This window comes from Oscillatoria sp. FACHB-1406, assembly GCF_014698145.1.
Lineage (GTDB): Bacteria > Cyanobacteriota > Cyanobacteriia > Cyanobacteriales > Spirulinaceae > FACHB-1406.
In genome coordinates, this window is record NZ_JACJSM010000013.1 from 57,672 (window position 1) to 140,204 (window position 82,533).

Consider the following 82,533-nt stretch of genomic DNA (forward strand, 5'->3'; position numbering starts at 1 on the left):
GAAGTTGTAGAACGCGGAATCGGTAAACAAAATGCTTGCATTTCGTTTTTGTGTGGTGGTGAGTGCTGGGGCGATCGCGATTTTGGGCTACAGGGCAGACGCTTCAGCCCGGGAAATGCCTTTGGCGATAAAAACGGAGTTCGCGCGCGCCGGAACTTCGGCGGCAGCACCGGAAGTTGCCTTAAAACCCGCAACCTCACTGGAATCCGAGCCATTCTCACGGGAAGCTGGAGAAGCGCCTCAGCCCGCCCTGTCAGTTTCCCCGCAAATCTCGCAGGGGAGCGCAGCAGAAGCAGAAGCGCCCGTTCTCGCTCAGCGTCCGGTGGATGCGATCGATACGGCTGCCCCTTCACCCGTTATCGAGCCAGCAGCCCGCCCGAACCCGACTGCGCCGGTCAATAGCGAAGTAATTCTCGATGCGTTTAAAAGTGCCTTGAACGAAGCGGGAACGGCTGCCATTGCCGAAGCGAAACCCGCGCCCTCAACGGCGACCCCAGAAGCGGTTTTAATGGTCGAAACGACTCCCGATCGCGCGCCGAAGGTACTAGAAGTCTTTAAGAACACGATCGCGCGCTTTGAGGGCGTAGAACACGCGATCGTGACCGAAAACCCGACTGAACCCGATCGCCCCGTTTCCACAGCCGTTTCGCCCGCCTTCGCCAGCACCCAAGGCGTTCCCTTCGATCGCATCCTCGAACGCTTCCGCAACGCCACAAACGACAGGGCGAGCAACTCCGTTCTGCCCTCAGAGCAAGCAATTCCCGTCTCCGAACATCTCCTCAACCCAGAACGACGCGCGATCGAAGCCCCCGCCCCCGTTCCAGTCGCCGATGACAATCTCGCCGCTCAAACCGTTCTCGAAGCCTTCGCAGCGATCGCGCGCGATGCCGCTTCACAGCCAGTTCGGGAGCCAGCAACCGAACGTCCCGTTCTCGCCCAAACCCAGCCTTTTAACCCGTTTAATCGCATCCTCAATCGCGTCCGCCAAGTGACCTTGAGTCCGCCGGAAACCCAACCGAGCGCGGAGTTCTCCACGCCAGTTCCCGCACCGAGTCCATCCGCCGTTACGGTGGCAAGCTCGGAACCCCTACCCGCTGCCGCTTCGATTTTAGATGCCTTTACGCGCGCGGTGGAGCAGGAAACGCGATCGCCAGCCCCCCAAAATCCTCAAACCGTTACGCCGGTCGATCGAGCGCCAGAGACGACTTCCTTGGGAGCAACCCTCGATCGCATTGAAGCAGGGTTTGCGCAACTTTCACCCTCGAGTTTGGCAACCCCTGGAGCGGATTCAATCTCGGTTCCTGCCGCTGAAGCTCCCGCTCCGTCTCGGGAAAACGAGATCGCGCCCTCACCGCCCGCACTCCCTCAACAGCCTTTCGCTCCCTTCTCGCGCATTCTCGATCGCTTTAAAACCTATCAGCCCTCAGAACTCTCAGAAACAACCATTACAGCGCGATCGACCGCGATCGCTCACAGCGAGGCAGACTTCAACGCCCCCAGCCCCCGTTCCGTTCTCAATGCCTTTCAACAGGTCATTGTCAATCCGCCTGCACCCAACTCCACCCCCACACCAGAATTAGTCTTCCAGTCTCCCAGTCCCCCAGTCTCCCAGTCTCCCAGTCCCCCAGTCTCCCAGTCCCCCAGTCTCCCAGTCTCCCAGTCCCCCAGTCCCCCAGTCTCCCAGTCCCCCAGTCCCCCCCTCTCCCCCTCTCCCCCTCTCCCCCTCTCCCAGTCCAGCCCGCCCGCCGCCTCCCTGAGTGGCTTAGATTCCCCCGCCTACCTGGATGGAAGTCCCAATCCTCTCCTGTTTCCCGCCCGCCCGGAAGACGTACAGATTGACATTAATAAACCCATTAGCTTGCAAGAAGCGATCGAACTGGCGCGACGCAATAATCCCACGCTGCAAGGGGCGCGGATCGAACTCGATGTCGCCCGCGAACAGTTGCGCGAAGCCCTCGCTGCCGAATATCCCACCCTGAGTACGCAATTTAATCTGACTCGTACCGACTCCGCCCAACAAGACCTAAGCAATCAAAATCAAAATCCGCTGTTAAATCAAAACTCCGGTACGATTAATACCACCGCTGACGCGCGCTTGGAACTGAGCTACGACCTGTTGACGGGCGGGCGCAGAACGGCTCAGATTAAGGCTGCTGAAGAGCAAATTCGCCTGCGGCAACTCAATGCAGAAACGCTCGCCGAACAGACGCGCTTTGATGTCACCAGTAATTACTACGACCTTCAGGAAGCCGATGCGCGAGTGGATATCGAACGAGCGGCAGTAGCGGATGCAACGCGCACCCTCCGTGACGCACAGTTACTCGAACAAGCGGGACTGGGGACGCGATTTGACGTGCTGCGCGCTCAAGTTGATTTAGCCAACAGCCAGCAAAACTTAGCAACCGCTCAATCGCAACAGGTGATTTCCCGCCGCACTTTGGCCAGTATATTGGGGATTAACCAACAAGCGAATATCTCGGCCGCCGATCCGATCGAACGGTCGGGACAGTGGGAACTGCCGCTGGAAGATACCATCGTTCTAGCCTTCAGAAATCGCGCCGAACTCCAGCAACAAATCGTACAGCGCAATATCAGCGATCAACAGCGCGAAGTCGCTCTATCCGCTCTTCGGCCTCAAGTGAGTTTATTCGCCAACTACAATATGTTGGGGCTGCTGAACGACAATCGGGGCTTAGCAGACGGTTATACGGTTGGGGCAAGATTGCAGTGGACGCTGTTTGAAGGCGGGGCTGCGGGCGCGAGAGCCGCCCAACAAGAAAAGAATATGGAATTAGCGGCATCTCGCTTCGATGACCAGCGTAATAAAGTTCGTTTGGAAGTCGAACAAGCCTACAATAATATTCAGGCCAGCGAGACGAATATTCAAACTGCTAATGTTGCACTGCAACTCGCTCAAGAAAGTTTGCGTTTGGCTCGGTTGCGCTTTAGTGCGGGAGTAGGGACGCAAACTGAAGTGATTAACGCTCAAACTGAATTAACGAAAGCGCGGGGGAATTTACTGACGGCTATTATCAATTACAATCGCAGTTTAGCGGCTTTACAACGAGCAGTGAGCAATTACCCGGACGATCGTTTATTCGACATCGAAAATAATTGGTAGCAATAGTATTACGAATCACTTCCTTGCGGTTGAAACTTTACTGGACTACGGGCATTATGGGTTGCGTTGCCGCGATCGCAACCGGGTGCAGTCGCGGCCCTGCACAAGGGGGTGGCGAGCCGCCCAATCCCACCGTTCCCGTTAAAGTCCAAGTCGTGAAAACGACCGATATTCAAGAGAGTTCTGAGTTTGTCGGGACGCTGGAAGCGCGGCAAAAGGTGGAGCTTCGCCCTCGTATCGAAGGGCGGATCGAACGGATTTTTGCGCGTAGCGGCGATCGCGTCGCGGCAGAGACTGCTATTATCAGCTTGCAGCCCAATAAAGACCAAGCCCAATTGCGCGCTGCGACTGAAAATATTAACGTGCAGCGTGCCAATCTCAACAGCGTGCGCGCCGAACTCAGCGCCGCCGAAGCCCAACAATCCCAAGCTGAAGCTCGCGCCCAGAGCGCCCAAGCCCTCCTGCAAAGCCAAGAAGCAGAAATCAAACGCCAGCAAGCCGAGGTTCAAAGTCAGGAAGCGGAAGTTAAATTGCGCGAAGATGAATATCAACGCACGCTATTTCTCGTTTCCCAAGGCGTTCAGTCTCAGCAAACTTTAGATGAGAAAACCCGCAACCTCGCTACGGCTCGCGCTTCTCTGGCTTCAGCGAGAGCTTCTCTCGAATCAAACTTTGCCCTTCGCAGTTCGCAAGCCGAAGCCCTCAATGCCGCCCGAAGTGCGGAGCAAGAATCAAAAGAGCGAGTTAAAGGAGCTTTAGCAGCATTAGACCGAGAAAAAGCCAGCATTAAACAAGCTGAAGCCCAGCAAGATTCGGCAACGCAGGACTTTCAGTTCACCCGCGTTACGGCTCCAATTGCGGGGACGGTGGGCGATATTCCGGTGAAAGTGGGCGATGTGGTAGACAGCAAGACCGTTCTCACCTCGATTACTCAGAACGATAACTTGGAGTTGCGTCTATCGGTTCCGATTGAATCGGCGACACGACTGCGGATCGGTTTGCCCGTTCAACTTGTTTTCGCGCCGCTTCGCGGATCCCTGCGGGATCGCCCCATTCAGATCGAAGGGAATATTAGTTTTATCTCACCGCAAGTCGATCGCACTGCACAGTCAGTTCTGGCTAAAGCGACTTTTCCCAATGAGGCGGGTAACTTGCGCGACGGGCAAACGGTGAAGGCAAAGGTGTTATGGTCGCAGAAAAAAGGCATCGCCATTCCGACAACCGCAGTTTCGCGAATTGCCGGTCAATCTTTCGTTTTTGTTGCCGTACCCGCCCAGGATGGAAAAGGCGGGACAATCGCCCAACAAAAGCCCGTCACGCTCGGTGCATTGCAAGGACAAACTTACCCCGTTCTGAAGGGGATTAAACCGGGCGATCGCATCGCCGTTGAAGGCGTTCTCAAACTTCGGAACGGCTCGCCTATCGAACCGAGTTTGTAATTTGTAATTCGTAATTCGTAATTCGTAATTCGCGGTCATTGAGACTTCGGCAAGCTCAGTCGAACGCTTGTCGAAATGTCGAAATGTAATTCATACTTCATCACTCATAATTCATCACTCATAATTCATAATTCATAATTATTATGAGCTTTTTGCAAGCAAGACCGTTCAAAATCGGTGCAATAGGGCTGGGAGTATCGCTGGGAATGCTTTTGATTGGGCTGGCAGCGACAATTTTAATCGGTAACGCGATCGCGCGGCAGCAAGCCCCCACTCCCCAAGCCATTCTCATGTTAGGGGGAAACCTCGATCGCGAAGCTTTCACCGCTACTTTTGCCCGCCAGCACCCCCAGCTAAAGATTTGGGTTTCTTCGGGCTTGCCGCGTTCCCAAGCCAGCCAAATCTTTAGCACTGCGGGAATTGCTAGCGATCGCGTCTACCTCGATTACCAAGCTGTCGATACCGTCACGAACTTTTCTACCCTCGTCGGCGAACTGAAAAAGCACTCGATTCGTCACGTTTACCTCGTTACTTCCACGTACCATATGCGTCGGGCAAAAGCGATCGCAACGCTCATTCTCGGCAGTCAAGGCATAGCCTTCACCCCCCTTGCCGTTCCCTCCCGCGATCCGGCAGAATCTTGGTTGCAAGTGGCGCGCGATACCGGACGAGCCGCCCTCTGGGTTTTCACGGGAAGAACCGCCGCTACGCTCAACCCTAAGTATTATCACTTACGGGATGTTGCGGAGCGTGATTCTGAGGTTCGGTATCAGTAAGCCGTTATGGATTATTAGTTATTGGTTATTTCCAATAATTAATAACCCTTCATTATTCATTATTCATTATTCACTATTCATTATTCATTATTCACTCTCTCCGGGCTGCTGTTTCTGCATGAAGCGTTCTTCCGCTTCCGCCATTACCTCGTCCATCTTTTCTAACAGTTCGCCGGGATAGCGCTCGAAGCCTTTTGTCGAAAGGGAAATACGGTTTTTGTATTCATCGATTTCGGCGATCGCCACCTTAATATTTTGTCCGATGCGGAACACCTGCTCGAGCGCCCCTACCCGCGAACCACTCACCTCTCGGATATGCAACAATCCCGAAACGCTGCCCAAATCGACAAAAACGCCGTAAGGCTTAATGCTGCTGACTCTTCCTTCGACTACCGTTCCCGGTGCGAGGCGTTCCATCGCACTCGCTCGAATCGCATCGCGTTGGGAGAGTACCAGTTTATTGGTTTCCGGGTTGACTTCTAGGAACGATGCGGTTAAAGATTGACCGATGAGAGCGTCCATATCGTCTTTTTGGAGAAGATGCGATCGCGGAATAAATGCGCGCAACTCCTTGACTTCTCCCGTCACGCCACCCTTATTAACGCCCGTCACGCGCACTCGCACCGATTTTCCTTCTGCGTGCAGCGCCTTAACTTCCTCCCACGCTTGCTTGATACGAACTTGACGGTAAGACAGCAAAACCTGCCCGTTTTCGTCTTGTTCTCGCAGCACCACAAACTCTTGTTCCACGCCCAAGGGCAAAATTTCTGCTAACTTCGCATCACTCAAGCGTTCCCAGCTAATTTCCTTCTGGGGGATAAACCCTGGGGACTTACCGCCCATATCGACATATACCCCGTCAGAACTATATTCAAAAACTTTTCCCCGCACGACTTTTCCCTTACTGAATTCATAGCTGTAGTCTTCGAGAGCTTTCTCGAAATCTTCCATCGAAAAGGGAGCGGTTGAGGATTGGGAGCGGGTAGAATCGGATGTCATAGCGGCTTGATGTACAAAAGATGAGGTTCTAGCAAAGCAGGATGCTCGCCGGAAGCTTTCTTATTGTAGCCTTCCGGAGTCTCCTCGTCTCTTCGAGTCGTAACCGACCAAGTTTTAGAGCGAATGCGATCGGCAAAAGTTTAGATGAATAACCGAGATCCCGTTACATTAAGCTTAGCGATTCTTGTTTCTGTCGCTGCTACCGCGATCGGAATTCACAATTTAGTGAGGGTGGTGAATGCGATTAACCCACCCGCGATCGAGCGCGACTCCTCTCAGTAGGAGTAATTTTAAATCGATCGAGATTGCTATATATTTGGGTTTGAAGTGAGCTAAAGTCACATTGATTTAAATCTCCAAAAATCTTAAAGAAAATTAAAAACAATGGAATCTCCAAACCCAACAGGCTCTAAAGCCAGTCAAGAAGCAATCAATCAAACTTTCCCGCGATCGGTTTTGTCAGTCAGTCGCGATGAATTTGGTAAAAAAGAAGACAATCCAGATGCCAAAGATTTGCCGCTGAAGATGAACGTTAAAGATGGAAAGCTGCCGTTAGATTTGCAAGGTCACGTCTTCATTGTTGCTCCAGTTGGCTCAATCGATTCGCCCGACGCTGAAGGTCATCCAAATAACTCAACAGTGTACCCATCGTCGGACGGTACAACCCCGCTTTATAACGGCGATGGCATGATTTACCGCCTCGATTTTGACAACTTGGAAGCGGGCGTATTTCTGGCGGCAAGAATAGCGAAACCCCCCTGCTACTATGCTGATGTTGCGACCTACTGGTGTCAACAATATCAAGGTTCTCAAACGCCGAATAAATCATCAGATTTGAGATTTAACAACTACGGCATTACCCGCATAGCTGGGTCGCTGGGTACTCGGAACCAGCTAAATACAGCTTTTTTACCGCTAAAATTTTCCCAAGAAGAGAGCGAACGGTTACTCGCGACTTGGGATGTGGGTCGTCCTTATGAAATCGACCCAAAAACCCTGGAAACTGTTACTCCAGTTGGCAGCAATGACGAGTGGGAAGAAGTCACGAAAATTGGCTTACCTGGAAAACCACCGACTCCTTTTAAAGTTATACAAACTTCAGCCCATCCCTGCTTTGACCCTAATACACGAGAAATGTTTACGGTCAATATTGGGCGATCGCTCTCAAATGTTTTCTCGCAATTGATTCCTATTGCTTATATTTTCAAAGAAATCTTTGACTGTTTCCTGTATGGTCTAAAACAAATTTCTAAGGGAAGAGAGTCAATTACCTTGCCAGAATTAGAGGAAAAGCCCCTCTCATTCGGTCAGAGGCTTTCGATAATTGTAGAGAGTTTATGGAGATTCCTGAAAGGCTTAACATTTTCACAGGTGATTTTGTGGATATCCTCCAGTGGGATGGAGCGGGAAATCTAAAAAGATGGGAAGTTAAGTACAACGGCCGTTCGATTAAAATAAAGCAAAGTATCCATCAAATGGCAGTGACAGAAGATTATATCGTGCTTTTGGATACAGCATTTAAAGTTTCTGTTGAAGAACTGCTGCCAACCCTCACCAACAAAAAGTATCAGCAATTTGAAAAATTCTTGAGAAACTTTTTCGATCGCCCACAATTAAGCGACAATTCTTTTTATATAATACGTCGTAGCGATCTTAACGCCTCAAAAAGTCATGTTAATGCCAAGAAGATTATCATTCCTCGCGAAGCAGCCCACTTTCTTGCAGATTATAAAAACCCTAACAATTTAATCACCTTGCACTTATCTCATGTTTGTGCGTGGGATGCAGCCGAATGGATTTCCAAGTTCGATTTTTCCGACCCTCGAAACCGTAATTTAGAAATCCAAGAATTACGGCATCTTTACGGAGCGATCGCCGGTCCGATGGATATCAGCAAATTTGGCTGTTACGTCATCAACGGCGAAACCGGAGATTTAGTCAGAAAAGATGTCTTAATGGATGAAAATTCTACTTGGGGGCCTGCCATCTACGCCTACCAAAATTCACCACTGCCAGAGCGTTTAGAAGATATTTACTGGATTTGTTTGGGATGCTGGGAAGATCTCAAAACAAAACATATGATTCACTTGTACAAAGACTACAAGTACCGACAATTAAATTTAGAATCAATAAACCAGATTACCGAACAAGGGAGACCCTCTAATTTATTGCGGCTGCACATCGACCCCCAAGAAAGTGTTAAGAAAACCGAAAATCGTTTGAGTATTCCAGACGTTTATTCTTTTCCCGACGGTTATTGGGTAATGTCCCCGCAATTTATACCGCGCGGTAACAGCGGACATTCAACAGATGGTTACATTGTTTGCCTCGTTCATTACGGCGATGGCAGCAGCGAAACTAACGGCAATGAAGTCTGGATTTTTGATGCAGCTAATTTAAATAGCGGGCCAACGTGCAAGCTCTGGCATCCTCAATTTAACGTAGCTTTTACTATCCATGCAACTTGGTTACAAAAAGTAGAGAAACGTACAGGGAGCTACTACATCGATCCTCAAAAAGATTATAATGATATCGTGAAGCAGCAATCTTTAGAAGTTCAGGACTTATTCAACAATTGGGTGTATCCGAAAAAGGAACCCAAGACGGAAGCTGACTGTGAATTATGTTAGACCTCATCAGAAACACCACAACTTTGTAAACAGCCCAGTCTTTGATGAAGTGGAAGGGGAGCGATTACTCTACTTCTACTTCATTTATACCTTGACAATAATGGGACGCTATGGTTACAACTGTGAAACGCAAAACGCTGTTTGATAATGTAGAGCGGATGGATTCCAATAAAAACATGACGCTTTCTTTGCTGGAATATCAAAACCCAAACTTGCGTTTGAGCGGACAGCATGAAGAAGTAATTCTCGTGCGAAGCGACGGCGAAGTCGAGCGCATCGATACTATCGATCTCGGCTTTCCCATCGGTTTAGAAGCCGACATTGCTGACTTCATCGCTTCGACGGAAATCGCCCTCAATTCTGGGGATATTGTCGTTCTCTACACTGATGGAATTACCGAAGCATTCGATATCAATAACGTCGAATACGGGATCGATCGCTTAATTGAAGTGGTTGTCCAAAATCGCTCGAACTCGTCTGCCGAAATTAAGCAAGCGGTCATTGACGACGTGCAATGCTATATCGGAGAGCAAAAAGTATTTGATGACATTACTTTGGTCGTTATCAAACAGATCGTATGAACCCAGTGTTTTTTAGAGAAAATGTTGCTAATGCTCGACTAAATCTCGGTCAACAAACAATTCGCGTCGTAAAAGTTGAACCGAATGCGGTTTGCTGTTGGGCTTCAGTTCACTTTTCGATCGTTGAAAATGAAGAACTTATTAGCCGTGCAGAAGTTAAGCAGGTGTGCAAAATTAATTACGCATATCACTAATATGATAACATGAGGTAGATAATGCTGTAAATCACAGACTGTGTATGAGATTTTTTAGGGAACTCGAAGTCGAAACCTTAAAACTCCTAAAAAGAATCGATCGGGACAGTAAATCTTCTCAGGTTAGGCAGAGGGCGAAATGTATAATCCTTAGTTACCAAGGCTACTCAATTCGCGAGTTGATGGCGATTTTTAAAGTCAGTCGAAAAACTTTATATAACTGGTTAACTCGATGGGAAGACCAAAGAATATTGGGACTTTATAATCAAAAAGGAAGAGGTCGAAAATCTAAGTTAAGCCTCGAACAAAAAGAACAGGTTAAAGAGTGGGTTAAACAGGATCCTAAAAATTTAAAAGGAACAATCTTAAAAATCGAAAATGAATGGGAAATCAAAGTCAGTAAAGATACGGTAAAAAGAACGATAAAAAAGTGGAAAATGAAATGGAAAAGAATGAAAAGAGGAATGAGCAAAAGTCCTGCTGAATGGGAGTTAGAGGTTAAACTGCCACTTTTAAAAGAACTTAAAGATAAAAATGAGAAAGGAGAGATTGACCTGAGATATTTTGATGAAAGTGGGTTTTCTCTGAAGCCGTTGGTTCCCTATGGATGGCAAGAAAGTGGTGAGAGAATATCTCTGAGAAGCTGTTCGAGTAAGCGCCTAAATGTGCTGGGCTTAATGAATCGGGAGAATGAACTATTTTATGAAATCTGTCCAGACAAAGTGGAGACGGATACCTTGATTAAGTTTTTTGATAGATTCAGTCAAAAGTTACTGAAGCCGACGACGATTGCCCTCGATCAAGCCTCGATTCACACAAGCGATAAATTTCTCAGAAAGTTGCCAGAATGGAAAGCTAAAAACTTAAGTTTTTTCTGGCTGCCCACCTACTCACCCAAGCAAAACTTAATTGAGATTCTTTGGAAATTTATCAAGTATGAGTGGATAGAAGTTTCTGCGTATGAAAGCTGGAATAGCCTTCTCAATTACTTAGAAAAAGTGCTAAGCAATTTAGGAAGGGAATATGTAATTAATTTTGCATAGGTGCTTAACACCATCGCCACAGTCGAGAACAATCCCTGTAGTACGACCACTGGCATAGAGTGATAATACAGGGGCGATCGCAACATACAGAGCCGGGACATTAAATGTCTCGAACATAATCTGAGTCATCTTTTCCCGATTGGCTTTCGGGGTTAAAGGGGATTCAGTTAACAGAATAGGATGTTCTTCTGGAGCAACTCTGAGTTCGTTGTAGAAGGTATGATGCCATATCTTCTCCATATCATCCCAGTTGGTCACGATGCCATGTTCAATAGGATATTTGAGGGTTAAAATACCTCGCTTACTTTGAGCTTCATCCCCAACATAAGAATCTTTTTGCCCCATACCGACCATTATGCCTTGATGCCGGGGTCTACCAACTACAGCGGGAAAAACAGCCCGGGGTGCATCATCCCCAGCAAAACCAGCTTTTATTGTTCCCGATCCATTATCAATGACCAGTGGTAGTGTATCTTCGTCAAAATATGACATGATTAGATCTGCAAAAACGAGGTTAAATGTAATTAACTATAACCAGCTTTTTTCTTTTAAATCAACTTTTTTTAACAAAAATACCTAACGAGGTGATAACCCCTTCAAGAATCGATACCATCCATCAATCTCGGCTTTTCTTATCGGTTTAAAATCCGATATGGCTGACTTCATTGCTTCGACGTAAATCGCTTGGAATTCTGCGGATATTGTCTCTCTACATTAATGAAATTACCGAAGCAGAATTACGTCTGATGTGAATTATCCAAAAGCATTAACTGCCCTCACCCCCGGCCCCTCTCCTCAATTTTGGGAGAGGGGAGAAAGAACAGTAAAATGGGATTTTCGGCTTCTAATCCACATTAGGCGTGAATTAGGGCAGAGCATTGCTCATGGGTGTCAACTTAAGTACAAGTGGTTGTTATAGCGTCATCCTGGCCCTCACCCCCCCAACCCCCCTCTCCCAATTTTGGGCGAGGGGGGAGAAGAATTCTCTCTTGCTCCCCTCTCCGGGGGTTGGGCTACGGTGCATTGGTGTCAATTTAAGCTTAAACCTGCTCGCCCAGCCCGCCTTGGGTTTAAACCCAAGGCTAATAACTCAAGTCCTCATTTATAGGACTGGGAAATTCAAATGTATCCAACCCGTTTCAACGGGTTTCAGCTATCAGCCAGGAACTTGAGTTCCTGGCGGGCGAAGTGTTTCACGTTAAGTTGACACTAATGAGCATTGCTCTGCCCCTACAAATAAAATGAGTAAACAGGAAAGGTTTAGTTAGGAGTTGGGTAGAAAAGTGGATTTTGGGAATTTTCAATTTGCCCTTGTCCTCGCATTGAGCAAAGAACAAAGGCAGATCGCGCTAACAAGCAGCTAAGGCGCTTTGTTGAAGTTGCGCGAGGATTTCCGTCCAGCGCGCGCCTTCTAAGTTGGGTAAGACGACGTGGGCGGCTCCCACGCGATCGCGCGGCCCCAAACCCACTGCATACATTCCCGCCGCTAACGCCGCTTCTACGCCCGAACCGGCATCTTCAAATACGACGCAGCGAGCGGGTTCTACCCCCAATTCTCCGGCGGCGTGGAGGAATAGATCCGGGGCGGGTTTGGAGCGGGCGACGCTATAGCCGTCGGAAATGCTATCGATGCGATCGCCAACTCCCAAGCTTTCAATGACCTCCTGTGCATTTTTACTGGCCGAACCGATCGCAACTTTCAATCCCGCTGCTTTCAGTTCGTCGAGCAAGGATAGCGCTCCGGGAAGCAAGTCTGCCGGACCGATCGCGCGAATCGACTCGCGGTAGTAGTCGTTTTTGCGATCCATCATTTCCTGCAATTGCTTCTCGCCGTACATCGCCGCGCGATCGCCTAACAGCACCATCAGCGAGTCCCGTCGCGAAAGTCCTCGCATCGCTTCATTGGCTTCGCGATCGAAGGCGATTCCTTCTTCGTCGGCGAGTTGCTGCCAGCCGCGATAGTGATACTCTGCGGTGTCGGTAATCACGCCATCAAGGTCGAAGATAACGGCGGCAATATCGAGGGGGGAAGCGGGTTTTTGGGCTGACATCAGGTTATTTGTAGAGTAAGTTACGGGTTCGAGCGTTTCTTTGGTGGCGGTGGGAAAATCGTAGCGATAGGTTTTTCCGCGCCATTGCAGTTGAAAGGCAAGGCGCGTCCAACCGGGCGGCAGTTGGGGATTTGCGGTCGGCCCATCGGGCGAAATCCGAACGCCGCCGAAGCCGAAGATAATCGCCTGCCAGATACCGCCGGTCGAAGCGGCGTGAATGCCTTCGGCGGCATTACCGCGCACGTCTTCGAGATCCACCATTGCCGCGCGCAAGAAGTGTTCGTAGGCTTCTTCGGGACTTTCTAAGTCGCAGGCGAGAATGGCATGAATGGCAGGGCCGAGGGAAGAGCCGTAGGTGTGGTCGGTGCGGGGCATATAATAGTCCCAGTTGCGCTGGAGCGTGTCGCGATCGTAGTACAGCCCGGTTTCGTTGAGGCTGGAACGATTGACGAGATTTCGCATTAAGTACAGCAGCATCAATACGTCGGGCTGCTTGAGGACTTGGCGATCGTTTGCGCCTTCAATGCCGAGAATGGCTTGCATCGATCGCGTCCTCGGTTCGTAGTCGGCGAGGTTAATATCTTCAATTTTGAAAAATCCCTGGCACTGTTCGATCAAATCGCGTTCTTTATCGTAAGGAATCCAAATGCGACGAATAATTTCCGACCAGAGGCGCAAGCGGTTGGGGTTGAGGTCGAGTTGGGTTTCTAGGGTTTTGGCGCGATCGCCATCGTGCTGCCGCAACCAATCGAGAATGTTTAAAGCCGTCTCCAAATGCCACTGCACCATGCGATTGGTGAAAGCGTTGTTATCGACTCGTTCGTGGTATTCGTCCGGCCCGATGACATCGCGCAGTTCGTAGCGCTCTAAACGACCATTCCATTCAACTCGCGTTCCCCAAAATACCGCAGTATCGAGCAGAATTTCTGCGCCGTAGTCGCGCATCCATTCGTCATCGCCGGTAGCTTGCCAATACTGCCAGAGCGCGTAAGCAACATCGGTGGTAATGTGAACTTCGCGATCGCCGCACCAAATCCGAATCGGTTCGGCTTGCTTGGAGGTGGGCAACACCCAACGAGGAGTCACTTCATCGCCCGTATCGGCGCTTTCCCAGGCGTAGACCGCGCCGGGATAGCCGTAGCCCTTGGCCTTGCGCCGCGCGCCTGCTAGGGTGTGATAGCGATAAGTGAGGAGATTGCGCGTCAGTTCCGGGTACGTCAAGGTGAGAACGGGGAGGATAAAGATTTCTGTATCCCAGAAGACGTGACCGCGATAGCCAAAGCCCGAGAGGGTTTTCGCTCCAATGCTGACGCGATCGTCGTGGCGAGGGGCGCTAATGAGGAGTTGGAAGAGGTTGTAGCGCGCTGCAATTTGGGCGATGAGGTCGCCTTCGATGATAATGTCGCACGCTTGCCAGGTTTTAGCCCAGGCTTCGACCTGTTGCGATCGCACCGTTTCGTAATCGGGTTGAGCTTGCAAGTGTTCTTGCACCTGCTGGGCGGGATTATCGGCTTCGCGCGAAGTCAACACGCTCGAAACTTTATCCAGCGTCACCGTTTGTCCGGCGCGGGCGTTAAACGTTGTCGAGAGCGTTGGATAGCCCTCGCAGCCTTTGATTTGCATTTTTGCAGTATCCGTTCCCGCGATCGCCACGCGAGAAGCGATTCCGAGATCGATTCCCGAACTGCGAGTGCGGACGTGCAGCCAAATATAGGGTGCGGGCGTTGCCGAATGCGCTTCCCCCGTTCCTTGTTTGACCCACTGCCAGTGCAATACGCCTTGATTGTCCGGATAGCCGTTAATACTGACCTGCACTTCAATCTCGCCGTCAAAATCCACCGGCGTGACTTGGCAGCGCAAGCCTAATAGGTGTTGGTCTGCTAGCGAAGCAAAACGCTCGAACTTCAAATCGAGGGTTTTGCCCGAAGGAGATTTCCAGCGAACCTCGCGCGTTAAAATGCCGCGTTGGAGGTCGAGTTGGCGTTGGTAGCTCAGAATTTCGCCTTGGTTGAGACGAAATAACTCGCCTTCAGTCTGTACCGTTAAAGCCAACCAATCGGGACAGTTCGCAAGTTCGGTATAAACCACGGGAACGTCGTCATAAACCCCATGAATCAACGTTGCGGGGCAGGAATCGGGATAGCCCTCTTCAAAGCTGCCCCGGGTTCCGAGGTAGCCATTACCCAGCGTAAAAACGGTTTCGCTGTGGTGTAAGTGTGTGGGGTCGAATTGCGTTTCGGTGACAGTCCATTCCGTATAGTCAAAGTAAGGCTGGGGAGAAACTTTGGCATCCATCGGTTATCGTCGGGGGTCGGGAGTTCGGCGGTGGTTCACCCTCTATTTTTCTATCCCCCACTCCGGATTTCCCAAAATTATGGATTCCCTTAACCTTTCATTTTTGTCAATCATAGCCAGCATCGACCCACATCACCTCGACTTTTTCGAGAACCTCTGGATGCTTTTCCCCCAGTTCCATCAAGGCATAATCCCCTAGAACTCGTTCGCCAGCATTAGCTTCGCTTATCAATTATTCAACTTTGCTACACTGCTGCAAACACAATTCTCGGAAATGTTCGCCGCGATGCTCGAAACTGCGGTATTGGTCGAAACTGGCACAGGCGGGGGATAGCAGGACGACAGCGGCGTTGAGTTCGGGAACGAGGGCGATCGCGCGACGAACGGCATTCTCCAGCGTTTCGACGACTTCCAACTCGCTATAGCCCATTTCCTGCAAGCGTTGGGCAAAAACGGGTGCAGCGTCGCCAATCAAGAGGACGCGCGCGGCTTTCTCCTTAATCGCAGCGATCCAAGCCGTATCGTCACCTGCTTTTGCTTCACCCCCCGCAATTAAAATGGCTGGGGTTTTAACGGAAGTTAGCCCCACTTGCGCCGCATCGTAATTGGTAGCTTTGCTATCGTTAATAAAATCGGCCCCGGCATGAGTGCAGATATATTCGAGGCGGTGGGGAACTCCGGGGAAAGATTCAATAGCGCTCGCGATCGCATTATTCTCGATTCCAGCAATTTTCGCCGCAGCAACCGCCATTAAAAGGTTTTGTTGATTATGCGCGCCGACCATTTTTAGTAAATTTGCGGGGATGATGCGTTCGCCGAAAACGACAACCCAGCCCTCGCCGTCGAGATACGCACCGCGATCGCGATCGCAAAGCAAGCCCTCTTTCCCCTTAACACTCGTCCAAACCGCATCAGGCCAAGCTTTTAACCCCACATTGCGGAGGTAGGGATCGTCGCCGTTGAAGATTTGCGTTTCAGAACGCCGCAACAGCGAAGCTTTGATTTCGTAGTAGTTTTCCAGGGTATAGTGACGGCTGAGGTGATCGGGGGTAAAGGTCGTCCAAATCCCGATTTTCGGCGCTAACTCTCGCGAGGATTCAATTTGGTAGCTGCTGATTTCCGCCACAATCCAATCGAGAGATTTTGAATTCTCTAAAGCGATTTCGCAGGCAGCATAGCCGATATTCCCACAAGCGGGGGCGTGCAGTCCGGCGGCTTGGAAAATGGCGGCGGTGAGGGCGGTGGTGGTAGTTTTACCGTTGGTTCCGGTAATGGCAACCCAAGGAATATTTTTCAGGAAGCGCCAAGCGAGTTCCATCTCGCCGATGGTGTCAATTCCGCGATCGCGCGCTTCCACTAGCGGGGGAATATCCCAGGGAACGCCGGGACTCACCACCACGAGTTCGGGCGACGTTTCTGCGTTGGCGCTGAATTGATGGCCGAGTTTGACGGAGATGCGCGGGTCGGAAATCTGTTGCTGTTGTTGCTGTAAGATTTCGGAAGTGCCGCGATCGCTCAATTCCACTTTCCAGCCCTCGCGCGCCAGCAACCGCGAAGCAGCAATCCCCGATCGCCCCAAACCAATTACGCAAGCTTTTCCCATAAGTCCTCAAACGCCCGATTCACTTCGCATTCCCTTAAAATCCTACCGTTACTTTGCCGCCTGCTACCAGTTAATCCAAGCAATCGAATCACTTCAAAACCATTTTCCCCGCGTCAACCAACTGCGGACGAAGAACCCTAAGACAATTCCCGTCAACAGAACCAGCCAAAACGAAATAATGGGCGAATTTTCCAAGCCATTGGGCAGGTTCATCCCAAACACGCAGGAAAGCGTTACCAACGGGAAGAAAATCGCCGCTAGCACGTTGAGTCGATGAGCGGCTTTAAGGGATTCGAGGCTGCGTTTAGCTTGTTCTTCGGCTTGTTTTGCAACTTTAAAATCGAGAGCGTTTTTAGTATCGAGATAGAGCAGTTCTAGGGTACGAGCGATTTCGGCAGCATTATCGCGTAAATCGATGAGATCGCGATCGCTCGGAATGGCTTCTCGTGCCGCTTGCAAGGTGGCTCGCAAGTTCTGGGCAGCGCGCTGGGCGGGGGTTAGCGCTTCGAGGAGGGCAAAGTAGTCTTCGGCAACGTTGGTGCGTTCGTACTGTTGTCCGAGGCGCTCGGTTTCGGTGCGATAGGCATCAAGGTGTTGTTTCAGTGCGGTTAAACCGCTCGCGCGGTTGCTGCATTCCCAACTGCCTGTCGGTTTGCGCCAAAAGAGGACGGCTTCGCGATCGCGTTTTCCAGCGTGAGGCAGTTGATGCAGCACTAAAACCAAATGTCCCTCTGCTAGCATTGCCCGTTGCTGCCCGGAACTTTTATGCCCGAATCGCTCTCGAATCGCTTCTGGAAGTTGCCAAGAACTCGGAAATTTCATCGCTCGCTTTTAAAACTCCTAATTTCTCCCTCTTCCCCTTTTTAATTTTTAATTTTCACCTCCTTCCCAATTTTTAATTTTTAATTTTTAATTCTCACCTAATTCTCACCTTCCGGCTGTCCTTTCATTCGCCAGCCTTTCCGCTCGACTTGACGGGCGCGCGCGATCGCGAGAGTATCGTCCTCGACATTTTTCGTAATCGTCGAACCAGCGGCAATCGTAACATCGCTACCAATGGTAATGGGCGCGACGAAGACGCTATTGGCTCCGGTTTTAGTGCGATCGCCGATAACCGTGGGATGCTTCTTATAACCGTCGTAGTTAGCGGTAATCGTCCCCGCACCGACATTGACGCGATCGCCGAGCGTTGCATTCCCCAAGTAAGATAAATGAGCGACTTTCGTTTCATTGCCCAAAGTCGTTCCTTTGAGTTCCACAAAATTACCGACGCGACAAGATTCCCCAACTTGCACCGCGTTGCGGAGGTGGGCGTAAGGGCCGACTTCTGTTCCCGCCGCGATCGTGCTATTGCGCGCCACAGAGTACAAAACCCTTACACCCTCACCAATCTGACAGTTTTCAATCAAACTTCCCGGCCCGATCCGACAGCCCGATGCAATCTCCGTATTTCCCCGTAAGTGAGTTTGCGGTTCGATAATCGTATCGGGCGCAATTTTAACGGTATCGTCAATCGTAATACTGCCGGGATCGATCAGCGTTACGCCCGCCGCCATCCAATCGTCCTTAGTCCGCATTTGCAAAATATCGTAAGCCGTGGCAAGTTGACGGCGATCGTTAATGCCCATAATCTCTTGATAGTCCTCGACATCGACCGCCATTACCGGATCGAGTTGGCTGAAAACATCGGTTAAATAATACTCGTTCTGGTCGTTATCTGCCGTCAAATCGGGCAGAATTGCTGCTAGTTTTTGCCAATTAAAACAATATACGCCCGCATTAATCCGATGATTGTGTTTTTGGGCATCCGTACAATCCCGGTCTTCGACAATATGTTGAACGCGATTATCGCCATCGCAAAAAACCCGCCCGTATCCTTGGGGATTGGGGAGATGGGCAGTCAGCAGCGTTGCCGCATTTTGATGAACGCTATGGACGTAAACTAACTTTTCTAAGGTCTCCGGGCGCAACAGAGGGACATCGCCGTTTAAAACCATCAAATCGCCTTCGTAATCCCGCAAAGCAGGCAGGAGTTGTTGGATGGCATGGCCTGTCCCCAGTTGTTCGGTCTGCTCGATGAATTCCAGGCTTTCCCAACCTTTCAAGGCTTCTTTGACTCTTTCTGCCCCATAGCCGACAATCGCCAAGTAGCGACTGGGTTCGAGGGGCTTGCACCCGAGGAGAACTCGTTCGAGCAGCGATCGCCCGCCGAGAGAATGTAAAACTTTAGGCAAGGACGATTTCATTCTCGTTCCGCGTCCAGCCGCTAGAATTGCTACCGCTACCATGACTTACCCTGCTGTCAATAGTTTCGACACTGGAGTATAGCGCGAATTCCGCCCTGGATCTCACTCAATCCATTCTCGAGGCAAACCAAAACGCACCGATAACCGTGCAAATAAACAGAAAGGTACAGAGGCGATCGACCCAATAATGCCAAAAGTGGGAATCAATGAAAGTCATAAGCTGCCCTTAAAACTGATAATTAACGCTGAAATAAAAACCGTCATCTTGAGCGTTAGTTCCGCGATCGGGCAAGCTTACTAAGGGAATGCCATAATCGAGGCGAATGCTAAGCCGTTCCAATGGTTGCCAAATTGCACCCGCTCCAATCCCGGCTAAAAAATGTCGTTCGGGTAGCGTATTGGGATTATCGCCAACATTCCACACCCAACCGAGATCGATAAAGGGAATGAAGATAAAGCGCGCCGCCCCTGCTTCATCGCGCTGTACGGTAATGCGATCTTCTAGGGAAAAACGAAAACCGTTATCGGCAGCCCGCGCATTTTGGCGGTAGCCGCGAAGGGACTGACCGCCGCCGATGACGAATTGCTGGGAGGGGAGTAGCCCGTCGTTGGCGAGTTGCAAATCGGCTGAAACAATCAGGAAATTATTTTCATTGAGAACTTGGACGCGCTGGGCTTGCAATAACCAACTTATAAACTGTCCGTCGGGAATGGGTTCTGTGTTTTGCGTGGCGTTGAATAACGCTGTCCCGAAACTGAATTGCGATCGCGCTGCCCACGCCCCCGTTACGTCCCGCAGAACGTAGTCCTGTCCGAACTTAAACACGCTCGTCGTACTGCGTCCTTCCGCATCCGGGCCGAAACCAAAGGGAGAAGGACCGGCAAAGGTAAAGGTTTGACCCGTTTGATAAGTAAATCCGGCGGAAAGGGCAAATTCTTCGCGCGGCGTTCTAATCAAGGGTTGGCGGTAACTAATCTCATACAATTGCGATTGACCGCTAATGTCAAAAATTTTACCAATCCCTTGAATGACGTTATTCCAGTTTACCGAAGTGCGCAGTTGCAGCGTACCGTTATAGGGGTTGAGCGGAATGCGATAGCCAAAATCGATAGTCCGAGAACCGCCCTGGAGCGTCGTTTTGAAGGATGCGTCGATCGTGTCGCCCCGCCCCAAAGGATTGCGATAGAGCGCATTAAGACTGAAGCGCTCCGAACCTACACTGGGAGGAGAGTAATTATCGATACTCGCACTACTGATGAAAGAATCGGCAGGAGTGACGCGCACGACTAAGATACTGCCGCCCGGTTTTTCGCCAGCGCGCAAACTGGCTTCGATATTACTGAGTAGGGGATCGGCTCGCAGCAGTCGCAACTGCGATTCTAAGTTGCTGGTATTAACGGGGGTAACGGAGCCAATGCTAACGCGATCGCGCACGTAATCGGCTAAACGATCTGCCCCTTCAACTTCGATCCTCTCAATGCTTCCTTCAATAACCTGAATTTCGATATTGCCACTCTCTAAAGAATTGCGATTGAGAATCGCCCTCGAGGTGATATAACCGCCATTTAAATAGCGTTCGGTTACTTTGTCGGCTAAGGCCTCGAGTTCTGAAACTGCGACGGTGCGATCGACTAATTTTTCGATCTCGGCCGCAAAATCCTCAGCCGTCAAAATCGTACTGCCAGCGATCGCGATCGTTTTAACGGATACGGTTTCCGACGCGGGGATCGGCGCGGGCTGCGGCGTGGGTGTTGGTTCGGGAGTCGGTGTAGGCTGCGGTTCGGGTTCCGGTTCTAAGGGTTGAGGTGGATTGGCATTCGGTTGCAGAAAGCGATCTTGGTTTGGAGTCGGAACTTGAGAAAGTTGGCGCGCAGGCGTAGTAACAGCAGCGAGGTTCCCAATTGGCCCTCGGGCGGTAACAATGCTTGTTGCCAACGAACTCTCCGGTGTGGAGACGGCAGCCAGTACCTTCACAGACAAGCCAAACGTACTGCTTGCGCTCGCCAAGAGCGCTCCGCAAAGCTTGAGGTTAAGGTTCGGGGGAAGCGGGAATCGGGTAACGATCTGATGGAGATCCACATTCAATAACTCCCAAATCGAGAAGATTGCTAGTTTCCTCAAACCTGACGATAGCCTCCCATAGAAATTTCCCCGCGATCGCGAACGTGAGTTCAAGGCAAACCCCGTTCGGCTTTCTCCACCGAACAGTTGCCGCAGCTTTCCTCAGCATACTCAACCGGCTATCGATTGGCAACCAAACGGCCATCGGATTTGGAGAATTTCCGAACATAGTTAGAGGAAAGCTTCTCAAAGCGTCCTCAAAATCTCTGTCAGGAACGAAATTGAATCTCTAGACAGGTTCTCAGTGCAAAAGGAGAAGCTCGATGATACACTGAAAGTGAAGTTAGAGCTAGAAAACTGTCTCTAATGCAGGGTCGGTTGGAAACCGCGATCGCCAACATTGACTCCTTGCAATTCTCAATTTTGCCTCTATCCCCCTAAACGCCACTCAACCGGTCGAAACGTTATGAGTCATCATGTTCTGGTCGTCGATGACAGTCCTTCCCAGCGCGAGATGATTGCAACCTTACTCAGAACGATTGGAATGCAAGTAACGGTTGCAGGCAATGGTGAAGAAGCCTTGGAATGTCTGAAATCCTTGCACCCGGACTTGGTGATTACGGATGTCGTCATGCCGAAAATGAACGGTTACGAGTTTTGTCGTAACTTAAAGAAAAATCCAGCGACCGAAAGCATTCCCGTCTTAATGTGTACGAGTAAAGGCGAAGAATTCGATCGCTACTGGGGTATGAAACAAGGAGCCGATGCCTATATCGCAAAGCCTTTTAAACCCAACGATCTCAATCAAGCCATCCAAAAATTATTGGCAGCCCCCTAGAATTTACGCCATTCTGGGGCTGCTGGACTCTGTATAATGCGTAATGCGTTATGCGTAATGCGTAATTCGTAATTCGTAATTCGTAATTCACCCCGTCACCCCATCACCCCGTCACCTCGTCACCCCGTCACCTCGTCACCCCATCACCCCGTCACCCCGTCACCTCGTCACCCCATCACCCCATCCCCTCGTCACCCCATCACCCCGTCCCCTCGTCACCCCGTCCCCTCGTCACCCCCTCACCCCCTCACCCCCTCACCCCGTCCTCCTCCTTCTTAATGTCTTTTTTAGGGAATCTTTACGGAGATCGGGCTACCCTGAAGGGTGAATTCAACCTCGCCTGGAAGTTAATCTGAAACTAAGGACATATATATGACCAAACGAACCTTTGGCGTAATCGGCTTAGCCGTGATGGGAGAAAACCTCGCCCTCAACGTAGAAAGTCGGGGTTTCCCTATCGCTGTCTACAACCGCACGACGACAGTAACGGAAGAATTCATGGCGACGCGGGCGAAAGGGAAGGATATCAAAGCTGCTTCCACCCTCGAGGAATTCGTACAAATTCTCGAACGTCCCCGCAAAATTCTGATTATGGTGAAAGCGGGTATCCCCGTTGATGCAGTCATCGACCAGTTAAAGCCCCTGCTCGAGGAAGGCGATACGATGATTGATGGCGGTAACTCTCTCTACGAAGACACCGAACGACGCACCCGCGAAATCGAATTAACCGGACTCGGTTTTGTTGGAATGGGCGTAAGCGGCGGCGAAGAAGGCGCGCTCAAGGGGCCGAGTTTGATGCCGGGAGGGACGCAAGCTTCTTACAATGACCTAGAACCGATTCTCACTAAAATTTCTGCCCAAGTCGATGATGGTCCCTGCGTTACTTACATCGGTCCGGGAGGCGCGGGACATTATGTGAAAATGGTTCACAACGGCATTGAGTACGGCGATATGCAGTTGATTGCCGAAGCTTACGATATTCTCAAAAATGTCGTCGGACTGAACAATCAGGAGTTACACGAAGTCTTTGCGGAGTGGAATGCTTCTCCCGAACTCAATTCGTTTTTGATTGAGATTACCGCCGATATTTTCCGGCGGGTGGATGAGGAAACCGGCGAACATATCGTCGATCTGATTCTCGATGCGGCCGGACAGAAAGGGACGGGACGCTGGACGGTACAAAGCGCGTTAGAGTTGGGCGTACCGATTCCGACGATGTATGCGGCGGTGAATGCTCGTATTATGTCTGCATACAAGGAAGAACGGGTTGCGGCTTCAGGGCAGTTGACCAAAGAAAAGGCGCACTTTGATATCGGCGATCGCGCTGAAATTATTGACAAAGTGCGCGCGGCGTTGTATTGCTCGAAAATGTGTTCTTACGCACAAGGCATGGCTCTGTTGAGCAAAGCCTCGCAAGCCTACAACTACAACTTAAATCTGGCTGAATGCGCCCGGATTTGGAAAGGCGGTTGCATTATTCGCGCCGGATTCCTCGATAAAATCAAGCACGCTTTTACCGAAGATCCGCAGCTTCCTAACCTCCTCCTGGCTCCGGAATTCAAGCAAACGATCCTCGATCGCCAAAGCGCTTGGCGGGAGGTCTTAGTTGCAGCGAGTGCTAACGGAATTGCCGTTCCTGCTTTTAGTTCTTCTCTCGACTATTTTGATAGCTACCGCCGCGCCCGCCTGCCGCAGAACTTGACCCAAGCGCAGCGCGATTACTTTGGCGCGCATACTTACGAACGCATCGACAAACCGCGCGGTGAATTCTTCCACGCGAATTGGATTGAAGAATAAGTGCGTTAAAGGTTAGATGATTGGATCCCGGTTTCTTCATGAAGCCGGGTTTTCTGTCTATTTTTTGCGCAACCCTTTGAGATAAACTCCAAAATAGAGCAAAGCCCACCCTCCGGCTAAAAGAAGGAGCATTGCGTAACTTTTAACGAAAAAATTCAACTCCATATCGGAAAATAAGCCAAATGTTCCGATTCCGAGGAGAACTAACAGGATGGTATAAGGGATTTTGGGATGGGGCGGGCGTTGCTGTATCATCAAATTTCGATCCTCCCTCGGCTTAGTTGAATTGGAAACAGTTAGAGTATAAGGAAAGAGCCGAGATCCCGCAGGGATCCGGGTAGCGGCACGCATCCGACCTTTACTTCCCAGCTTTTCTGCCTGACGATTTCGCTATGAAAGATAACTCCTCCGACCTCTCAACTTCAATGTCTTCTGCCATCCAGCGCGTCTCCGCCGACCTGAAGTGGGCGGGGAACGTCGGTTTCTGGGTGCAGTTGGTCTTAGGTGTCGTCTCCTTAGTGACTGTTTTATTCTCCGCGCCCAGTCTCTTGACGGCTCAAACCAAAACGACTCAAGGCGTAGGGTTTGGGGTGTTTTCGGCGGTCTTAGGGCTGATTATTCTTGCGATTGGCATTTACTTTTCCTTTCGCTACACGCTGATTGCGCGAATGCTACAATCGCCGAATCCCAGCGATCGCCCGAAAAAACTTGATACCCTGCAAGTCATTCGCATGGGATTAATGGTTAACTTAGTGGGGATGCTGCTCACGATTATTGGAGCCGAAGCCATTGTGGGCATTGTTCTGCTCAAGTCCTTAGCGATAGCACCCGGTGTGGTGGCAGCAGGCGATAGAAGGGAATTCGTAAACTCCATTGACTTGTTGGTGATTCAAGCGAACGCCAATACCATCGCCGCTCACTTTGCGGGAATTGTTACCTCGCTTTCGCTCCTGAACCGCATTACAAAATAAATGATGAGTGATAAGTTATGAGTGATGAATTGTGAAGGGTTGTGTAACAGTCAACTAATAGACTATTTAAGATAGTTATCAATTCTCAATTGTCAACGATCCATTAATAACTATTGTCCGTGTTAGACCTCAAACAAATTCGCGAAAATCCCGATTTTATCCAACAACAACTCGATCGCCGCAGTCCTGGGGAATATGACCTCCAGCCTATTTTAGAACGCGATCGCGCTCAGCGAGAACTCGAATCAAATCGCAGCCAATTGCAAGCCCGCAGCAACGAAATTGGCAAGCTCGTCGGTCAAAAAATCAAAAGCGGTAGCCCTCCGGACGGGGCTGAAGTTCAAGCTCTCAAAGCCGAAGGAAATGAGTTAAAAGCACAGCTTGCTAACTTAGAACCGACCGAGAAAGCGCTCAAGGGCGAGATTGAAAGCTTGTTGTTACAATTGCCGAATTTGCCGAGCGCTTCTACCCCCGACGGCAAAAGCGAGGCTGAAAATGTGGAAGTCAAACGCTGGGGCGATGAATATATTCCGGATAATTCCCAGATTCTTCCCCATTGGGAAATCGGAGAAAAGTTAGGAATTGTTGATTTTAAGCGATCGGTTAAAGTTGCCCAAAGTCGCTTTGTAACTTTAATGGGTGCTGGGGCAGCCTTAGAAAGAGCGCTGATTAATTTCATGCTCGATCGCCAAATTACAGCAGGCTATACAGAAATGTTGCCCCCCATTTTAATTAATAGCCAATCGCTGACGGGAACCGGGCAGTTACCAAAATTTGCCGAAGAAAGTTTTAAATGCGCTGAGGATGATTTGTGGTTAACGCCCACCGCTGAAGTGCCGCTTACAAACTTATATCGCGATGAAATTATCGATTCCGAAGAACTGCCCATCCATCACTGCGCCTATACGCCCTGTTTTCGGCGCGAAGCAGGAAGCTACGGCAAAGATACGCGCGGTTTAATTCGGTTGCACCAATTCAATAAGGTCGAACTCGTTAAAATCGTTCATCCCGATACTTCTGAGGACGAACATCAAAAAATGCTCGCCGATGCCGCAGCGATTTTAGAAGCGCTGAAACTGCCCTATCGCATTATCGAACTGTGTACGGGCGATTTGGGGTTCAGTGCGGCGAAATGCTACGACATTGAAGTTTGGCTGCCTTCTTCGGGGCAGTATCGCGAAATTTCTAGCTGTTCCAATTGCTGGGATTTCCAAGCGCGGCGGGCGAGTATTCGCTTTAAGGAAGCCGGGAAAAAAGGGACGCAATTTGTCCACACCCTTAATGGTTCTGGGCTGGCAGTCGGACGCACGATGTCGGCGATTTTGGAAAATTACCAGCAACCGAACGGCAGCGTTAAAATTCCGGAAGTGCTGCAACCGTATTTGGGGCGCGAGGCGCTGTAGTAATTGACAATGGATAATGGATAATTGATAACGGGGTGCAGCTAATTGATAATGGACAATTGATAACGGAGTTGAACTAATTGACAATGGATAAGAGGGGATGGCACTGCAATAAAAGTTGAGAAATCGCCTGTAGAGACGTTGTATACAACGTCTCTACAGATCATTTCGTAGGGTGGGCAGCGCCCACCAGCCTTAAGTCAGTGCCATTCGATGTGAATCGAGTTTTAGGAAAAGAGCTATCTCTGGCGATCGCTCGCTAAAATACTTAAGCAGTATGTAGTCGTTCGCAGAGAAAGAGGAGCGTCATGGTCAGTTTAGCTTGGGTTGAGGAAACGATTAAGGGTAAGCTTCCCGATGCTCGCGTGCAAGTTATCGATTTAACTGGAGGCGGCGACCATCTCGAAGCAACCGTGATTTCTGCCGAATTTGAAGGCAAAACTCGAGTCAAACAACATCAAATGGTATACGGCGCGCTGCAAGAGGCAATGTCTTCAGAGGCGATTCACGCTTTAGCGCTGAAAACCTATACCCCTGAAGCTTGGAACAAAGCGGGACAACGGTAAGGGAATTCAAAAGTCTTAATACAAAATCAGCCATCTTGGAAGATTTATTCCCAGCAGAAAACAGTCAAACTCACGCATTCAAAAATCAAAAAACCATGACACCTGAAGTTAAAGAACGTATCGATAATCTGGTCAACAGCAATAAAATTCTTGTTTTCATGAAAGGGAGCAAGTTGATGCCGCAGTGCGGTTTCTCGAATAATGTCGTGCAAATTTTAAGCGTCCTTGGCGTTCCCTTTGAAACCGTTGATGTTTTGGCGGATGCTGAAATTCGCCAAGGCATTAAGGAGTATTCTAATTGGCCGACAATTCCTCAGATTTATATTGACGGCGAATTTGTGGGCGGCTCGGATATCGCGATTGAACTTTATAACAGCGGCGAATTGCAGCAAATGGTCGAGGTGGCTTTGGCTTCTTAGAAGTTTTATGAAGTTTTTAGAACTTTAGAGAACGTCAAGATTAAAATTGTTCGGGAGGGACATTCTACGGAACGTCCCTCCCGACTTTTGAGGTTACATCTACAGGAAAGTAAGTTTTGGATGTTTTAAGGCAGACTGGAAGCAACAACCAGTCTATCGAGGTTGGAGATTAAATTGCTAATAATAATCAGCTTCGGGTTGAACTTGGGGGAAGGCTAATTCAAAGTTGGAAGGGTCTCTAAGGAAGCGGAAGACTTCTTCCTCGAGACGGTGAATGAGGTAGGGTTCGAGGGCGTTACTATGGCGAAGACCTGCCAGATAGCCATCTAAGTACAATTGGAGTTCGCTATAACGATTGCCCCTTCCCCACAACTCGACCAGGGCATCGGTCAACCTTTGGTAGTAGCGGATCGAATGCGTTTCGGTAAGCATAATTTCCACCTGCGTGCTAAGGGACGTTGTTTTTTTGAACGAATCGGGAATGCGGCTCGAGTTGGATGTTCTGGAGTCAGCATTTCCCTCTTCTACTTTTGAGTGTAGCTTGTAGAAATGCAACCTATCGCAATTTTACCCCTTTTGAGGTAGCACGCCGGTCTAGTTATTGCGTTTTGGCGCAATTTATGCTGTTTTTGAGGATAAATTATTATTCCCTGACGAATACTCTTTCAGGCAGAGCTAAGATTAGCAGGAGGGCGTTATCCACTTATTCTCGCACGAAGACTAAGGGTAATAACGCAATTAAACGCAGGACGGCGGAGAGCGCAAATAAACCGGCAAAACCGCCTAAAATGTGGCTTTCCGCGAGAAAGCCTCCGACCGTCGTACCGAGGGCGCTACAGAGTCCGGCGGTTGCCCCCGCGATCGCGAAATAACTCGAAGGTTGGGGCGAGGCAGCCAGCGCCATTTGCAAGTTATTGTTGCATAAGTCCATCGCCGACCAAGTTGCACCTAGAGCGATATAGAGTGCGGGAAATCCCAGCCAAATACAGAGGGGATTGTTGCCCGTTCCAATCCACAACAGCGGGAGTAGCGCAACGGCAATTCCCGCACAAAGTAGAATGGGACGACTGCCGATGCGATCGGCGAGTTTGCCCCAGCGCATCAACATCACTAAATTTGCTCCTGCCATCAAGCTGCCATAGAGCGTAACTTGACTCAGTTCTAGTCCCACTTCTTTTAAGAGATAGATACTGAAAAACGGCCCGCTCAAATTCAGCGCGAACATTAATAGGCCGTAGTACAGGATAAATTTGAGGAAATTGACATCTTTAAAGCACTGGAAGAATAAATTGGGCTGTTTTGAGTCGGAATCGGGGGCTAGCTCTGCGGTGGCGGCTTGGGGGTTAAAATCGACTTTAAAGGCTTGACAAATTAGGCTCAACAACCCCGCAATGATGGCAAAGGTTAATACAAAGCTGTAGCCCTGGAGGGAACCGCCGCCCCAGTGGGAGATGAAAAATCCTAGGAGGGGCAAACCGAGTAAATCCGAGAGGCTGGCGGCGCTGTTGCGAAAGCCGAAATAGCGCCCGCGCAAGCGTCGGGGGACGATCGCCATCATCCAACTCACCCAAGATGCACCGCCGAGTGCACCGAAGGCGTTGGTGACGAGGGCAAGCATAACGGTCCAATGGATGAGGGGAGAGGCGGCGTTCGTTGAGAAGTCGGCGAAAATCAGACCGACGACTAAGGTCAGCCAAAGCAGACGCGAAGGAAGGAATAAACCCAGGATATAGTTACGGCGGCTGGTGGCGCGATCGGCGAGGTAAGCGCCCACAGGTTGCAGGAAATTGGCAATCATCGGACTGGCGGCAAGCAAGCCGATTTCGATGTTCGTCGCGCCGAGATCGAGCAGAAAGTTGCTCAGCAAGACTCCTGAAGTCGCACCGGAAAAGAGCGTTGAGAGAACGCCATCGAGGGTGGAGGCTTTGAGGGAGGTGCGAATAGCAGCTTTGGTGGGTTTGTCTGTCGGTGCGATCGCGCTCTGGCTGATGACCTCTAGAATCGGTTTAAAGCGGGCGGATAGAGCGGAGAACGGCGGGCGAGGCAGAGAGGGGGTTTTTAACATTGGTTAAGGAAGCGCGATCCGCACGACAGATCGCAAAAAAGGAATCCGCGCAATAAAATGCAACTATTTGTACAGTTTTATAACAAAATTACATTTATTGAAACTAGACTTTACTAAGCTTGATGGAGGTGTCCCCGATCGCCGCTAGGGAGATAACCGAATCTTGCAAGATTAGAACGCGACTTGTTGTGGGAACAGTCTGTCAGCGACAATGGGGATAAGCGCGATCCCCATAGGGTTTATCTCGCCGACTGGCTAGTTTTCGCTGCCCCCCCGCGATCGAGTTGTAATGAAAGGAATATCTTTAATTCGGGCAATTTTTGTGCTGCTGCTTGTCTTTCTTACAGCTTGCGGTTCCACAGATTCAGCAACAGTTGTTAAGTTGAGTGGTTGGCAAAGCAGTCCTGCCGAAAAACAATTGCTCGAAGGGGTACTCAGAGATTTTGAAGCAACCCATCCCAGCATTAAGGTTAAATTCGAGGTCATTACCGACCAGTACATGGACGCGATTAAAACGCGCTTGATTGGGGATGCGGCTCCCGACCTCTTTTATCTCGATGCCCTAGAAGCGCCGTTATTGATGCGCAGCGCCGTACTCGAACCCCTCGATCCTTATATCCGTCCTGAAGATGAGGTAGCGGACTTTGAACCGGCGTTTTTGAAAGCCTTTCAGAATGGCGGCAAAACTTATGGCTTACCGAAAGATTTTTCCACCTTAGCGCTATTTTATAACCGAGACTTGTTTGCGCAAGCCGCGATCTCCGATCCGCCGAAAACCTGGGAACAATTCATCGCCGACGCACAAAAACTGACGCGCGATCCCAACAACGACGGCAGACCCGAACAATACGGCTTTGGTCTTATCCCCGAACTCGCCCGCAACTCCTTTTTATTGAAAGCCCTCGGACGCGACTTGACCAATCGACAAGGATATGCAATATTCGCCCATCGCCGCAGTCTCAAAGGACTGCAATCCCTCGTCGATTTATATCGCGGAACCCCCAACGGAAAGCACTCAATAACGCGCGCCGCCGCCGTTCCCTCCGATGTTGGAGCGAGTTCCGGCAGCGAAATGCTCGGACAAGGCAAAACCGCAATGGTTATCGAAGGCAGTTGGGCGATTCCCTACTTTAAAGAAACCTTTCCTAAGCTGCAATTTGCCACCGCAGAAATTCCCACTCCCGGACGCAAACCTGGAACGATGGCTTATACCGTTGCTTACGTTATGAATAAGCAATCGAAACACAAACAAGCCGCTTGGGAAGTTTTAGCTTACTTAACCGGAAAAGAAGGCATGGAAGCTTGGGCAAAAGGCGGACTCGTTCTCCCCGCCCGCCGTTCCGTTCTTACTCGCCTCGGTTACGATACCAATCCCCTTTACGCTCCCTTCGTTGCTGGTGCAAAATATGCCACCATTTGGCAAGGTGGAGAAACGTTATCGATTATTAATACTCATTTTAACAATCAGTTTTTAAGCGCGCTGTTGGGCGAACAATCGTTGCAACAAGCCATGCAAAAAGCCCAAGATTCAGCCAACCGAGAAATCAAAACATCAAACTACTGATTGCTAGCCGTGCTTGTCAAAATCAAGAAATCGACAAAACTGCAAGAAACTCTGTCGGGTTATTTATTTGTAGCTCCCGCAGTCCTTATTCTCGCAACTTTTACTTTTGCCCCCATTCTCTATTCGATCTTTCTTTCCTTCCATAAAGTTCGGATTCTCGGAGAAATTCAGTATCGCTTCGTTGAATTCAAAAACTTTGCTCGAATTTGGAGCGACGAGCGATTCTGGATTGCGCTCAAAAATACCGCAGAATACGTCCTTTTAGTCGTACCGATTCAAACGGCACTCGCTCTAGTTTTAGCTGCATTGCTCAACGCTAAAATTAAGGGCCGCAAACTTTTTAGAGTCCTGCTCTTTCTCCCGACAGTTACTTCTTCTGCCGTTCTCGTTCTCATCTTTATTTGGATTTATAATAGTAATGGATTACTCAATAACTTTTTGGCATTTCTCCACTTACCAACTTACAATTGGTTAGGCGACCCGAATGTCGCACTGAAGTCGATCGCAATTATGAATATCTGGTCAACCGCACCCTTTTTTATGGTCATTTATTTAGCAGCGTTGCAAGATATTCCCGAATCGCTTTACGAAGCCGCAAGACTCGATGGGGCAAGCGCGATCGACCAGTTTTTTACGATTACTTTACCGCTGCTTCGTCCCGTAACTTTATTTGCGGTTGTTGTCGGCATTATCGGTACTTTTCAACTGTTCGACCAATCTTACATTTTTTCCGGCGGATCGGGCGGTCCCAATAATTCAACGCTTACGCTCGTTCTGTTGATTTACCAATATGCCTTTAAAAATTTAGAAATGGGCTATGCTTCCGCGCTAGCTTTAATTCTCGCCTTGGTCATTCTCATTTCAACTTTAATTCAGCGCCGCTTCTTCCAGACCGAGAAACTTTAGTCTTATCCTGTGTCTCCCGCTTTTTCTCCCGAACTATGTACAATCCTACACAAACCGAAAATCGCTTGAAAATTCTACTCTACGCGATTTTAATCCTTTATTCGATTGTCACCTTTATTCCCTTTGCTTGGGCTTTATCTGCCTCCTTCAAACCCCTCGATGAAATCGTGAGAGGCGGGTTAAACTTTATTCCCCAACACTTCACTTGGGATAACTATCAAAAGATTTTTACAACCTCTCCCCTGTTCGGACGCTGGTTGTTGAATAGTGCGTTTGTTGCTGTTTGCGTGATGGGACTCAATCTCATTTTTAATTCGATGGCAGGTTATGCCCTAGCGCGCATTAAGTTTCCGGGAAATGCTCTATTATTTAGCTTAGTGTTGGCTGTCTTGATGATTCCCGGACAAGTCACGCTCATCCCTAGCTTTTTGATTCTGAAAAAACTCGGTTGGCTCAATACTTACCAAGGGCTAATTGTTCCGACAGGAATTAATGCTACGTTTATTTTTATGATGCGACAGTTTTTCCTGAGTTTTCCCCAAGAATTGGAAGAGGCCGCAGCATTAGATGGTTTGGGGCGCTGGGAAACGTTTTGGAAAATTGTGATGCCGCTGGCGAAACCAGCACTCGCGGCGCAAGCGATTTTTGTATTTATGAGCGCGTGGAATAGTTTTCTGATGCCGTTGATGATTTTATCGGAACCGGAAATGTTTACCCTGCCACTCGGTTTGAATACCTTTAAGGGGCAGTATATTAGCTACTGGAATTACATTATGGCGGCATCAATGGTCTTTACCCTGCCGGCATTAGGAGTTTATGCGTTTTTTAATCGCTATTTCATTTCGGGCGTGACTTTTACGGGAACGAAGGGATAAGTTTAATTAAAAATTAAAAATTAAAAATTTCAAGCTGAAAATCAGACTGACGGGCGCGGGAAGCATTTCGCCGCGAAAGTCGAGGAGTTGAACTAAGATGAGGTAGCCAAGGGCGAGGGCGATTGAAATAACGCCTGTGAGGATAGCAACAATTTTTCCGCGTTCCATATCAAGATTTCTACCAATAGGTTTAGGTCTGAAAGATTTGCAAGCTTGATTGAGGTGGGCTGCTTTACTCAGCTTAGCGTATCGGAAAACATCGCGATTTTCTGGTTCTACAGCCTAAAGTCGTCTAAAATTTTGGGTAGGGGTTGCCCCGATCTTGAAAACAAGTGTGACATATCCGCACTAGAGCATCTGCTATGCTTTATTGTGCTGTTATCTATCTATTTTTCTGAGTTCCGCGAACAGTGTGTGTTTCATTAGTGAGGAGATGCAGAAATCATGAAAAAAGTCAAGGGTAGCAAATTTGTATCATTGTTAACTGTTAGTGCGATCGCTAGTTCTAGTGTAGCGATTCCGGCGGCGATGGCGCTGGAAAATGCACCGGCTACCGCATCGGCGGCAGAAAGCGTACAGTTAGCCCAAGGATTAGTCGGTCAGTGCCGCGCTGTGAAGCGTTCGGTCTTTATTTATTCCGAGCGTTCGACCACCTCTCAACGAGTCCGAGCGCTGGCTGCCAACGAACAGGTTACGTTAGCCGATAACGGCGGCGGCGGCTGGATTGCCATTAGCGCGCCCGCGGCCGGTTTCGTGCAAACGGCAGAACTGAAAGGATGTACCGGACAGCCGCAGCCTCCCCAACCGCCGGTGAGTATGTGCCGCCAGGTTATTACAGATCTGAACGTTCGCGATAACCCGAATACCAGCGCTCGCGTCATCCGTTTGATGCGCGCGGGGCAACAAGTGACGCTGAAGAGCGCTCAAGAAGTTACGGCTGCTGACGGTCGCATTTGGGCGGAAATTACCGGCCCGGTTGCGGGTTGGATTTCGACTCGTCCGAATGCCTCTAGTACGAGCAATCTCGTTAACTGCTCGGGCAATCCCATGCCGCCGATGCCGCCGCAACCGCCGTCGCCGCCGTCTTCCAAGTCGTGTAAAATCGCTTTCCCGCAAGGTCTGCGCCTTTGGAATTCGCCCACCGGCGCGGTGATTGGCGGAATTCCCTTTAACCGCGATATTACGCTGACGGGTCAACGTCAAGTTATCGGCGATCGCGTTTGGGTGGAAATTTCTGCTCCTACGCGCGCTTGGATTTCCAGCGGTTTTGTGGGAACGGAACGGAATATTGCCTGCCCGTAATCGAACGATAAAGTTCTACGGTTTTAGTGCTTAAATCGGAGGGAGAAGGTCAATGAATGCAGCCTTCTCCCTCTACATCTTAAAGTCGGCCTGCACTCTCAGAAGAAAATGCCAGAGGCGTTCTCATCCCATTAAGGCGACCACTTCAAAACGGCGGCATCAATCCCCTGTTCTCGTCGAATCTTACTATCTTTCTCAAACCACTCAACAATCTGTTGCGGCGTTAGCTCCTCAATGGAAACTTGACAGTCTTCTGCAATTAACTTCAACACGCGCAGCGAAGAAATGGTTAGACGAGTTAAAAACTTTTCTGGCGATGAAAGCAAGGCTTTATCGACATCGGCAGACTCTTCTGTTGTTAAAAACTGAATTTCCGACATATTTTAATTATTAACCTATCTCTCTTCATGATTGGCCGCTTTAACAATCGAATATCCGCAGCGATGTTCGCCGCCGTTAATCCAATGCGTGCGCTTTACAATGCAATCCGGCAGCACGGCAGCAAACATTTCTAATTCGTGTCCGCAAACGCTAGGGAATGATTCGGCAACCTCAGAAATTGCACAGTTATGTTCGGAAAAGATGTACTGTTCTGTTCCCGGTTCGACTTCAGCAGAAAGCAACTCAGTCATATATCCTTCTTCTTGGCGCAACTGAAGCAAATTTAGCACTCGTTGCTTTAGCGTACCTTGACCGATGCGATCGCGGTACTCCTGCGCCTTGCGTTCCCACTGCTTCCGTAATACCACGCTCACCTGTTCCTCCCCCACCGTCTCCACCAACGTATCGAGGAAAGATACCGTAAATTCGCTGTAGCGATGGGGGAAGCGATCGCGCCCTTTCCGGCTAAGATTGTACAGGTATTGAGGACGGCCCATCCCACCCTGCACCGCAGAATGTTCGATGAGTCCCTCCTCCTCCAAATCCTTCAGGTGTCGTCGCGTCGCCTGCGGACTGATGCCCAGCGCTTCTGCTAAATCCTGTGCCGTTGCGCTAGCCTGCTTGAGCAAATACTGGAGAATATCCTGCTTAGTAGAAGCGTGTGAAATCGTTGTCATCGTTCCTCAGCCCGAACGCCGTTAAAGCGAGTTTCCAAAAAATTTTCTTTAACTTTGACAACACCGTTGTTGTTAATGTAGCCTACAATAAGGACTTAAACAATAACCGTGTTGTTTAAAAAGCTACCTTCTATAGTAGCCTAAAGTCCGAACCGCCATTGCAGTTCCCCTGCAATTGCAGCAAAAAGCCCGCCCAATCCCGGCTTCTCCTAACCCAGAGCAGAAGAACACTCAACCATCCATGAGCGCCTCAACCGTCAAAACCCTCGTCAACCAACCCTATAAATACGGTTTCATCACCGACATTGAAAAAGAGACCGTCCCGCGCGGTTTAAACGAAGACATTATCCGCACCATCTCCGCCAAAAAGAACGAACCCGAATTCATGCTCGAGTTCCGCCTGCGAGCCTATCATCAATGGCTGAAGATGGTCGAACCCACCTGGCCTCACGTTAATTATCCCGCGATCGACTACCAAAACATCATCTACTACTCTGCCCCCAAACAGAAAAAAGAAAAACTCGGCAGCTTAGACGAAGTTGACCCCACCCTCCTCGAAACCTTCGAGAAACTCGGCATTCCCCTCTCCGAACAAAAACGCCTCGGTAACGTCGCCGTCGATGCCATCTTCGATAGCGTCTCCATCGCCACCACCTTCAAAGAAAAACTCGCCGAAAGCGGCGTAATTTTCTGCTCGATTTCCGAAGCACTCCAAGAACATCCCGAACTCGTCCAAAAATACCTCGGTTCCGTCGTTCCCACCGCCGACAACTACTTCGCCGCCCTCAACGCCGCCGTCTTTAGCGACGGTTCCTTCGTCTTCATCCCCAAAGGCGTAGAATGTCCGATGGAACTCTCCACCTACTTCCGCATCAACGACGGCGACACCGGACAGTTCGAGCGCACCCTCATCGTCGCTGAAGAAGGCGCATCCGTCAGCTACCTCGAAGGTTGCACCGCCCCCATGTACGACAGCAACCAACTCCACGCCGCCGTCGTCGAACTCGTCGCCCTCGACAACGCCAACATCAAATATTCCACCGTCCAAAACTGGTACGCAGGCGATGCAGAAGGCAAAGGCGGTATCTACAACTTCGTTACCAAACGCGGACTCTGTAAAGGCGTTAACTCCAAAATTTCTTGGACGCAAGTCGAAACGGGTTCTGCGATTACTTGGAAATATCCCAGTTGCGTCCTCGTCGGCGACAACTCCGTCGGCGAATTTTACTCCATTGCCCTCACCAACAACAAACAGCAAGCCGATACCGGCACCAAAATGGTTCATATTGGGCGCAATACTCGCAGCCGAATTATTTCTAAAGGGATTTCTGCGGGCGGTTCTAAAAATAGCTATCGCGGCTTAGTGAAAATGGGACCTAAAGCTAAAGGTGCGCGCAACTATTCCCAATGCGACTCGATGTTAATTGGAGATAATGCCGAAGCCAATACCTTTCCTTACATTCAAGTCGAAAATCAAACGGCTAAAGTCGAACACGAAGCCTCGACTTCTAAAATTGGAGAAGACCAACTGTTTTATTTCGCTCAACGCGGGATTTCTTCGGAAGATGCGATTTCGATGCTAATCAGCGGCTTCTGTAAAGATGTCTTCAACGAACTGCCGATGGAATTTGCTGCCGAAGCCGACAAACTCTTGAGTTTGAAACTCGAAGGAACGGTGGGATAATTGATAATGGACAATTGATAATGGATAATGGATAATTCTGAAACTCAATTGAGGAGAGTAAGCGCTGTTTAGGCGACTACCCGCTTCCATTCCCTCAAAAACCTTGGGTGTCCTTTATCTCCTTGTTGATAATTGACAATTGATAATTCCGGAACTCAATGGAGTAGAGCGCGCTGTTTAGGCGACTACCCGCTTCCATTCCCTCAAAAACCCTTAGTGTCTTTGTCGATAATTGACAATTAATAATTCCGGAACACAGTTTATCCGACTCCACAACAAAACGATGATTCAAGAAAATAGCGAAACCATTTTATCCGTCCGGAACTTAACCGCCAACGTCGAAGGAACGCCCATCCTCAAAGGCGTAAACTTAGAAGTTAAAGCCGGTGAAATTCATGCCATTATGGGGCGCAACGGCTCCGGAAAAAGTACCTTCTCGAAAGTGTTAGCCGGACACCCCGACTACGAAATCACCGGCGGCGAAATTATCTTTCACGGCGAAAATATTTTAGAACTCGAACCGGAAGAACGCGCCCTCAAAGGCATCTTCCTTGCTTTTCAATATCCCCTAGAAATTCCCGGCGTGAGTAACGTCGATTTCTTGCGCGTTGCTTATAATGCCCGCCGCAAACATCAAGGTTTAGAAGAACTCGATGTCTTCGACTTTGAAGAATTAGTTGAAGAACGGCTCGATGTCGTTAGAATGGATCCGAGCTTCCTCAGCCGCAGCGTTAATGAAGGATTTTCTGGCGGCGAAAAGAAGCGGAATGAAATCTTACAAATGGCGCTATTGGAACCGAGCTTAGCGGTTTTAGATGAAACCGATTCCGGGTTGGATATTGACGCGCTGAAAATTGTAGCAAATGGCGTAAATCAGTTGGCAACGTCGGAGAATGCAACCGTGATGATTACCCACTATCAACGCTTGCTCGATTATGTCAAACCCGATTTCGTTCACGTCATGCAAGAGGGACGCATTATTACCAGCGGCGGCAAAGAATTAGCTTTAGAATTGGAATCGAGAGGATACGATTTTCTGGACGAATCTTTTGCGGAGGCGAGCGCATCATGACTATCGAAGTATCGGAAAACCCGACGCTGAATGCGGAACGCCCTGGCGATGAGTATTTAAAGGCGTTGTTGCGACAGAGTGAAGGGACTAAAGTAAAGGCGCGCGCAGAAATTGTGGGCTGGTTGCAAGAGTTGCGCCAGCGTTCTGCCTACAATGTCGTCCAACAGCGAATGCCAAATCGACAGGATGAGGAGTGGCGCTTTACGGATTTGTCGGGATTGTTGGCGGTAGATTTTACGGCGGCAGAAGCAGTCTCGGTTAGCAAAAATGATATCGCTCCGTTTGTTATTCCAGAAGCAGAACGCAGTCACCTGGTTTTTATTAATGGCATTTACGACCCGGAACTTTCAGATATTTCGGCTTTACCGGAAGGGGTATTTGTCGGAAATTTAGCCGAACTTCCCCTCGATAAGAGTTACAGCGCGATTGAATATGTTGCCAGTCATAAGCTTTGTGAAGGCGATGTATTTTCGACGTTGAATATGGCAGGTTTTCCCGATGTAGGGATTGTTTGGGCGCAGCAGGGCGTTCGCTTAGAAGTTCCGATTCATCTGCTCTTTTTAACAGCGACGACAGAACAACCTATTCTTTGCCATCCTCGCGTTTTAGTAGTATTGGAACCGGGCGCGAGTTTATCGCTGGTGGAACAGTATGGTTCGATTACAGCGAATTGTCCGGCGCTATCCCATCATGCTTATTTTACGAATTCAGTTGCAGAAATTTTTCTCGGGGAGAAAGCGAGTATCAATCATACGCGCTATCAACAAGAAGCTGCCGATAGCTTTCATATCGGTACGAGTGTGATTTGTCAGGAACGCGAGAGTAGATATACTGTCAATGCGATTAGTGTGGGCGCGCAATTGTCGCGGCACAATTTGGAAATCCGGCAGTTAGGGGAAGCGACGGAGACTTATTTAAATGGGTTAAGCGCGATCGCGGGCAGCCAAATCGCCGATACTCATAGTAACCTACACCTCGCCCATCCCCACGGCGTTGCCGACCAACTCCATAAATGTATTGCCGACGACAGCGCCCGCATTATTTTTAATGGGAAAGTTTTCGTTCCTAAAGCCGCGCAAAATACTAACGCCGCCCAACTCAATCGCAATTTATTGCTATCGCCGAAAGCGCGCGTCGATACCAAACCGGAATTACAAATTACTGCCGATAACGTTAAGTGTACTCACGGTGCAACGGTGAGCCAAATTGATGCTGAAGAACTGTTTTATTTACAGAGTCGCGGTATTAATTCGGATAGCGCGCGCGAATTACTTTTAGATGCGTTTGCCGGAGAAATTTTGGAGCGTATTCCCCTCGAATCGATGCGGCAGCATTTAGGGCAATGCGTTGCTTGTCGAAGTTAGCTGAATTCGAGCGACAAAGGTTTATGATTTGGGATTTCCCATCTGAAAATTGCAAGCCGCCAGCGGTCTTTAATTCTTAACACATCACAATGGAAATGAGCGACAATAACGCCGATATAACCTCCGATAAAATTGCTGAAACGCAATATCCCATTGATGACTTACTGAGCCATCGTTGGAGTCCTTTAGCCTTCGACAATCGCCCCGTCGAAACTGATAAGCTCTACAGCATTTTAGAAGCAGCAAGATGGGCAGCTTCTTGCTTTAACGAGCAACCTTGGAGTTATATCGTTGCTACCTCAGATAACGAAACTGAATTTCAACGCTTGCTCGATTGTTTGGTTCCGGCAAACCAGGAATGGGCGAAGAATGCTCCCGTTTTAATGATTTCAGTCGCCAAATTAAATTTTGAGCGGAATGGTAATGAAAACCGCCATGCGTTTCATGACGTTGGTGCAGCTTCAGCTAACTTAGCCATTCAAGCAATGGCCCTCGGCTTATTTGTTCATCAAATGGGCGGATTCGACATCGATAAAGCCAGAGAAACTTATAACATTCCTTCCGGTTACGAAGCCGTTGCCGCGATCGCGGTAGGATATTTAGGAGAGTCAGAAAGTCTCTCAGAAAAACTTCAACAACGAGAAGCCGCTCCTCGCACTCGCAAACCTTTAGAACAATTTGTTTTTTCGCAGGATTGGGGACAATCTCTTCAATTAAAGTGAAGGCATCGTCATTCAATCAAAAGACGTGCGTAGCAATGCTAGCTTCCTACAGAATTAAACGCTGAGTCTCTTCGCGTCGGCAGTCTGAAGTTATCGAAAAAATTTCCCTATTTAACAATTCCCTAAAATGACCGCTCTTACCCGAGAAAAAAGTTTAGCCGATCGCGTCCGCGCTGATTTCCCCATTTTAGCTCAAGAAATCCACGGCAAACCCTTAATCTATTTAGATAGTGCTGCGACTTCTCAAAAACCGCTAGTCGTTCTCGATAAATTACGGAATTACTACGAACGAGATAATGCCAACGTTCATCGCGGCGCGCATACTTTGAGCGTGAGAGCGACGGAAGGATACGAAGGCGCGCGAGATAAGGTTGCTACTTTTATCAATGCGGCTTCGCGCAATGAAATCGTCTTTACGCGCAATGCCTCGGAAGCTATTAACTTAGTGGCTTATAGTTGGGCGCGCAATAGCTTAAAAGCGGGCGATGAAATTATCCTGTCGGTGATGGAACATCACAGCAATCTCATCCCGTGGCAAATGATTGCTAAAGAAACGGGAGCGCAAATCAAGCACGTTCGCTTAAGCAGCGAAGAAGGATTCGACTTCGAGCATTATCAATCCCTACTTTCGGATAAAACGAAGTTAGTTTCCGTCGTTCATATTTCTAACACTCTGGGCTGTATCAATCCCGTTGAAGAGATTATCGCTGAAGCCCATCGCTACGGTGCAAAAGTGTTAATCGATGCTTGCCAAAGCGCGCCCCATTTTCCCCTTGACGTGCAAGCAATGGATTGCGATTGGTTAGTCGCTTCAGGGCATAAAATGTGCGCGCCCAGCGGGATAGGTTTTCTGTATGGGAAGTTGGAACACCTCGAAGCAATGCCCCCATTTTTGGGCGGCGGCGAAATGATTGATGAGGTTTTTTTAGACCATTTCACTTATGCCGAACTTCCCCATAAATTTGAGGCAGGAACGCCAGCCATTGCAGAGGCTATTGCGTTAGGAGAGGCAGTCGATTATTTAATGAAGATTGGTATGGATAATCTTCATGCTTACGAAGAAGAACTAACCGCCCATTTGTTCGCAAAACTCGCTAAAATTCCTAACCTAAGAATTTACGGCCCGAAACCGACGGTTAAAGGCAAAGGAAGGGCAGCACTGGCAGCGTTTAATGCGGAAGGATTAGACTCTAGCGACGTTGCAACGCTCTTGGATAACGAAGGAATTGCGATTCGTTCCGGACACCACTGCACGCAACCTTTGCATCGCATTTTAGGCGCTTCTGGAAGCGCGCGCGCGAGCTTATATTTTTACAATACAACCGCAGAAATCGATCGCTTCGTTGCCGCTTTGCAAGAAACCATCGATTTCTTTACCACAAATCTGGAATAAAGTCAAGTTAATTGCTTTAATCCCAGAGCGTACCGCCCAGCATCCGCCAAGTCGCCGCCCCGACAATGCCATCGGCGGTGAGGTTGTATTGAGTCTGAAATTTTTTGACGGCTGCCTCGGTTTTGTTATCGAAGCTGCCGGTGCGATCGCTCGGTTGGAGATGGCTTCCTGCTATTAAAATATTCTGGAGCAAGCGCACGGCTCCACCGCTCGCCCCTTTCCGCAGAGTGGGAAGCTCTACGGTTGTCGCTGGCGCGGCAGCGGGGGCAGCTTGGGGGGTAGGGCTGGTGGGGTATTGCGCGCGTGCCGGAAGACCGGCTAGCATCGAAATCGAGCAGGTGAGAATGGCGGCAGTACAGATAATTCTCTTATTCATGGTTCGGTGCAAATTCTAAGTGTAATTACTGGGTGATGCGACGGCACTGCGCGATCGCAGGTTCCCAGAAATCGAAAATAGTACCCTTCTTTTTTTTGTTTTGAATGTTTATTCCGCGCAGCAATATTAGGTTGCTCGGGTCTAGTTTTAGGGGTTACACTTCAGATGTTATTCGGCAAAATGCTGGACTGAATTATCGGGATACGGAGCGACTCCTCGAGGACAAGGCAATGGAATTACAAACCAAAGAGCTAAAATTTTTGCTGGAGTTATTGGGGAAAAAAGGGTATCGCGCCTCCATCAGCGAACTCAAGCCCAATGCTAAGATGCCAACGTCGGAACGCGATCGCATTTTTCGGCAGTTGCGACAGCGCGAGTTAGTCGATGGGGTGGAGGAGATAACGCATTTCAAGATCGATCCCGCCGGTAAAGCGTTGCTAGAAATCGCGGCAGAACAATCCTTGCTAACGCTTCAAGAGTTAAAAGTGCTGCGAGCGTGCGAAACGGGGACGATTACGCCGGGGAAAACCGGGGTTCCGAGTGGCGAGCGCGCGGCCGTTATCCAGAGTTTACGCGATCGCGGCGTAATTCAAGCGGTTAAAACGCAAATTAAAGAGGTTTGGTTGGCAGAACGGGGCAAGCTTGCTCTAGCGAAGGAGTTTGAAGCCAGCGGCGGCGGCAATATTACCTTAAGCAAAAAAATGCTTGGTAATTATCTCAAATTTTTGCGTAAGTTTTTAGTAGCAGATAATTCAGCATCGAGTCAAACTAAGCCGAGCGATGAAGAAATTTTAGCTCGCATTGTCGAACTCGATCGCAGCTTGGGGACGAACAATTATTTACCCATTTTTCATCTGCGCGAAAAACTGCAACCGCCCCTCTCGCGTACCGAACTCGACGAAGCCCTTTATCGCCTACAAGAACAGGACAAAATCGAGTTAAGTTCTCTGGTTGAAGCCAACGCTTATACGCCCGAACAAGTCGATGCGGGGATTCCCCAACCGATTGGCGGTTCGCTGTTTTTTATTATGCTTTCCTAGGCGCAGTCCTTTGCGAGTCCCGCTCGCTGGCAATTACAACTTGAAAATGCTTGCCCGAGGCGATTTCAGCAATATTGAACCGTAGTCTGATTTTCGCCGCCCCGTAATAGTCCTATTCACCTGCACGCGCGATCGAGGTAACATTTATTATGGCAGACATCGACCAAATTATCTGTAGAGAGATCAATCCCTTTGATATCGAATCGCTTAAACCGGGAAACTTCTGGCAAGAGCAACAAGATAAAGCCTTAACCGTTGATTCGATCCATCAAAACGCTATTACTGAAATTGAAGAATTGCTCGATCGCGTTGCAGCCGACAACCGCAGTCGCACCGTCTTACTCCTAGGGGATCCCGGTTCGGGAAAAAGTTATTTGCTGGGCAGAATGAAGCGCGTTTTTAACCCCAAAGCGTTTTTTGCTTATATTGGCCCTTGGCCGAATAGCGATCGCATTTGGCAGCACGTTCTGCGCTACACGGTCGATAGTTTAATGCACACTCCCGAAGGACAAACCGAGTCGCAACTGATGCTGTGGCTAAAGAGTTTATCTGTCTTTCGCAAACTTTCCATGAAAGAAGTCTTCTTTGAGGAAAGTGTTTGGAACTTGCTACGCAGCAACCGCCAAAAATTTATTAAACAATTTCGGGATACTTACCGCAATAAAGGTATTTATAACGCTGAAAACTTCTTCGGTGTTCTCCACGACTTAACCGATCCCAATTTGAGCGATATTGCCTGCGATTGGTTGCGCGGCGAAGATTTGAGCGAAGAATCCCTCGCAGTCTTAAAAGTCAAGCAATCGATTCTGACCGAAGAAGCAGCCTGCGAAACGCTCTACAATTTAGGGAGAATCGCAACAGAAACACAACCGATTGTATTGTGCTTCGACCAACTCGATGGTATTCCCCCTTCTCCCAATGGATTGCTGGATTTGCAAGCCTTATTTAACGTGAATACCAACATTCACAACCAGAAGCTCGAAAGCTTACTGATTATTATCAGTATTACCACTGATACTTGGAATAAAAACTCCAAACAAGTTCATCTTTCCGACCTCGACCGCATCGACAAACAAGTTCGCCTCAAACAAATTACAACCGAGCAAATTGAGGCGCTGTGGTCGATGCGACTTCATTCCTTACATCAGCAAGCGCAACCGCGTCCTGCATCCAGCATTTACCCCTTAGATAAGCAGCAAATTAAAATTAACTTCCCAGGCGGAAGAGCAATACCGAGAGCCGCTTTAGTTGTGGGAAGAGATTTGTTTAAAACCCATAAACAAGGTTTAATCATAAATCCAATCATTGAACCTTCAGGAGAAGACGAAATTCTTCCCGCCTTCAATCTCGCTTGGCAAAACGAATACAAAAAAGTTCGTCAAAAAATTTCAAAAATCGTTTTTCTTTCCGCTCCCGAACTGATTCAACGACTCAAATCTACTTTAGTTGGGCTGCAAGTCAAAATCGAAGCGGAAAAATTACTATCCGGCAGCTACAGTTCCTACTCCTTTAGTTTCCTACATCTACAAACCAAGCAAATCATGGGAGTAGTTTGGACGGAAGATGCCAACATGAGAAGTTTCTATAACATCATGAAAGCTTGTCAGAAAGTTCTCGACGACAAACAAGTTATAAAACTTTATTTGATACGAGCTAGTGATGTTAGCAATCCTAATCTTTCTGGAACCAAACTCTATCAAAAAATCTTCAAAACTGCATCTCACCAACACCTCAGAGAAACCCTAACATCCGTTCACTATTTAGAGACCTATCACTCTCTCCTCAACGCCGTTAAAGCTCATGAATTAGTCGTTGCCGGTAAAACCATCAACTTAGAAGAACTTAACTCGCTCGTGCGGCAAGCCGGAGTTTTAGAACAATGCCAACTCTTGCAAGATTTAAAGTTATTTTCCGGTACAACGCCGCATCCTGTAAAACCCGACCCTGACAACCTTAAAGAGGTTAAAAATTTTCTGCTCAACCGCCTTCAAACGCAAGGATTTACGAGTCTTAAAACCCTTATCGAAAATGTTTCCTCTCACTTTGAAAGTGTAGATCGTACCCAGATAGAAGAACAGGTAAATTGTCTCGTACAGGAGCAAAAAATCAAGATTAGCAATCCCAAGGACGCGCCCGAAAAGCAGTTAGTATTTTGGATTCCTGCCAGCCAAAAACATCCGATCGCGCGATCGCAGTAATACTATAACCCAAAGAACCTGTATCATATCGATCGAAAGTAGAGTGCGTTAGCGAAGCGTAACGCACCATTTAACTAATCCTTTCACATTGACTCTCCCGCACATTCAGAAATCGCGGTATCCATTTCAGCTAGAGAAACCGATTCTATTCCTTCGCGATAAAGAATTTGGAGAGATAGCTTGTATTTTAATACCAATTAAAGATGACTTTTCCTAGAATTAACTCTCCTAAATTTTTAGGTAACGGTGCGTTACGCTTCGCTAACACACCCTACTTTTCATTCTATGCAGCTTCACATCAATCTGGGATAACGGAATTTATTGCCTTTCTGTAGAGATATCGGTTAATCCAAGGTTGGAGTGGAAGGAAGCAGGTCACTTTTGCAAACGAACCACAAAGATACTAAATAAGGGTGCTGGGAGCTTTGAGACCGCGTAGAATAGTAAAAACTATCATTGCTCCGAAATTAGCTCGTGATTTATTTAACCGATAACGCTGAAATTCGGGCCGCGATCGCGCGTTTGAGTGGCAGCAAAATTCTCTGGCTGGATACAGAAACCGCCGATTGGCAAACGGCTAACCCTCATCTTTCCTTAATTCAAATTTTGACCGATGCGAGGGACTTAACTGGAAAAACCGTCTATCTTCTCGATGTTCTCAACCGTCCCCAGTTAATCGAATTATTTATTGACACTTTGATGGTTAATGAAGGTATTAAAAAAGTGTTTCATAATGCGGGCTACGATCTGCGCTTTCTGGGCAAAGATCGCGCTCAGAACGTTGTCTGTACTTATAAAATAGCTAAAAAAATCTCGCTCGCTCGCTTAGGAACTTCCAACCTAAAACTCAAAACTTTAGCCGCGCAACTTTGCCATTTCAAAAATGTTGATGCCGAATCCGGGCAAAGCGATTGGGGACAGCGCCCGCTCGCCGAAAAGCAGTTACATTATGCGGCAATGGATGTCGTTTATTTAGCACAAGTCCACAAACGTTTGTTAGCCTTAAAAGACTCAGGAGTGATTGTAGAGAAGTCCAAACCGTTCAGCGCAACGCAACTTCGCCTTGCAATGGAATGTCCGCGCCTCTTTTATTTAGACCATCATTTCGGCGGCAAAACTTTATTTATTCCTCGTCATTCTGCCGATAACCTTGTATTATCACGCCCGAAAGGAGTTGGTGCAGTTTTTCATAGACTCGCCTTCAATTTTATTCGCTTTGCTAAACAGGATGCTAGTTTTTACAACCTTTTTACCGAACTCACGACACCCTTAAATCAAGAAAGTCTGGCGACAGCACTGCAACAATACTTCTATGAATTCTGCTTTTTTCCTTACTTACTCGAAAAAACGCAGCAGCACCCAGAACGCGCCCCCATGCTTCTAGAAATTTGGAACGGATTTATTCAACTGATTCCATATTGGGCAGAATGGTTGCTTAACAATTATCCTTACCTTCCTACCGATACTCTCCTTCACCGCACCTTTATCGCTGAAGAATTGCTGCTAGAATATGAATTCTCACTTTCTAATGGTAAAACGCAAACCGCGAGCGGTCAACTCGATGCGTTGTTTGCTAATCTCTCCAAAAAACGGCTCTGTGTGGTAGACTATAAAACCTACGAACCCGTCGATCCGTCCGCGCAACTCGCCCAAGTTGCCCTTTACAGTTACATCGTCTGGACAAAGCGAAAAATCCCTGTTGATGCTGCAATTTATTGCGTTCTTCCTGAGTTTAAGTCCTATTATTATTCTTGGGAACAACTTGAGGAAACCGTTCATCAACTCATTCCTTATAAATTACAACAGATGCAGGAGTGGAGCGCGTGGCAATCGGGAGAATCCAACCCGCCGCCCCCAACTCCTCAGCCTCACCTTTGCGAGATTTGCCCGCAACAAGAAAAGTGCCAAAGTTTGTTTCCGGAGAAACCCGAGCCGATTAGAGTTCCCTCTACCGGCGGCAACAATTCATCTACGGAAGAGTCTGAAAAACGGCACCCCGATAAAGTCGCGCTTAATGCCGTCGAAATCGCCAGTCAACTCCTTGCCGTCCTGCAATCTTTTAAACTCGAAGCTGACTATTTGGGTGCAGTTGTCGGCAGTGCTTTTATCCGCGTTAAATTAAAGCCGAGTTTGGGCGTAAAAGTTAGTTCGCTACTCAAACTTTCTGACGATTTGCAAGTGCAACTCAACCTTCCCGCAGCACCGATGATTGCGGCACAATCGGGATATGTAAGCGTCGATTTGCCGCGCGAGGATCGGCAGGCGGTGCGGTTTGAGGATTACGTGCAGCGGCAAGGACAAGGGGCGGGCGCGCCGTCGCGGATTGCGATTGGGGTGAATCTGGAGGGAAAGTTGGTGGAGGCGGATTTGTCGGATCCGAATACCTGTCATTTTTTGGTGGGGGGAACGACGGGAAGCGGAAAGAGTGAGTTTTTGCGATCGCTCCTACTCTCTCTCCTCTATCGTTACAGTCCCCAACAGCTTAAAATTGCTCTCGTAGACCCCAAACGAGTCACCTTTCCGGAGTTCGATCGCATACCGTGGTTGCACTCGCCGACGGTAAAAGACAGCGACAGCGCAATTTCCTTAATGGAAGATTTAGTTGCAGAAATGGAGCGCCGCTACCAACGCTTTGAAGCCGCCCGCTGTTCCCATCTCGATGCTTACAACCAAAAGCACGCGCCGCTTCCCCGCATTGTTTGCATCTTTGACGAGTATGCCGATTTCATGACCGAAAAGGAGACGCGCATCGCCCTCGAAACGAGCATCAAACGCATCGGTGCAATGGCCAGGGCCGCCGGTATTCACTTAATTATCGCTACCCAACGCCCAGAAGCAGGCGTTGTTACGCCGATTATCCGCTCGAACCTTCCCGGCAGAGTTGCGCTGCGAACGGCGAGTGAAGCCGATTCTGGGATTATTTTAGGCGGCAAACAGTCGGAGGCCGCGTATTTGTTAGGAAAAGGCGATCTTTTGTACTCTGGTGGCGCGCAACTCCAACGCCTGCAAGGATTATGGGCTGAACAGTTCCAACTTTCCATCTCTGAATCGGGTGTGGGATAGCGATCGCGCGATCGCGGATTTGGAACCAGACACCATAGCAGCGCGTGCAGGGTCTCAGGGCGTGCGCCGCTGAGTCGCGCGGGCTTCTTACTGAGTAGCATGAACAACTTTCACAAAGTTTGAATACGGATATAGCACCCTGCCAATTGTGAACGAATTTTCACAAGTGTGAAAAGAAATTCTCGCCAAGTTGACCTAAAATTAATACTCTTGAAGATTTGATAGAGCGATGGTCATCTTCCTTTTTTCTTCACAACTCCAGATTAGGATGAAAACACGAGGTTAAAAAGAATACATCGGTTGCCGAAGCGCGCCCTCATGTCCCCCCCTTCGAGAGTCAAAAAGGAGTTGTGAAGATCGTGAATAACCTGCTAGAAACGCTCCCTCAAGATTGCTGCTGCTTGTGCGAGTCTTATTACTGGACAACGCAGACCCCAAACCGCGATGCGAGAAATCTCGCGCCGGACAATATAGACCCGATTCCCGCTACTCCCCTAGCTTGGCTCGCTGTCGGCGCGCTAGGAAGCGTTTCTGAAGGCGAGCGTTCCTCTCAACCGATCTCCAAAACTTAAAATCGAGTTTCCCCTTCACCAGAAGCAACGATTCTATAAACCCGAGTTCGACTTCGGGTTTTTTCTTTCAAGCAGGAAAAGACTGACTGCAAGTTCTGGGTTAGCCGACGTTCAGATCGATGGGCAGTCGAACGCAGAAAGTCGTCCGACCGGGAACGGAGGAAAACGCGATCGCGCCTTGATGTTTTTCGACAATTTTCTGGGCAATATCGAGTCCCAAACCGCTCCCTTCTCCAGGCGGTTTCGTTGTGAAAAAAGGCAGGAAAATTTTATCTTGAATTTCGGGCGCAATACCCCGCCCGCTGTCAGTAATCGCAACTCGAACGAATTTTTCGACTTGGGAAATTTCGATGTGGAGTTTGCCTTGGTTGCCCATTGCGTAGAACGCATTATGAATTAAATTCGTCCAGACTTGAGTGAGTTCGTCGGGGTAGCACAAAATATTCGGCAATCCTTCTTCGTAATCTCGCACGATTTCAATCCCTTGATTGAGTTGAGTGTGATAGAGCGAGAGAACGGTTTCAATTCCGACGATCGCGTTAGCCGGTATTCTGTCCCCAGAATGCTCGTAGTGAGCGTAAGTTTTCAAAGCAAAGACAACTTTCGCCGCGCGCTCGGCTGCGCTAATAATCGTTTGGGTGCTTTTGCGCGCGCTCGTCCAACGGTACGCCATATCGAGGAGATTTTGTCCCTGCGAGCTAACAAGTATGGGCAATAACGATTCGATGTCGTCGGTAACGCCAATTTCAACCAACGTATCGGCAACAAGCCCAGCATCTTCGACTTCTGCATCTTCCAATTGACGAGTCAACCGCCGCCGGATTTGGCGCATTTCTCGCGAGGAGAGAACCGTAGAATTGCGCTCGGATTGATGCAGGAGTTTAAAGAAGTTCTGTTGACTTTCAGGGGAAAGACTGTGAAAAAAGTCGGGGAGTTTTTCAAGGTCGCGATCGATAAAATTAGCGATATTGCCCACTGAGGAACGAATCGCCCCTAACGGACTATTAATTTCGTGGGCGACACCCGCAACCAGTTGTCCGAGGGCAGCCATTTTCTCTTTCTGAATGAGTTCGTTTTGAGTCGCCCGCAGGTGTTCCAGGGTTTGAGAAAGTTCTTGAGTTCGTTCGGAAACTTTGACCTCGAGAGTCCGAGAATATTGCTCCAAACTCCCGTTGGCCTTTTTGAGGTGTTGGTTGGCTTGTCGGAGTTTTTGGCGGTTGTAATAGTTGGTGGTTAACATAGCGGTTCCACCCAGCGCTAAGAAAGGAGATGCACAAGGAATCGCCCAGCCCCACAGAAAGCCAAGGTAGCTACTCCCAAACAAAACGCAGCCCGCCAGCAGGATATAACTCAGCGTCAGGATTAAAAAGCGGTTGCGCGTTGCTGAGAGCGCTTGCAGCAAAACCCAGTTGCCCGAGACTCCAATTGCCGACCAGAGCGCAATCCAAAGCCAATTGGCAATCTTTCCCGGCGCGTGCAACAATGGGCGACCATCGAGCGCTGCACTCAAGATTTGACTGGTTAAGTTAGCATGAACGACAACTCCCGGCGTAAGAGCGGGAGACTTAGAGAAGAAACTGCTGTAGGGAGTTTGAAAGATATCGTTGAGACTGGGGGTTATCGCGCCGATGAAGACGAGGCGATCGCGCATTAACCCCGGTTCAATGTTATTTTCGAGGACATCCCTCAAAGAAATCTGCAAAAAACGGTCGATTTGACCGCGATAGTTGAGTAAAATTTGGTAGCCGTTGCCATCGCGACCGACATAGCCGCCTTCATCGCCGCGCAAGGCTACAAAGGTCGCTTTCCCCAAGCGATAAATCGATTCTTTTTCATCCAGAGTTTCCAAGGTAATCCCCTGCACTTTAAGATAGCTGAGAGCCATCTTCACCCCCAGTCCTTCAACATAAGAACCGTCTTTTTTGCCAACGCCTAACAGAGCGCGCCTCAGTTTGCCGTCGGCATCGAGGACAAAATCGACAGCACCCACTTGACCGGCGGCGGCTAATACGGGCGGGGGCGCTACGGGCTGTCCCGCTACTTTCTCGATACCGATGAGATTGGGGAGCGATTCAAACACTCGGAGGAGTTCGGGGCGTTTGTCATCGACTTTGAGATCGCGATAAATGTCGAGGGCAATCGCTTGGGGCTGCTGCGCGGCAATCTTTTGGAGCATCTGCGCCATCGTGCCATCGCCCATCGGCCAGTTGTTGAGGTACTTGATATCGGGTTCGTCAATGGTGACGATGACGATGCGCTCCTCAACGGGTTCGAGGGGGCGCAGGTGAAACCAGCGATCGATCGCGGACCACTCGAGCAATTGAAACAGCCCGATCGCGCTCGCCGCGATAATTACAGCAGCCGTTACCAAAGCGATGCCTATCAGTCCCCGCCATTGAACTACTGCCTGTATCCATTTTCGCCACTTCATTCAGGCTTGCTCGCTTTGCACCGCGTGTGGTTGACCGTTCGCTTACAGCCGTTCGGCGATCGCGCGATCGGCTATTTCCTGAAGTCCAACTTGGGTGAGTAAAGTTTTCCACTCTTCTGATGCGATCGCATCTCCCGGTCTCTCTTGCTGGGCTTTAGCCAATTCCGAAAGGGCATCGTACCAAACCCCATTTTCTGCATAGAGAACAGCCCGCTCGACCGGCGTTAAAGTTTCGGTTGAGCTACCCGGAACCGAAGCAACCCGCTTAATCCAACCGCTACTGCTGTAGTTATCCGGCAAAAGGCTGCTACCGTTTTCAATCGGTGCGAAGAACCAAGCATAAAACTTCCCAACTTCCAACTCGGGTGCGTCTTCGGGCAACGTAACGCTTACTATCCCACCTTCGCCGGAAATATTGAGAACGGTTTGATATTGAGGTGTGAAATTCTCATCTTGAAGGCTAAAAAAGACCTGACGAGCAGAGGTGGGCGGCACGTATAAATAAATCGTGGGTCGGGCAGATGCGGTATAACCGGAGTTCGTTTCCGGTAATAACGGTACGATGTCCTGACTGAGATTGCCGCGAATGCCCGAACCGACCGTTCGTTCGGGAGAGGGATTGCGGGGGGGACGAAAATGCAAAGCAGCGGGATCGGCGAATACGAGTTCGCCGCGCGCGCCACCGCCGGTAGTTCGTTCGGGGGTCGTCGTCCGGGGGGGGATGAAGCGAATATTTCCTCGAATCCCGCCACCATAGGTGTCGCGGGGCGCTGCATCTCGGGGCGGTTTAAATTGAATGCTGCCGCTTGTTTCGCGGCTTAAAGTTTGACCGACTGCTAGGGTTGGCAGACTGATGCCAAAGGCAACGGCTCCCGCTAGGGCGAGAAGGATTATTTTCGGATGGGTGAAACGGCTTTTGTGGATCGTCATTGGCACTCCTAGAACATTAACAAAGTGTCAGATAGGTAGGGTGCACATCTCGTCATCGAGTTAGCATCGCAATTATAGTGCAATTGTTAAAAACTATGAAGACTAACTTTATTCTTTTAGATGCCCCAATTTTAACTCGATTCTAAATTACAGCCAATTAAATTCTTTAGATGCCCCAATTTTAACTCGATTCTAAATTACAGCCAATTCCCCACCAAAACAAATGGGGCCCAGAAATAAGGATGTTGGTAGGAGCGATCGCGTAACAATTTGAGTTGGGCTTGGCGTAGGGCTTCAGCTTTCGTCATGCCGGGTTGAGAGCGCACCAACTGCTCGTAAAATTCACTCATTAATTCGGCGGCAGAGAGATCGTTGACAGACCAGAGCGTAGCTAGGGTGCTGCGCGCGCCCGATCGCAAGGCAAATCCCGCCAGCCCCAAGGCGGCGCGGCGATCGCCAGCGGCGGTTCGACAGGCGCTCAGGACGAGCAGTTCGACGCTTTCGCTTCCCGGCGTGCGACTGCGCAGGATGCGATCGAATTCTTTGACGTTAATTTGCTCGTCCCAAGCGAGAACGAAGGTGTCATCGGGGTTAGAGCTAAATTGACCGTGGGTGGCGAGGTGGACGATTTGAAAGGAACGCTCGCTCATTTGGGTTTGGAAAGCGCTGAGGGTAAAGGCGCGATCGAGCAAGACTTTTGCGCCGACTTCGGTTTCTACCGCTTGCATTTCTCGTTCGACGGCAGGTAAGGGCGGGAATCCTTGGCGAGCTTCTGTCAGTCCGGCAGCCAAAGTGCTGGGATTGTGGTTTTTAAGGCGATCGGGTACGAGTTGCAAGCCGGGACTGATCGCAATGCTATAGTTCTCAATGAGATAGTGTTGGCCGTCGTGGAGGGCTGCCATCGGCAGGTTTTGCAAAAAGCCGTCGAGAACGAAAACGAGGGTTTTAATCCCGTTGCTCGCCAGTTGAGTTTCGATCGGTCGGAGCAACCAATCGTAGACTTGTTGGGAGAGACGCAAGCGTTCGACGCTCGAGTAACCGAGATAAAAAGAGGAGTAAAGCTGCTGAAAAGTTGCTTCGAGCCGGTCTTGGGTTAAGGGAGTGGAATAATGTTGTAGGGGGCGATCGCTCAGCGAGACAACGATTTCGAGGCGATCGCTGAGAATAATGGGATAAATTGCGGCAGCGTGGGAGTCGATGCGATCGATCGCTACCGATTGCGCCGGAAAGCAGGCTTCTTGGAAATAGTTATCGATTTCGGCGATTTGCAGGGCTTCAATCGCTTCGCGCGCTTTGCGCAAATAGTCTTGCGGCACTTCCGAACCGGGCGAAGGTTGCAATAATAAACTCACGAATTCTCGGTAAACGGGTTCGACGCTTTCTTTAAAGTCGAATTGCAGGGCGCGATCGATGGTTGCTAAGTCGCTGCGCAAGGAACCCAAGGCTTCGATCGCTTGTTCGTAGGACGCGATCGCGCCGTTGCGATCGCCTTTTTGTTTGAGAATCCGCCCGAGTTGCCACGCCGAACGCGCAACGATATCTTCCCCGTGAATGGATTGGGCGATTTGCGTCGCTTGTTGGCTGGGACCATAGGCTTCCTGCCATTGTCCGGTGCGTTCGTAAAGGCGGCCTAATTGCGTTAGGGCATAGGCTTCGGCGCGAGCGTCTTTGAGTTCCCGAGCTTGCTGAATGGCGACGGCTATCAGTCTTGCCGTTTTCTCGTTTGGAGCGATTTTTATCAGGCTTTCCGCTACATTGACGCGAGCAAAGACGGCAAAACGACTGGGAGGGAGAGGGTTTAAATCGGCTTCGATTTCTGGCAGGATTTCGAGGGCGGGGGTGGATTGTTGGAGGGAAACTAATAAACTGAAGCGATTAATTTGAGCTTCCAAGCGCGCGATCGCGGTTGTCGCTCGCTGGGCGGCTTCTTGGTAATAGTCCAACGCGACATCGTTTTGATGTAAGGCGCGAGCGATATTGCCGATCTCGAGCAGCGTCGCCCCGACTTCTGCGGAGTCATTAAGGCGCTCGCTAACTTGCCAACTTTCCTCTAACACTTCCTTAGCACGCCGAAAATTTCCCACAACTTGCAAAGTTTGCCCCAAACTTCGCAATCCTTCGGCTTTGAGCGGCGAATCCTCTCTCGCTTGTAGTTTGTCGTTGGCGGCGTTTAACAGGTCTTCCGCGCGCTGATAAAAACCCAGAACTTGCAGGGCGCGAGCTTGGTTGATTTTGCTGCCCAACTCTCCTGTTGTATTGCCCGCTCGCGCGTAGAGCGATTCGGCTTCCTGCCAAGTGGCGAGCGCTGCTGAGGTTTCGCCCAGCGACAGTTGCAAGCTACCTCGATTGTTGAGCGCTTGGGCGAGTAAGGCTTTCGCACTTTCTGTTGCAGGATTTGCAGGGTCTTGCAAGTGTTGCAAACTTTGGGCGATCGCGGCTTTCGCGGCTTCCCAATTGCCCAAATCTTGTTCGACTGTTGCCAGGTAATTGAGCGCTTGAATGGCTTTCAAGCTCGCACCGTTGCTTTCTGCTTCTCGAACCGCTTCTCGCCAGACTGTCGCCGCTTCTACCAATCGTCCGGAGCGATATAAGTTTTTCCCTTCTTCGAGCCGATCCGCCGCCGTTACTGTTGTGGGGCTGGGGGGCGGCGAGGTGGAAAGGACGGCGGGTTGAAGCGCGATCGCGATCGCCAGCGCGAAGAGAGTCAGTAATAAGCCCCATCCCGCCCGCCGTTGCGATCGCGCCCTAGCCCTCGCTACTCTCAAGCGTTGGAAGGCTTTCCGAATTCGCGGTTTGAACTTTATCTCGGGCATGGTCAAGTCGCTTCGCTCCAATTACGAATTACGAATTACGAACTACGAACTACGAATTACGAATTACGACTGCACTGCGCTGCAACCCCCGTCGGTATTTCTGAAGCACGCTTTGCTACTAACTCTACATTACCGCGATCGTTCACCACCCAGTCCGTTGCCTCAACAACAGTCGCAACCGAACTCATTGAGAAAGATTGCATCGAGCTTGCCCCCTCGCGCGTCGGTTCCGAAAAATCTTGTAAGTCTCGCCATAACGTTTCTCCTCGTAACGTCGCGATCGGATTATCCGGTAAACCCCCGCGTCCTGTCACGACAAAGCGGCTATTTGCATAAGCCGCACACCCCGAAACCACGCGATTTGCCGGGTCGATGACATCATCAGGCAACTGCTCCAAACCTGCCGTGGGGTTAAGAATGAGGGTTTGCAAATCGACCACACCGCTAAATTGCGCCCCTAAATCTGAGGTTGCCGTAATATCGCTTTCAGGAGTCAAAAATAAACGAAATTGAGTGCCAAAAATACCGTTAGCCGTCACCCGAACTTGACCGCCGCGCCCTTGTTGAGCATTGGCTGTAATATCGCTATTTTCCAACGCCACCAAAGCGCCGGTTTCAATCCTAATATTGCCGCTATCGGCATTCTTGGCATTCGTCACAATTTGGCTATTGCCGCGCATCAGAATATAGTCCAAAGCGTTTAGCCGAATATCTCCTCCCAACCCCTCATTAGTTGACGCTGAGAGCGTCCCCTGACTCTCCAAAACAATCGAATTCGCCTCAATCTCCAAGTTTCCCGCCGAACCAGACTGTATCGCTCGAACCCCAACTTCAGCCCCATCCCTCACGATGAAGCGTCCGGTGCGAATTTCCACGTTTCCCGCGCTCCCCGTACTGCGGGTATTGGACTCAATCGCGCTGGGAATGATACCATCACCGATAACCCCAAAAGAAACCCGTTCGACATCGGGAGTGACCCCCGTCGCTACACCTCGCACCTCAACCGACTCCGAGGCATTAATCCGCAACGTTCCCCCCGAACTCGCATTGCCCGTCGCTACCGAAATTTGCGCTCCATCTTTAACCAGTACGCGCCGTGCATTCACCGTGATATCGCCCGCACCGCCCATCGCCCTTTGCCCGGGAACGGTCAGCAGCCCCGTGGAGGCAAATAAGCCGTTTGTATAACGACCGTCTGGCGAAATTCCGCTCAGTTCGACAGTATCGGCAGCAACGTTTATATTTCCGCTTCGACCGGCCCCCGTCGAGGCAGAAGAAAGTTGCGAGCCATCGGCAACAATCAACTCCCTCGCTTTAACATTGAGATCTCCCGCATCGCCGCGACCGAGTGTAGTGGTAAAGAAACCGTTGGGAACGGGAGCATCAACCGGCAGACCTCGAAGTTCGATGCGGTCGGCAACCACATTCAAATTACCGCCGCGCCCGGTACTGCCGGGAGTATCTCCCGGCGTGGTAGATACAGAAGTTCCATTAAAAACCTGTAGCTCTGGGACTCGAATGTTTAAATCGCCAGCATTACCGCTGCCGACGGTTCCCGTTAGGAGCAGGGAGCCGTTATTCAGTCTAGCGAGTTGCGAGATTTCTAGGGAGATATCGCCGCCCGCTCCGCTGAGTATAGCAGTGGACATAATGTTGGCACCGTTATCGAGCGATAATTGTCGAGCAGAAATCGAGATTTGCCCCGCCGCACCGCTACCAATGCTCAAGCTGTACAAGCCATTATTGAGAGCGAACGGGTTAAATGTTCCGCTCAGGAGTTGTCCGGTTACTAAAAACGGGAATTGACCGCTCAGTTGCACCTCATCGGCTCGGATGTTTACATTTCCTGCATTCCCCGTACCGAGAAAGGTCGAACTCGATAGGTAAGAACCGTTCTCCAAGGTGAATTTCGTTGCTTGGATATCGATTCCGCCGCCATCCAACGGCCCAAAGGTATCGGAGATAAGGCGCGAACTCCCACTCAGGAGGGTATCGCCGCCCCAAAGTCGCACCGAACCGCCCCCAAAGCCGCTGGTTTCAACTGTTGCGCCTTGGAGCAGTTGAATCGTTCTCGGTTGAGTTAAGGTTTGTTCGGTGGAATTGAGTTGGAAAATGCTGTTGGCAGCGCTGGCGAGTTGAATGTTACCGCCCCGAGCGGTTAAGGATCCGCTTTCGATGCGAATATCGCCGCCAATCAGGGCAAGGGTTTGACCGGGGAAAGCTTCTAAGCCGCCGATACTGCCGGGAACGACCAGGCTGGGAGTAACGGAGCGATTGATGATGCTGCCGGGATTCGGGCCGAGTTGCAGGCCGACGGGAACATTGACGGTGAGTAAGGAGGGGGAGTTTGGGGTTGTGGCGCTGAAGCGGCTGCCGTCGGAGAGTAAAATACTATCGGCGGTGCTAGCGTAAAAGGAGCCGCGCATCCTGAGTTGGGCATTGGGGCCGAAGGTAATGCCGCTGGGATTAATAAAAAAAAGGTTGGCACTGGTCGGAGAGATCAGGGTTCCGTCGAGGTAGGACGCTTGGCCGCCAGTAATGCGGGTTATGATGTTGCTAATCGCGTCTGTGGTGCTAAAAGCGGCGGTTTCTCCGGTTTGCAGGTTGAATTGAGAAAAGCTGTGGTAGAGGATACTGCCAGCGGTGGTTCCGCCAGTGACGATCTGTAACGGGCCTGACGGGATGACAATTGAGTTGTTGGGAAGGGTGGTGTCGGGGACGATTTGGGCGGGGGATGCGATGGGAGCGGTTAGGATGAGGGCGGCGAGGGTTAAGCTTCGCGCGAGCGCGTGCGGGGGTAAATCTGCAAGTCCTGGGGGAGTGCAAACGCCGCGATCGCATTTTCCATCAAAGCTAACTTTCGTCTGTTTCACCTAGCCTCTAGGGCGATCGAACCCCATCCAATCGGCAATTTATTGCTATCTTATACCCGATTCCACTCGTTCTGTGTCCTTGACCGGCAAACCGGCCAGAGAGTTCCAGAGCCGCTCGCGCGCTTAGCTGCACTCCTGCCGTAAGTTTTCTTTACCGCGTTTTCATTAAAGCTACTCGCGAGCCGCAATTTCTGATAAAATTCTATAGATACCTTAACATTTAGTCATATTTTTCAATGAATTTACTGGTGGTCGGTGCCACGGGCACCCTCGGAAGACAAATTGCCCGTCGCGCGATCGATGAAGGTCATCAGGTTCGCTGTTTGGTACGCAGTCCTAAAAAAGCTGCTTTTTTGAAAGAATGGGGTGCAGAACTCGTCCCTGGCGATATCTGCAAACCGGAAACGCTGCCTGCTGCCTTAGAAAACATTGATGCCATCATTGATGCTGCGACAGCCCGCGCCACCGATTCCCTGAGTATCCGAAAAATTGACTGGGAGGGAAAAGTTAATCTTATCCAAGCCGCCAAAGTTGCCAATATTGGGCGCTACATCTTTTTATCGATTCTCAAGTCGGAAGATTTTCCGAATGTTCCTTTAATGGATATTAAACGCTGCACGGAGGTCTTTTTAACGGAGTCTGGCTTGAATTACACCATTCTCCAACCCTGCGGCTTTATGCAAGGTTTAATCGGACAGTACGCGGTGCCGATTTTGGATAACCAAGTGGTGTGGGTAACGGGAGAAAATACGCCCATTGCTTATATGGACACCATCGATATTGCTAAGTTTGCCGTGCGCGCCGCTGAGGTTCCGGAAGCTGAAGGAAAAACTTTCCCCATTGTCGGGACGCGCGCTTGGAATGCAGAGGAAGTTATTCAGTTATGCGAGCGACTGTCGGGTAAAGAGGCGAAGATTTCTCGCGTACCGATGGGACTGCTGCGGGCAGCGCGCGCGATTACTCGAGTGTTTCAGTGGACGCAGAATATTAGCGATCGCCTCGCCTTTACAGAAGTGATTGCCAGCGGACAACCCTTGGATGCTTCGATGGAGGAAACTTACGCGACCTTCGGACTCGATGCTAAGGATACCACAACACTGGAAGAATATTTACAAGATTATTACAGCCGAATTTTGAAGAAACTCCGAGAAATTGGCTATCAGGCAGATAAGTACAAGCGGCAAAAATCGAAGAAAACGCCTTTTAAATCTCAATAATTCAATTATTAATTGTTGCGGGATTTTCCGCGACCTAATATCTGGAAGCAGGGCGAAAGAGATTCGCCCTTGCTTACAATTGTTTCATTAATTCTTCCCAACGCGCGATAATTAAATCGGCATAGCTTTCGTCGCTTAAGCCGTAGTTTCCTAGCGAGAAGCCCTCATTCATTTCTACGAGGGCAGTTTCGCCATTGTCTAATCTCCCAAAATCGAGACTGTATCCGGCAAGAGATTCTTTAGAGCGATCGAGATGTTGAATTGCTTCGAGAATGACGGCGCGATCGATCTCGAACTCGGAATCTCCCCCATAATGATAAATTCCGACGATTTGAGAATGAATAATGTAGGCGCGATATTCACTCTTGAAAGTCACCACGTTGGAGCAAAAAATCTCTTCTCGACGAGAGGTATTACCGAGACACCAAAGGTCGTTTAGAGAGGAAAAAACTTTGCCGGTAAACTGCTTTCGCCGCGAGGCAGGCTTCACGAAAATCGGTTGTATCGCTCCCTCTGGCTCGAGAGTATCGATTAAAGAACCGAGAGAACTTTTCCAAACATGACGATGGAGAAATACTGTTAAGGCGACGGGATAATCATTGAGGGGTGGTGGAGAAATGGCGAGTTGCTTGAGGGCGGATAGCACAATAGGTATTTCTCCTGCCACTAAACAATCCCGCTTGAGAGGCAATTGCCGCCGATAAAGTTGCTTGGGGGCGAATAGCGTAATGGGATAACCTCGTTGGTGGAAAGCTCGGTAAAGACTGCTATTTTCGGGAGAAAGTTGACAATTTTTCTCTTGCTGTAGGAATACTTGACTTATCAATCGACCTCTTGAGATTGGAATTTTTCATAGGATATAAATTTTATCGGGTCGCGGAAATGGGAAACAAGACTCTGAAATTGCTATTATTAGCCTTTAGCTAAACACATAGCTAAAGACAAGCCGCGAAACTTTTCGCTTCTGAAAGCATCTATATCGATTGCCTCGATCCAAAGGGGAGCGATCGCGGTCTGTAGTTGGGTGTCTCCTGGGATAAGTTCCAGGCTTAGAGGAACTACAAATTAAATTCTAGTGGTGTTTTGAGGAGTGTTGATTTATGAAATTTCAGAAAACATTGAGTGCGATCGCGTCTTCCAGTCTGGCGATCGCGGCTTTCGGATTGGCCGATACAAACCTAGCAGCGGCAGAAACCCTTCCCAGCGTCCTGCCCGAACAAACTGAAGACCTCGATTTGGCGCTGAAAACCCCCGAATCCGAAGCCAGCGAAACCGAAACCTCCGAGGTAGCTTTTAGCCGTGCCTCCGATGCGATCGCGAATCTAAATTCAGTAGGGGAAACCGCTGAAGCCAACGCCGAACCCTCCGAGGTCGCCTCTGACAAGACTTTAGAAATCGCTGAAGCCAACGCCGAACCCTCCGAAGTTGCCTCTAGCGATCGCGCCGAAGCGATCGATATCAGCCAGACGCTTCAAGCCCCCTCAGACGCATTCGCCCTCGAGAGCGAAGTACAGCCCTTAGTCGAACCGCCGATGGCTCAAATGCCAGACGCGCGACGATTCCGGGATGTTTCCCCCACCGACTGGGCTTACACCGCCCTCAGCGACCTCGTAAAACGCTACGATTGCTTAGTTGGCTATCCCGACGGCAGCTTCCGAGGCAACCGTCCCTTAAGCCGCTACGAATTCGCTGCCGGTTTGAACGCCTGCTTGAACCAAATCGAACGCCTCATTGGTGGAAATGGCGGGGTTAGCCAAGAAGATCTCGAGTCGCTACGCAAACTCACCCAAGACTTCCAAGAAGAACTCGCCGTCCTTAAAGGCAGAGTAGACGGCTTAGAAGCGCGCGTCACCGAACTGGAAAACACCCAATTTTCCACCACGACTAAACTCTTCGGGCAGGTCGTCGTCGGCGCGCAGGGACGCAGCGACGGAACCTTCGAGAACCTCCTCTCGAAACTGCCCGACAACGGCCACCAAATTAACGTCATTACCAACGTTCAACTCAGCTTATTTACGCAATTCAGCCCCAATAGCCTCCTGCTGACCGGGCTACAAGCCGGATCGGGCAATACTATCGGCGGTAACGGCAACGAAAACTACGTCGGACTCAGTTACGAAGGCGATACTAATAACAGCGTCCAAATCAGCGACCTCACCTATCGCCATCTGATTGCTAACAAAGTTGCTGTTATTGTGGGTGCAGCAGGCGTGAATGCGGTCAACGTTTTCCGGGGTTCCAACCGCGTCGAAAGTGCCGGTTTCGGTCCTTTATCGCGCTTCGCCCAGCGTAACCCGATTATCGCCGTGGGAAGTGGCAACACCGGAGCGGGTTTTGACTGGCAGATTAACAATAACTTCAGCTTGCAAGGCGTTTATTCAACCAACTTAGCGAACGATGCTGCTAATGGCGGTCTTTTTGGCGGCGACTTCGGAACGACCAGTGCGGGCTTGCAGTTGGTTGCTTCCCCCAACGAAAATATCGATATTGCCTTCCAGTACATCAATTCTTATTCTCCCGTCGGTCAGTTGGGTACGGGGGTCGGCGACAACCAAGTTGTAGTCTTCGGGTTTAATCCCGATGGTATTCTAACAGCGCCCATTTCAACGAATGCTTTCGGTCTGAGCGCGGAATGGCGCATTAGTCCTAAAATTACTTTGGGAGCTTGGGGCGGTCTGACGAACTCGAACTTTAAAGACGGCTCGGGCAGCGCCCGCACTTACAACTGGATGACCTACGTCAACTTCCCCGATTTGTTGGGCGAGGGCAATTTAGCGGGTCTTTACTTCGGTCAACCTCCGAAAATTAGCAGTAGCGATTTGCCGTTAGGACGGAACATCCCCAAAACGATTACCGCTTCGCTGGCGGATATTGCTGCCGGTCAGTTGGGTGCAGAGGGCGGTCAACCGGATACGACGTACCATTTGGAGGCTTTTTATCGCTGGCGGCTGACTGATAATATCAGCCTTACTCCCGGCGCAATTGTGATTTTTAACCCCGGTCACAATTCTAATAATCCCACGATTGGTATTGGCGCGTTACGGGCAACGTTTACGTTCTAGCAGATCTGCTCCCCTTCACCCTGAATTTTGGGTCGGGGGGGAGCATTGTTAATAACGTGAGTTCGATGAAAACCTGAATGGGAGCCTTGTCAGGAAAGAGTGAGGCTTTCAGCTTACATAGGATGTAGGTGTCAGGTTCCGTCGAACTCGCGTTTTTCAGGGATTGAGTATCGATCGCGCCCGAAAAATTAACGGCATTAAAATTAGAGGCTTGCGATCCGGAGTTACGAATTACGAATTACAAATTACAAATTACAAATTAATAGCGCTAGTTCCCGTAACTGTGGCGCTTCTTTTGCTGGCACAAATGCGGGAACTGCATAAAAAATCGCCGGTCTTGTCAAGCAAAAGCAGCAATTTGTAACAAGACTAGGACTCCTGACTATGCGTCTCTCTTCAATGACACCCATCGCGTTAGCCGCCCTTCTCGGGGGAGTCCTCCCCCATCCAGCTTCGGCGAATCCCACCTCAGACAGTTTAGCCGTTCCCGTCAGCCCCGCTACGACTCGCGCCCCGTCGCCTTCCCAAGGGCTGGCAGTTCCCGCAACGCCGAACCCCACTGCAACACCCGAAACCCGAAACACGCCGGAATTTTCCCAGCGCCCGAGCGTTCCCACTTTACAATCAAACCCCAACGATGTCATTGTTAGGGCAACTCGCGTCAGTATTGTTGGGGCAAGCCAAGAGTTACAGGAAATCGCTCGCCAAACCATTGCAACGAAAGAAGGCGGCGACACCAACCAACAACAACTGCAACGCGATGCAGCAACGTTGTTAGAGACGGGCTTATTTAGTACCGCGAGAGCTAGCAGTCAAGCCAATCGCGACGGTTTAGACGTTACTTTTGCAGTCGAACCGAGCATCGTGCGATCGCTCCAACTCAATAATGCCAGAGTTCTCCCCGCCGATGTTGCTAATTCTTTCTTCAGCGATAGCATCGGCAAACCCGTCAGTCCCGCAGCCATCAAACAAGGCTTAGCCCAAATCGAGCGTTGGTATCAAGATAACGGCTATGTCCTCGCTAGAGTAACCGACGCGCACCCCACCCGCGATGGTTTGATTAAAGTTACCGTCGCAGAAGGTGCAATCTCCAACATCGATATTCGCTTCCTCGACGACAAAGGACAACCCACCGACGGACGCACCCAACAAGACTACATTCGCAAAGGCTTAAAACTGCAACCGGGCGACATTTTCCGCATCGATACCGCCCGCGAAGACTTGCGCCAACTCTATCAACTCGGACTCTTTAAAAACGCTAATATCAAGCTCGATGACGCGGCCAACCAGCAAGTTAACGTCGCCTACCTCCTCACTGAAAGTCCCTCGCGCGGATTCGATGCGGGCGGCGGTTATAGCGACAGCGCGGGGTTATTCGGCTCGATTCGCTACAATGACCAAAATTTTGGCGGTGTAAATAACCAACTTAACGTTAACGCCACCGTCGGCACTCGCGATGTTCAGTTTAACGCTAACTACGGCAAACCTTACCGCGCCAGTCGTCCCGATGAAATGGGCTATAACATCAATGCGTTTCGCGGTAGCGGCACTTCCACCGCGTTAGAAGATTCTACCCTCGCTAACGGCGATACTCCCAGAGAACGGCGCATCGGGGCGGGCGTAACCGTTACCAAACCCATCGACGATTGGAATGCGTCGGTCGGGCTGAACTATACTCGCACCAGCATCCGCGACGGCAACGGTAAAGTTACCCCCGTTGATGCTAATGGCAAACCCCTCAGCCTCAGCGATAGCGGAATTGACGATCTCGTTACCGTTCGCGCCGCCGTCGGACAGGATCGCCGCGACAATCCCGCCAATCCGACTTCGGGTTCGGTGGTGAATTTCAGTACCGAACAATCGCTTCCCATCGGTAGCGGTAGCATTTTGATGAACCGCTTGGAAGCTAAATATTCTCAATACGTTCCCCTCAGCATTTTCCAAGGTAAAAATCCCGAAGTTCTCGCCTTTAATGTCCAAGGCGGGACGACGATTGGCGATTTGCCGCCCTACCAAGCGTTTACCCTCGGCGGTGCGAATTCGGTGCGCGGTTACGGAAATGGCGATTTAGCGACTTCCCGCAGCTACGTCCTGGCAACGGCAGAATACCGCGTTCCTTTGTTCGATTCTCCCGTTAGCGGCGTTCTGTTTGCCGATTTCGGTTCCGATTTGGGTTCGAGTAGTAGCGTTCCGGGCGAACCGGGGGCGAGTAAACCGGGGACGGGATTCGGTTACGGGGCGGGCGTGCGCGTCAATTCTCCGGTGGGTACGATTCGTGCTGACTATGGTATCAGCGATCGCGGCGACAGTCGCGTTCAATTCGGTCTCGGTCAACGATTTTAATGGAAAGGAAGCCTTTATAGTCCAGCGCTGCGATCGCTAGGATTCAGCGCTGGGATACAAAGCCTATTTCGCGCAACGTAATACCGATTCAAAATTAAAAATTAAAAATTAAAAATGAAGAAACATAGATGTATCAGGGGTTTCAGCCTCAAGATGTGTCGTCCGAACTCGGAGAATTGGTATAGCAGTTTTCACATGGATGAGGTACACCTAGCGGGCGAATACCATTCGCCCCTACCGATTTGATTTAACGTTAAAGCATTTCCGGATCGATACCCAACTCTTGAAGTTTCGCTAAGGCTTTGCTCAATTTAGCCCGGGTTTCTTCTTCTCTTAAAATCGCCTCATCCCGTTCCAGCATACTCGCTTCCGGGTCGGCAAACAGTTCGCCATCTGGATGAAATACAGATAACCCATCTTCAAATCGCTCAAACCGTATCTGTAATAAGGGCGATGTCCAAGGTAAATATAACGCCGTTATCAACGTGAATATATCTTCGGAATTTTCCCGCACAAAACCCCAGAAATCTTGACGCTGCGGGTCGTAATAATACGCCTCTAATACCCCATAGTTTTCATAAAACTTCTGCTTTTGTGCCATTTCCCGACGGGTGTTTTTGGGGGATAGAATCTCGAACACCACTTGAGGGGCAATGTTATCTTCTTCCCATTGTTTGTAACTGCCTCGATATCCCATCGGACGACCTAAAGCGACCATTACATCGGGCGCTTGGCAGGGGGCGGGCGGTTCGCTGACTTGCACGGGATACCATAGCAAATCTCCCGCAACAAAGGCAATTTTATCTTTCAATAAATGCTTGAGATTGGTCGCTAAACGAACAATCCACTCATACTGCTCGGTGTTATCTGCCATCGGTTTCCCGTCTGAATCGGGATATAGGGTTTGGGAAGAGAGGGGGGTTTGAACCATAAAATCCGACCCGCAACTGTCAATTGAGATAAATTGATTATAACGGGAGTTACAGATTAGCAATTACCCCTAAGTAAGGGGGCGTAAAAAAGTTAACCAGAATTGTAGGGCGGGTTTACTCTAAAACCTTTGCCAAGAGCGCAATTCCCGGTCTGAAAACCCGCCTCCCTATGTTCTATTTAATATACAACCCCCTACTGATTAACCCCAATGCCTCTGACAAAAAACAAAAACTCAAGTGTTTTGCCTAACCTAAACTGACGTTATTTTCGGTTATCCCAAACGGCGATCGCCTCCAAGATTTGCTCGTCTGCCTTTAATTTGGGAACGCGATCGCCGCAGCCATCTTTCCCCCACAAGCCAATCGATTTTACCGGCAACGCGATCGCGCGCTGACTGGTAGTAACGATCGTAATTTGTTCGCGATCGGACGGACACAGAACCAGACTCGCGAGGCGATCGCCCTTTTCACTAAATTGCAGCGCTTGCGTGCCGATATCGCTGCGCTGGGCGAGGCGAATCGCACTCAGGGGGATGCGTTTGGCAAATCCCATCCGCGTCACTAAAAAGAGATTTTGTTCCGGACGCAACACGGCGCAACCGACGACTTCTTCGCCCACCCGCAGGCGAGTTGCTTGGTTCCCCTGGGCGCTTCGTCCCATTAAAGGTAACTGCATTTCGTCGATCGCGAGGCGCAAAATTCGCCCCCCCGAGGTCGCGATCGCCACTTCATCCCCCTCCCGCGCTAAACCGAGATAGATCGCGCGATCGCCTTCTTTCAATTTCATCAACATCGCACCGCGATTGCTTAACTCCCCTAACTCCGTCGCCGCCAAACGCTTAATCTTCCCCTGCTGGCTCAGCAGCACCAAAGAAACGGCATTCAGGTCTTCTGGAACAAAAAAGTACGCTGAAGTCGCTTCTCGCTTGCTCTGGACGCTCGCGGGAAGATATTTAATTAGGGGTACAGCTTTCCCCGTTATCGGCACTTCGTTGAGGGCGACGGGATAAGCTTTCCCATTTTCAGTTACGGCGACAAAGGTTTCTCGTCCCGCGATCGCCTCCCGAAAAACGATCGCATCCTCGCCCTTACTCGGCATCTTATCTGACACCGGCGGCGCAGCGTGGAGGTAAATCCCGCCCTTACGACTGACTTCTACTACCGCTGCTTCCGGAAGGCGAGATCTCGGCGCAACCTCAATCTCCAACTCCAGCGCCAACGAGTCTTCCTCCTTTTTACGTTTACCCTTAGCGGGCAATTGCGTCTCCCCCTCTCCTCGTCTCCCCCTCTCCTCGTCTCCCCCTCTCCTCGTCTCCCCCTCTCCCGTCCCTCTCACCCGCACGATCCGAGTACGGCGTTCGTCCCCAAACTTCCGCTTCAAGGCGCGCAAATCCTTCTTTAAGACCTTTAAGAACTCGCCGCGATCGCCCAATAGCAGTTGCAAGCGCGCAATCGCACCTTGCAGTTCCTCGTATTCAGCCTTCAACTTCTGCCGCTCCAGACCCGTCAAGCGGCGCAACGGCATCGCTAAAATGGAATCGGCTTGCGTTTCGCTCAAATCCAACCGTTCTTGCAGCGCCATTTTTGCTGTCGTCCCGTCGGCGGCATTTCTGAGAATTTCGATCGTCGCATCTAACTGCGAAAGAGCGCTCAGTAATCCTTGCACTAGATGAATTCGTCGTTGTGCCTGTTCGAGTTCGTAGCTGTAGCGGCGCGTCAGCGTTTGCTCGCGGAACTGCAAAAATTCTTGCAGCAATTCGCGCAGGGTTAACTGACAGGGTTTATTATTGACCAGTGCCAGCATAATCGCCCCAAAGTTGGTTTGCAGGGCCGTTTGTCGGTAGAGTTGCTCTAAAATTGTTTTGGCATTAGCATCGCGCTTGGTTTCGATGACAACGCGCATCCCCTCGCGATCGCTTTCGTCGCGAATGTCGGCAATCCCCTCAATTTTGGTCTGATTGACTAATTCAGCCACTTTTTCAATCCAACCCGCCTTATTCACTTGATAGGGCAGTTCGGTGACGATAATTGCGTCGATTTCTTTGCGCCGTTTCTTCCCGGCGTTCATGCGTTCGATGCGCGCTACGCCTCGCACCGGAATAATCCCGCGTCCGGTCGCGTAAGTTTCGCGCAATCCTTCCACGGCTACAATTTCCCCTCCGGTGGGAAAATCCGGCCCCGGGATTAATTCCCAGAGTTTTTCATCGGCGAGATCGGGCTTATCGATCAGGGCGATTAAACCATCGACAATTTCTCCGAGGTTATGGGGGGGAATATTTGTGGCCATTCCCACGGCAATTCCCGCACAGCCGTTGAGTAATAATAAGGGAAGCTGAGCGGGCAGAACGACGGGTTCTTGTTGGGAGTTGTCAAAATTGCTGGCGTAGTCTACCGTCGCTTCGCCGATCTCGGTTAGCATTGCATCCTGCGCGATCGCAGCTAGACGAGTTTCCGTATAGCGCATCGCTGCTGGCGGATCGTTATCGACCGAACCGAAGTTCCCGTGTCCGGAGAGGAGCGGATAGCGACTGGAGAATTCTTGTACCATGCGTACTAGGGCATCGTATACCGCTTGGTCGCCATGCGGGTGATACTTCCCCAGAACGTCTCCGACTACGCGCGCGCATTTGCGGTACGGGCGATCGGGCGTTAATCCCAGTTCGTGCATGGCGTATAAAATGCGTCGATGCACGGGTTTGAGTCCGTCTCGCACGTCGGGAAGCGCTCGCCCGACAATGACGCTCATGGCATATTCTAGATAAGACCGTTCCATTTCCGTATGGAGGGCGGTCGGAATAATTTGACCGGTCTCTAACAGGTTTAACTGTTTTGCCATGAGTTTCTTGTTCCTCTACTGCGATAGCCAAAAGGGATGACGGATGGCCATTGTAATGGCACGATTACAAAAGTCGAACCAATATCTTTTTCTCTCGTTTGTCCCGATCTCACCCGATCTATTTTTCAATTAACAGCTATGACAACCGTTTTGATTGTAGAAGACGATCCGATCAATCTTCGCGTTTTTTCTAAGATTCTTACGAAGCGGGGAGGCTTGGAAGTTCAAAGTACCGAAGATGTGGAAGAGGTGATGAGAGCCGCACAATCGCGGGAAATTGACATTATTTTGATGGATGTTTCCCTCGCCCACAGCGTTTACCAAGGTAAGTCGGTGGATGGGATTAAAATTACCCAAATGCTTAAGCAGGATCCGAAGACTGCCGATTTGCCGATTATTTTAGTAACCGCTCATGCGATGGAGGGAGATCGCGAGAATTTTCTCAAACAAAGCGGCGCTGATGGGTATATTTCTAAACCCGTTGTCGATCATCAAGAGTTTGTCAGCCAAATTCTCCAGCATCTGCCTGGAGGATAATAATTTTGGAGTTTTTTAGCGTTGCGAGCGGTACGAGGGTTCGACCCGAAACGCACGACTTGTGAAAGCGGAACGAACCCTACCCTCGCTCCAACAAGAATATTTGTACTATTTCTGCGCCCTCTTGTCAAATGTGCGCGCGGCTTTATTGTTGAAAGCGGGCGAGAAAGGCTTGAATTTGTGGCATCGCTAAAAATTTTTGCGTATCGGCAATTAAGCGATCGCCCCACAAATTCTCTTTGAGGAAGGGGACTTCGGCGTATTTGCGATCGATTGAAAGGGCGGCTTCGCCTAAGCGCAGCGCTTCGGTGGTTTGTCCTTGGGCGAACAGCGCCACCGCGATCGCCAATTGCGGTTCTGCCGCCTCGGGATCGAGAGCCACCGCATCGCGCCAGTGCTGAAGGGCAGAAGCCGTATCGCCTTGCTCGTAGTGAACCAAGCCAATATTGTTAATGGCCGGCCAGAACTTTTTGTCGAGAGCGATCGCGCGATCGTAAGCCGCGATCGAATCCGGGTAGCGCGTCAGTCGTAAAAACGAATTTCCCAGATCGAACAGCGCTTCTACAGATTTCGGCTCAATTGTCAAGCCCTTTTCGATTTCTTGAATCGCCGTATTGTAATCCCCTTTTTGAAAATAAGCAGAACCGAGCGTAAAGAAAATACCCGGTTCCTGGGGCGCAATTGCTCGAGCCTTGAGCAACATCTCGATTCCCTTATCTAACTGCTTATTTTGAACGTAAAGCGTGCCTAAAACAAACCAAGTCTCGTGAGCTTCAGGAGCCAACTGCACCGCTAATTCCGCCCGAGGCAGAGCGAGGTCGTACTGTCCGAGTTGAACCAGTTGCAGCGCGTCTTGAAACAAAGCCATTCCCTGCTGCTCCAAACCCTTTCCATCGACTTGCAACGCATAGGGAAGCAGCGCTTGGGCGCGAACGGGGCAAGCCACCATCGAGGCACTCGCCACGACCAACACCGAAAAAATCCAATTCACTCCAGCCACAAACCTGCCTCTCAATCTACTCATTGTCTTAAGATACTTACATCGATTTTCAATCTTAGCTTGACTTCTTCTGTGCTTGAATAGCTTCAGCTTAGCTCGAGAATTGTCACGCTACCATGAAAAAGAATTCTTCGGCTCTCTTCCTATAAAGATCGCGCTCATGGAACTTACCCCGCCCGCCAAACGCAAACGCCCCTTTCCGTGGCTCCTTGCTTCGATCGTCGGCGGTATTTTAGCGATCGCCGGAACCTCAGTTGCTGTTATCAATGCCACCCGGCCGAAAACCGATTTCGAGAGTCTGACGATTCCCGCCACTGAAGAAGCCCTAACCGCGCGCATCCCAGCCAGCGGAACCGTCGTCCCCATCCAGAGCGTTAATGTCAGCCCGCCCAAAGCCGGTCGCCTCGTGCAGTTGCGCGTCGAACAAGGCGATCGCGTCGAACAAAACCAACTGATTGCCATCATGGAAAATGATGACATTCAAGCTAAAGGGATGCAAGCGAACGCCAATTTGCAGCAAGCCATTGCCAACCTCAACGCCGCTAAAGTCCGCATTCCCGGAGAAATCGACCAAGCGAAAGCGCGGTTTGCCAGCGCCCAAGCTAACTACGCACAAGCGATCGCTAGCTACGAAGAAGCGCGCCGCCGCCTGCCAGCAGAAACCAACCAAGTCCAGCAACAGGTTAATTCAGCCCGCGTGAGTATGGCCCTCGCTGAGGCAAAAGCTAAACGCAATCAGTTTTTATACCAAGAAGGCGCGATAACTCGGGATCGCTTGGATGAAGTCCTAGCTGACTTTTACAAGGCGCAGGCGGCGTTCAATGAAGCCCAACAACGCCTCCAAGAATCTCAAAGCACCGACGCGCCAGCCCTCCAACAGCGTATCTCTGCCATCACACAACTTAAAGCTGCCGCCGCCGAAGCTCGAATTGCCGCAGAACAACGCGAGCGCAGCGCTCGAGAAGAAATTAAACAGTTAGAAGCAGCAGCGGGTGCAGCGCAAGCCCAGCTACAACAAGTCAAAATTGAGTACGACCAAACCGGTATCCGCGCCCCCTTTGCCGGGATTGTGACTCAGAAGTACGCCAATCCCGGGTCTTTTGTCACGCCGACAACTTCCGCTTCGGGTGCGGCTTCGGCAACTTCGACTTCGATTATTGCCCTCGCTCGAGGCTTAGAAATCGTCGCCAAAGTTCCTGAAGTTGATGTCGGACAATTGCGCCCCGGACAGCCCGTTGAAATTGCTGCCGATGCCTACCCAGATAAAATATTTCGGGGTTTAATTAAGCAAGTGGCTCCCGAAGCCGTAATCGAACAAAATGTGACTTCTTTTGAAGTGCGGGTTGCGATCGACGACAAGGCAGAGAAAGAATTGCGATCGGGAATGAATGTCGATTTGACTTTTATCGGCGAGCGGCTCTCTAACGCCGTGGTCGTGCCGACGGTGGCGATTGTCACGGATGAAGGAAAACGCGGCGTAATGGTTATTGGGGAGGATAATAAACCCAAGTTTCGCGAAGCTAAAATTGGTTTAACGTTGGGAGATAAAACGCAAATTTTAGAAGGATTGAAGCCGGGAGAGCGAGTTTTTACCGATTTGCCTGAAGACAGTCAACCTAAGAATGATGAGTGATGAATTATGAGTTATGAGTTATGAGTTATGAATTATGAATGGGGAAGGGGGAGTGATGAATGATGAATGCTGAATGATGAATTATGAATTATGAATTATGAATGATGAGGGGGAAGCGGGCATGATGAATGATGAATGATGAATGCTGAATGATGAATGATGATGAGGTGAAGGGGAGATGGAGCGAAAGAAGCAGTCACTCTCCATTATCCATTATCAATTAGCTCCCCTCGTTGTCAATTATCCATTATCCATTATCAATTAGCTCCCCTCGTTGTCAATTATCCATTATCAATTGTCAATTATTTCCCCTCTCTTCGTTATCCATTGTCAATTATCAATTATCAATTATCAATTATTTCCTGTATCAAGAACTGTAACCGGCTAACGCTAAACTCAAGAACGGATTAATGTAGAAACAGATATGCGCCCACCTGCCAAACCCGTCCCTAACTATCCCCAGCAGCAAGATTTACCGCTTGCCACCGAGCCGGATAGCGGGCAACTCGACAATATCAAAGCTCATCTCGACCTCGTACTCATGGCCCTCGAAAGCCTTGCGGGGATCGGTTCGGAAGCGATGCTGGATGCAGCTTCGAGTCTGAATTTAGAAGATGTTGTCAGCGATCGCGTCGGACTGTGGCGTTTGCGCCAATCCAACCCGATGCGGAAAAGTTCGGGAGGACGGAAAAAACTCGATGTCGAAGAAGCGCGAGCGTTGGTGCTAATTGTCGCCCATCTCGCACGAGAACATCAAGAATTAATCCGCCGTGCGGTTAGTCTTCTCGAACAAATGGCAGAACAAAATCGAGCGCCCCACGAGGTAGCCCTCTTAGGCGACTATCTCGATGCGTTCGGAAACACTTATCAAGAGCGTATGGAAGAAAGCGAACCCCTACCGGCAGAAGTTCTCGAGCAATTAGCCTTTAAACTTCTGATCGATCTGTTATTTTATGGGGCAGCGAACGGACACCGCCGCCTTTGGCTCGCCCTGTTCGATCGCGCCAGCTAACTCCTTGCTCTCAAGTTTGAAATCATCTGCTCCGCGTCCTCGCCCCCCCCAGACAAGTTATGCTCTTTTCTACCTCAGCCCTCAGACGCTATACTCCCCCGACTTGTACCCTGAAAATTATCGGGAAAACCTCGCCTTTATCGCGTTGGGGTGCGCGTCCGTTGTTTAAAACGGCACGGTTCGAGTTAAACTTCGACGACCCCCGAAAACTCGCAGAAGAGCAAATCGCGATCGCGGGTGACAGTTTCCAACTCGAACGACTATGCGAAGTCGTCCGAAGCTACGTGCAAGATTTCTTGATGGAATCAGCCCCCGCCCGTTGGCCCGCTCGCTCGGCTTATCCCTTATATCCCCCAACCGAAGCCAGTGCCGCGCCCGATAACACAACCGCCGCTACCTTAGTTGTCGCTCCCGACAATCTGGAAGCTGGCTCCCCCTCAACCGCTTCGCCTTTCCTTCAACCCAAAGGTTTATTAAAGCATTATCTCGCCTTTGGCGACCTGGCAACGCTCCAATCCGGCGACGGGATCGAATTGAGCGCGACTCAACTGTTCGACCTCGCGACTGCTCTTGATGACTACAGCGCCGATGTCGCCGTGCTGCCGGAACTCGACGAAACGCGATCGCCAAAACTTACCGTAATGCCCTGGGCGGCAGCCGTAGCCGGAGCCGTCCTTGCCGTCGGCGCTGCCAGTACAGCCATTATCTTGCAAAATCGTTCCAACGCTCCAACAACGGCTTCTGCTCCCCAACAAGACCAGGTTGCGATCGCGCCCTCGCCCGCCCTCGAACCCCTCCCCACTCCCCCCGCAACTGGCCTGCCCATCCCCTCCCCAACGCTACCTTCGCCCCTCGGCAAGCTCGAACAAGTCGCCCCGCCGCAATCCGTCGTGCCGCCCGCCGCTCGCAATGCTACCCCCGGCAGTGCTGCCCCCGTCCCGCCTGTCGGCCAACCCGGTTCGGCGACGGGAAACGGCAGGAGTTCGGATTCCAGCCCGCTGCTTATTCGTCCCAATACCGGCGCGAAACCGGCTCCCCAGCAGAGATCTACTCGAACCGGGGAACCGCAAATTACCGCTCGCCCTGCCCCTCCAGTGACGAGTCCTTACCCTCCCCTCGTCCAGCCGAATCGACCGATGCCCGCCCCCGCCCCTGCCCCCAAAGCTTCGCCCGTCACGCCCATTTTCCCGCCATCTAACGCTCCCGTTGTTCCGACGGCTCCTCCCCCTTCTTTACCGACAACCCTACCGCCCCTGACTTCGGACGCACGAACGACAGCCAGCGCCCCAGAAACCGGCAATACAGCAGCAGCGCGGCAGAACGAAGCGAGTAATAATGCAAACGTGGCGGCAGTTCCACCCGCTCAGCGCGTTGCCGCTCGCGTCGATGGAGTTCGGAATTATTTTCAGCAGCGCTGGCAAGCGCCGAAGGATTTGAATGAGCCGTTGCAGTATAGTTTGATTCTCAAAAAAGATGGCACAATCGAGCGGATTGTCCCTTACGGGCAGGTTTCCGGGATTTATCTCGATCGCACCCCTATGCCTCTCCTCGGTGAAAGTTTTGGCATCGCCTCGGATGAAAGTACCACTCAAGTTCGTTTGAAGTTGAATCCCGACGGCAGCGTTGAAGCGAGTGCGGAGAATTAGAGTGCAATACACAGCTATGGCATTTTGTCAAGTCATTCCTGCTGGACTGGCTCTTTAGAGATGTCCTTCTAAAGAGCCAAATGCCCGATTCATTAGAGAATTGTCGAGCATCTGTTTGAGGTTAACGGCTTAATTATTCATTATTCATTATTCACTATTCATTATTCAATTAATCGCCGCTGCGAAGGGCTTGAGCGATTTGGTACAGTTTCGCCCATTCCCCCGTTACTTGCGCGAGCTTCAGATTGCACGCTTTGGCGATCGCTTCTGGGGTTTCTCCGGCTTTGAGTCGCTCGAGCAACTGGCGCTGCTCGGGCGTTAAACCCTCCCAATACTCAGCCCATTGTCCCGGAGTCAGTCCGAGGTTATTTTCTTTGAGAGAGGTTTGCAGCCATTCAGCGACGAGATCGGGACGGGTTTTGAGCGCGAAGCCTTTAACGGCGTGGTAGCTGACTTTTTCCCGCAGCCGATAGACTTGCTTGATGGGGAGATCGAGCGCGGCGGCGATTTCTTCTTGGGATTTACCTTGCAGATAGAGTCTCAACCACGTTGCTGCTAAGGGATCGACTTTGGCTTCTAGGTAAATCTCGAACTCGCGCTGCACTGATTGGCGCAACACTTGCTGTTCTTCCCAAGCTTGTTCTTCTTGATAATCCGCGATCGCGCGATCGTCGAGCAAGCCCACCGTACCCTCGCCGTCATCCGTCGCAATCTCGTCGGAGACAATCCGCACGATGTCTTTTTGGGGAACTTGCGTCATTCCGCCCCGTTGCGTCCGCCGCAGGTAGTTCACAAAGCGGTAAACGAGTAGCGGTTGATTGCGAATCGGACGCAAGCAATATTCTTCAATGCTGGCTAGCAGCAGCGCGTTTCGCAGGTTGGCATCTTGGGTACAGCGCCCGATTTCAACAATGCAAGATTGAATATAGCGATCGCTATTAAGCATCTCTTGGATGACTTCTTGTAATACATCCGTTGTCGCACGATTGCGATCGCGACTTAAAGATACCCACGTCTGAATTTTATTGCGCAGCATAATCAGCCCGCTCAACCGCTTGATTAAATTTTTATACGCTTGAGTCGGTCCCGCGTTTAAATAGCGCTGCGATAAAATGCGGTAGCGATATTCCATTGCCTGACGAGCGATCGCCAATTGAGCGGGGTGTAGCTCGTCGAGTCGTTCGGGATGCGCGCCCAGCAGCCAGCAGACAACACTAGAGCGAGTTTTAGCATCTTGCTGTGGAAAGTCTTCTAGCAAGCGTTCGCGCCACCGAGCCTCTAACTCCACACCTAAGTTAGTCATTAAGATAGTTTCCTCTAAGCCCTGTCTTACAGTGTGCATGACAAACCTCATTTCTTGCTAGAGTTGCAACTTTAATACCTTGCTTATAGATAGATATGGGAACATCTAGCCAGTTATGCACTTATTCTGACCCAGGAAAAACAATTTATATCCCCCCGATCGGGAAAAGTACCCATTTTCCCAGCGGTAGGGTGATTTTTGTAACGAAGCTGTTTTCTGAATCCATTTTGCGGTATAATGTGCTTCTTTCCTGAGCCATGAAACGCGCTTTCCTTTAAGTCGGCTTCAGTACGCTACGAGACCCGGATTTCAGATCGCAAGCAAGTCGCTGAATAATTGACAATTGATGTTGAAGGAAACAATTTTTAATTTTTAATTTCTAATTTTTAATTTCTAATTCAAGCCACTCCCTCCAACTCTTCATCTGTCAAGTCGTATAAATTCCGCAACTGTTGCAATCGTTCCTCGTCCGCTTCCCACAATCCCCGTCCGTGCGCTTCTAGCATTCGCCCGACGATATTGCGGAACGCTTCCGGGTTCGCTTGGCGCAATTTCTCCGCCATTTCTGCGTCCAACGCATAGGTATCTGCCGCTTGGTCGTACACCCAATTGTCGCTAAAGTCAACCGTCCCCCCCCAACCGATTAACGCCGTCATCCGTTGCGAGATTTCATACGCACCGCCGCTTCCTTGTTCTGCCATCGCTTCTGCCCATTTCGGGTTAAGCAATTTGGTGCGATATTCCAGGCGCAGTAAGTCTTCGAGTTTGCGCGGTGTCGTGTCTTTGGAGAAGCTTTCAACGAAGGACGCGGTGACGGTTTTACCGCTACGCTGTTGGGCGGCTTGTTTCAATGCGCCGGTATTGGCGTAGTATTCCTGAATATCGGTTAAACCGTATTCTACCGAATCGATCGCCTGCACGATGCGATCGCTCGTTTTCAACAACTGCTGCAACACTTCCGGGCGCGCCTCCCCCTTATCCTTGCGTCCGTAACTAAAGGTGTTGCGTTGTTCCCAGGTTTGCCCCAACTCTTCGCTATTATCCCAGTTCCCATCGACGACGCGATCGTTCACTAACGAACCAAAATCCCCCGCTGGATTGGAAAATAACCGCGCCGAACTATTTTTTACTCCTTGCGCTTGCAATTCCAGAGCGTGTTTGCGAATAAAATTTTGTTCGATGGGTTCCTCTGCTTGTGCCGCTCGTTGAAAAAGGTCATCTAGTAACTCAATAATATTAACAAAACTATCGCGGAAAATCCCTGAAAGATTGCCTAGAATATCAATGCGCGGGTGTCCCACCTCTGCCAACGGTTTCAACTCGTAACGCACGATACGCCCCGTCCCTTCCTTAACAGGTTCCGCTCCCACGAGTTCCAGTAAAATCGCGATCGATTCTCCCTTGGTTTTAATCGCATCTAAGCCCCACAACATTACCGCGACTGTTTCGGGGTAAGTTTGGTGTTCTTCTTGATGTTGGGCGATGATTTTACGAGCGATTTCTTTACCGCGTTCGCAAGCAGCAGGCGACGGCATTCGATAAGGATCGAGGGCGTGGATATTGCGTCCTGTGGGCAATACGCCGGGGCCATCGCGCAACAAATCGCCGCCCGGTGCCGGGGGTATATATTCACCATTTAAGCCCCGTAACAAGTTTGTTATTTCATCGGATGTTTGCATCAGTAACTCTCGCAACGCGATCGCATCTTCTAACCGCTTTCTCTCTTCAATCTCCCACCGTTCAACAATATTCTCTTCCCTCTCTCCATTACAAATCGCATCGAAAACAAAATCGGGCAGATAATCGTCGCCAAAGTAAGCAGAAAGATAGGATTTTAAGGCTGTCGCGCCCGGTAATTCTCCTAATGTATGCAGTCCGGAGGAAAATAACCGTTCCTCGACAATTAAAAGATAGTCATATACTTTGACAAAATAAGCCATGACTGCATTCTTGCTAAACAGTTTGGCATTTTCGACCGTCAACGCGATGCCTAACTTCTCTCCTTCCTCAAACCGACAGTCGCGATCGATTCCTGCATCCAGGATTTTCTGACAAATGATATCCTTCAGCGCATAATTTTTCTCCGGATCCTCGCGATATTCTACAATTAATTCTCGCAACGCCATCAACTCCTTATACAATCCCGCCCGTCCGTAAGGCGGAACGTTATGAGAAATTAAGACACCGTAACCTCGCCGCTTCGCTAACATCGATTCCGACGGATTATTACAGGCATAAAGATAAAGATTGGGCAAATCTCCCAGTAAAATGTCCGACCAAGAATAGCCTGTATTACCGAGGGGAGAACCGGGCAACCATTCCACCGTTCCGTGCATCCCAAAGTGGATTACCGCATTAGCTTGATATTCGTTTTGCAGCCATTTGTAAAACGCTGCATATTGCGGATGCGGTGTTAAATCTTTCTCAAACATCAAGCGCATCGGGTCACCTGCTAACCCTAATGGCGGTTGTACGCCTATCCAAACATTACCGAAGCGAACCCCGCCGATTTGAAACGCATCGCCTACCGTTTTTATTCCCGTTCCGGTTAAAGATTTCCACTGTTTCTCAATCCGGGTTGTTTGCAGGTAGCCCAACCACTCTTCTAAGGTCTGTGCGCTGACGGTATCGGGAATAGTTGCATCTTCAACAGGCGAGCTAAAATTTTCAGCACGTTCTTCTTGAGGAAAATTTAAAGCTTCGTCAGCTTCCTTAACTTGACGAATAATTTCTTCCCCATCTTTAGGGAGTTCGCCTACATGATATCCTTGTGCTTTCAATTGATGCAGCAGCGAGAGCAAGCTTTTGGGTACGTTTAATAAAGCTGCCGTTCCCGTCGCACCATAGCCGGGAGGAAAGCCATAGAGTAAGATTGCAAGTTTTCGCTCGGCGGGCGGAGTTTGTCGCAATAATATCCAGCTTTTAATACGTCCGATTAAGCGTTTAACCCGCTCCGGTACAATGTAAATTTCTTCGCCTACCAAACCGCCGAGAGGAATGGTATCGATCGCGCCGTCTAATTCCGGAAGTGCATATAAGACAACGCTTTGCAATCCACCAATTCCCTGCCGCGTCCAAGAGTGAATATCTTGAATGAGTAACGGCGCGGCAATAATATAGGGAATATTTTTTGCGGATAAAATGCGCTTGGCAACTTCGACTTGTCGCCCTGCTTCCATCGACCCCGCAGGCCCGCCCACTAACGGAAAACCAATCGTTGAAACGATGGCATCCACTTTAACAGCTTCAGTAGAGAGGGATTTTATTTCAATATTTCCTTGTTGACGCTGCTGCTGTTCGTAATCCGTTGTCATCCAGTCGCGCACCGCAACGTGACCTTCAACGCCGTTAATAAAGATGGGTAACGGGATTAACCCCGCGCTTTCAAACTGACGAATCAGTTGAGGGATATAGGCTTGCTCGGTAATAACGTGCTTGCGATATAAAAGAATCCCGATAACCGGACGATTAGAAGTAGTTAGTGTTGCTAACGTTGACGCTCGCTCCTTAAACTCGCTTCTACAACTTTCTGACTGAAAACTTAACAATTTTTGCTCGCAAAACCATTGCAAATAGGCTTGAGGTGAGGTAAAATAACCTTTATAATCGGGATGTAATAAACCCATGTTTGGTGTTTCGATAACATCGGGAATATCGACCGATTTTAAATTTAAATACTTTTCCGCGATCGTCCACATCATTGCTGCGACGTTCAGGCATCCACCTGCGTTCCAATATCCGTAGATAATCAACCAGTTGCGTAAATCCTGTACCTTTCTTGCGGGAATATACTTAAGCAACTTCGGCCCAACTTTAAGGAAACTAATATAGCCAGCTAACTTATCTTCCTCGCGTCCATTGCCAAACTTATCGAGGATAAACTTAACGGGTTTGGGCATACCTTTCGGCTTATCGCCGATCGCGAATTTTCCCAACTGAGTCAAACTCATCAACTCCAGCGCCGACTCAAAAACCAAGCGAATGGGAATATGCGCCGCGCGATCGCGCAACCATAAAACCTGGTCGTAATCAAAAACCAAACTCGCAAAGAAAACGTCAGCATCCTTCAGCGCAGCGGCAACGGTTTCAGGAGAAGCGGTAATATCGCGATCGCTAAACGTCAAAACCTCCAACCCCGGACAGCGAGACATCGCCAACTCTGCCGCCTGACGATACAAGTCTGCATTGAACGACTCAAACCCTGCAATTAAGACAATGCGCTTCATCTCTGCCCAGTCCGCAAACTTTCTTTACATTGCATATTGTAGCGGTTGCTCCTCGTCGCCGCCTCCTCGTGCCAGAAACGCCAGTTTTTAGCTCAGAGTTAAGCTAAGACGCATCTAAATTGGGTATCCTCGATCGCCCCGTCGCCCCGTCACCCCGTCAGATGTAGGGTGCGTTAGGCGCAAGCTAAACTTCGGAAAAAAGGAGGAGATTTTCAGCGCGCCGTAACGCACCGTCTTGGTGCTTTCACTTCCCCATCGAATGAAAAACGAGAATTGAGCGAGATGTAGGGTGAGCATTGCCTTAGCTCAACTCCGAGAAAAATTTCTAAAAATCGGTAATGCCCACCACAACTAATTTGTTAATAGTTGAACAATGTAGGGTGCGTTAGGCGCAATCTAAACCTCAGAAAAAAGGAGGAGATTTTCAGCGCGCCGTAACGCACCGTCTTGGTGCTTTCACTTCCCCATCGAATGAAAAACGAGAATTGAGCGAGATGTAGGGTGGGCATTGCCTTAGCTCAACTCCGAGAAAAATTTCTAAAAATCGGTAATGCCCACCACAACTAATTTGTTAATAGTTGAATCAATGTAGGGTGCGTTAGGCGCAAGCTAAACTTCGGAAAAAAAGAGATTTTCAGCGCGCCGTAACGCACCGTCTTGGTGCTTTCACTTCCACATCGAATGCAAAACGAGAATTGAGCGAGAAGTAGGGTGGGCATTGCCTTATACCAATTCTCAGTTACGATGCAATAAATTTTTCATCGTAGGGGCATAACATTGTTATGCCCTCTTCGGGAATCGTGCAAAATCCATTAGAATTGGTATTAGTTAAAATCTGAGAAAAATTGCCAAAAATTGGTAATGCCCACCACGGTTAATTTGTTAATAGCGTTACAGAGCATAGCAATTCTCATTAGCGTCAACTCAAGGTGAAACACTTAGCCCGCCAAGAACTCAAGTTCTTGGCTAATAGCTCAAGTCCATTAAAATGGACTGAATTTTCGAGTCATCTTTAGATGACTTAAGTTATTAGCCTTGGGTTTGAACCCAAGGCGGTCTGGGCGAGCAGGTTTAAGCTTAAATTGACACCAATGAGCAATGCGGTTGCCCCTACCTAATTCCCTTTCATTACAATTTTGGTAACGGAGCCGCCCCTACCCCCAACCGCGTTATACAATAACGGCTAAACCGCGAAGTTTACTAGCCAATCGGGCGGGTCAGGCGCGAGCTAAGTTGAGGCTTTAAAATATCCCTATTAGAATCGCGCCGTAACGCACCAATGGGATTTATTGAATCGGTGCGTTACGCTTCGCGCTCCACACCCTACTCTTGCAAAATTTTCATCCAATTAAACTGAAGTTAAGCGCCATGAAAAACGACAAATTGCACCGAAATGCTGCTTCTTTTTGCCTTGCGCTGATGTCGGCTTGCTGCTACTTCAGTGCGGGGGCGGGAATGGCAACGGCGGTGGAAACCGCGAGGGAAGAAGGGCAAAGCGTCGTCGCGCAGAACGATGTGAGTGCTGAAGCAGAACGGTTGTTTCAAGAAGGCTGGCGTTTGTATAAAGAAGGTTCTGCCGAATCCTTGCGACAGGCAGTTCAGATATGGGAACGAGCGAGGGTGTTATTTCGTGAAGTCGCAAATAAAGAGAGAGAAGCATTTTCCTGCTTGGGTATTGGTAGGGTTTACGATGATTTAGGAGAGAAACAGAAAGCCTTGGAGTATTACGCTCTCGCCCTACCCTTATTTCGTGCAGTGAGCGATCGCGGCGGTGAAGCGGCTACCCTCAGCAATATCGGTGCGGTTTACAACGATTTAGGAGAGAAACAGAAAGCCTTGGAGTATTACGCTCTCGCCCTACCCTTACGTCGTGCGGTGAGCGATCGCAGCGGGGAAGCGAACGCCCTCACGAGTATCGGTGTGGTTTACAACGATTTAGGAGAAAAACAGAAAGCCTTGGAGTATTACGCTCTCGCCCTACCCTTATTTCGTGCGGTGAGCGATCGCGGCGGTGAAGCCACCACTCTCAACAACATCGGTAGGGTTTACAACGCATTAGGAGAAAAACAGAAAGCCTTGGAGTATTACGCTCTCGCCCTACCCTTAAGTCGTGCAGTGAGCGATCGCGGCGGTGAAGCCATCACCCTCACTGGTATCGGTCGGGTTTACGACGCATTAGGAGAGAAACAGAAGGCGTTGGAGTATTATAACCAAGCGCTACCTTTATACCGTGCGGTGAGCAATCGCGGCGGAGAAGCCACCACTCTCAACAATATCGGTGGGGTTTACGACGATTTAGGAGAGAAACAAAAAGCCTTGGAGTATTACGCTCTCGCCCTACCCTTATACCGTGCGGTGAGCGATCGCGGCGGGGAAGCTACTACCCTCACGGGTATCGGTGCGGTTTACTCAGATTTAGGAGAGAAACAGAAGGCGTTGGAGTATTACAATCAAGCCCTACCCTTACGTCGTGCGGTGAGCGATCGCGGCGGTGAAGCCATCACCCTCAAGAATATCGGTGCGGTTTACGACGCATTAGGAGAGAAACAGAAAGCCTTGGAGTATTACAACCAAGCTTTACCCTTATACCGTGCGGTGAGCAATCGCGGTGGTGAAGCAGCTACTCTCAACAATATCGGTTTGGTTTACGACGCATTAGGAGAGAAACAGAAAGCCTTGGAGTATTACGCTCTCGCCCTACCCTTAGACCGTGCGGTGAGCGATCGCGGCGGTGAAGCCACCACTCTCAACAACACCGGTAGGGTTTACTCCGATTTAGGAGAGAAACAGAAAGCCTTGGAGTATTACGCTCTCGCCCTACCCTTATACCGTGCGGTGAGCGATCGCGGCGGTGAAGCAGCTACCCTCCACAACACCGGTAGGGTTTACTTCGATTTAGGAGAGAAACAGAAAGCCTTGGAGTATTACGCTCTCGCCCTACCCTTATACCGTGCGGTGAGCGATCGCTCTGGCGAAGCCACCACTCTCAACAACACCGGTAGGGTTTACTTCGATTTAGGAGAGAAACAGAAAGCCTTGGAGTATTACGCTCTCGCGCTACCCTTATACCGTGCGGTGAGCGATCGCGCCTGGGAAGCGAACACCCTCACTGGTATCGGTCGGGTTTACGACGCATTAGGAGAGAAACAGAAAGCCTTGGAGTATTATAACCAAGCGCTACCCTTATACCGTGCGGTGAGCGATCGCAGCGGGGAAGCTACTACCCTCAGCAATATCGGTGCGGTTTACAACGCATTAGGAGAGAAACAGAAAGCCTTGGAGTATTATAACCAAGCGCTACCCTTATACCGTGCAGTGAGCGATCGCGGCGGTGAAGCCTATACCCTCACCAATATCGGTGCGGTTTACAACGCATTAGGAGAGAAACAGAAAGCCTTGGAGTATTACGCTCTCGCCCTACCCTTAGACCGTGCAGTGAGCGATCGCGGCG

At 49.9% G+C, this 82,533-nt stretch carries 58 protein-coding genes and 2 pseudogenes; 35 read left to right on the top strand and 25 right to left on the bottom strand.

The features are described from left to right. Nucleotides 1-31: 31 nt before the first annotated feature. The 3 genes from H6G50_RS14090 (at nt 32) to H6G50_RS14100 (ending at nt 5,336) form a co-directional block, all read left to right on the top strand. Complete coding sequence (locus tag H6G50_RS14090; RefSeq protein ID WP_190717314.1) at nt 32-3,121, top strand: TolC family protein; 3,090 nt, start codon at nt 32-34, stop codon at nt 3,119-3,121. 29 nt (nt 3,122-3,150) lie between these two features. Beyond that, nucleotides 3,151-4,560, top strand: a complete 1,410-nt coding sequence (locus H6G50_RS14095; protein ID WP_190717316.1) for an efflux RND transporter periplasmic adaptor subunit — start codon at nt 3,151-3,153, stop codon at nt 4,558-4,560. 143 nt (nt 4,561-4,703) lie between these two features. Continuing rightward, entirely contained in the window at nt 4,704-5,336 is a 633-nt protein-coding gene (locus H6G50_RS14100) for a YdcF family protein (protein ID WP_190717317.1), read from the top strand. 87 nt (nt 5,337-5,423) lie between these two features. Here the strand turns inward: H6G50_RS14100 and H6G50_RS14105 are convergent, their stop codons facing one another. Beyond that, a complete protein-coding gene (locus H6G50_RS14105; protein ID WP_190717319.1) occupies nt 5,424-6,335 on the bottom strand; it encodes a S1 RNA-binding domain-containing protein in 912 nt (303 codons plus the stop codon). A gap of 144 nt (nt 6,336-6,479) precedes the next feature. Between H6G50_RS14105 and H6G50_RS14110 the strand changes: the two genes are divergently transcribed. From H6G50_RS14110 to H6G50_RS14130, 5 genes are all read left to right on the top strand, one after another. After that, a complete protein-coding gene (locus H6G50_RS14110; protein ID WP_190717321.1) occupies nt 6,480-6,617 on the top strand; it encodes a hypothetical protein in 138 nt (45 codons plus the stop codon). A 174-nt stretch (nt 6,618-6,791) separates the two neighbouring features. Further along, the gene (locus tag H6G50_RS14115; protein ID WP_190717322.1) at nt 6,792-7,751 is read left to right on the top strand and encodes a carotenoid oxygenase family protein; all 960 of its coding nucleotides are present in this window, start codon (nt 6,792-6,794) and stop codon (nt 7,749-7,751) included. Further along, entirely contained in the window at nt 7,715-8,965 is a 1,251-nt protein-coding gene (locus tag H6G50_RS14120; protein WP_190717326.1) for a carotenoid oxygenase family protein, read from the top strand. The genes H6G50_RS14115 and H6G50_RS14120 overlap by 37 nt, the downstream gene beginning before the upstream one ends. Before the next feature lie 110 nt (nt 8,966-9,075). Then, nucleotides 9,076-9,546 carry a SpoIIE family protein phosphatase gene (locus tag H6G50_RS14125; protein WP_190717328.1) on the top strand — a complete coding sequence of 157 codons (471 nt, stop codon included), beginning with the start codon at nt 9,076-9,078 and terminating at the stop codon, nt 9,544-9,546. A 238-nt stretch (nt 9,547-9,784) separates the two neighbouring features. Continuing rightward, nucleotides 9,785-10,783: an IS630 family transposase gene (locus H6G50_RS14130; RefSeq protein ID WP_190717330.1), complete on the top strand. Its 999-nt coding sequence runs from the start codon at nt 9,785-9,787 to the stop codon at nt 10,781-10,783. Here the strand turns inward: H6G50_RS14130 and H6G50_RS14135 are convergent. From H6G50_RS14135 to H6G50_RS14170, 7 genes and pseudogenes are all read right to left on the bottom strand, one after another. Further along, nucleotides 10,751-11,275, bottom strand: coding sequence for a hypothetical protein (locus H6G50_RS14135; protein ID WP_199302944.1), 525 nt, complete (start codon nt 11,273-11,275; stop codon nt 10,751-10,753). The genes H6G50_RS14130 and H6G50_RS14135 overlap by 33 nt on opposite strands. Before the next feature lie 857 nt (nt 11,276-12,132). Continuing rightward, nucleotides 12,133-15,129, bottom strand: a complete 2,997-nt coding sequence (gene pgmB / locus H6G50_RS14140; RefSeq protein WP_190717332.1) for a beta-phosphoglucomutase — start codon at nt 15,127-15,129, stop codon at nt 12,133-12,135. A 109-nt stretch (nt 15,130-15,238) separates the two neighbouring features. After that, nucleotides 15,239-15,373, bottom strand: a pseudogene (locus H6G50_RS24185) (IS5/IS1182 family transposase); the annotation flags it as partial. A 9-nt stretch (nt 15,374-15,382) separates the two neighbouring features. After that, nucleotides 15,383-16,732, bottom strand: a pseudogene (murD, locus tag H6G50_RS14150) (UDP-N-acetylmuramoyl-L-alanine--D-glutamate ligase); the annotation flags it as partial. A gap of 93 nt (nt 16,733-16,825) precedes the next feature. After that, nucleotides 16,826-17,554 carry a CorA family divalent cation transporter gene (locus H6G50_RS14155; protein ID WP_190717333.1) on the bottom strand — a complete coding sequence of 243 codons (729 nt, stop codon included), beginning with the start codon at nt 17,552-17,554 and terminating at the stop codon, nt 16,826-16,828. Nucleotides 17,555-17,652: 98 nt separating this feature from the next. Continuing rightward, nucleotides 17,653-19,020 carry a bifunctional UDP-N-acetylglucosamine diphosphorylase/glucosamine-1-phosphate N-acetyltransferase GlmU gene (glmU, locus tag H6G50_RS14160; RefSeq protein WP_190717335.1) on the bottom strand — a complete coding sequence of 456 codons (1,368 nt, stop codon included), beginning with the start codon at nt 19,018-19,020 and terminating at the stop codon, nt 17,653-17,655. 184 nt (nt 19,021-19,204) lie between these two features. Beyond that, on the bottom strand, nt 19,205-20,986 hold the full coding sequence (locus H6G50_RS14170; protein WP_242032829.1) for a ShlB/FhaC/HecB family hemolysin secretion/activation protein: 1,782 nt from the start codon (nt 20,984-20,986) through the stop codon (nt 19,205-19,207). A gap of 520 nt (nt 20,987-21,506) precedes the next feature. On the opposite strand from H6G50_RS14170, the gene H6G50_RS14175 reads away from it, so the two are divergent. Together H6G50_RS14175 and gnd are read left to right on the top strand one after the other, a co-directional pair. Further along, nucleotides 21,507-21,878, top strand: coding sequence for a response regulator (locus H6G50_RS14175; protein ID WP_190717339.1), 372 nt, complete (start codon nt 21,507-21,509; stop codon nt 21,876-21,878). A gap of 372 nt (nt 21,879-22,250) precedes the next feature. Next, entirely contained in the window at nt 22,251-23,675 is a 1,425-nt protein-coding gene (gene gnd, locus H6G50_RS14180) for a decarboxylating NADP(+)-dependent phosphogluconate dehydrogenase (protein WP_190717341.1), read from the top strand. A gap of 57 nt (nt 23,676-23,732) precedes the next feature. Here the strand turns inward: gnd and H6G50_RS14185 are convergent, their stop codons facing one another. Further along, entirely contained in the window at nt 23,733-23,930 is a 198-nt protein-coding gene (locus H6G50_RS14185) for a hypothetical protein (protein WP_190717343.1), read from the bottom strand. Between the two features lie 170 nt (nt 23,931-24,100). Here H6G50_RS14185 and H6G50_RS14190 point away from each other — a divergent pair, with 170 nt between their 5' ends. From H6G50_RS14190 to grxD, 4 genes are all read left to right on the top strand, one after another. Then, nucleotides 24,101-24,646 (top strand): DUF3611 family protein, encoded by a 546-nt coding sequence (locus H6G50_RS14190; RefSeq protein WP_242032830.1) that lies wholly within the window; start codon nt 24,101-24,103, stop codon nt 24,644-24,646. 119 nt (nt 24,647-24,765) lie between these two features. Beyond that, the gene (gene serS / locus H6G50_RS14195) at nt 24,766-26,049 is read left to right on the top strand and encodes a serine--tRNA ligase (protein ID WP_190717347.1); all 1,284 of its coding nucleotides are present in this window, start codon (nt 24,766-24,768) and stop codon (nt 26,047-26,049) included. Nucleotides 26,050-26,357: 308 nt separating this feature from the next. Next, nucleotides 26,358-26,615 (top strand): BolA family transcriptional regulator, encoded by a 258-nt coding sequence (locus H6G50_RS14200; RefSeq protein WP_190717349.1) that lies wholly within the window; start codon nt 26,358-26,360, stop codon nt 26,613-26,615. 95 nt (nt 26,616-26,710) lie between these two features. Then, entirely contained in the window at nt 26,711-27,034 is a 324-nt protein-coding gene (gene grxD, locus H6G50_RS14205) for a Grx4 family monothiol glutaredoxin (RefSeq protein WP_190717351.1), read from the top strand. A 177-nt stretch (nt 27,035-27,211) separates the two neighbouring features. Here grxD and H6G50_RS14210 read toward each other — a convergent pair whose 3' ends face one another. Together H6G50_RS14210 and H6G50_RS14215 are read right to left on the bottom strand one after the other, a co-directional pair. After that, nucleotides 27,212-27,466, bottom strand: a complete 255-nt coding sequence (locus H6G50_RS14210; protein ID WP_190717353.1) for a DUF6761 family protein — start codon at nt 27,464-27,466, stop codon at nt 27,212-27,214. A gap of 271 nt (nt 27,467-27,737) precedes the next feature. Beyond that, entirely contained in the window at nt 27,738-29,099 is a 1,362-nt protein-coding gene (locus H6G50_RS14215) for an MFS transporter (RefSeq protein WP_190717355.1), read from the bottom strand. A gap of 289 nt (nt 29,100-29,388) precedes the next feature. Here H6G50_RS14215 and H6G50_RS14220 point away from each other — a divergent pair, with 289 nt between their 5' ends. Genes H6G50_RS14220 through H6G50_RS14230 form a run of 3 tightly spaced genes read left to right on the top strand, consistent with a single transcriptional unit; the run spans nt 29,389 to nt 32,444 of the window. Further along, entirely contained in the window at nt 29,389-30,663 is a 1,275-nt protein-coding gene (locus H6G50_RS14220; RefSeq protein WP_190717357.1) for an ABC transporter substrate-binding protein, read from the top strand. A gap of 9 nt (nt 30,664-30,672) precedes the next feature. Continuing rightward, nucleotides 30,673-31,569, top strand: a complete 897-nt coding sequence (locus H6G50_RS14225; protein ID WP_190717360.1) for an ABC transporter permease subunit — start codon at nt 30,673-30,675, stop codon at nt 31,567-31,569. A gap of 35 nt (nt 31,570-31,604) precedes the next feature. Continuing rightward, nucleotides 31,605-32,444, top strand: coding sequence for a carbohydrate ABC transporter permease (locus tag H6G50_RS14230; protein ID WP_190717362.1), 840 nt, complete (start codon nt 31,605-31,607; stop codon nt 32,442-32,444). Between the two features lie 6 nt (nt 32,445-32,450). On the opposite strand, the gene H6G50_RS14235 is transcribed toward H6G50_RS14230, so the two are convergent. Further along, a complete protein-coding gene (locus tag H6G50_RS14235) occupies nt 32,451-32,612 on the bottom strand; it encodes a hypothetical protein (RefSeq protein WP_190717364.1) in 162 nt (53 codons plus the stop codon). 276 nt (nt 32,613-32,888) lie between these two features. Here H6G50_RS14235 and H6G50_RS14240 point away from each other — a divergent pair, with 276 nt between their 5' ends. Further along, nucleotides 32,889-33,746, top strand: a complete 858-nt coding sequence (locus tag H6G50_RS14240) for an SH3 domain-containing protein (protein ID WP_190717366.1) — start codon at nt 32,889-32,891, stop codon at nt 33,744-33,746. 131 nt (nt 33,747-33,877) lie between these two features. Here H6G50_RS14240 and H6G50_RS14245 read toward each other — a convergent pair whose 3' ends face one another. Beyond that, nucleotides 33,878-34,126: a hypothetical protein gene (locus tag H6G50_RS14245; RefSeq protein WP_190717368.1), complete on the bottom strand. Its 249-nt coding sequence runs from the start codon at nt 34,124-34,126 to the stop codon at nt 33,878-33,880. 15 nt (nt 34,127-34,141) lie between these two features. After that, nucleotides 34,142-34,804 (bottom strand): iron-sulfur cluster biosynthesis transcriptional regulator SufR, encoded by a 663-nt coding sequence (sufR, locus tag H6G50_RS14250; RefSeq protein WP_190717370.1) that lies wholly within the window; start codon nt 34,802-34,804, stop codon nt 34,142-34,144. 241 nt (nt 34,805-35,045) lie between these two features. Here sufR and sufB point away from each other — a divergent pair, with 241 nt between their 5' ends. The 5 genes from sufB to H6G50_RS14275 all read left to right on the top strand — a co-directional run bounded on the left by sufB (nt 35,046) and on the right by H6G50_RS14275 (nt 41,039). Then, complete coding sequence (sufB, locus tag H6G50_RS14255; protein WP_190717372.1) at nt 35,046-36,488, top strand: Fe-S cluster assembly protein SufB; 1,443 nt, start codon at nt 35,046-35,048, stop codon at nt 36,486-36,488. A 283-nt stretch (nt 36,489-36,771) separates the two neighbouring features. Beyond that, entirely contained in the window at nt 36,772-37,560 is a 789-nt protein-coding gene (gene sufC, locus H6G50_RS14260; RefSeq protein WP_190717374.1) for a Fe-S cluster assembly ATPase SufC, read from the top strand. Then, nucleotides 37,557-38,924, top strand: coding sequence for a Fe-S cluster assembly protein SufD (gene sufD / locus H6G50_RS14265; RefSeq protein WP_190717375.1), 1,368 nt, complete (start codon nt 37,557-37,559; stop codon nt 38,922-38,924). The genes sufC and sufD overlap by 4 nt, the downstream gene beginning before the upstream one ends. Nucleotides 38,925-39,019: 95 nt before the next feature. Next, a complete protein-coding gene (locus H6G50_RS14270; protein WP_190717377.1) occupies nt 39,020-39,646 on the top strand; it encodes a nitroreductase family protein in 627 nt (208 codons plus the stop codon). 127 nt (nt 39,647-39,773) lie between these two features. Further along, nucleotides 39,774-41,039: a SufS family cysteine desulfurase gene (locus H6G50_RS14275; RefSeq protein WP_190717378.1), complete on the top strand. Its 1,266-nt coding sequence runs from the start codon at nt 39,774-39,776 to the stop codon at nt 41,037-41,039. Between the two features lie 16 nt (nt 41,040-41,055). On the opposite strand, the gene H6G50_RS14280 is transcribed toward H6G50_RS14275, so the two are convergent. Next, entirely contained in the window at nt 41,056-41,415 is a 360-nt protein-coding gene (locus H6G50_RS14280; protein WP_199302953.1) for a peptidoglycan-binding domain-containing protein, read from the bottom strand. Between the two features lie 230 nt (nt 41,416-41,645). Here H6G50_RS14280 and H6G50_RS14285 point away from each other — a divergent pair, with 230 nt between their 5' ends. The 4 genes from H6G50_RS14285 to H6G50_RS14300 all read left to right on the top strand — a co-directional run bounded on the left by H6G50_RS14285 (nt 41,646) and on the right by H6G50_RS14300 (nt 48,288). After that, on the top strand, nt 41,646-42,455 hold the full coding sequence (locus tag H6G50_RS14285; RefSeq protein ID WP_190717380.1) for a hypothetical protein: 810 nt from the start codon (nt 41,646-41,648) through the stop codon (nt 42,453-42,455). Nucleotides 42,456-42,604: 149 nt separating this feature from the next. After that, nucleotides 42,605-44,653, top strand: a complete 2,049-nt coding sequence (locus tag H6G50_RS14290; RefSeq protein WP_190717382.1) for an ATP-binding protein — start codon at nt 42,605-42,607, stop codon at nt 44,651-44,653. Nucleotides 44,654-45,127: 474 nt separating this feature from the next. After that, nucleotides 45,128-47,716, top strand: coding sequence for a DNA translocase FtsK (locus tag H6G50_RS24570; protein WP_190717384.1), 2,589 nt, complete (start codon nt 45,128-45,130; stop codon nt 47,714-47,716). 359 nt (nt 47,717-48,075) lie between these two features. After that, on the top strand, nt 48,076-48,288 hold the full coding sequence (locus H6G50_RS14300; protein WP_190717387.1) for a hypothetical protein: 213 nt from the start codon (nt 48,076-48,078) through the stop codon (nt 48,286-48,288). A 100-nt stretch (nt 48,289-48,388) separates the two neighbouring features. Here H6G50_RS14300 and H6G50_RS14305 read toward each other — a convergent pair whose 3' ends face one another. The 4 genes from H6G50_RS14305 to H6G50_RS14320 form a co-directional block, all read right to left on the bottom strand. After that, nucleotides 48,389-50,719 (bottom strand): CHASE2 domain-containing protein, encoded by a 2,331-nt coding sequence (locus H6G50_RS14305; protein WP_190717389.1) that lies wholly within the window; start codon nt 50,717-50,719, stop codon nt 48,389-48,391. A 42-nt stretch (nt 50,720-50,761) separates the two neighbouring features. Further along, nucleotides 50,762-51,649 (bottom strand): DUF928 domain-containing protein, encoded by an 888-nt coding sequence (locus H6G50_RS14310; protein ID WP_190717391.1) that lies wholly within the window; start codon nt 51,647-51,649, stop codon nt 50,762-50,764. Nucleotides 51,650-51,846: 197 nt separating this feature from the next. Then, nucleotides 51,847-54,462 carry a CHAT domain-containing protein gene (locus tag H6G50_RS14315; RefSeq protein ID WP_190717393.1) on the bottom strand — a complete coding sequence of 872 codons (2,616 nt, stop codon included), beginning with the start codon at nt 54,460-54,462 and terminating at the stop codon, nt 51,847-51,849. 56 nt (nt 54,463-54,518) lie between these two features. Beyond that, on the bottom strand, nt 54,519-57,335 hold the full coding sequence (locus tag H6G50_RS14320) for a filamentous hemagglutinin N-terminal domain-containing protein (RefSeq protein ID WP_190717394.1): 2,817 nt from the start codon (nt 57,333-57,335) through the stop codon (nt 54,519-54,521). A gap of 236 nt (nt 57,336-57,571) precedes the next feature. On the opposite strand from H6G50_RS14320, the gene H6G50_RS14325 reads away from it, so the two are divergent. After that, nucleotides 57,572-58,552 (top strand): SDR family oxidoreductase, encoded by a 981-nt coding sequence (locus H6G50_RS14325; protein WP_190717396.1) that lies wholly within the window; start codon nt 57,572-57,574, stop codon nt 58,550-58,552. 73 nt (nt 58,553-58,625) lie between these two features. Here the strand turns inward: H6G50_RS14325 and H6G50_RS14330 are convergent, their stop codons facing one another. Then, a complete protein-coding gene (locus H6G50_RS14330; RefSeq protein WP_190717398.1) occupies nt 58,626-59,378 on the bottom strand; it encodes an ATP-grasp domain-containing protein in 753 nt (250 codons plus the stop codon). A 274-nt stretch (nt 59,379-59,652) separates the two neighbouring features. Here H6G50_RS14330 and H6G50_RS14335 point away from each other — a divergent pair, with 274 nt between their 5' ends. Then, nucleotides 59,653-61,614, top strand: a complete 1,962-nt coding sequence (locus tag H6G50_RS14335) for an iron uptake porin (RefSeq protein ID WP_190717400.1) — start codon at nt 59,653-59,655, stop codon at nt 61,612-61,614. Nucleotides 61,615-61,998: 384 nt separating this feature from the next. Further along, the gene (locus H6G50_RS14340) at nt 61,999-63,957 is read left to right on the top strand and encodes a BamA/TamA family outer membrane protein (protein ID WP_190717402.1); all 1,959 of its coding nucleotides are present in this window, start codon (nt 61,999-62,001) and stop codon (nt 63,955-63,957) included. 253 nt (nt 63,958-64,210) lie between these two features. Here the strand turns inward: H6G50_RS14340 and H6G50_RS14345 are convergent, their stop codons facing one another. Both H6G50_RS14345 and H6G50_RS14350 read right to left on the bottom strand, forming a co-directional pair. After that, the gene (locus tag H6G50_RS14345; RefSeq protein ID WP_190717404.1) at nt 64,211-64,888 is read right to left on the bottom strand and encodes a Uma2 family endonuclease; all 678 of its coding nucleotides are present in this window, start codon (nt 64,886-64,888) and stop codon (nt 64,211-64,213) included. Between the two features lie 263 nt (nt 64,889-65,151). Beyond that, nucleotides 65,152-67,725 (bottom strand): DNA topoisomerase (ATP-hydrolyzing), encoded by a 2,574-nt coding sequence (locus H6G50_RS14350; protein WP_190717406.1) that lies wholly within the window; start codon nt 67,723-67,725, stop codon nt 65,152-65,154. A gap of 138 nt (nt 67,726-67,863) precedes the next feature. Here H6G50_RS14350 and H6G50_RS14355 point away from each other — a divergent pair, with 138 nt between their 5' ends. Further along, nucleotides 67,864-68,262, top strand: a complete 399-nt coding sequence (locus H6G50_RS14355; RefSeq protein ID WP_190717408.1) for a response regulator — start codon at nt 67,864-67,866, stop codon at nt 68,260-68,262. A 145-nt stretch (nt 68,263-68,407) separates the two neighbouring features. Here the strand turns inward: H6G50_RS14355 and H6G50_RS14360 are convergent, their stop codons facing one another. Beyond that, complete coding sequence (locus tag H6G50_RS14360; RefSeq protein ID WP_190717410.1) at nt 68,408-69,286, bottom strand: tetratricopeptide repeat protein; 879 nt, start codon at nt 69,284-69,286, stop codon at nt 68,408-68,410. A gap of 136 nt (nt 69,287-69,422) precedes the next feature. Here H6G50_RS14360 and H6G50_RS14365 point away from each other — a divergent pair, with 136 nt between their 5' ends. From H6G50_RS14365 to H6G50_RS14375, 3 genes are all read left to right on the top strand, one after another. After that, a complete protein-coding gene (locus H6G50_RS14365) occupies nt 69,423-70,895 on the top strand; it encodes an efflux RND transporter periplasmic adaptor subunit (protein ID WP_190717412.1) in 1,473 nt (490 codons plus the stop codon). 424 nt (nt 70,896-71,319) lie between these two features. Further along, complete coding sequence (locus H6G50_RS14370; RefSeq protein WP_190717414.1) at nt 71,320-71,907, top strand: DUF3038 domain-containing protein; 588 nt, start codon at nt 71,320-71,322, stop codon at nt 71,905-71,907. Nucleotides 71,908-71,966: 59 nt separating this feature from the next. Continuing rightward, complete coding sequence (locus tag H6G50_RS14375; RefSeq protein ID WP_190717416.1) at nt 71,967-73,553, top strand: DUF4335 domain-containing protein; 1,587 nt, start codon at nt 71,967-71,969, stop codon at nt 73,551-73,553. Nucleotides 73,554-73,722: 169 nt separating this feature from the next. On the opposite strand, the gene H6G50_RS14380 is transcribed toward H6G50_RS14375, so the two are convergent. Both H6G50_RS14380 and bchH read right to left on the bottom strand, forming a co-directional pair. After that, nucleotides 73,723-74,856: a HetZ-related protein 2 gene (locus H6G50_RS14380; RefSeq protein WP_242032831.1), complete on the bottom strand. Its 1,134-nt coding sequence runs from the start codon at nt 74,854-74,856 to the stop codon at nt 73,723-73,725. Nucleotides 74,857-75,254: 398 nt separating this feature from the next. Next, on the bottom strand, nt 75,255-79,082 hold the full coding sequence (bchH, locus tag H6G50_RS14385; protein ID WP_190717420.1) for a magnesium chelatase subunit H: 3,828 nt from the start codon (nt 79,080-79,082) through the stop codon (nt 75,255-75,257). Between the two features lie 1,368 nt (nt 79,083-80,450). Here bchH and H6G50_RS14390 point away from each other — a divergent pair. After that, the coding region (locus tag H6G50_RS14390; protein WP_190717422.1) for a tetratricopeptide repeat protein at nt 80,451-82,533 on the top strand (2,083 nt) is incomplete at its 3' end.

Bases quoted from the DNA above. Each gene is read 5' to 3' on its own strand.
- H6G50_RS14090 (WP_190717314.1), top strand. From the start codon at position 32: ATGCTTGCATTTCGTTTTTGTGTGGTGGTGAGTGCTGGGGCGATCGCG.
- H6G50_RS14100 (WP_190717317.1), top strand. From the start codon at position 4,704: ATGAGCTTTTTGCAAGCAAGACCGTTCAAAATCGGTGCAATAGGGCTG.
- H6G50_RS14105 (WP_190717319.1), bottom strand. From the start codon at position 6,335: ATGACATCCGATTCTACCCGCTCCCAATCCTCAACCGCTCCCTTTTCG.
- H6G50_RS14110 (WP_190717321.1), top strand. From the start codon at position 6,480: ATGAATAACCGAGATCCCGTTACATTAAGCTTAGCGATTCTTGTTTCT.
- H6G50_RS14125 (WP_190717328.1), top strand. From the start codon at position 9,076: ATGGTTACAACTGTGAAACGCAAAACGCTGTTTGATAATGTAGAGCGG.
- H6G50_RS14130 (WP_190717330.1), top strand. From the start codon at position 9,785: ATGAGATTTTTTAGGGAACTCGAAGTCGAAACCTTAAAACTCCTAAAA.
- H6G50_RS14135 (WP_199302944.1), bottom strand. From the start codon at position 11,275: ATGTCATATTTTGACGAAGATACACTACCACTGGTCATTGATAATGGA.
- pgmB (WP_190717332.1), bottom strand. From the start codon at position 15,129: ATGGATGCCAAAGTTTCTCCCCAGCCTTACTTTGACTATACGGAATGG.
- H6G50_RS14155 (WP_190717333.1), bottom strand. From the start codon at position 17,554: ATGAAATTTCCGAGTTCTTGGCAACTTCCAGAAGCGATTCGAGAGCGA.
- glmU (WP_190717335.1), bottom strand. From the start codon at position 19,020: ATGGTAGCGGTAGCAATTCTAGCGGCTGGACGCGGAACGAGAATGAAA.
- H6G50_RS14175 (WP_190717339.1), top strand. From the start codon at position 21,507: ATGAGTCATCATGTTCTGGTCGTCGATGACAGTCCTTCCCAGCGCGAG.
- gnd (WP_190717341.1), top strand. From the start codon at position 22,251: ATGACCAAACGAACCTTTGGCGTAATCGGCTTAGCCGTGATGGGAGAA.
- H6G50_RS14185 (WP_190717343.1), bottom strand. From the start codon at position 23,930: ATGATACAGCAACGCCCGCCCCATCCCAAAATCCCTTATACCATCCTG.
- H6G50_RS14190 (WP_242032830.1), top strand. From the start codon at position 24,101: ATGTCTTCTGCCATCCAGCGCGTCTCCGCCGACCTGAAGTGGGCGGGG.
- H6G50_RS14200 (WP_190717349.1), top strand. From the start codon at position 26,358: ATGGTCAGTTTAGCTTGGGTTGAGGAAACGATTAAGGGTAAGCTTCCC.
- grxD (WP_190717351.1), top strand. From the start codon at position 26,711: ATGACACCTGAAGTTAAAGAACGTATCGATAATCTGGTCAACAGCAAT.
- H6G50_RS14210 (WP_190717353.1), bottom strand. From the start codon at position 27,466: ATGCTTACCGAAACGCATTCGATCCGCTACTACCAAAGGTTGACCGAT.
- H6G50_RS14215 (WP_190717355.1), bottom strand. From the start codon at position 29,099: ATGTTAAAAACCCCCTCTCTGCCTCGCCCGCCGTTCTCCGCTCTATCC.
- H6G50_RS14220 (WP_190717357.1), top strand. From the start codon at position 29,389: ATGAAAGGAATATCTTTAATTCGGGCAATTTTTGTGCTGCTGCTTGTC.
- H6G50_RS14230 (WP_190717362.1), top strand. From the start codon at position 31,605: ATGTACAATCCTACACAAACCGAAAATCGCTTGAAAATTCTACTCTAC.
- H6G50_RS14235 (WP_190717364.1), bottom strand. From the start codon at position 32,612: ATGGAACGCGGAAAAATTGTTGCTATCCTCACAGGCGTTATTTCAATC.
- H6G50_RS14240 (WP_190717366.1), top strand. From the start codon at position 32,889: ATGAAAAAAGTCAAGGGTAGCAAATTTGTATCATTGTTAACTGTTAGT.
- H6G50_RS14245 (WP_190717368.1), bottom strand. From the start codon at position 34,126: ATGTCGGAAATTCAGTTTTTAACAACAGAAGAGTCTGCCGATGTCGAT.
- sufR (WP_190717370.1), bottom strand. From the start codon at position 34,804: ATGACAACGATTTCACACGCTTCTACTAAGCAGGATATTCTCCAGTAT.
- sufB (WP_190717372.1), top strand. From the start codon at position 35,046: ATGAGCGCCTCAACCGTCAAAACCCTCGTCAACCAACCCTATAAATAC.
- sufC (WP_190717374.1), top strand. From the start codon at position 36,772: ATGATTCAAGAAAATAGCGAAACCATTTTATCCGTCCGGAACTTAACC.
- sufD (WP_190717375.1), top strand. From the start codon at position 37,557: ATGACTATCGAAGTATCGGAAAACCCGACGCTGAATGCGGAACGCCCT.
- H6G50_RS14270 (WP_190717377.1), top strand. From the start codon at position 39,020: ATGAGCGACAATAACGCCGATATAACCTCCGATAAAATTGCTGAAACG.
- H6G50_RS14275 (WP_190717378.1), top strand. From the start codon at position 39,774: ATGACCGCTCTTACCCGAGAAAAAAGTTTAGCCGATCGCGTCCGCGCT.
- H6G50_RS14280 (WP_199302953.1), bottom strand. From the start codon at position 41,415: ATGAATAAGAGAATTATCTGTACTGCCGCCATTCTCACCTGCTCGATT.
- H6G50_RS14285 (WP_190717380.1), top strand. From the start codon at position 41,646: ATGGAATTACAAACCAAAGAGCTAAAATTTTTGCTGGAGTTATTGGGG.
- H6G50_RS14290 (WP_190717382.1), top strand. From the start codon at position 42,605: ATGGCAGACATCGACCAAATTATCTGTAGAGAGATCAATCCCTTTGAT.
- H6G50_RS14305 (WP_190717389.1), bottom strand. From the start codon at position 50,719: ATGAAGTGGCGAAAATGGATACAGGCAGTAGTTCAATGGCGGGGACTG.
- H6G50_RS14310 (WP_190717391.1), bottom strand. From the start codon at position 51,649: ATGACGATCCACAAAAGCCGTTTCACCCATCCGAAAATAATCCTTCTC.
- H6G50_RS14315 (WP_190717393.1), bottom strand. From the start codon at position 54,462: ATGCCCGAGATAAAGTTCAAACCGCGAATTCGGAAAGCCTTCCAACGC.
- H6G50_RS14325 (WP_190717396.1), top strand. From the start codon at position 57,572: ATGAATTTACTGGTGGTCGGTGCCACGGGCACCCTCGGAAGACAAATT.
- H6G50_RS14335 (WP_190717400.1), top strand. From the start codon at position 59,653: ATGAAATTTCAGAAAACATTGAGTGCGATCGCGTCTTCCAGTCTGGCG.
- H6G50_RS14340 (WP_190717402.1), top strand. From the start codon at position 61,999: ATGCGTCTCTCTTCAATGACACCCATCGCGTTAGCCGCCCTTCTCGGG.
- H6G50_RS14345 (WP_190717404.1), bottom strand. From the start codon at position 64,888: ATGGTTCAAACCCCCCTCTCTTCCCAAACCCTATATCCCGATTCAGAC.
- H6G50_RS14350 (WP_190717406.1), bottom strand. From the start codon at position 67,725: ATGGCAAAACAGTTAAACCTGTTAGAGACCGGTCAAATTATTCCGACC.
- H6G50_RS14355 (WP_190717408.1), top strand. From the start codon at position 67,864: ATGACAACCGTTTTGATTGTAGAAGACGATCCGATCAATCTTCGCGTT.
- H6G50_RS14360 (WP_190717410.1), bottom strand. From the start codon at position 69,286: ATGAGTAGATTGAGAGGCAGGTTTGTGGCTGGAGTGAATTGGATTTTT.
- H6G50_RS14365 (WP_190717412.1), top strand. From the start codon at position 69,423: ATGGAACTTACCCCGCCCGCCAAACGCAAACGCCCCTTTCCGTGGCTC.
- H6G50_RS14370 (WP_190717414.1), top strand. From the start codon at position 71,320: ATGCGCCCACCTGCCAAACCCGTCCCTAACTATCCCCAGCAGCAAGAT.
- H6G50_RS14375 (WP_190717416.1), top strand. From the start codon at position 71,967: ATGCTCTTTTCTACCTCAGCCCTCAGACGCTATACTCCCCCGACTTGT.
- H6G50_RS14380 (WP_242032831.1), bottom strand. From the start codon at position 74,856: ATGACTAACTTAGGTGTGGAGTTAGAGGCTCGGTGGCGCGAACGCTTG.
- bchH (WP_190717420.1), bottom strand. From the start codon at position 79,082: ATGAAGCGCATTGTCTTAATTGCAGGGTTTGAGTCGTTCAATGCAGAC.